Source organism: Streptomyces sp. NPDC014764 (assembly GCF_043082785.1).
GTDB classification, from domain to species: domain Bacteria; phylum Actinomycetota; class Actinomycetes; order Streptomycetales; family Streptomycetaceae; genus Streptomyces; species Streptomyces althioticus.
In genome coordinates this window covers 373,413-487,048 of sequence record NZ_JBIBXY010000004.1, presented here as the reverse complement: position 1 = coordinate 487,048, position 113,636 = coordinate 373,413, and the positions used below count along the sequence as shown (strand labels likewise).

Annotated in this window: 104 protein-coding genes, 3 tRNA genes and 1 riboswitch (2 of these 108 cut by a window edge); of the genes, 61 read left to right on the top strand and 46 right to left on the bottom strand. The window is 70.3% G+C overall.

The window, feature by feature from the left end; translation table 11 throughout:
• A protein-coding gene (locus ACF1AG_RS14095) for a cytochrome ubiquinol oxidase subunit I (protein WP_359600678.1) crosses the window boundary here: on the bottom strand, positions 1–1,472 show its 5' portion. It extends 34 nt beyond the left edge of the window; 1,472 of the gene's 1,506 nt are visible here — the first part of the coding sequence; it begins with the start codon at positions 1,470–1,472; its stop codon lies off the left edge, out of view.
• Between the two features lie 283 nt (positions 1,473–1,755).
• Positions 1,756–2,835, bottom strand: a complete 1,080-nt coding sequence (gene hisC, locus ACF1AG_RS14090; protein ID WP_359600655.1) for a histidinol-phosphate transaminase — start codon at positions 2,833–2,835, stop codon at positions 1,756–1,758.
• A gap of 438 nt (positions 2,836–3,273) precedes the next feature.
• On the opposite strand from hisC, the gene ACF1AG_RS14085 reads away from it, so the two are divergent.
• The 3 genes from ACF1AG_RS14085 to ACF1AG_RS14075 all read left to right on the top strand — a co-directional run bounded on the left by ACF1AG_RS14085 (position 3,274) and on the right by ACF1AG_RS14075 (position 7,050).
• Entirely contained in the window at positions 3,274–4,386 is a 1,113-nt protein-coding gene (locus ACF1AG_RS14085) for a LacI family DNA-binding transcriptional regulator (protein WP_078492901.1), read from the top strand.
• Between the two features lie 516 nt (positions 4,387–4,902).
• Positions 4,903–5,997, top strand: coding sequence for a metallophosphoesterase (locus tag ACF1AG_RS14080; RefSeq protein WP_359600656.1), 1,095 nt, complete (start codon positions 4,903–4,905; stop codon positions 5,995–5,997).
• 183 nt (positions 5,998–6,180) lie between these two features.
• Positions 6,181–7,050: a hypothetical protein gene (locus ACF1AG_RS14075; protein ID WP_359600657.1), complete on the top strand. Its 870-nt coding sequence runs from the start codon at positions 6,181–6,183 to the stop codon at positions 7,048–7,050.
• A 64-nt stretch (positions 7,051–7,114) separates the two neighbouring features.
• Here the strand turns inward: ACF1AG_RS14075 and ACF1AG_RS14070 are convergent, their stop codons facing one another.
• A complete protein-coding gene (locus ACF1AG_RS14070; protein ID WP_359600658.1) occupies positions 7,115–8,485 on the bottom strand; it encodes a VWA domain-containing protein in 1,371 nt (456 codons plus the stop codon).
• Between the two features lie 430 nt (positions 8,486–8,915).
• A complete protein-coding gene (thiC, locus tag ACF1AG_RS14065) occupies positions 8,916–10,712 on the bottom strand; it encodes a phosphomethylpyrimidine synthase ThiC (protein ID WP_391809791.1) in 1,797 nt (598 codons plus the stop codon).
• Positions 10,705–10,894, bottom strand: a riboswitch (TPP riboswitch). (Overlaps the previous gene by 8 nt.)
• 72 nt (positions 10,895–10,966) lie before the next feature.
• Here thiC and ACF1AG_RS14060 point away from each other — a divergent pair.
• Complete coding sequence (locus tag ACF1AG_RS14060; RefSeq protein WP_391809790.1) at positions 10,967–12,538, top strand: YibE/F family protein; 1,572 nt, start codon at positions 10,967–10,969, stop codon at positions 12,536–12,538.
• A 76-nt stretch (positions 12,539–12,614) separates the two neighbouring features.
• Here ACF1AG_RS14060 and ACF1AG_RS14055 read toward each other — a convergent pair whose 3' ends face one another.
• The 4 genes from ACF1AG_RS14055 to ACF1AG_RS14040 all read right to left on the bottom strand — a co-directional run bounded on the left by ACF1AG_RS14055 (position 12,615) and on the right by ACF1AG_RS14040 (position 14,847).
• A complete protein-coding gene (locus tag ACF1AG_RS14055; protein ID WP_391809789.1) occupies positions 12,615–13,049 on the bottom strand; it encodes an SsgA family sporulation/cell division regulator in 435 nt (144 codons plus the stop codon).
• Between the two features lie 97 nt (positions 13,050–13,146).
• Positions 13,147–13,977, bottom strand: coding sequence for an IclR family transcriptional regulator (locus ACF1AG_RS14050; RefSeq protein ID WP_387796064.1), 831 nt, complete (start codon positions 13,975–13,977; stop codon positions 13,147–13,149).
• A gap of 195 nt (positions 13,978–14,172) precedes the next feature.
• Positions 14,173–14,382 (bottom strand): DUF5326 family protein, encoded by a 210-nt coding sequence (locus ACF1AG_RS14045; protein ID WP_019525342.1) that lies wholly within the window; start codon positions 14,380–14,382, stop codon positions 14,173–14,175.
• 147 nt (positions 14,383–14,529) lie between these two features.
• Positions 14,530–14,847 (bottom strand): cupin domain-containing protein, encoded by a 318-nt coding sequence (locus ACF1AG_RS14040; protein WP_359600661.1) that lies wholly within the window; start codon positions 14,845–14,847, stop codon positions 14,530–14,532.
• Between the two features lie 57 nt (positions 14,848–14,904).
• Between ACF1AG_RS14040 and ACF1AG_RS14035 the strand changes: the two genes are divergently transcribed.
• The 6 genes from ACF1AG_RS14035 (at position 14,905) to ACF1AG_RS14010 (ending at position 19,568) form a co-directional block, all read left to right on the top strand.
• A complete protein-coding gene (locus ACF1AG_RS14035) occupies positions 14,905–15,282 on the top strand; it encodes a phage holin family protein (protein WP_048457241.1) in 378 nt (125 codons plus the stop codon).
• Positions 15,283–15,287: 5 nt separating this feature from the next.
• Entirely contained in the window at positions 15,288–15,779 is a 492-nt protein-coding gene (locus ACF1AG_RS14030) for a low molecular weight protein-tyrosine-phosphatase (RefSeq protein WP_391809788.1), read from the top strand.
• Positions 15,776–16,924, top strand: coding sequence for a cystathionine gamma-lyase (locus ACF1AG_RS14025; RefSeq protein ID WP_359600663.1), 1,149 nt, complete (start codon positions 15,776–15,778; stop codon positions 16,922–16,924). The genes ACF1AG_RS14030 and ACF1AG_RS14025 overlap by 4 nt, the downstream gene beginning before the upstream one ends.
• Before the next feature lie 214 nt (positions 16,925–17,138).
• Positions 17,139–18,044, top strand: a complete 906-nt coding sequence (locus tag ACF1AG_RS14020; protein WP_359600664.1) for a LysR family transcriptional regulator — start codon at positions 17,139–17,141, stop codon at positions 18,042–18,044.
• A gap of 89 nt (positions 18,045–18,133) precedes the next feature.
• Entirely contained in the window at positions 18,134–18,616 is a 483-nt protein-coding gene (locus ACF1AG_RS14015) for an NUDIX domain-containing protein (RefSeq protein ID WP_033273279.1), read from the top strand.
• Between the two features lie 88 nt (positions 18,617–18,704).
• Positions 18,705–19,568, top strand: coding sequence for a GNAT family N-acetyltransferase (locus ACF1AG_RS14010; protein WP_391809787.1), 864 nt, complete (start codon positions 18,705–18,707; stop codon positions 19,566–19,568).
• A gap of 132 nt (positions 19,569–19,700) precedes the next feature.
• Here the strand turns inward: ACF1AG_RS14010 and ACF1AG_RS14005 are convergent, their stop codons facing one another.
• A complete protein-coding gene (locus ACF1AG_RS14005; RefSeq protein WP_391809786.1) occupies positions 19,701–20,123 on the bottom strand; it encodes a heme-binding protein in 423 nt (140 codons plus the stop codon).
• A 104-nt stretch (positions 20,124–20,227) separates the two neighbouring features.
• Positions 20,228–21,436, bottom strand: a complete 1,209-nt coding sequence (locus ACF1AG_RS14000) for an MFS transporter (RefSeq protein WP_391809785.1) — start codon at positions 21,434–21,436, stop codon at positions 20,228–20,230.
• A 141-nt stretch (positions 21,437–21,577) separates the two neighbouring features.
• On the opposite strand from ACF1AG_RS14000, the gene ACF1AG_RS13995 reads away from it, so the two are divergent.
• Positions 21,578–22,042 (top strand): MarR family winged helix-turn-helix transcriptional regulator, encoded by a 465-nt coding sequence (locus ACF1AG_RS13995; protein ID WP_391809784.1) that lies wholly within the window; start codon positions 21,578–21,580, stop codon positions 22,040–22,042.
• A gap of 9 nt (positions 22,043–22,051) precedes the next feature.
• On the top strand, positions 22,052–22,504 hold the full coding sequence (locus ACF1AG_RS13990; protein ID WP_391809783.1) for a GNAT family N-acetyltransferase: 453 nt from the start codon (positions 22,052–22,054) through the stop codon (positions 22,502–22,504).
• Positions 22,505–22,564: 60 nt separating this feature from the next.
• Here ACF1AG_RS13990 and ACF1AG_RS13985 read toward each other — a convergent pair whose 3' ends face one another.
• Both ACF1AG_RS13985 and dnaB read right to left on the bottom strand, forming a co-directional pair.
• Complete coding sequence (locus ACF1AG_RS13985) at positions 22,565–23,950, bottom strand: serine hydrolase domain-containing protein (protein ID WP_391809782.1); 1,386 nt, start codon at positions 23,948–23,950, stop codon at positions 22,565–22,567.
• A gap of 56 nt (positions 23,951–24,006) precedes the next feature.
• The gene (gene dnaB, locus ACF1AG_RS13980) at positions 24,007–25,485 is read right to left on the bottom strand and encodes a replicative DNA helicase (protein ID WP_026243900.1); all 1,479 of its coding nucleotides are present in this window, start codon (positions 25,483–25,485) and stop codon (positions 24,007–24,009) included.
• Positions 25,486–25,945: 460 nt separating this feature from the next.
• Here dnaB and ACF1AG_RS13975 point away from each other — a divergent pair, with 460 nt between their 5' ends.
• Positions 25,946–27,283, top strand: a complete 1,338-nt coding sequence (locus tag ACF1AG_RS13975; protein WP_391809781.1) for an MATE family efflux transporter — start codon at positions 25,946–25,948, stop codon at positions 27,281–27,283.
• A gap of 143 nt (positions 27,284–27,426) precedes the next feature.
• Here ACF1AG_RS13975 and rplI read toward each other — a convergent pair whose 3' ends face one another.
• From rplI to rpsF, 4 genes are all read right to left on the bottom strand, one after another.
• Positions 27,427–27,873: a 50S ribosomal protein L9 gene (gene rplI, locus ACF1AG_RS13970; protein ID WP_048457230.1), complete on the bottom strand. Its 447-nt coding sequence runs from the start codon at positions 27,871–27,873 to the stop codon at positions 27,427–27,429.
• 18 nt (positions 27,874–27,891) lie between these two features.
• Positions 27,892–28,128 (bottom strand): 30S ribosomal protein S18, encoded by a 237-nt coding sequence (gene rpsR / locus ACF1AG_RS13965; RefSeq protein ID WP_003949403.1) that lies wholly within the window; start codon positions 28,126–28,128, stop codon positions 27,892–27,894.
• Between the two features lie 42 nt (positions 28,129–28,170).
• Positions 28,171–28,764 (bottom strand): single-stranded DNA-binding protein, encoded by a 594-nt coding sequence (locus tag ACF1AG_RS13960; RefSeq protein ID WP_359600672.1) that lies wholly within the window; start codon positions 28,762–28,764, stop codon positions 28,171–28,173.
• A 74-nt stretch (positions 28,765–28,838) separates the two neighbouring features.
• Positions 28,839–29,129 carry a 30S ribosomal protein S6 gene (rpsF, locus tag ACF1AG_RS13955; protein ID WP_004985983.1) on the bottom strand — a complete coding sequence of 97 codons (291 nt, stop codon included), beginning with the start codon at positions 29,127–29,129 and terminating at the stop codon, positions 28,839–28,841.
• 314 nt (positions 29,130–29,443) lie between these two features.
• On the opposite strand from rpsF, the gene ACF1AG_RS13950 reads away from it, so the two are divergent.
• From ACF1AG_RS13950 to ACF1AG_RS13940, 3 genes are all read left to right on the top strand, one after another.
• Positions 29,444–29,758, top strand: a complete 315-nt coding sequence (locus ACF1AG_RS13950; protein WP_359600674.1) for a hypothetical protein — start codon at positions 29,444–29,446, stop codon at positions 29,756–29,758.
• Between the two features lie 169 nt (positions 29,759–29,927).
• Entirely contained in the window at positions 29,928–31,049 is a 1,122-nt protein-coding gene (gene femX, locus ACF1AG_RS13945; protein WP_359600675.1) for a peptidoglycan bridge formation glycyltransferase FemX, read from the top strand.
• 101 nt (positions 31,050–31,150) lie between these two features.
• On the top strand, positions 31,151–32,182 hold the full coding sequence (locus ACF1AG_RS13940; RefSeq protein WP_391809780.1) for an alanine racemase: 1,032 nt from the start codon (positions 31,151–31,153) through the stop codon (positions 32,180–32,182).
• Between the two features lie 92 nt (positions 32,183–32,274).
• On the opposite strand, the gene ACF1AG_RS13935 is transcribed toward ACF1AG_RS13940, so the two are convergent.
• Positions 32,275–33,777: a glycosyltransferase 87 family protein gene (locus ACF1AG_RS13935; RefSeq protein WP_359607413.1), complete on the bottom strand. Its 1,503-nt coding sequence runs from the start codon at positions 33,775–33,777 to the stop codon at positions 32,275–32,277.
• Positions 33,778–33,876: 99 nt separating this feature from the next.
• Positions 33,877–36,486 carry a transglycosylase domain-containing protein gene (locus tag ACF1AG_RS13930; protein WP_387796052.1) on the bottom strand — a complete coding sequence of 870 codons (2,610 nt, stop codon included), beginning with the start codon at positions 36,484–36,486 and terminating at the stop codon, positions 33,877–33,879.
• 396 nt (positions 36,487–36,882) lie between these two features.
• Here ACF1AG_RS13930 and ACF1AG_RS13925 point away from each other — a divergent pair, with 396 nt between their 5' ends.
• From ACF1AG_RS13925 to ACF1AG_RS13910, 4 genes are all read left to right on the top strand, one after another.
• Positions 36,883–37,566 (top strand): helix-turn-helix transcriptional regulator, encoded by a 684-nt coding sequence (locus ACF1AG_RS13925; RefSeq protein ID WP_391809779.1) that lies wholly within the window; start codon positions 36,883–36,885, stop codon positions 37,564–37,566.
• A 43-nt stretch (positions 37,567–37,609) separates the two neighbouring features.
• The gene (locus ACF1AG_RS13920; RefSeq protein ID WP_359607417.1) at positions 37,610–38,692 is read left to right on the top strand and encodes an inositol-3-phosphate synthase; all 1,083 of its coding nucleotides are present in this window, start codon (positions 37,610–37,612) and stop codon (positions 38,690–38,692) included.
• Positions 38,693–38,769: 77 nt separating this feature from the next.
• On the top strand, positions 38,770–40,032 hold the full coding sequence (locus ACF1AG_RS13915) for an MFS transporter (RefSeq protein ID WP_391809778.1): 1,263 nt from the start codon (positions 38,770–38,772) through the stop codon (positions 40,030–40,032).
• Between the two features lie 123 nt (positions 40,033–40,155).
• A complete protein-coding gene (locus ACF1AG_RS13910) occupies positions 40,156–40,641 on the top strand; it encodes a hypothetical protein (protein WP_359607421.1) in 486 nt (161 codons plus the stop codon).
• 93 nt (positions 40,642–40,734) lie between these two features.
• Here the strand turns inward: ACF1AG_RS13910 and ACF1AG_RS13905 are convergent, their stop codons facing one another.
• Positions 40,735–42,201, bottom strand: coding sequence for a CCA tRNA nucleotidyltransferase (locus tag ACF1AG_RS13905; protein WP_387796044.1), 1,467 nt, complete (start codon positions 42,199–42,201; stop codon positions 40,735–40,737).
• Positions 42,202–42,403: 202 nt separating this feature from the next.
• Here ACF1AG_RS13905 and ACF1AG_RS13900 point away from each other — a divergent pair, with 202 nt between their 5' ends.
• From ACF1AG_RS13900 to trxA, 7 genes are all read left to right on the top strand, one after another.
• Positions 42,404–44,815 (top strand): DUF6049 family protein, encoded by a 2,412-nt coding sequence (locus ACF1AG_RS13900; protein WP_391809777.1) that lies wholly within the window; start codon positions 42,404–42,406, stop codon positions 44,813–44,815.
• Positions 44,816–44,859: 44 nt separating this feature from the next.
• Positions 44,860–47,175 (top strand): murein biosynthesis integral membrane protein MurJ, encoded by a 2,316-nt coding sequence (murJ, locus tag ACF1AG_RS13895; protein WP_391809776.1) that lies wholly within the window; start codon positions 44,860–44,862, stop codon positions 47,173–47,175.
• Positions 47,176–47,317: 142 nt separating this feature from the next.
• Positions 47,318–49,018, top strand: a complete 1,701-nt coding sequence (locus tag ACF1AG_RS13890) for a protein kinase family protein (protein ID WP_391809775.1) — start codon at positions 47,318–47,320, stop codon at positions 49,016–49,018.
• Positions 49,019–49,046: 28 nt separating this feature from the next.
• On the top strand, positions 49,047–49,772 hold the full coding sequence (gene sigM / locus ACF1AG_RS13885) for an RNA polymerase sigma factor SigM (RefSeq protein ID WP_391809774.1): 726 nt from the start codon (positions 49,047–49,049) through the stop codon (positions 49,770–49,772).
• Complete coding sequence (locus tag ACF1AG_RS13880) at positions 49,769–50,686, top strand: anti-sigma factor family protein (protein ID WP_391809773.1); 918 nt, start codon at positions 49,769–49,771, stop codon at positions 50,684–50,686. The genes sigM and ACF1AG_RS13880 overlap by 4 nt, the downstream gene beginning before the upstream one ends.
• Before the next feature lie 195 nt (positions 50,687–50,881).
• Positions 50,882–51,850, top strand: coding sequence for a thioredoxin-disulfide reductase (gene trxB, locus ACF1AG_RS13875; protein ID WP_391809772.1), 969 nt, complete (start codon positions 50,882–50,884; stop codon positions 51,848–51,850).
• A gap of 38 nt (positions 51,851–51,888) precedes the next feature.
• A complete protein-coding gene (trxA, locus tag ACF1AG_RS13870) occupies positions 51,889–52,221 on the top strand; it encodes a thioredoxin (RefSeq protein ID WP_007383275.1) in 333 nt (110 codons plus the stop codon).
• 88 nt (positions 52,222–52,309) lie between these two features.
• Here trxA and ACF1AG_RS13865 read toward each other — a convergent pair whose 3' ends face one another.
• The 9 genes from ACF1AG_RS13865 to rpmH all read right to left on the bottom strand — a co-directional run bounded on the left by ACF1AG_RS13865 (position 52,310) and on the right by rpmH (position 59,327).
• Positions 52,310–52,927, bottom strand: a complete 618-nt coding sequence (locus ACF1AG_RS13865; protein ID WP_359601748.1) for a GNAT family N-acetyltransferase — start codon at positions 52,925–52,927, stop codon at positions 52,310–52,312.
• Between the two features lie 317 nt (positions 52,928–53,244).
• Positions 53,245–54,345: a ParB/RepB/Spo0J family partition protein gene (locus ACF1AG_RS13860; protein WP_391809771.1), complete on the bottom strand. Its 1,101-nt coding sequence runs from the start codon at positions 54,343–54,345 to the stop codon at positions 53,245–53,247.
• Positions 54,342–55,418: a ParA family protein gene (locus ACF1AG_RS13855; RefSeq protein ID WP_359601756.1), complete on the bottom strand. Its 1,077-nt coding sequence runs from the start codon at positions 55,416–55,418 to the stop codon at positions 54,342–54,344. The genes ACF1AG_RS13860 and ACF1AG_RS13855 overlap by 4 nt, the downstream gene beginning before the upstream one ends.
• 369 nt (positions 55,419–55,787) lie before the next feature.
• A complete protein-coding gene (gene rsmG, locus ACF1AG_RS13850; RefSeq protein ID WP_359601746.1) occupies positions 55,788–56,507 on the bottom strand; it encodes a 16S rRNA (guanine(527)-N(7))-methyltransferase RsmG in 720 nt (239 codons plus the stop codon).
• Positions 56,508–56,628: 121 nt separating this feature from the next.
• On the bottom strand, positions 56,629–57,141 hold the full coding sequence (locus ACF1AG_RS13845) for a R3H domain-containing nucleic acid-binding protein (protein ID WP_359601745.1): 513 nt from the start codon (positions 57,139–57,141) through the stop codon (positions 56,629–56,631).
• A 15-nt stretch (positions 57,142–57,156) separates the two neighbouring features.
• Positions 57,157–58,422, bottom strand: a complete 1,266-nt coding sequence (yidC, locus tag ACF1AG_RS13840) for a membrane protein insertase YidC (RefSeq protein ID WP_359601744.1) — start codon at positions 58,420–58,422, stop codon at positions 57,157–57,159.
• Positions 58,423–58,425: 3 nt separating this feature from the next.
• On the bottom strand, positions 58,426–58,800 hold the full coding sequence (gene yidD / locus ACF1AG_RS13835; protein WP_359601743.1) for a membrane protein insertion efficiency factor YidD: 375 nt from the start codon (positions 58,798–58,800) through the stop codon (positions 58,426–58,428).
• Complete coding sequence (gene rnpA, locus ACF1AG_RS13830; RefSeq protein WP_006134075.1) at positions 58,797–59,168, bottom strand: ribonuclease P protein component; 372 nt, start codon at positions 59,166–59,168, stop codon at positions 58,797–58,799. Before rnpA ends, yidD begins: the two co-directional genes overlap by 4 nt.
• Positions 59,169–59,189: 21 nt before the next feature.
• Positions 59,190–59,327: a 50S ribosomal protein L34 gene (rpmH, locus tag ACF1AG_RS13825; protein ID WP_003956500.1), complete on the bottom strand. Its 138-nt coding sequence runs from the start codon at positions 59,325–59,327 to the stop codon at positions 59,190–59,192.
• A gap of 375 nt (positions 59,328–59,702) precedes the next feature.
• On the opposite strand from rpmH, the gene dnaA reads away from it, so the two are divergent.
• The 11 genes from dnaA to ACF1AG_RS13770 all read left to right on the top strand — a co-directional run bounded on the left by dnaA (position 59,703) and on the right by ACF1AG_RS13770 (position 73,639).
• Positions 59,703–61,715, top strand: coding sequence for a chromosomal replication initiator protein DnaA (gene dnaA, locus ACF1AG_RS13820; RefSeq protein ID WP_359601742.1), 2,013 nt, complete (start codon positions 59,703–59,705; stop codon positions 61,713–61,715).
• Positions 61,716–62,680: 965 nt separating this feature from the next.
• Positions 62,681–63,811 carry a DNA polymerase III subunit beta gene (dnaN, locus tag ACF1AG_RS13815; protein ID WP_359601741.1) on the top strand — a complete coding sequence of 377 codons (1,131 nt, stop codon included), beginning with the start codon at positions 62,681–62,683 and terminating at the stop codon, positions 63,809–63,811.
• A gap of 142 nt (positions 63,812–63,953) precedes the next feature.
• Positions 63,954–64,829, top strand: coding sequence for a phosphogluconate dehydrogenase (NAD(+)-dependent, decarboxylating) (gene gnd, locus ACF1AG_RS13810; RefSeq protein WP_391809770.1), 876 nt, complete (start codon positions 63,954–63,956; stop codon positions 64,827–64,829).
• Positions 64,830–64,901: 72 nt separating this feature from the next.
• Entirely contained in the window at positions 64,902–66,023 is a 1,122-nt protein-coding gene (gene recF / locus ACF1AG_RS13805) for a DNA replication/repair protein RecF (RefSeq protein WP_359747736.1), read from the top strand.
• Positions 66,020–66,562 (top strand): DciA family protein, encoded by a 543-nt coding sequence (locus tag ACF1AG_RS13800; RefSeq protein ID WP_359601738.1) that lies wholly within the window; start codon positions 66,020–66,022, stop codon positions 66,560–66,562. Before recF ends, ACF1AG_RS13800 begins: the two co-directional genes overlap by 4 nt.
• Before the next feature lie 434 nt (positions 66,563–66,996).
• Positions 66,997–69,054 (top strand): DNA topoisomerase (ATP-hydrolyzing) subunit B, encoded by a 2,058-nt coding sequence (gyrB, locus tag ACF1AG_RS13795; protein ID WP_359601737.1) that lies wholly within the window; start codon positions 66,997–66,999, stop codon positions 69,052–69,054.
• Between the two features lie 42 nt (positions 69,055–69,096).
• Positions 69,097–71,694: a DNA gyrase subunit A gene (gene gyrA / locus ACF1AG_RS13790; RefSeq protein WP_359601736.1), complete on the top strand. Its 2,598-nt coding sequence runs from the start codon at positions 69,097–69,099 to the stop codon at positions 71,692–71,694.
• Between the two features lie 18 nt (positions 71,695–71,712).
• Positions 71,713–72,450 carry a DUF3566 domain-containing protein gene (locus tag ACF1AG_RS13785; RefSeq protein WP_359601735.1) on the top strand — a complete coding sequence of 246 codons (738 nt, stop codon included), beginning with the start codon at positions 71,713–71,715 and terminating at the stop codon, positions 72,448–72,450.
• Positions 72,451–72,572: 122 nt separating this feature from the next.
• Positions 72,573–72,646: transfer RNA gene (locus tag ACF1AG_RS13780), tRNA-Ile, on the top strand.
• 78 nt (positions 72,647–72,724) lie between these two features.
• Positions 72,725–73,183 (top strand): ASCH domain-containing protein, encoded by a 459-nt coding sequence (locus tag ACF1AG_RS13775; RefSeq protein ID WP_359601734.1) that lies wholly within the window; start codon positions 72,725–72,727, stop codon positions 73,181–73,183.
• 78 nt (positions 73,184–73,261) lie between these two features.
• On the top strand, positions 73,262–73,639 hold the full coding sequence (locus ACF1AG_RS13770) for a VOC family protein (protein WP_359601733.1): 378 nt from the start codon (positions 73,262–73,264) through the stop codon (positions 73,637–73,639).
• A 237-nt stretch (positions 73,640–73,876) separates the two neighbouring features.
• Here the strand turns inward: ACF1AG_RS13770 and ACF1AG_RS13765 are convergent, their stop codons facing one another.
• Complete coding sequence (locus tag ACF1AG_RS13765; RefSeq protein ID WP_359601732.1) at positions 73,877–74,302, bottom strand: DUF6344 domain-containing protein; 426 nt, start codon at positions 74,300–74,302, stop codon at positions 73,877–73,879.
• A 338-nt stretch (positions 74,303–74,640) separates the two neighbouring features.
• Here ACF1AG_RS13765 and ACF1AG_RS13760 point away from each other — a divergent pair, with 338 nt between their 5' ends.
• Both ACF1AG_RS13760 and ACF1AG_RS13755 read left to right on the top strand, forming a co-directional pair.
• Complete coding sequence (locus tag ACF1AG_RS13760; RefSeq protein WP_003999697.1) at positions 74,641–74,769, top strand: DLW-39 family protein; 129 nt, start codon at positions 74,641–74,643, stop codon at positions 74,767–74,769.
• Positions 74,770–74,971: 202 nt separating this feature from the next.
• Positions 74,972–76,249, top strand: coding sequence for a hypothetical protein (locus ACF1AG_RS13755; protein ID WP_359601731.1), 1,278 nt, complete (start codon positions 74,972–74,974; stop codon positions 76,247–76,249).
• Between the two features lie 101 nt (positions 76,250–76,350).
• On the opposite strand, the gene ACF1AG_RS13750 is transcribed toward ACF1AG_RS13755, so the two are convergent.
• Complete coding sequence (locus tag ACF1AG_RS13750) at positions 76,351–77,871, bottom strand: protein kinase (RefSeq protein ID WP_387796028.1); 1,521 nt, start codon at positions 77,869–77,871, stop codon at positions 76,351–76,353.
• Between the two features lie 141 nt (positions 77,872–78,012).
• Positions 78,013–78,561 (bottom strand): DNA-binding protein, encoded by a 549-nt coding sequence (locus tag ACF1AG_RS13745; RefSeq protein ID WP_359601729.1) that lies wholly within the window; start codon positions 78,559–78,561, stop codon positions 78,013–78,015.
• 182 nt (positions 78,562–78,743) lie between these two features.
• Between ACF1AG_RS13745 and ACF1AG_RS13740 the strand changes: the two genes are divergently transcribed.
• Positions 78,744–78,816: transfer RNA gene (locus ACF1AG_RS13740), tRNA-Ala, on the top strand.
• Between the two features lie 140 nt (positions 78,817–78,956).
• On the opposite strand, the gene ACF1AG_RS13735 is transcribed toward ACF1AG_RS13740, so the two are convergent.
• Entirely contained in the window at positions 78,957–79,676 is a 720-nt protein-coding gene (locus ACF1AG_RS13735; RefSeq protein ID WP_359601728.1) for a DUF5324 family protein, read from the bottom strand.
• A 338-nt stretch (positions 79,677–80,014) separates the two neighbouring features.
• On the opposite strand from ACF1AG_RS13735, the gene ACF1AG_RS13730 reads away from it, so the two are divergent.
• Together ACF1AG_RS13730 and ACF1AG_RS13725 are read left to right on the top strand one after the other, a co-directional pair.
• Positions 80,015–80,542, top strand: a complete 528-nt coding sequence (locus ACF1AG_RS13730; RefSeq protein WP_359601727.1) for a peptidylprolyl isomerase — start codon at positions 80,015–80,017, stop codon at positions 80,540–80,542.
• A gap of 104 nt (positions 80,543–80,646) precedes the next feature.
• Complete coding sequence (locus tag ACF1AG_RS13725; protein WP_359601726.1) at positions 80,647–81,534, top strand: rhomboid family intramembrane serine protease; 888 nt, start codon at positions 80,647–80,649, stop codon at positions 81,532–81,534.
• A 302-nt stretch (positions 81,535–81,836) separates the two neighbouring features.
• On the opposite strand, the gene crgA is transcribed toward ACF1AG_RS13725, so the two are convergent.
• Entirely contained in the window at positions 81,837–82,091 is a 255-nt protein-coding gene (gene crgA, locus ACF1AG_RS13720; protein WP_037640637.1) for a cell division protein CrgA, read from the bottom strand.
• A 140-nt stretch (positions 82,092–82,231) separates the two neighbouring features.
• Between crgA and ACF1AG_RS13715 the strand changes: the two genes are divergently transcribed.
• The 5 genes from ACF1AG_RS13715 (at position 82,232) to ACF1AG_RS13695 (ending at position 85,895) form a co-directional block, all read left to right on the top strand.
• Positions 82,232–83,014, top strand: coding sequence for a DUF881 domain-containing protein (locus tag ACF1AG_RS13715; RefSeq protein ID WP_359601725.1), 783 nt, complete (start codon positions 82,232–82,234; stop codon positions 83,012–83,014).
• A 206-nt stretch (positions 83,015–83,220) separates the two neighbouring features.
• Positions 83,221–83,382 carry a hypothetical protein gene (locus tag ACF1AG_RS13710; protein WP_156700673.1) on the top strand — a complete coding sequence of 54 codons (162 nt, stop codon included), beginning with the start codon at positions 83,221–83,223 and terminating at the stop codon, positions 83,380–83,382.
• Positions 83,379–84,017, top strand: a complete 639-nt coding sequence (locus ACF1AG_RS13705) for an aminodeoxychorismate/anthranilate synthase component II (RefSeq protein ID WP_359601724.1) — start codon at positions 83,379–83,381, stop codon at positions 84,015–84,017. Before ACF1AG_RS13710 ends, ACF1AG_RS13705 begins: the two co-directional genes overlap by 4 nt.
• Positions 84,014–85,123: a class E sortase gene (locus tag ACF1AG_RS13700; protein ID WP_387796025.1), complete on the top strand. Its 1,110-nt coding sequence runs from the start codon at positions 84,014–84,016 to the stop codon at positions 85,121–85,123. The genes ACF1AG_RS13705 and ACF1AG_RS13700 overlap by 4 nt, the downstream gene beginning before the upstream one ends.
• Before the next feature lie 13 nt (positions 85,124–85,136).
• The gene (locus ACF1AG_RS13695; RefSeq protein ID WP_359601722.1) at positions 85,137–85,895 is read left to right on the top strand and encodes a class E sortase; all 759 of its coding nucleotides are present in this window, start codon (positions 85,137–85,139) and stop codon (positions 85,893–85,895) included.
• Positions 85,896–85,982: 87 nt separating this feature from the next.
• On the opposite strand, the gene pknB is transcribed toward ACF1AG_RS13695, so the two are convergent.
• From pknB to ACF1AG_RS13665, 6 genes are all read right to left on the bottom strand, one after another.
• The gene (gene pknB / locus ACF1AG_RS13690; protein WP_387796023.1) at positions 85,983–87,944 is read right to left on the bottom strand and encodes a Stk1 family PASTA domain-containing Ser/Thr kinase; all 1,962 of its coding nucleotides are present in this window, start codon (positions 87,942–87,944) and stop codon (positions 85,983–85,985) included.
• A gap of 169 nt (positions 87,945–88,113) precedes the next feature.
• Positions 88,114–89,589 carry a penicillin-binding protein 2 gene (locus ACF1AG_RS13685; protein WP_359602106.1) on the bottom strand — a complete coding sequence of 492 codons (1,476 nt, stop codon included), beginning with the start codon at positions 89,587–89,589 and terminating at the stop codon, positions 88,114–88,116.
• On the bottom strand, positions 89,586–91,034 hold the full coding sequence (locus ACF1AG_RS13680; protein ID WP_033273224.1) for an FtsW/RodA/SpoVE family cell cycle protein: 1,449 nt from the start codon (positions 91,032–91,034) through the stop codon (positions 89,586–89,588). The genes ACF1AG_RS13685 and ACF1AG_RS13680 overlap by 4 nt, the downstream gene beginning before the upstream one ends.
• 27 nt (positions 91,035–91,061) lie before the next feature.
• Positions 91,062–92,603, bottom strand: a complete 1,542-nt coding sequence (locus tag ACF1AG_RS13675; RefSeq protein ID WP_359602144.1) for a Stp1/IreP family PP2C-type Ser/Thr phosphatase — start codon at positions 92,601–92,603, stop codon at positions 91,062–91,064.
• A 132-nt stretch (positions 92,604–92,735) separates the two neighbouring features.
• Positions 92,736–93,242, bottom strand: coding sequence for an FHA domain-containing protein (locus ACF1AG_RS13670; RefSeq protein WP_190004372.1), 507 nt, complete (start codon positions 93,240–93,242; stop codon positions 92,736–92,738).
• Between the two features lie 10 nt (positions 93,243–93,252).
• A complete protein-coding gene (locus ACF1AG_RS13665) occupies positions 93,253–94,095 on the bottom strand; it encodes a DUF3662 and FHA domain-containing protein (protein ID WP_359747760.1) in 843 nt (280 codons plus the stop codon).
• 575 nt (positions 94,096–94,670) lie between these two features.
• Here ACF1AG_RS13665 and ACF1AG_RS13660 point away from each other — a divergent pair.
• The 5 genes from ACF1AG_RS13660 to ACF1AG_RS13640 all read left to right on the top strand — a co-directional run bounded on the left by ACF1AG_RS13660 (position 94,671) and on the right by ACF1AG_RS13640 (position 98,645).
• A tRNA-Leu gene (locus tag ACF1AG_RS13660) sits at positions 94,671–94,754 on the top strand.
• 415 nt (positions 94,755–95,169) lie between these two features.
• Positions 95,170–95,328, top strand: a complete 159-nt coding sequence (locus ACF1AG_RS13655; protein WP_387796019.1) for a hypothetical protein — start codon at positions 95,170–95,172, stop codon at positions 95,326–95,328.
• A gap of 500 nt (positions 95,329–95,828) precedes the next feature.
• The gene (locus tag ACF1AG_RS13650) at positions 95,829–97,307 is read left to right on the top strand and encodes a DUF2252 domain-containing protein (protein ID WP_391809769.1); all 1,479 of its coding nucleotides are present in this window, start codon (positions 95,829–95,831) and stop codon (positions 97,305–97,307) included.
• A 90-nt stretch (positions 97,308–97,397) separates the two neighbouring features.
• Complete coding sequence (locus ACF1AG_RS13645; protein ID WP_359602109.1) at positions 97,398–98,237, top strand: hypothetical protein; 840 nt, start codon at positions 97,398–97,400, stop codon at positions 98,235–98,237.
• A 78-nt stretch (positions 98,238–98,315) separates the two neighbouring features.
• On the top strand, positions 98,316–98,645 hold the full coding sequence (locus ACF1AG_RS13640; protein WP_359602146.1) for a rhodanese-like domain-containing protein: 330 nt from the start codon (positions 98,316–98,318) through the stop codon (positions 98,643–98,645).
• An 85-nt stretch (positions 98,646–98,730) separates the two neighbouring features.
• Here ACF1AG_RS13640 and ACF1AG_RS13635 read toward each other — a convergent pair whose 3' ends face one another.
• The 5 genes from ACF1AG_RS13635 to paaA are packed head-to-tail and all read right to left on the bottom strand — an operon-like array spanning position 98,731 to position 102,362.
• Positions 98,731–99,792, bottom strand: coding sequence for a 2Fe-2S iron-sulfur cluster-binding protein (locus tag ACF1AG_RS13635; RefSeq protein WP_391809768.1), 1,062 nt, complete (start codon positions 99,790–99,792; stop codon positions 98,731–98,733).
• Positions 99,792–100,334, bottom strand: a complete 543-nt coding sequence (gene paaD / locus ACF1AG_RS13630; protein ID WP_359602111.1) for a 1,2-phenylacetyl-CoA epoxidase subunit PaaD — start codon at positions 100,332–100,334, stop codon at positions 99,792–99,794. Before paaD ends, ACF1AG_RS13635 begins: the two co-directional genes overlap by 1 nt.
• Positions 100,328–101,065, bottom strand: a complete 738-nt coding sequence (gene paaC, locus ACF1AG_RS13625) for a 1,2-phenylacetyl-CoA epoxidase subunit PaaC (RefSeq protein WP_359602112.1) — start codon at positions 101,063–101,065, stop codon at positions 100,328–100,330. The genes paaD and paaC overlap by 7 nt, the downstream gene beginning before the upstream one ends.
• On the bottom strand, positions 101,062–101,349 hold the full coding sequence (paaB, locus tag ACF1AG_RS13620) for a 1,2-phenylacetyl-CoA epoxidase subunit PaaB (protein ID WP_359602113.1): 288 nt from the start codon (positions 101,347–101,349) through the stop codon (positions 101,062–101,064). Before paaB ends, paaC begins: the two co-directional genes overlap by 4 nt.
• Positions 101,346–102,362 carry a 1,2-phenylacetyl-CoA epoxidase subunit PaaA gene (gene paaA / locus ACF1AG_RS13615; RefSeq protein ID WP_359602114.1) on the bottom strand — a complete coding sequence of 339 codons (1,017 nt, stop codon included), beginning with the start codon at positions 102,360–102,362 and terminating at the stop codon, positions 101,346–101,348. Before paaA ends, paaB begins: the two co-directional genes overlap by 4 nt.
• 313 nt (positions 102,363–102,675) lie before the next feature.
• Between paaA and ACF1AG_RS13610 the strand changes: the two genes are divergently transcribed.
• Genes ACF1AG_RS13610 through ACF1AG_RS13600 form a run of 3 tightly spaced genes read left to right on the top strand, consistent with a single transcriptional unit; the run spans position 102,676 to position 105,570 of the window.
• Positions 102,676–103,512, top strand: coding sequence for a DUF5819 family protein (locus ACF1AG_RS13610; RefSeq protein ID WP_391809767.1), 837 nt, complete (start codon positions 102,676–102,678; stop codon positions 103,510–103,512).
• On the top strand, positions 103,509–104,765 hold the full coding sequence (locus ACF1AG_RS13605) for an HTTM domain-containing protein (protein WP_359602116.1): 1,257 nt from the start codon (positions 103,509–103,511) through the stop codon (positions 104,763–104,765). The genes ACF1AG_RS13610 and ACF1AG_RS13605 overlap by 4 nt, the downstream gene beginning before the upstream one ends.
• A 10-nt stretch (positions 104,766–104,775) precedes the next feature.
• Complete coding sequence (locus tag ACF1AG_RS13600; RefSeq protein ID WP_391809766.1) at positions 104,776–105,570, top strand: TrmH family RNA methyltransferase; 795 nt, start codon at positions 104,776–104,778, stop codon at positions 105,568–105,570.
• 6 nt (positions 105,571–105,576) lie between these two features.
• Here ACF1AG_RS13600 and paaN read toward each other — a convergent pair whose 3' ends face one another.
• A complete protein-coding gene (gene paaN / locus ACF1AG_RS13595; protein WP_391809765.1) occupies positions 105,577–107,268 on the bottom strand; it encodes a phenylacetic acid degradation protein PaaN in 1,692 nt (563 codons plus the stop codon).
• A 161-nt stretch (positions 107,269–107,429) separates the two neighbouring features.
• Here paaN and ACF1AG_RS13590 point away from each other — a divergent pair, with 161 nt between their 5' ends.
• A complete protein-coding gene (locus ACF1AG_RS13590; RefSeq protein WP_359602119.1) occupies positions 107,430–108,944 on the top strand; it encodes a 3-hydroxyacyl-CoA dehydrogenase in 1,515 nt (504 codons plus the stop codon).
• Complete coding sequence (locus ACF1AG_RS13585; protein WP_359747777.1) at positions 108,941–109,543, top strand: TetR/AcrR family transcriptional regulator; 603 nt, start codon at positions 108,941–108,943, stop codon at positions 109,541–109,543. Before ACF1AG_RS13590 ends, ACF1AG_RS13585 begins: the two co-directional genes overlap by 4 nt.
• A gap of 244 nt (positions 109,544–109,787) precedes the next feature.
• Here the strand turns inward: ACF1AG_RS13585 and ACF1AG_RS13580 are convergent, their stop codons facing one another.
• Positions 109,788–110,273: an Lrp/AsnC family transcriptional regulator gene (locus ACF1AG_RS13580; protein WP_391809797.1), complete on the bottom strand. Its 486-nt coding sequence runs from the start codon at positions 110,271–110,273 to the stop codon at positions 109,788–109,790.
• A gap of 189 nt (positions 110,274–110,462) precedes the next feature.
• Here ACF1AG_RS13580 and pdhA point away from each other — a divergent pair, with 189 nt between their 5' ends.
• The 3 genes in view from pdhA to ACF1AG_RS13565 are tightly spaced (each overlapping or abutting the next) and all read left to right on the top strand, a layout consistent with a single transcriptional unit that may run on beyond the window.
• A complete protein-coding gene (pdhA, locus tag ACF1AG_RS13575; RefSeq protein WP_359602122.1) occupies positions 110,463–111,605 on the top strand; it encodes a pyruvate dehydrogenase (acetyl-transferring) E1 component subunit alpha in 1,143 nt (380 codons plus the stop codon).
• Positions 111,602–112,606 carry an alpha-ketoacid dehydrogenase subunit beta gene (locus ACF1AG_RS13570; protein WP_359602124.1) on the top strand — a complete coding sequence of 335 codons (1,005 nt, stop codon included), beginning with the start codon at positions 111,602–111,604 and terminating at the stop codon, positions 112,604–112,606. Before pdhA ends, ACF1AG_RS13570 begins: the two co-directional genes overlap by 4 nt.
• On the top strand, positions 112,606–113,636 hold the 5' portion of the coding sequence (locus ACF1AG_RS13565) for a dihydrolipoamide acetyltransferase family protein (RefSeq protein WP_391809764.1). Its footprint extends 370 nt past the window's final position; only the first 1,031 of its 1,401 coding nucleotides appear in the window; its start codon is at positions 112,606–112,608; the stop codon falls past the right edge of the window. The genes ACF1AG_RS13570 and ACF1AG_RS13565 overlap by 1 nt, the downstream gene beginning before the upstream one ends.

Genomic DNA, 113,636 nt, shown 5'->3' with positions numbered 1-113,636 from the left:
CGGACGTCGCCGCCGAGCTTCGTGGGCGGGTTGAGGTCGGAGTCGCTCAGCTCGGGCGGCCCCGCCTTGACGTACTTGACGAGCAGCCGGACCTCGATGACGGCCAGCACGGCGTAGAGCAGGGTGAAGACGGTCATCGAGGTGATGACCTCGGCCTGGGACACGTTGGGGGAGACCGCGTCCTCGGTGCGCATCACGCCGTAGACGACCCAGGGCTGACGGCCCATCTCGGTGAAGATCCAGCCCCAGGCGTTGGCGATCAGCGGGAAGGCCATCGTCCACACCGCGGCCAGCCAGTAGAGCCGGGTCAGCCGGGATCCCAGCGGCTTCCTCAGCAGCACCAGGTGCGGCACCTCGTCCTCGCCAGTGCGGTACGCGGCCGGCAGGAGGAACTTCTTCCGGGTGAGCCACAGCCCCAGCAGGCCCACCGAGAAGGAGGCCATGCCGAACCCGATCATCCAGCGGAAGCCCCAGTAGGCGACAGGCACGATGGGCTTGTAGTCGCCGGGCCCGAACTTCTCCTGCAGCGCCTCGTTCGTGTCGTTGATCCCTGGCACGTAGGAATCGAAGTCGCTGTGGGCGAGGAAGGACAGCAGGCCGGGGATCTCCAGGGCGACCTCGTTGTGCCCCTTGTCGACGTCACCGTAGGCGAAGACGGAGAAGGGCGCCGGCTCCTCGCCGTCCCAGAGGGCCTCGGCGGCGGCCATCTTCATCGGCTGCTGCTCGTACATGACCTTGCCGAGGGTGTCGCCGCTGATCGCGGTGAACAGTCCGCCGACCGCCAGGGTCACCAGACCGAGCCGCAGCGAGGTACGCATCACCGGGATGTGCTTCTTGCGCATCAGGTGGAAGGCCGCGATGCCGACCATGAAGGCGCCGCCGGTCAGGAAGGCCGCCGAGAAGCTGTGGAAGACCTGGTTGAGCGCGGTGTTCTGGGTGAGCACCAGCCAGAAGTCGGTGAGCTCGGCGCGGCCCTTCTCGCCGTTGATCCGGTAGCCGACCGGGTGCTGCATCCAGGAGTTGGCGGCGAGGATGAAGTACGCCGACAGCAGCGTGCCGATCGACACCATCCAGATGCAGGCCAGGTGGATCTTCTTCGGCAGCCGGTCCCAGCCGAAGATCCACAGGCCGATGAAGGTGGACTCGAAGAAGAAGGCGATCAGCGCCTCGAAGGCGAGCGGGGCGCCGAAGACGTCACCGACGAAGCGCGAGTAGTCGGACCAGTTCATCCCGAACTGGAACTCCTGCACGATGCCGGTGACGACACCCATCGCGATGTTGATCAGGAAGAGCTTGCCCCAGAACTTGGTCGCCTTGAGGTACTTCTCCTTCTCCGTCCGCACCCAGGCGGTCTGCAGCCCGGCGACAAGGGCGGCGAGCGAGATCGTCAGGGGAACGAAGAGGAAGTGGTAGACGGTGGTGATGCCGAACTGCCATCGCGCCAGGGTCTCCGGCGCCAGAGCCAGATCCACGTCGTCGCTCCTTACTTCGCCGTGGTGCAGCAGCTGTGCGAGGCCCGCCTCATCCCCGGCCATCTCGGGAGAAACGGGATGCGCTTGTGAACGCGTTCACATTCACAAGCAATTATGACCTACTGCTTTTCCGACCCGGAAGGGGGGTCCTGTGTGACGTCAACCCCTTCGCCGGACATGCCCCGACGGGGTCGCGCGACCGGCCCCGGACGTACAGGAGCGGCCGGCGGATCAACCGCCGGCCGCTCCTCGTCCGTGCAGGTCGGGCCCGTCGCAGCCCAGGTCAGCCCTGTGCGCGGAACTCCTCGGTGACCTTCAGGAAGATGTCGTTGGCCTCCGTCTCACCGATGGTGACCCGCACACCCTCGCCGGGGAACGGCCGGACGACCACACCCGCCTGCTCGCAGGCCTGCGCGAACGGCACGGTGCGCTCCCCCAGCCGCAGCCACACGAAGTTGGCCTGGGTCTCGGGCACCGTCCACCCCTGGGCGCGCAGCCCGTCCACCACCCGGTTGCGCTCGCAGACCAGGGAGCCGACCCGTCCGATCAGCTCGTCCTCGGCCCGCAGCGAGGCGATGGCCGCCTCCTGGGCGATCTGGCTCACGCCGAACGGCACCGCCGTCTTCCGCAGCGCCGCGGCCACCGGCTCGTGGGCGATGGCGAAACCGACGCGCAGCCCGGCGAGACCGTAGGCCTTGGAGAAGGTGCGCAGGACGCAGACGTTGGGCCGCTCGCGGTAGATCTCCACGCCGTCCGGCACCTCACGGTCGCGGATGAACTCGCGGTACGCCTCGTCCAGCACCACCAGGACATCACGGGGCACCCGGTCGAGGAACCGCTCCAGCTCGGCTCGGCGCACCACGGTGCCGGTCGGGTTGTTGGGGTTGCAGACGAAGATCAGCCGGGTCCGCCCGGTGATCGCGTCGGCCATCGCGTCCAGGTCGTGCACATCGCCCTCGGTCAGCGGGACCTGGACGGAGGTGGCGCCGCTGATCTGCGTGATGATCGGGTACGCCTCGAAGGAGCGCCAGGCGTAGATCACCTCGTCGCCGGGCCCGGAGGTGGCCTGCAGCAGCTGCTGGGCCACGCCGACCGAGCCGGTGCCCGTCGCCACGTGGGACGCCGGCACCCCGAACCGCTCGGCCAGCTCGGCCGTGAGGGCGGTGCAGGCCATGTCCGGGTAGCGGTTGAAGGCGGAGGCGGCGGCCGTCACCGTCTCCATCACGCCCGGCAGCGGCGGGTAGGGGTTCTCGTTGGAGGACAGCTTGTACGCCACCGGCCCGTCGGCCGCGGCGGGCTTGCCCGGCTTGTAGGTGGGGATCCCCTCCAGCTCGGCGCGCAGCTTGGGGCTCGTCTCGCTCACCGCAGTCCTCCTCGCGAAGACCGGCGGCCCATGACCGCCGCCGACATCCAATACTGCTCACCTTATGAGGATTCGGCCTCGCTGCGTATAGGGGCGACGACCGGGCCTTTCCTCTCCTGCGTCACATGGACAACACGGGAAACATCGCCCGTACGGGTGCGAAGGGCGTGCGGGTCAGGGGCGCGCCGCACATATATCTATGCGCCGGTGGTTCGCGCCGTGGCGCGCGTCACCCGTGCAGGTGAGTTGAGACCTCTTCGCAACATCACACCCTCGCCAGGCACGCATGCACGGACACGTCAGGGACTGGCATTGAACCGTTCAACACCCTTGGTTTCCATGGCGATTGATGTGAAATGATCATGCAGAAACGTGCCTGTCAACGCATGCATATGCGTCCGCCCTACCCCACCGCATGAGCCCTACTATCGGCTCGCCATGACAGCAGCAGGGAAGCACCAGGTGAGCCGCGCGGAAACCTCACGCCGAGGCAGCCGGCCGGGTCGAGCGGGCATCAGGGACGTGGCCGCCGCCGCCGGAGTCTCCATCACGACCGTCTCCGACGCCCTCAACGGCAAGGGCCGGCTCCCGGACGCCACCCGGCGCCACGTCCGCGAGGTGGCCGACAGACTGGGGTACCGCCCCTCGGCCGCCGCCCGAACGCTCCGCACCGGGAAGTCCGGACTCATCGGCCTGACCGTGACGACGTACGGGGATGAACCTTTCACCTTCACGGAGTTCGCGTACTTCGCCGAGATGGCGCGGGCCGCCACGTCCGCCGCGCTCGCCCGCGGCTACGCCCTCGTCATCCTGCCCGCGACCTCGCGTCACGACGTGTGGTCCAACGTGGCCCTGGACGGCACGGTGGTGATCGACCCCTCCGACCAGGACCCGGTGGTCAGTGAGCTGGTCCGCCAGGGCTTACCCGTGGTCTCCGACGGCCGCCCGGCCGGCTCCCTGCCGGTCACGGCCTGGGTCGACAACGACCACGAGGCCGCCGTGCTCGGCATCCTCGACCACCTCGCCGACGCCGGCGCCCGCCGCATCGGGCTGCTGACCGGCACCACCACCGACACGTACACCCACCTGTCGACCACCGCGTACCTGCGCTGGTGCGAGCGGGTGGGGCAGGATCCGGTGTACGAGGCGTACCCGGCGCACGACCCCTGCGCGGGCGCCGTCGCCGCCGACCGGCTCCTCGCCCGCCCGGACCGCCCCGACGCGGTCTACGGCCTCTTCGACCCCAACGGCACGGATCTGCTCGCCGCGGCCCGCCGCTACGGGCTGCGGGTGCCGGAGGACCTGCTTCTCGTCTGCTGCAGCGAGTCCACGGTGTACGCCAACACCGAGCCGCCCGTCACCACGCTCTCCCTGAAGCCCCGCCGCATCGGCACGGCAGTGGTGCAGCTGCTGATCGACGCCATCGAGGGCGTCGACTCGGACCAGCCGGTCGAACAGGTGATACCGACCGAGCTGATCGTGCGCACGTCCTCGCAGCGCCGGCCGCCCCGCACCACGGTCAGCCCGCCGAGGTCGCCGCAGGGCACATGAACACCCGGGGGCGCGAACGGCCGGAGGACCAGGGGAACGCCCCGCTTCCGGAGGGGTGAGGCGAGGCGGCACCCGGCCCGCTCGGTGCTCCCGGGGAAGACGGACCGGCCGTCCTGCGGGACGGCCCGGTCGACGGAGCCGGGTGAGGGGACGTGCACCCAGCGGGTGACGCGCGGAGTGCGCGCCGGGGGTGACGAGGAGACGAACCGGAAGCAGGACGACCGGCACGGGCAGCGGAACCGGCCCGGAAGCGGAACCAGGACCACCGGCCGGTTACCGTGCGGACCCCGATCGGGCGTTCGTGCAGCGTTCGGGGGACGGTCGCGCGTCGGTGTCGAACCCCATTCGACGGGCCGGATAACACCCCAAACGGGGCGAAAGGCCCGATGAAGCGGAGTCCTGTTCTGATTCACCACCCCTGGGTCATCACACGGCGCGATCCGCATTCCTATGATGGGCCCACGACACCGCGGGCCGCTGCGACCAGGCAGTCCGACGCGGTGCAGATGCGGCGCGATGGTGGAGGGGTCGATGACTCAGGGGGCCGGTCAGGGACCCGAGGTGGAGCGGACGGCGACGTTGCGCGACTTCCGGGTGCCCGCGTACGTCCACGAGACCGGTCCGTACGTCCGCAGCAGCACGCACCCCGGTGACGTCGTCCCGCCGGCCGAGGAGGCGTACCCGGAGGGGTACACGCCGACCCAGCGGGACCTCCCCGTCATCAACCGGGGTGACACGGTGCAGGTGACCGTCGACCCCGTGGCCGCGCCCGCCCCGCAGCCCTCCACCGGCAAGGGCCCGCTGTACGTGGTCGGCGACGTCCACGGCTATCTGGACGAGCTGGTGGCCGCCCTCCAGGAGCAGGGTCTCATCGACTCCGCGGGCAACTGGTGCGCCGGCACCGCGCGCCTGTGGTTCCTCGGCGACTTCACCGACCGCGGTCCGGACGGCATCGGCGTCATCGACCTGGTGATGCGGCTCTCCGCCGAGGCCGCCGCAGCCGGCGGGTACTGCAAGGCCCTCATGGGCAACCACGAGCTGCTGCTGCTCGGCGCGAAGCGGTTCGGCGACACGCCCGTCAACTCCGGCGCGGGCACCGCCACCTTCCAGGCGGCCTGGCTGTTGAACGGCGGCCAGAAGACCGACATGGACCGCCTTCAGGACCACCATCTGCAGTGGATGGCGCGCCTCGACGCCGTCGAGGAGGTCGACGGCCATCTGCTGCTGCACTCCGACACCACCGCCTACCTCGACTACGGCCGTTCGATCGAAGAGGTCAACGACACGGTCCGCGAGACCCTCACCCGCAACGACGCCGACGAGGTCTGGGACCTGTTCCGCAAGTTCACCAAGCGGTTCTCCTTCCGGGACGAGGGCGGCGCCGACGCGGTGCGCTCCCTGCTCAATACGTACGGCGGCACCCGGGTCGTTCACGGCCACAGCCCGATCCCGTATCTGCTGGGTGAGGTCGGCTCCGAGGACGGCGAGGACGACGACGGCCCCGCGGTGGCGGAACCGCACGTGTACGCCGACGGACTCGCCATCGCGATGGACGGCGGCGTGACGATGGCAGGAAAACTGCTGGTACGGCAGTTGCCACTGACCAACTGAGGGGTGCTCGGGACGCGTTGAGGCGGCCCCCGACCGCATCCCGGGGACGGCAATTTCCGCAGACCCCCTGTCACCGCGCGCCGTCACCGCTCTACCATCGGCTTATCCGTAGCAGGCTCCCCTCCGTTTCTGCCCGACGGCTCGTCAGCATGCCGAGCCCCAAGCCCTACGGAGCATCGGGGGATGCACATGAACAGCGTTCCGCAGCACCTGCTGAGCGAGGACCGCCAGGACTACGAGCGGATTCTCGATGAGGCGCTGCGCTCCGCACCACACAACCCGGAGCTGGCCGCTGTGGGACAGCGGCTCAACTCGGAGCAGCTGCGCACGATGGCGCTGAACGCCACCGCGCTCATCAGCGCGGCCGCGGCGACCGAGTACCAGCACTACGTGAAGGTCCGCGAGGAGGCCCGCAGGCCGCCCGTGGTCACCCCGGTCGCGCGCGACGCGGGCACCGGTGAGCCGGGCGCCGGCGGCGCGGCGGGGTTCGCCGCGTCGATGGGCGAGATGGCCGAGGCGGCCGGAGCGGGGGTGGCGGCGGTCGTCGCCGTCCTGGCGCCGGTCCTGGCCGGGACCGCCGCCGCGATATTCCTGCTCGTCGGATTCGTGCTGCGGACTCTCGACTCCGAGAACGAGTTCGCCGGGACGATGCTGACCACCGGCTGGGTGTTCGGCGCGGTCACGGCGGTCGCCATCCTCGTCGCGGGGGCGGGCCTGCTGCTCACCGCGCTGCGCAACAAGCCGTCGGCGCTCGGCGGGACGTACCGCGAACTCGACGAGGAGGTGGCGCAGGCCAGGCAGGCGTGGCGCGAGGCGCTGCTGGAGCGGGGCGTCGTGCCGTTCCTGCGGGAGGCGCTCGCCGACCCCGCGGCGCCCACGGCGCTGCAGCACACGGCGCCGCCCGCGCCGGGCAGCCGTATGCCGCACCTGGGGTACGACCGGCCGGGCTTCTCCAGCCCCGACGACGGGGCGCACCGGGGCACCCGCCCCAGCTACTCCAGCCCGGACTACTCGAGCCCGGACTTCGGAGGTCCGGAACACCAGCCGGAGTAGCACTCTCGGCTGCGCGACGGGGCGGCACGCCGGACGGCCGGCGTACGTCCCGAGGGCCGGGGCGTCAGAGGATGCCCGCCCCGCGCGCCGCCTTGATCCACTGCGGGAACTCGGACAGCAGCCGGTCGTACAGCTCCGCGTCAGGGACCGTGCTGATGTCGTCGACGGAGAAGAAGCCGACGTTGTCGACGCGTCGCCCGGGCAGCGCGTCGAACCGCTCCAGCACGCCGTAGCCGGCCTGCCCGAGCCCCACGAACTGCCAGAACACGGGCTCCTCGACGGCCTCGCGCAGCTGTGCCTCGATCTCGGCGTTGCGGTAGACGCCGCCGTCGGAGAAGAACAGCACGAGCGTGGGGGCGGACGTCGGGTTCTCCCGTACGTAGGCGCGGACCTCCGCGATGACCTTCTGCTCCTCGTTCTGGATGCCGACGTGGCGCATGTCGGCCTGGCTCGGGTCGAGGCCCCTCTTGCGCTTGCGCCGGAACAGGGAGATCTCCCCCACACGGACGTGCAGCCGCAGCCACTCGGGAAGCTCCCCGAGCCGCAGGTCCGGCAGCCGGGCGGGGTTGGTGGCGAACGTCCAGGCCTGCATCTCTCCGTCGTCGTCCAGCTGCGCGGCGACCGCCGCCATCCGCTCGACGACGTCGGCGACGACGCCCTTGGAGTACAGGAAGGACATCGACCCGGAGGCGTCCAGCACAAGGATCACGCGTGCGGTGACATCGGCGGCCCCGTGCTTGCGCAGACTGACCGCGACCTGCTCCTTGCGCAGCGACAGCCGCTTGCGCATGTCGACGGGCAGCTGTTCCTCGCCCTTGGTGAGGCGGGTGGCGCCGGACGGGGGAGGCGCCGGGGCGGCCGGCGGAGGGGGCAGCGGCGCGGCGACGAGAGGCGCCTGGGCGGGGTCGTCGACGGTGATGCCGAAGTCCGTGGCGAGTCCGGCGAGGCCGGAGGCGTACCCCTGGCCGACCGCGCGGAACTTCCAGGCGCCCTGCCTGCGGTACAGCTCACCGCCGATGAAGGCGGTCTCGGAGCCTGCCGCCATGGCGAAGCGGGCGATCTGGGCACCCGAGGCGGCGTCCAGCAGCCGCAGCACCAGCCCGGGCGCCTGCCCGAACGTCCCGCCGTCGGCCGACGCGCCGAGCACGATCCGCTCGACGGCCGGCTCCACCGAGCGCAGGTCCACCTCGACGGTGTCGGTGGCGGTCCCGTCCGCGTGCTGCTTGCCCAGGTGTCGCACGGCCCCGGAGGCGTGCCGCGGCTGGTTGTAGAACACGAAGTCCCCGTCGTCGCGGACCCGCCCCACCGACGTCAGCAGCAGGGCCGACGCGTCGATGTCGGGCACCCCGGGCCCCGCCGCCCAGGCGAGCTCCGCCCGCACGACGGGCGCCTCGACGGAACAGTTGGACCCCTTGCTCATCGCCCACACAACCATGGCCCCAGTCTGCCGACCCCGACGGAAATGCACGAGATGACCCACGGCCCCCCGCCCTGGCGCCCGCACCTTCACAGTCCGGGCCCCTCACGGCGACGGTCGAGCCCTTCGACGCTGGTGGGGCTGTGAGCGCAAGGCCGGCAGCCTGAGGTGATCGTCAGGACCCGCCAGGCTCTCGCCGGCAGGTGCCGCACCACATGGACAACTCGAACGCGGGCTTCCCTTCGAGTACCGGCAACCTGCGACGGTGCCCCGTTCCGCCTTCGTGCAGTTCCGTCTCGAAGCGCAGTCTCGCCTCGGGTCCGGGAACTCCAAGTCTGCGGGGCTCGCCCACGATCATGTCTCTCACCCGCACGACCGTAAGACGACACCGCCCCGCCGTCGGGGACCGGGTGGCCACGCTCAGCGGCGGAGCCACCCGGTCACGCGCTCAGTCCGCGATCGGCAGATACACCCGGTTTCCCGCCTCCGCGAACTCGCGGGACTTCTGGGCCATGCCCTCCTCGATCTCCGTGCGGCTGCCGCCGTGCTCACGGCGAATGTCCTGGGAGATCTTCATCGAGCAGAACTTCGGCCCGCACATGGAGCAGAAGTGGGCCGTCTTCGCCGGCTCCGCCGGGAGGGTCTCGTCGTGGAACTCACGGGCCGTGTCCGGGTCGAGGGCCAGGTTGAACTGGTCCTCCCACCGGAACTCGAAGCGCGCGTCGGACAGCGCGTCGTCCCACTCCTGCGCGCCCGGATGCCCCTTGGCGAGGTCGGCCGCATGGGCCGCGATCTTGTAGGTGATCACGCCGGTCTTCACGTCGTCCCGGTTGGGCAGCCCCAGGTGCTCCTTGGGCGTGACGTAGCAGAGCATGGCCGTGCCCCACCAGGCGATCATCGCGGCGCCGATGCCCGAGGTGATGTGGTCGTACGCGGGCGCGACGTCCGTCGTGAGCGGACCGAGCGTGTAGAACGGCGCCTCCTCGCAGATCTCCTGCTGGAGGTCGATGTTCTCCTTGATCTTGTGCATCGGGACATGTCCCGGGCCCTCGATCATGGTCTGCACGTCGTGCCGCTTCGCGATCCGGTTCAGTTCGCCCAGCGTGCGCAGCTCCGCGAACTGCGCCTCGTCGTTGGCGTCCGCGATGGACCCCGGCCGCAGACCGTCGCCGAGCGAGTACGTCACGTCGTACGCGGCGAGGATCTCGCACAGCTCCTCGAAGTGCTCGTACAGGAACGACTCCTTGTGGTGCGCCAGACACCACGCCGCCATGATCGACCCGCCGCGCGAGACGATGCCCGTCTTGCGGTTGGCGGTGAGCGGCACGTACGCGAGCCGGACGCCGGCGTGGACCGTCATGTAGTCCACGCCCTGCTCGGCCTGCTCGATGACCGTGTCCTTGTAGATCTCCCAGGTCAGCTCCTCGGCCTTGCCGTCGACCTTCTCCAGCGCCTGGTAGAGCGGCACGGTGCCGATGGGGACGGGGGAGTTGCGCAGCACCCACTCGCGGGTGGTGTGGATGTTGCGGCCGGTGGAGAGGTCCATGACCGTGTCGGCACCCCAGCGGGTCGCCCAGGTCATCTTCTCCACCTCCTCCTCGATGGAGGACGTGACAGCCGAGTTGCCGATGTTGGCGTTGACCTTCACCAGGAACCGCTTGCCGATGATCATCGGCTCGATCTCCGGGTGGTTGACGTTGGCGGGCAGCACCGCGCGGCCCGCCGCGATCTCCTCGCGGACCACCTCGGGGGAGACGTTCTCCCGGATCGCCACGAACTCCATCTCGGGCGTGATCTCACCCCGGCGCGCGTACGCCAGCTGCGTGACGGCCTTCCCTTCGCGGCCCCGGCGCGGCAGCCGCGGCCGGCCGGGGAAGACCGCGTCGAGGTTGCGCAGTCCCCCGCGCGGCGAGGTGTGCTTGATCCCGTCGTCCTCGGGACGGACGGGACGGCCCGCGTACTCCTCGGTGTCGCCGCGGGCGACGATCCAGTTCTCGCGCAGCGGGGCCAGTCCCCGGCGGACGTCGGTGTCGACGAGTGGATCGGTGTACGGGCCCGATGTGTCGTACAGGGTGACCGACTGCCCGTTGGTGAGGTGCACCTGACGGACCGGCACCCGCAGGTCGGGGCGGCTGCCCTCGACGTACGCCTTGTGCCAGCCGATGGACTTCCCGGCCTCCGCGGCCTCCGACGTCTCCGTCGGGTTCTGCGTGGAGGCAGACGTGCGTGCGTCCTTGTTGGTCATGAGACCTACTCCCTACGCCGGCATTACCCGGTAACAGGTTCGGCGGTCGACGCAGCGGTTTCCGTCTGGGGACGTCCCGTGTGAAACATCACCCGCTGTCGGTGATGTTTCACGTGGAACATCGCTGGGACGGAGGTCAGCGCCCTCTCAGCCCGGTGCTCCGAGCTCCCGCGTGTACAAAAGGTGCCTCCACGCTAGCGTCATTTCTGGCGCGCTGAACAGAGGGCCCCCCTCCTTCTTGCGATGATCGGTCGGTGACCTCGAACTCTCCGCCTCCGTACCCGCCGTCCGAGCCACCGCACGGTGCCGACGCCCAGCCCGGGCACGGCCCCGGGCAGTGGCACGGGCACGGTCCCGGGCAGGGACGCACGGGATCGCACGAACACACCGGTTCGCACCGGCGCTCGGCCACGCCAGGGACGCCGGGTGATCCCCCGCCCGCCACGAGCGGGCACGACCACGGCCAGGGTCATGCTCCGGTCCACAGTTACGGGCACAGCCACAGTCACGGCCCGGCCGCCCCCGTGTCCCGCCATCTCCGCAAGGTCATCGCCGCGGTTCTCATCCCGTTCACCGCGGCGGTCCTCGTCGGCCTGGCCGTGCTGTGGCCGGGTGGCGCCCCCGCCCACGAACGCACGGGCGTCGGCTTCGACCGCCAGACGCAGCAGGCCACGGTCACCGAGGTGGTCGCGGTGGACTGCGCCGCCGCGAACCCGTCTGCCGGCGTCCCGACCGGTGACACCTCCACCGCCGAGGGCTCCTCGGCCCAGCAGCAGGCGAACGGCACCTGCAAGAAGGCGACTATCCGGGTCGACACCGGCGAGGACAAGGGCCGGACGTTCACCGAGATCGTGCAGCCGGACCAGTCACGGCAGTTGAGCGAGGGCCAGGGGGTCGTCGTCGCCTACGAGCCCTCGGCGCCGGAGGACCTCCAGTACTCGGTCGCCGACGTGAACCGCCGCTTCCCGCTGGCGCTGCTGGCCGGTGTCTTCGCGCTCGCCGTGGTGGCCGTGGGCCGGCTGCGGGGCCTCATGGCGCTGGTCGCGCTGGCGGTCAGCTTCCTGGTGCTCAACTTCTTCATCCTGCCGGCGATCCTTCAGGGCTCGAACCCGCTGGTCGTGGCGGTGGTGGGAGCGAGCCTGATCATGCTGCTCGCGCTGTACCTCTGTCACGGGCTGTCGGCCCGCACGTCGGTGGCGGTGCTCGGCACCCTGGTCTCGTTGCTGTTGATCGGCGTCCTGGGATCGGTGTTCATCGGCTGGTCGGCCCTCACCGGCAACACCGACGACAACACCGGCCTGATCCACGGCCTCTATCCCGGCATCGACATGAGCGGCCTGCTGCTCGCGGGCGTCATCATCGGCTCGCTCGGCGTCCTGGACGACGTGACGGTCACCCAGACGTCCGCCGTGTGGGAACTGCACGAGGCCAACCCGGCGATGGGCCGCCGCGCGCTGTACCGCGCGGGCATCCGCATCGGCCGCGACCACATCGCGTCCGTGGTCAACACCCTCGTCCTCGCCTATGCGGGCGCGGCACTGCCGCTCCTGCTGTTGTTCTCCGTGGCGCAGAGCAGTGTGGGGACGGTCGCCAACAGCGAACTGGTCGCGGAGGAGATCGTGCGCACGCTGATCGGTTCGATCGGCCTGGTGGCCTCGGTACCGGTGACCACGGCCCTGGCCGCGCTGGTCGTGTCGGCGGACCGCCCGGCGGACCGCGCCCCGGTACCCGGGCAGACGGCGACGCACGACCAGGCCGTCGGCCGTGCGCCCGAACCCCGGCCCGCCATGGCGCGCGGCGGACGCGGCCGCCGCCGCAAACGCTGACCCTCCCGCCCACGGGCGGAGGGCCGGGGGCGGGCCGAAGCGTTACGCCACCGGCCCACCCGGTCGGCTCAACGCGTCAGCCGGCGCTCTGCTCCGCGAGGATGCGGTCGAGCGCGTCGTCGAGGTGGGCGTCGAAGTCGGCGAGCGCCCCTTCCTGCCCCAGCGGCACCAGCTTGTCGGTGCGGTCGAGGAAGGCCACGAGCGGTGCGGTCGACGATCGGAACAGTGCCTGGTCGCTGCCGACCTGAAGCCGGATCAGCACCTCGCCCAGGGTGTCGGGGTCGACCGGCGCGACCCGCACATCGCCCTCACCGCAGGGCCTGCCCACGCCGTCGACCAGCAGCTCCCTGCCGAACGCCCACGTCACCGGGGCGTCTCCGGGCAGATGGAAGGTCAGCCGCACCGCGAAGGGATCGCAGGTGTCATAACGGAGCTCCACCGGAATGCGGAAGGAAAGCTCTTCCGACACGAGAAAGCTCATCATGACCTCTGCCTGTACGGATTCGCGCATCGCCTACCCCGTCATTCGCCGCGGACTGGCCGGGCCTGGACCCTGACACTAAGGGAATCTTGCTGAACGTACACAGCAGATCACAAGGAGTGAGTTTTCAGATACTGATAGACAGCGCCAGCGAGCCCAGCAGGCAGCGCATTTCGGCCTGGAGCCGCTGGATCGTCGGGAGGAGACGGTCGGCCTGGTGCACGGGCAGCGAGACGGCCACGGAGGCCGCCGTGGCGCCCACCCTGAGAGGAATCGCGGCGCACACCGTCCCCAGCGCGTATTCCTGACGCTCGATCACCGGGTCGGTCTCGAGGGCGCGTTCCAGGCGACGCAGCAGGCTCGCGGCGTCGCGCACCGTGTACGGGGTGACCGGGCGCACCGGGTAGCGGTCGAGGTGGTCGCGCCGGGCCGCGTCGTCCAGCTGCGCGAGCAGACACTGGCCGAGGGCGTGGGCGTGGGCGGTCTCCCGGAAGTCGGCCCACTCCTCGACGGCCGGGTTGGCCGGGGTGTCGGCGACGCCGATCAGACCGATCTCGCCGTCGCGGTAGACCGCGTAGTAGACGGGAACGCCCACCGCGTCCCGCCAGCGGGCGAGGGTGTCGGTCACCGTGCTGCGACGTTTCTGCTGGGCTCCGCTGCTGCTGAGCCGCTCGGTGGCCTCCCCGAGGAAGAACAGGCCGCGGTCGCGCCGCAGATAGCCCTCGTGCACCAGGGTGCGCAGCAGGTGGTAGGCCGTGGGGAGCGCCAGTCCGGTCTCCCGGGCGAGCTGCTTGGCGGGGGCGCCGTGCTCGTGCGCGGCGACGGTCTCCAGCAGGCGCATGGCGCGCTGGACCGAGCCGATGAGGGTCGCGCCGGGAGCCGACGTGTGCGGCGCCGGCGAACGGGGCTGCGGGGGGACCGCGGTCCGTGGGGCGGGGGCGGTGCCAGTCGTGGCCAAGGGTCACTCCCGTAACGCGAGGGGGCAGCCCGTGCGGGGAACACGGGTGGTGGGGTCGCCGCTCGCGGGGACCGGCCCCGCGTCGAGTTCCGGACTCTAACCGTCCGTCACCGCACGCAGGAGGCCCTGCGCGGAAACTTCCCCCACCCGAGGGAACCGGCGTATCCCGTTACCGCCCCGCCGGTTCCCGCCGGCTCACCAGTCGCGCGACGAGGAGCTCGCCGTGAACTTGCGCACCACGTAGATCAGTCCGCCGACCAGGGCGACGAAGACCAGCGCCTTGAAGAGCAGGCCGATGACGAAACCGACCACGCTCGCTATCAGGCCGCCGAACACCACCAGGGCGATGACCGGCACCGCGATCCACTTCACCCACCACGGCAGTCCCGTGAAGATCTCTCGCATGGCCTCGTCCTTACCTCTCCGCCCGCTGCCTGCCGGGTCGTGTCGATGATGTCCGCTCTCGATGCTAGGGCGGCCGGCGGCCGGACGGGGGCCTCGGATCCCTTGTCCTCCCCTGACCCGTCCCCTAGGGAACCCCGAGGCCCTGCCTCAGCTCTCCGGCGGAGAGAAGACCACCAGGACCCGCAGGTCCTCGCTGATGTGGTGGAACTTGTGCGGCGCCCCGGCCGGCACGTAGACGACGCTGCCGCGCGCGACCTCGGTGGTCTCCGTGCCGACGGTGATCGAGGCGCGGCCGCTGACCACGAAGTACACCTCGTCCTGGCTGTGCGGCTGCTGCGGGTCCTGGGCGCCCGCGTCCAGGGCGTAGAGACCGACCGACATGTTCCGTTCCCGCAGGAACTGCAGGTACGCCCCGTCGTTCGCGGCGCGTTCCGCTTCGAGTTCGTCCAGCCTGAATGCTTTCACGGGTCCCGCCCCTGCCCTCACTGCCCGATCACGATGCTGTCTGCCACGATCAGACACATGAAGAATTTCCTAGTCAAGACGATCGCCAACGCGGGAGCACTCGCCGTCGCGGTCTGGCTCCTCGACAAGATCACCCTGACCGGTGACAGCACCGGCAAGGAGATAGGCACGCTGCTCCTGGTCGCACTGATCTTCGGCGTGGTGAACTTCCTGGTCAAGCCGGTGGTCAAGCTGCTGAGCCTGCCGCTGCTCATCCTGACCCTGGGCCTGTTCACCCTGGTGGTGAACGCCCTGATGCTGCTGCTCACCTCCTGGCTCGCCGACCAGCTCGACCTCAGCTTCCACGTGGAGGGCTTCTGGACGGCCGTCCTGGGCGGTCTGATCGTCTCCGTGGTCTCCTGGGCCCTGAACGTGATCCTGCCCGACGGGGACTGACCACCATGACCTACCGCGTCTGCTTCGTGTGCACCGGCAACATCTGCCGCTCTCCGATGGCCGAGTTCGTCTTCCGCGCCCGCGTGGCGGAGGCCGGTCTCGAGGAACTGGTCGAGGCCGACAGCGCCGGTACCGGCGGCTGGCACGAGGGCGAGGGCGCGGACCCCCGCACCGTCGCCGTGCTGCGGGAGAACGGCTACCACGCCGAGCACACGGCCCGGCAGTTCGACCTGTCCTGGTTCGGCCGGCTCGATCTGGTCGTCGCCCTGGACGCCGGCCACCTCAGGGCGCTGCGCCGCCTCGCCCCCACGGAGCGGGACGCGGAGAAGGTCCGGCTGCTGCGGTCGTACGACCCGGCGGCCGGCGACGACCTCGACGTGCCCGACCCTTATTACGGGGGCCCCGAAGGTTTCGACGCGTGTCTTGAGATGGTGGAGGCGGCGAGCCACGGACTGCTCGCCGCGGTACGTGAGCAGGTGGAAGGACGGGCGGCATGAACGACGCGACCAGGGGCACGGGCGGACCGGGCGACGGCACCCGTGCGGTGCGGGCCGGACTTCCCGAGCCGGTGAAGCACGAGCCGACCCTGCCAGGGCCGGTGTTCGCGGCCCACTTCCACCTGCCGGGTGACCCGACCGGCCCGTACACCTACGGCCGGGACGAGAACCCGACGTGGACCCTGCTGGAGCGGGCCGTGGGCGAGCTGGAGGCCCCGGGGCGGGACGACGTCGAGACGCTCGTGTTCGCCTCGGGCATGGCCGCCATCTCCGCGGTGCTGTTCTCGCAGCTGCGCGCGGGGGACGCGGTCGTCCTGCCCGACGACGGCTACCAGGCGCTGCCGCTGGCGCGCGCCCAGCTGGAGGCGTACGGCATCGAGGTGCGCACCGCGCCGACCGGCGGCGACGCCCAGCTGGAGGTACTGGACGGCGCGAAGCTGCTGTGGATCGAGACGCCTTCGAACCCCGGACTCGACGTGTGCGACGTGCGGCGGCTTGCCGACGCGGCCCACGCCCAGGGGGCTCTGGTCGCCGTCGACAACACCCTGGCGACGCCGCTGGGCCAGCGTCCGCTGGAGCTCGGCGCGGACTTCGCGGTGGCCAGCGGCACCAAGCAGCTGACCGGCCACGGCGACGTGCTCCTCGGGTACGTCACCGGCCGCGACGCCGAGGCGATGGCCGCGGTGCGGCGCTGGCGCAAGATCATCGGCGCCATTCCGGGGCCGATGGAGGCGTGGCTCGCGCACCGGTCGATCGCCACGCTCCAGCTGCGGGTGGAGCGGCAGAACGCGACGGCGCTACGGCTCGCCGAGGCGCTGCGGGAGCGGCCGGAGGTCACGGGCTTGCGGTACCCGGGGCTGCCGGACGATCCGTCGCACAAGATCGCGTCGCAGCAGATGCGCCGCTACGGGTGCGTGGTGTCCTTCACTCTGCCGTCCCGCGAGCGGGCGGACCGCTTCCTCGAGGCGCTGCGGCTCGTGGACGACGCGACGAGCTTCGGCGGCGTGCGGTCCACGGCGGAGCGGCGCGGCCGCTGGGGCGGGGACGCGGTTCCGGAGGGCTTCGTCCGCTTCTCCGTCGGCGCCGAGGACCCAGAGGACCTGATCGCGGACGTGCTTCGGGCGCTGGACGTGACCGCGGGCTGACCGGCGGACATCCGACTCACGGCACCCTCTGCGGACGGTCCGAGCCTCCCCCCTCGTGGCTCGGACCGTCCTCGGTTCTGCGCGCGAAGAACCGCGCGACTCAGGCTAGTTGACTCACTGTCAGTGTCCAATCACAGTAGCGACAGCGACCTATCGACAAATTTATAGTTGGTCCCGCCGGTCTGCGGCGGGCCGGCGAGGGAGGGGGCGTGCCGTGGATCTGGCCTTGCTGCGGACCTTCGTGACCGTGCACCGGGCCGGCTCCTTCACGCGCGCGGCGGCCCTGCTGGGCCTCTCGCAGCCGGCGGTCACCTCACAGATCAGGACTCTGGAGCGGCAGGTCGGACGGCCTCTGTTCCTGCGGCAGGCGCGCGGGGTGACGCCGACGACGATCGGCGACGAGCTCGCCCACAAGGCGGCGCCGCACCTGGACGCGCTGGTGGAGATAGCCGAGTCCGGGCTGGAGGAGGACTCCTCCTTACGCACCCTGCATCTGGCCGGACCACCCGAGTTCACCGCCGAGCGGGCGCTGCCCGCGCTCACGGAGCTGACGGGCGAGGACGGCCACGGCTTCGCGCTCCGCGCCTCCTTCGGCACCGCCGACGAGGTCCTCGAAGGGCTCGCCGCCGGCCACCACGACCTGGCCATCAGCACCGTCCGCCCGCGCGGCGCGCTGCTCTCGGCGACGGCGCTCTGCGACGAGGAGCACGTCCTGGTCTCCGCGCCCGGCTGGGCCGAGCGGATCGGCATGGCGACGCTCCGCCTGCGCGGCCCGGCCGCCCTCGAGCGGGTCCCGGTCGTGGAGGTGCACGAGTCGCTGCCCTTCGTCGCCCGCTACTGGGCCTCCGTGTTCGACTCGCGTCCGGTCTGTCCCGGCACGGTGATCGTCCCGGACCTTCGTGCGGTGCTGGCGTGCGCCACGGCGGGGGCCGGCCTCGCCGTGCTGCCGCGCTACCTCTGCGCGGGCGCACTGGAGCGCGGCGACGTGCTGGCACTGTACGAGCCCACGGTGCCTCCGCTGCGCACCTACTTCCTGGCCGTCCGCACCGGCACGCTGGCGATGCCGCACATAGCACGGGCCCACGAATGGCTGGAGCGGGCGGCCGCCGACTGGTGCTGACGGGGGCGTCGGCGACACGGTGTCCCGGCGGCCGGAGCAAGGGTGGCCGGCGATGTTTCACGTGGAACCAGCTGGGCCACATTTCCCCCATGACCGTCCGACCCGTGGTCAAGCGCACCGCCCGAGCCGTTCTGCTGGACGGCGATCACCTGATCCTGATCAAGCGCACCAAACCCGGTGTGGACCCGTACTGGGTCACCCCCGGCGGCGGGGTCGAGCCGGAGGACGCGACCGTCGTCCATGCCCTGCACCGTGAGGTGTACGAGGAGCTCGGCGCCAAGATCACCGATGTGGTGCCGTGCTTCGTGGACACCGTGGAGCACATCGGCGAGGACGAGGGCTCCACCGGCGTGAAGGTCCAGCACTTCTTCGTCTGCCGCCTGGAGTCCATGGACCCGTCCCTGCGGCACGGTCCGGAGGTCGAGGAACCCGCCGGAGAGTACGAGATCGTGCGCGTGCCGTTCACCCGGGTCGGCATCGCCTCCGTGCACCTCGTCCCGCTGTCCCTGCGCCACTATCTCGACGGCAACATCGAGGGGGTGCGTGCCCTGCACGCCTCCGACCTGGGCTGATCCCGGCCTCACCGGGATGGCCAAAAGCACGTACGCATCTGCGGAAACAGGTGGACGCCGAAGGCTCCGGTCGGACAGCCTGACCTGCGTGCCGACACCTTCTCTCGACGCCCTGCCCATCCGTCGTCTGACGCTCCGCGATCTCACCGCCTGCGCCGACCTGTCCGAGGACCGGGGGTGGCCCCGGGAGGAGCACAAGTGGGGACTTCTGCTCGCGGCCGGCCGCGGCCAGGGCGTCGACGCCCCCGACGGCGGTCTGGCGGCCGCCTGCGTCGTCACCGAGTACGGGCCCCGGGAGCAGCCCTCCCTGGCGGCCGTGGGCATGGTGCTCGTCGCGGAGCGCCACTCCCGTCAGGGCCTCGGGCGCCGGCTGATGCGTCATGTCCTCGAGGAGGCGGGCACCACTCCCCTCACCCTGCACGCCACGCCTCTCGGACGGCCGCTGTACGAGGAGCTCGGTTTCAAGGTAACCGGGCAGGCCGAGATGGTGCGCGGGCACTTCGTCCCGTCCGGCCGGACGGACGTCCCGACCCGCACGGCCACCGCCGAGGATCTCCCCGCCATCCTGCGGCTGGACGAAGAGGTCTTCGGCATGGACCGGACCCACATCGTGACCCGCCTGCCCGCCTTCGCGGACCAGCTGCGGGTGGCCGAGGAGGACGGACGGATCATCGGCTACACCGCCGCATGGCCCAACATGGACACTCATGTCGTGGGCCCGCTGATCGCTCGGGACACCGCGACGGCCCAGGCGCTCATCGCCTCCCTGGCCGCCCACACCAACCGGCCGCTGCGCACCGACATCGACGTCCGCCACCGCGAGCTGCTCGACTGGGTGAAGGAGCACGGACTCACGCCGGTCGCGTTCAACGCCGTCATGACGCACGGGATCACGGAACTCCCCGGGGACTGGAGCCGGCGGTTCGCCCCGGTGACGGTGGCGGCCGCCTGACCGCAGGCAGACGGCGACGCCGGTCCCGCGTGCTGTGCGGGAGCGGCGTCGCCGTGTGGTGCGCCGTACGCACCTGCTGTGCGTTGCACCCGGCCGTCCTGTGCGTCGTCCGGGGCGTGGCGCCGTCCGTCGTCAGGCGAGGAACTCCACGGCGGCGGTGGCGAAGCCGTGGTCCTGCTCCGGGGCGCCGCCGCCGACGCCGACGGCGCCGATCAGCCGGCCGTCACGCCGTACGGGCACGCCGCCGGCGATGAAGAGCAGCGGCCGGTCGAGGGCGGTGGGCAGGGTATGGAAGAGGCCGCCGGGCTGCACGACGTCCACCAGGTCGGCGGTGGGCGAGTTCAGCTGCAGCGCGGTGTAGGCCTTGCGCGTGCTGGTCTCGCCGGAGATCAGCACGGCCCGGTCGTCCCGGCGGAAGGCGAGCAGGTGCCCGCCCGCGTCGAGGACCGTCACGCTGACGGTGACACCGGCCCTCTCGGCGGCCTCGACCGCTGCGGCGACGAGGGCTTCGGCGTCCGCGGTGGTCAGCGGGGCAACGGCGGTGGTGGTGGTCATGAGGTGGTTCTCCTTGGGGTGGGTGTGGTGTCCGTCGTGACGGACGGGAGGGGGATCGGTGGGCGCGAGGGCGGCCCTGGCCCCGCGCCCGGAGGCGCCGCGGTTCAGTGCGTGGCGACGGTCGGCCGCTCCACGGCGACCGTGCCCGCGGCCGGTGTGCCGGCCGCCCGCTCGCGGCGCTCGAGGCCCGCCGACAGGACGGCGAGCGCCAGGGCGGCCGCGGCGAGGAAGGCGCCGACCCAGTTGGGGGCGGTGTAGCCGAGCCCGGCGGCGATCACGAGGCCACCCAGCCAGGCGGACAGCGCGTTGCCAAGGTTGAAGGCGCCGATGTTGAGCGCCGAGGCCAGGGTGGGCGCGCCGTGCGCATGATCCAGGACCCGCTTCTGCAACGGGGGGACCGTGGCGAAGCCGAGCGCGCCGACGAGGGCGATGGTGACGGCCGCGGCGATCTTGTTGTGGGCGGTCAGGGTGAACAGTGCCAGGACGACGGCGAGCGCGCCGAGGGACACGTACAGCATCGGCATCAGGGCGCGGTCGGCGTACTTGCCGCCGACGAGGTTGCCGCCGACCATGCCGAGGCCGAACAGCACCAGCAGCCAGGTGACGGAGCCGTCGGCGAAGCCCGCAACGTGCGTCATCATCGGCGCGATGTAGGTGATCGCGGCGAAGACGCCGCCGAAGCCGAGCACGGTCATCGCCATGGCGAGCAGGACCTGCACGTTCTTCAGGGCGGCCAGCTCGTGGCGCAGCCGCACGCCTTCGGGCTTCGGCATGTCGGGCACCAGCTTGGCGACTCCGAGCAGGCCGACCACGCCGAGCGCGGCGACGATGCCGAAGGTGACGCGCCAGCCGAGGGACTGGCCGACCAGGGTGCCCAGCGGCACGCCGACGACGTTGGCGACGGTGAGACCGGTGAACATCAGGGAGATCGCGCCGGCCCGCTTGTCGGGGGCGACCAGGTCGGCGGCCACGACGGAACCGATGCCGAAGAAGGCACCGTGGGCCAGGGACGCGACCACCCGTCCGGTCAGCATGAGGCCGAAACTCGGGGCCAGCGCCGAGAGCAGGTTCCCGACGACGAAGAGGCCCATCAGCAGCATCAGCATGCGCTTCCGGGAGATCTTGGTGCCGAGCACGGTCATCAGGGGGGCGCCGATCATGACACCCAGGGCGTACCCGGTCACCAGGTAGCCGGCGGTGGGGATGGAGACACCGAAGTCGCCCGCGACCTCGGGCAGCAAGCCCATGATCACGAATTCGGTGGTGCCGATCCCGAAGGCCCCGATCGCGAGGGCCAGAAGCGCGAGAGGCATGGGGAACAGACCTTCCGGAGATTGCAGGAGCGCTTAACGAGACTCGACAATAGTTGCATACGCGGGATATTTGCAAGCGCGGGATATTGCGGGTGTGGTCTACCCTTGGTGTCAGACGCTGTTGGACGGAGGAATCACCCCATGACAGCCACGGATCCCGCCCTCACCGCCCTCGCCCAAAGTTGGTGCGCTCTCTCGCTGCTGCACGGGAGGATCGAGGCCCACACCGAGCGCGCCCTCCAGGCCCGGCACGATCTGAGCGTGCGGGAGTACTCCCTGCTCGACGTGTTGAGCCGGCAGCACACGGGTGAGGGTGGCCATCTGCAGATGAAGCAGGTCGCCGACGCGGTCGTGCTCAGCCAGAGCGCCACCACCCGGCTCGTCACCCGACTCGAGGACCGAGGCCTGCTGGAGAGGTACCTCTGCCCCACCGACCGGCGCGGCATCTACACCGACGTCACCGAGGCCGGCCTCAAGCTGCTGGAGGAGGCGCGGCCCACCAACGACACCGCGCTGCGCGAGGCGCTCGACGAGGCGGCGAAGAACCCCGATCTGGCCCCGTTGGTCCGCGCCGTGGAGACACTCAAGGCGCCGGTGCCCGCATAAGGTGCGGGCATGGGAGATCTTGAGATACGGTCCGCGACCACCGATGACGTCCCGGCGATCGTCGCCATGCTGGCGGACGACCCACTGGGCGCGCAGCGCGAGTCCCCGGACGATCTGGCGCCCTACCTGACCGCGATGGAACGGCTGCGTGCCGACCCGAATCAGCACCTCGTCGTCGCCGTCCGGGGAAAGCAGGTCGTCGGGACGCTCCAGCTCACGATCATTCCGGGACTGTCCCGGCGCGGCGCCACGCGCTCGGTCGTCGAGGCCGTACGCATCCACGCGGACGAACGCGGCGGCGGCCTGGGCACCCGGATGATCGAGTGGGCGATCGACACCTCCCGCCGCGAGGGCTGCCAGCTGGTCCAGCTGACGACGGACAACAGCCGCACCGACGCCCACCGCTTCTACGAGCGGCTCGGCTTCACGCCGTCGCACGTGGGCTTCAAGCTGGCGTTGTAAGGGGAGCGGCTGTGTTTCACGTGAAACACAGCCGCTCGCGTACCTCAGGTGCCCGTGGGCCTACGAAAGACCCCGCCACCCCTCCGCGTCCACGCCACCGGGCACTGGAGCACCCTCCTCGTACGGCTGCCGGGTGAACACGAACGAGCCGAGGTCGAGGTGGCTGACCCTGCCGTCCGCGCGCCGCACTGGCCTCAGCACCTCCCCGGCGTAGTAGCCCTCGAGCCCCACCCAGCCGCCATCACCGTCCGGACGGAAACGTGAACGCCGCCCCTTCCCGGAGAGCGGCTCCAGCGCGAGCATCCCGTCGGCCGACAGCCGCAGCCCGAGGGCGTACGTCCCCCAGTACCACTGGCCCACCAGGTCCAGCACGGCGGAATCGGCCTTCCGGAGCGGCCTCCAGGGCGCGGGGATGCGCGGTTCCGTCTCGGCGACGATCCGCACCAGGTCCGCAGCGACGGTGAACGGCGCGGGCCCGGAGGTGCAGTTGGCGAGGACCACCGCGCTGACGTCGTCCGCGATGCCCATCGTCAGGCAGGCCAGGAACCCAGGGAGGGAGCCGGTGTGCCCGACGAGCGCCCTGCCGTGCTGATGGCGCAGCTCCAGCCCTAGGCCGTAGGCGTAACCGTCGGCCACGTCCGCCGCCTCGGCCGGCGCCGTCGGCGTCCTCATCTCCCGCACCGACTCGGCGCTCAGCACCCGCTCGTCCCCCGCGGCCAGGAAGGCCGCGAAGCGTGTCAGATCGCCGGCGGTGGACCACAACTGCCCCGCGGGAGCCATCAAGCCCAGGTTCTCCAACGGCTCGGGCTGCATCACGTCGGCCCACGGATGCACGGCCCAGCCGCCCGCGTGCGGCGCCACGGGCCCCACGGTGGTGCGGTGGAGCCGCAGAGGTTCGAGCACCTCGCGCCGCAGGACATCCGCCCACGGCGCCCCGCGCAGCTTCTCGACCAGCGCCCCGAGGAGCGCGTAGCCAGGGTTCGAGTAGTGGAAGCGCCGCCCCACCGGATGCACCAAGGGACGCTCGCCCAGCACATCCGCCAGCCCGGGGCGCAGGGAGCCGGGGGTCCGCTCCCACCAGGGGCCGGGCGTCTCGGCGGCGAGTCCGGCGCGGTGCGCGAGCAGGTCGACGACGGTCACCTCGCCCACGCCGGTACCGGGCAGGTGCTTCTCCAGCGGGTCGGCGAGGTCGAGCAGACCCTCGTCCCTCAGCCGCAGCACCAGGACGGCGGTGAAGGTCTTGGTGATCGAGCCGATCCGGTACTGGACGTCGCCGTCCGGGACCTCCCCCTCCACCGAGGTCCGGGCCCCGCTCCACACGGTCCTCCCGTCCCGCACGACGGCCGCGACGAGCGACGGGGCCCGCCCTTCCCGCTGCGCGACGGCGATCCGGTGCAGCAGCGCCCGCCGGGTACCGGCCAGCAGTTCTTCCTGAGGTGACGTCATGCCACCTAGTTGACCAGGCGGGTCGGGCCGACACGCCCGGGGTGTGACGTGGCGCCTCAGGTCTGCGCCATGTCCACGAACCGGGAGTAGTGGCCCTGGAAGGCGACCGTGATGGTGGCCGTCGGGCCGTTACGGTGCTTGGCGACGATCAGGTCGGCCTCGCCGGCGCGCGGGGACTCCTTCTCGTACGCGTCCTCGCGGTGCAGCAGGATGACCATGTCGGCGTCCTGCTCGATGGAGCCCGACTCACGCAGGTCGGAGACCATCGGCTTCTTGTCCGTGCGCTGCTCGGGACCACGGTTCAGCTGGGACAGCGCGATGACCGGGATCTCCAGCTCCTTGGCGAGCAGCTTGAGGTTACGGGACATGTCCGAGACCTCCTGCTGCCGGCTCTCGGCCCGCTTCGAGCCACCCGACTGCATCAGCTGGAGGTAGTCGATCACCACGAGCTTCAGGTCGTTGCGCTGCTTCAGCCGCCGGCACTTGGCGCGGATCTCCATCATCGACAGGTTCGGCGAGTCGTCGATGTAGAGCGGTGCGGCCGAGACGTCCGGCATCCGCCGGGCCAGGCGGGTCCAGTCCTCGTCGGTCATCGTGCCGGAACGCATGTGGTGCAGGGCGACGCGGGCCTCCGCGGACAGCAGACGCATCGCGATCTCGTTGCGGCCCATCTCGAGCGAGAAGATGACGCTGGGCAGGTTGTTCTTGATGGAGGCGGCGCGGGCGAAGTCCAGCGCGAGCGTCGACTTGCCCATCGCGGGACGCGCGGCGATGACGATCATCTGACCGGGGTGCAGTCCGTTGGTCAGCGAGTCGAAGTCGGTGAAGCCGGTGGGCACACCCGTCATCTCGCCGCTGCGCGACCCGATCGCCTCGATCTCGTCGAGGGCGCCTTCCATGATGTCGCCGAGCGGCAGGTAGTCCTCGCTGGTGCGCTGCTCGGTGACGGCGTAGATCTCCGCCTGGGCGCGGTTGACGATCTCGTCGACGTCGTCGTCGGCCGCGTATCCCATCTGGGTGATGCGGGTGCCCGCCTCGACCAGTCGGCGCAGCACCGCCCGCTCGTGCACGATCTCCGCGTAGTACGCGGCGTTGGCCGCCGTGGGCACCGTCTGCACGAGGGTGTGCAGGTACGACGCCCCGCCCACCTTGTTGATCTCGCCGCGCTTGGTCAGCTCGGCGGCGATGGTGATCGGGTCGGCCGGCTCGCCCTTGGCATAGACGTCGAGGATGGCGGTGTAGATCGTCTCGTGGGCCGGCTTGTAGAAGTCGTGGCCCTTGAGGATCTCGACGACGTCGGCGATGGCGTCCTTGGACAGCAGCATGCCGCCCAGCACGGACTGCTCCGCCTCCAGATCCTGCGGCGGGACCCGCTCGAAGGCGGAGCCTCCGCCGTCCCACACGCCCCGGTCCGGGCCGCGGTCGTGCTGCTCGTCGCGTCCTCTGCCGTGGTCGCCCGTACGGCGGGAGGCGGGCAGACGATCACTGGGACCGCTGTCGGCCCACGGGTCGTCCAAGGGCTCGGAAATGCTCACCGAGCCACCTCCTCCCGTCCGCCGGAGCGGATCTCGCCATGCCTCTCAGTTCTACGGCACGACACTGACAAATAAGGGGCCCAACTCCGCTTGTCGGACGCCGGTTTTGTGACGATTACAGAACCGGTGGACGGAGCAGGTGCCGGACCACCGTAGGCCCGTCGGCACCGTCAGCCAATCTGGTTATCCACAGGCCGTGTGGACGACGAGCCCAGAGCTGTGGAGAACTCCGCGAAACCTGTGCACGAGCCGGTGGACAGCGCTGTGAACAAGGCGGTGACCACCTTGTGAAGAAGCCCCTGACCTGGCGATTTGCCGTCCACGGGCTGTGCAGAAGAAAAACTTTCCCGCGGGGATCACAATCCGTTCGACAGGTGTACGCAACCCCACACCCAGAGCCACAAAGTAAGGGTCTCAAACTGCTGGCATCTCTTACCTGTGGATGATTAGATTGGTGCACATGACACAGGCCCCCGCACGCCCCAAGGCCGCCCGCCGCCGGCATGACCGAGAGATCGTCATGCTGGCCGTCCCGGCCTTCGGTGCCCTCGTCGCCGAGCCCCTGTTCGTGATGGCGGACAGCGCCATCGTCGGCCATCTCGGCACGGCACAGCTCGCGGGACTCGGCGTCGCGTCGGCCCTCCTGGTGACCTCGGTGAGCATCTTCGTCTTCCTCGCCTACGCCACCACGGCTGCCGTCGCCCGGCGGGTGGGCGCCGGTGACCTCCCCGCCGCCATCCGTCAGGGCATGGACGGCATCTGGCTGGCACTGCTGCTCGGCGCCGCCGTCGTGGCCGTCGTCCTCCCGACGGCGCCCGCACTCGTGGACCTCTTCGGCGCCTCCGAGACCGCCGCCCCGTACGCCGTCACGTACCTGCGGATCTCGACGCTCGGCATCCCGGCCATGCTGATCGTGCTCGCGGCGACCGGAGTGCTCCGCGGACTTCAGGACACCCGAACCCCGCTCTACGTGGCGGTCGCCGGCTTCGTCGCCAACGGCATCCTCAACGTCGTCCTGGTCTACGGCGCCGGTCTTGGCATCGCCGGGTCCGCGTGGGGCACCGTGATCGCGCAGTGCGGGATGGCCGCGGTCTATCTGGCGGTAGTGCTGCGCGGTGCTCGCAAGCACGGGGCCTCCCTGCGACCCGACGCCGCCGGTATCCGGGCGTCGGCCCAGGCGGGTGCACCGCTTCTGGTGAGGACGCTCTCGCTGCGGGCGATCCTCATGATCGCGACGGCGGTGGCGGCCCGGCTGGGCGACTCCGACATCGCGGCCCATCAGATCATCCTCTCCCTGTGGAGCCTGCTCGCCTTTGCCCTCGACGCAATCGCCATCGCGGGACAGGCCATCATCGGGCGCTATCTCGGAGCCGGTGACGCACAGGGAGCACGGGACGCGTGTCGCCGCATGGTCGAGTGGGGCGTGGCCGTCGGTGTCGTCCTGGGCATTCTGGTCGTACTGGCACGGCCGGTGTTCCTGCCGCTGTTCACCAGCGACTCCGCCGTGAAGGACGCGGCGCTGCCTGCCCTGGTCATCGTGGCGCTGTCCCAGCCGATCTGCGGCATCGTCTTCGTGCTGGACGGTGTGCTGATGGGCGCGGGCGACGGGCCGTACCTGGCCTGGGCCATGCTCGTGACCCTCGTCGTCTTCACCCCGGCCGCCCTGCTGGTGCCCGTCCTCGGAGGAGGACTCACCGCACTGTGGGCCACGATGACGCTGATGATGGCCGTGCGGATGCTGACGTTGTGGCTGCGTTCCCGCTCCGGCCGCTGGATCGTGACGGGCGCGGCGCGCTGACCGTTTCACGTGGAACACCGCGCATGTGAAGTCCCGCGCTCGTGCCGATTGCATGTGGGCGAGCGTCCTTGGGAGAGACAGCGCTGGGGGCCGCACCCTGACGGATACGGCCCCCAGGCTCACTGCTTCAGCGAGCGCTGCCCTCAGGCGGCGACGACCTCGATGTTGACCGTGGCGGCAACCTCGGGGTGCAGACGCACCGACGTCTCGTGGGCGCCCAGCGTCTTGATCGGCGAACCGAGCTCGATGCGGCGCTTGTCGACCTCGGGGCCACCGGAAGCCTTGATCGCCGAAGCGATGTCGGCCGGAGTGACGGAGCCGAAGAGACGGCCTGCGTCGCCGGAGCGGACGGCCAGGCGGACCTTGACGCCCTCGAGCTGGGCCTTCACCTGGTTGGCCTGCTCGATGGTGTGGATCTCGTGGATCTTGCGAGCACGACGGATCTGCTCGACGTCCTTCTCGCCACCCTTGGTCCAGCGGATAGCGAGCTTCCGCGGGATCAGGTAGTTGCGAGCGTAGCCGTCCTTGACGTCGACGACGTCGCCCGCGGCACCGAGGCCGGAGACCTCGTGGGTAAGGATGATCTTCATGAGTGGGTCACCCTTCCCTTATCGCGCGGTGGAGGTGTAGGGCAGCAGCGCCATCTCACGGCTGTTCTTCACGGCCGTGGCGACGTCACGCTGGTGCTGCGTGCAGTTGCCGGTCACGCGGCGGGCACGGATCTTGCCGCGGTCGGAAATGAACTTCCGCAGCATGTTCGTGTCCTTGTAGTCCACGTACGTGACCTTGTCCTTGCAGAAAGCGCAGACCTTCTTCTTCGGCTTGCGCACAGGCGGCTTCGCCATGGTGATTCTCCTGTGTGATCAAGAAGTGTGGTACGGCCCGCCCTAGAAGGGGGGCTCGTCCGAGTAGCCGCCGCCGCTGCCGCCGGAGCCACCGCCCCAGCCGCCGCCACCGCCACCGCCCTGCTGGCCACCGGCGGGAGCACCGGTCGCCCACGGGTCGTCGGCAGGAGCGCCGCCGCCCTGCTGGCCGCCGCCGGGGCCGCCGCCCCAGCCGCCGCCCTGCTGGCCGCCGCCGCCGCCACCGCCGCCGTAGCCACCCTGGCCGCCGCGGCCGGTGGTCTTGGTGACCTTGGCCGTGGCGTTGCGCAGGCTGGCGCCGACTTCCTCGACGTCCAGCTCGTAGACCGTGCGCTTGACGCCCTCACGGTCCTCGTAGGACCGCTGCTTCAGCCGGCCCTGCACGATGACGCGCATGCCTCGCTGGAGCGACTCGGCGACGTTCTCCGCCGCCTGACGCCAGACGGAGCAGGTCAGGAACAGGCTCTCGCCGTCCTTCCACTCGTTCGTCTGGCGGTCGAAGGTGCGGGGGGTCGACGCGACACGGAACTTCGCGACGGCCGCACCGGACGGGGTGAAGCGCAGCTCGGGGTCGTCGACAAGATTGCCGACGACCGTGATGACGGTCTCGCCTGCCATGGGGGAACCTCTCGGCGGGTTTGCTGCTGGCTGCTTGTGCTGCTACTCGGATCCCGGGATCAGCTGAGCGGAGCTCAGTGGGTCTCGGGACGGAGGACCTTGGTCCGGAGGACCGACTCGTTCAGGTTCATCTGGCGGTCGAGCTCCTTGACGACCGCAGGCTCGGCCTGCAGGTCGATGACCGAGTAGATGCCCTCGGGCTTCTTCTTGATCTCGTACGAGAGACGACGACGGCCCCAGGTGTCGACCTTCTCGACCTTTCCGCCGCCGTCACGGACGACAGAGAGGAAGTTCTCGATCAGCGGGGAGACAGCGCGCTCCTCGAGATCGGGGTCGAGGATGACCATCACCTCGTAGTGACGCATGTGGAACCCACCTCCTTTGGACTCAGCGGCCACGGTCGTTCCGTGGCAGGAGGGTCGTGATGCGTTGCGCAACGTTGCCTGTCAGTAGAACAGCCGCCACTGACAACGGGGTCGGGCGGCGGGTTTCCGGGCCGGACGGAGCGGCCGTGGCCCTCTCCTGTTCCCGCCTGGCTCTGTCCGGACAGACACCGGTGCAGACGCTACAGAGTACCCGCACAGCGGCTTCCGGTTGAAATCCGGCCGTGAGGACCGTCAATCTGGACACATCGGGTGTGTACGGCGCTACGATGCGCCGCCCTTCGCAGGAGGTGCCCATGGCACAGGCAATGCGACCCAACACCGCCGGCGGACTCTTCGCCAGCGACGGCAAGCCCCATCCGCTCCAGGACACCCTGCTCGCGGTGACCCTGGTGCTGGGGCTCACCGCCTTCATCTCGGCGCAGTTCCATCACCTGCACCTGCTCAGCTCCTGGACCGGCCTGATCGGCATCCTCACCGGTGCGTACGGCCAGTGGATCTCCGTCACGACGCGCGAGCGTTTCGGACTGATCCTGGGCCTCGGCCTGGCGGCGGTCGGCTTCTTCCTGGGCATGGCGCACGGCGGACTATTCGGCGGAGTCGTCGACTGACGTCGCCACCACCCACCCCTTCCACACATCGTCGGACGCCCCGGCCGCCCGCCGGCCGGGGCGAAGGTCCTGTGCGCCCAGACGGGCCGCACCCGGGGCGCAGTAGGCTTCGCGCGAGAGCCGGAGCCCCTGAACCCATGGGGACACACCAGCCCGAGGAGCGCCCCGAATGAGCCTGACCCTGAGGACCATCAGTCGCGAGCAGCATCTGGCGTACATCCAGAGCCTGCCGTCGGCGAGCCACATGCAGGTCCCGGCCTGGGCAGACGTGAAGGCGGAGTGGCGCGCGGAGAACCTCGGCTGGTTCGACGACCGCACCGGCGAGATGGTCGGCGCGGGTCTGGTGCTCTACCGGCAGCTCCCCAAGATCAAGCGTTACCTCGCCTACCTGCCCGAGGGCCCGGTCATCAACTGGTTCGCGCCGAACCTGCAGGACTGGATCGAGCCGATGCTCGCCCATCTGAAGCAGCAGGGCGCCTTCTCCGTGAAGATGGGCCCGCCGGTGATCATCCGCCGCTGGGAGGCTCCGACCATCAAGCGGGGCATCCAGGACCAGGACGTCAAGCGCCTGCGTGACCTGGAGGCCGACTTCATCGAGCCCCGCGCCTTCGAGGTGGCGGACAAGCTGCGCCGCATGGGCTGGCAGCAGGGCGAGGACGGCGGCGCCGGCTTCGGCGACGTCCAGCCGCGCTACGTCTACCAGGTGCCGCTGGCGAACCGCTCGCTCGAAGAGGTCCACAAGAACTTCAACCAGCTGTGGCGCCGCAACATCAAGAAGGCCGAGAAGGCCGGCGTCGAGGTCGTCCAGGGCGGCTACGAGGACTTGGCCGAGTGGCAGCGGCTGTACGAGATCACCGCCGTGCGTGACCACTTCCGGCCGCGCCCGCTGTCGTACTTCCAGCGGATGTGGACGGCCCTCAACACCGAGGACCCCAACCGCATGCGCCTGTACTTCGCGCGGCACAACGGCGTGAACCTGTCCGCGGCCACCATGCTGATCGTCGGCGGGCACGTCTGGTACTCCTACGGCGCCTCCGACAACATCGGCCGTGAGGTCCGCCCCTCGAACGCGATGCAGTGGCGGATGCTGCGCGACGCCTATGCGCTCGGCGCCACCGTCTACGACCTCCGCGGCATCTCCGACTCGCTGGACGAGACCGACCACCTCTTCGGCCTGATCCAGTTCAAGGTCGGCACCGGCGGGCAGGCGGCCGAGTACCTCGGCGAGTGGGACTTCCCGCTCAACAAGCTGCTCCACAAGGCGCTCGACATGTACATGTCCCGCCGCTGACCCGCGCTTCGGCGCGGTATCCGTCTTCGTAGCCCGACGGGCTTCGTCGCCTCCCATACCTTTGTTACACCGCAGCCACGAGAAAGGTTCCAGGTCCGGCCATGGCGCTCACGCTCTACGTCGACACCGCGCGCTGGCGGGCGCATCACAAGCACGTGCAGGAGCAGTTCCCGGGGCTCGTCCCCGTCTGCAAGGGCAACGGCTACGGCTTCGGCCACGAGCGTCTCGCCGAGGAGGCCACACGGCTGGGCACGGACGTCCTGGCCGTCGGCACGACGTACGAGGCCGCGCGGATCAAGGACTGGTTCGGCGGTGACCTGCTGGTGCTGACGCCCTACCGGCGGGGCGAGGAGCCGGTGCCGCTGCCCGACCGGGTCATCCGCTCGGTGTCGTCGGTCGACGGCGTGTACGGCCTGGTCGGCGCCCGCGTCGTCATCGAGGTGATGTCCTCGATGAAGCGGCACGGCATCAGCGAGCAGGACCTGCCCCAGTTGCACGCCGCGATAGAGAACGTCCGGCTGGAGGGCTTCGCCATCCACCTCCCGCTGGACCGCACCGACGGCTCGGACGCCGTCGAGGAGGTCATCGGCTGGATGGACCGGCTGCGCGCGGCCCGTCTGCCGCTGCACACGATGTTCGTCAGCCACCTCAAGGCAGACGAGTTGGCCCGCCTCCAGCAGCAGTTCCCGCAGACCCGTTTCCGCGCCCGGATCGGCACCCGGCTCTGGCTGGGGGACCACGAGGCCACCGAGTACCGTGGCGCGGTCCTGGACGTCACCCGGGTCGCCAAGGGGGACCGGTTCGGCTACCGGCAGCAGAAGGCCGCCTCGGACGGTTACCTGGTGGTCGTGGCGGGTGGAACGTCCCACGGGGTGGGTCTGGAGTCCCCCAAGGCCCTGCACGGCGTCATGCCGCGCGCCAAGGGTGTCGCCCGGGCGGGCCTCGCGACCGTAAACCGGAACCTTTCGCCGTTCGTGTGGGCCGGCAAGCAGCGCTGGTTCGCCGAGCCGCCGCACATGCAGGTGTCCATCCTGTTCGTGCCGGCCGACGCCCCCGAGCCCCAGGTCGGCGAGGAGCTGGTGGCCCATCTGCGGCACACCACGACGCAGTTCGACCGGCTCGTCGACTGCTGAGACGACACCGGGACCCATCGCGAAGGGGCCGTGCACGGACGTTCCGTGCACGGCCCCTTCGCGTGGTCCGGGAGCACATCCCGGCGGTTCGCTCAGAGCGAACCGCCCCCGGCCTGCGTTCTGCCCCAGTCGACCTGAGGCGCCTCGAAGTGGACCGCGTGGCGCGCTGGACGGGCCGCGGGACCGAGCACGAAGACGTCCTCGGCGCCGTCCAGCACGCCACCTGAGGGGTCGTCATCACCGGAGCGGCGCACCGGGTCGCGATCCGGCATCAGAATGTCGCGGACGACCATGACGCACAGGAAGAGCGTCCCCGCCAGGTGCGCGCCGATGGCCCAGTGGTAGCCGTCGGCGGGCAGACCCTTGTGGGCGTCCCCGCTGGTCGTGTACGCGAGGTACATCCAGATGCCCAGAAAGTACGTCACCTCGCAGGCCTGCCAGATCAGGAAGTCACGCCACTTCGGCCGGGCCAGCGCCGCGAGGGGCACCAGCCACAGCACATACTGCGGCGAGTAGACCTTGTTGGTGAGGATGAACGCCGCGACGATCAGGAAGGCCAGCTGGGCGAAGCGCGGCCGGCGCGGCGCCGTGAGCGTCAGGGCTGCCACGCCCGCGCAGCACAGCAGCATCAGCAGCGTCGCGAGCGTGTTGACCGTCTCGGTGGCGATCGGGTCGTCCGAGTTCTGCGCCAGGATCAGCCAGAAGGACCCGAAGTCGACGCCGCGTTCCTGGCTGAACGTGTAGAACTTCGACCAGCCGTCGAAGGCGAACAGCATCACCGGCCCGTTCACGACGATCCAGGCGACGGCGGCCCCGCCGAGCGCCGTGCAGTACTCCCGCCACCGGCCCGCGCGCCAGCACAGCACGAGCAGGGGTCCGAGGAGCAGTACGGGATAGAGCTTGGCGGCCGTGGCGAGGCCCAGCAGCACACCGAAGGCGAGGGCGCGGCCCCGGGACCACATCAGCATCGCGGCGGCCGTCAGAGCGACCGCCAGCAGGTCCCAGTTGATGGTGGCGGTCAGCGCGAAGGCCGGGGCGAGAGCGACGAGCAGACCGTCCCAGGGCCGCCGGGCGTGGGTGCGCGTCACGCACACGGCGATGACCGCCGCGCACGCCATGAGCATCCCGGCGTTGACCATCCAGTACCACTGTTCCTGGTGCTGGATGCTGCCGCTGCCCGGTGTCAGCCAGGACGCGACCTCCATGAACACGCCCGTCAGGACCGGGTACTCCAGGTACTCCATGTCCCCGGGAAGCCGGTCGAAGTACGGCACCAGCCCGTCGGCGAAGCCGCGCCCCTGGTACAGGTGCGGAATGTCCGAGTAGCAGGCGTGCGTGTACTGCGAACTGGCGCCGAAGAACCAGGCGCCGTTGTAACAGGGCGCCTTCTGCACCAGCCCGAGGGCGAACACACCGATCGCCACGAGCGCGATCACCCGCACCGGAGTCCACCAGGATCTGCCGAGCAGGGCACGCCGGCCGATCGGTCCCCCGATCAGTTCGCTGCCGGCCGCTGCGACCCGGTCCTCCTCCGTCGGCCGCACCGGGTCCGGCTCGTGGACGCTCGTCGTTTTTCCACTGGGCATGCCGCACATCCTGCCGTACCTGTCCGGTGGTACGGCGAGGGCCGCCGTACCCGTCGGGTACGGCGGCCCATGTTTCACGTGAAACGCCCACATCGGGCGCGGGACGGCTCAGCCGCCGGGGCCTCCGAACAAGCCGCCGTTGCCACCGCCCCGTGGGCCTCCGGGGTCCTCGCTCTCGGTGGGATCGGGCGACGTGGTCGTACCTCCGTCGGAGCCTCCGTTGTCACCACCACCGTTTCCGGTCCCGCCGTCGTCCTCCTCCTCGTCCCGGCAACGGAAGTCGAAGGGGCCGCAGGTCTCGGTCTCCGTGGGCGGGGGCGGAGTGGTCACCGTCTCGGAGGGCGTCGGCGGCTCGGACGGCGTCGCCTCCTCGGTCTCCGTCTCGGTCGGGGTCGGCGACGGTGCGCCGACGCCGTCGGCGACCTCGCCGATCTTCTCGGCCTTGGGGAAACCGGGGTCGGACTTGCCCTTCAGCGCGGCCTTCATGAACTCGGTCCACACCTCGGTGGGGATGTCACCACCATGGATCGAGTCCTTGCCCGCCGTGCCGTTCATGGAGAGCAGCTTGTGGCTCTTGGGGTCCTCACGGAACATCGCGACCGCGGTCGACAGCTGCTGGGTGTAGCCGACGAACCAGGCGGACTTGTTCTCGTCCGTGGTACCCGTCTTGCCGGCCGCCCGGCGCCCCAGTTCCTTGGCGTGCTGCGCCGTACCGTTCTCGATCACGTTCTCGAGCACGTCGGTGACGTTGTGCGCCACGTTCTCGGGCATCGCCTGCTTGACCCGCGGTTTCTCGAAGTTGGGCAGCTCCGAGCCCCGGTACTTGACCTCGGTCACCGAGTACGGGTCGGCCTGCTTGCCCGAAGCCGCGAACGTCGCGTACGCGTCCGCCATGCGGATCGCGCTGGGCGTGGACGTACCGAGGGCGAACGAGGCGTTGAGGCCGGCGAAGCTGTCCTCGAGGATGCCGGACTTCTGTGCGACGTCCGCCACCTTCTTCATCCCGACGTCCATGCCGAGCTGCACGAACGGGGTGTTGACCGACTGCTCCATCGCCTTCCGCAGGCTGATGTAGCCCCACGGTTTGTCGCTCTCGTTCTCCTGGAAGAACGGCGTGTTGTCCTTCTTGAGGACGTAGGAGCCGTCGTTGTTCAGGATCTTCAGGTGGTCGTCGCCGTTGTACTTACTGGCCGGCGAGACTCCCACACCGTTGGTCTTGTACGTGCCGTGCTGCATCGCGGCCGCGAGCACGAAGGGCTTCCACGTCGAACCGACGGGGACACCGGAGGTGTCGGCGTTGTTGACGAAGTGGCCGTTCTCGAATCCGGGGCCGCCGTACAGGGCGACGATCGCGCCGTCCTTGGGCTTCACCGTGGCCGCGCCGAACTGGACGTGCTGGTCCTTCTCGCGCTTCGGGTCGATGTTCTCCTTCTCGACCTTCTTCACGGCCTTGGCCAGCGCCTCGACCTTCTCCTTCTCGAAGGTCGTGTAGATCTGGTAACCGCCCTGGTCGAACTGCGCCTCGGAGATGTCCGAGTTCTTCAGGACGTACCGCTTGGCCGTGTCGACCAGGTAGCTGACCTGGCCGGTCATGCCCTTGGTGGCCTTGCGGCCCTGGGGCATCGGGTACCTCTTGATCGCCTCCTGGTACTCGGCGGTCGAGAGGTGCTCGTCCTTGTGCATCTGCTCGAGGATCCAGGACCAGCGCTCCTCGGAGCGTTCCCGGTTGGCCTGGGCGTTCGCCGAACTGTCGATGCTTTCGTTGCCCGCCGGGTCGTAGTACGTCGGGCCCTTGAGAAGGGCCGCGAGGAAGGCGCACTCGCTCGGTGTGAGGTCGACCGCGTCCTTGCCGTAGTACGTCTGCGCGGCGGCCTGAATGCCGTAGGCGCCGCGGCCGTAGTAGGAGGTGTTCAGGTAACCCTGGAGGATCTCGTCCTTGGAGAGCTTGGTACCCACCTTGATCGAGATGAACATCTCCTTGAACTTCCGGGAGACCGTCTGCTCTTGGGTCAGGTAGGTGTTCTTCACGAACTGCTGGGTGATCGTCGATCCGCCCTGGGTGTCACCACCGGTCGCCATGTTGCCGAGCGCGCGGGCGATGCCCATGGGGTCGATGCCCGAGTCCTTGTAGAAGCTCTTGTTCTCGGCCGAGATCACAGCCCAGCGCATAGCTTCGGGGATGCGGTCGAGCGTGACGTTCTGCCGGTTCTGGCCGCTGCCGGTGGCGACCATCTGGGTGCCGTCTTCCCAGTAGTAGACGTTGTTCTCGGACCGCGCCGCGGCGTTCTCCTCGCTGGGCACGCTCACCATCGCGTACCCGATACCGGCCACGGCGACGAGGCCGCCGAAGAAGGCGAGGCACAGGCCGGACACGAGCTTCCAGGACGGCAGCCAGCGGCGCCAGCCGTCCTTGTCGTAGCGCGGATAATCGATGATCTTCTTCTTGCCCGGAGGGGCCGCGCGTCCTCGTCCGCGTCCGGGTCCGGCAGCGCGGCGGGACCCTCCCCGCTGAGCCGCGCGTCGTGCCTCGGCACGGCTGCCGTAGGTACGGGCCTCATCCCCCGCACCGCGGGTTCCCGACCCATAGGAATCGGACGGAGATCCGGTGGCGCCTCGCGGTGCCGCTCGGCGGCCGGAGGACGAGCCGGACTGACCGCGTCGGGCCGCGGCACGTCCGCCTCCCTGCGGCTGCGGCGGTTTGCGACGGTGCTCGCTCATCGAACGACTACTCCTCGGGCAGGCGCATCTCTGCGCGCCTGGAAACGGCGGCTGGTTTCCGGTCCCCCCGAAGTACGGATGCGGCGCTCGGCGCATTCATCCGTACTGCACCGGGGACAAGGACGCCCCCAGTCGTCACTCGGTTCCCGGTGGTCTGCATGGCGCACAGACTACGCACCACCAAAACCCCCCGGGCGCAGAAGTTCACCTCAAATCAGGCAACTTGCTCGCAACGAAACGGTGATGTGATCCCGTTCACTCTCCCCCCTCTTGTCGCTTCCGGAAGGTCGTTCTATCGTCGTGATGTATCGAGTCGATACATCAGCGCGACATAAAGGCGGCCGCGAGCCGCCCACGAGCCCATCGCGGCACGACCGGAGCAGAGGGGAGGCGACGATGAGCCGGCGTTCCGGAATCCTCGAGTTCGCCGTACTCGGCCTGCTCCGTGAGGCGCCGATGCACGGGTACGAGCTGCGCAAGCGACTCAATACGTCACTGGGTGTGTTCCGTGCGTTCAGCTACGGGACGCTCTATCCCTGCCTCAAGACGCTGGTCGCCAACGGCTGGTTGATCGAGGAACCGGGGAACACCACCGAGGACGCCCTCGCCGCGCCGCTGACCGGGCGTCGCGCCAAGATCGTCTACCGCCTGACAGCGGAGGGCAAGGAGCACTTCGAACAGCTGCTCGCCCAGACGGGGCCGGACGCGTACGAGGACGAGACGTTCGCCGCGCGGTTCGCCTTCTTCGGGCAGACGTCGCGCGACGTCCGTATGCGCGTGCTCGAGGGCCGCCGCAGCCGGCTGGAGGAGCGCCTCGAGAAGATGCGCGCCTCCCTGGCCCGGCCCCGGGAACGCCTCGACGACTACACGCTTGAGCTTCAGCGCCACGGGATGGAGTCCGTGGAGCGCGAAGTGCGCTGGCTGAACGAGCTCATCGAGAGCGAGCGGGCCGGCCGGGACCTCAAGGGGCCCGCCGCCGGGGGGCCCGCTCAGCAGGACACCACATCAGGAGCGACGGGCGACCTGCCCCGGTCCGGGGACGACCCCCGGCCGGATACGCCCGGCGACACCGCCACGTGAGAGTCCGCGAGGACCTCACTCGTACACACAGGGAGCAACCGGAATGGGTTCGGTTCGCGTAGCCATCGTCGGCGTGGGCAACTGCGCCGCATCGCTGGTGCAGGGAGTCGAGTACTACAAGGACGCCGATGCGGCGGCCAAGGTGCCGGGCCTGATGCACGTCCAGTTCGGCGAGTACCACGTCGGTGACGTCGAGTTCGTCGCCGCGTTCGACGTGGACGCCAAGAAGGTCGGCCTCGACCTCGCGGACGCCATCGGCGCCTCCGAGAACAACACCATCAAGATCTGCGACGTTCCCCGCACCGGCGTGACGGTCCAGCGCGGCCACACGCTCGACGGTCTCGGCAAGTACTACCGCGAGACCATCGAGGAGTCCGCCGAGGAGCCGGTCGACGTCGTGCAGGTCCTCAAGGACAAGCAGGTCGACGTCCTCGTCTGCTACCTGCCCGTCGGCTCCGAGGACGCGGCGAAGTTCTACGCCCAGTGCGCCATCGACGCCAAGGTCGCCTTCGTCAACGCCCTCCCGGTCTTCATCGCCGGCACCAAGGAGTGGGCGGACAAGTTCACCGAGGCGGGCGTCCCGATCGTCGGCGACGACATCAAGTCGCAGGTCGGCGCCACCATCACGCACCGCGTCATGGCGAAGCTGTTCGAGGACCGGGGCGTCATCCTGGACCGCACGATGCAGCTGAACGTCGGCGGCAACATGGACTTCAAGAACATGCTCGAGCGCGACCGCCTCGAGTCGAAGAAGATCTCGAAGACCCAGGCCGTCACCTCGCAGATCCCCGACCGGGAGCTCGGCGAGAAGAACGTCCACATCGGCCCGTCCGACTACGTCGCCTGGCTGGACGACCGCAAGTGGGCCTACGTCCGCCTCGAGGGCCGCGCCTTCGGCGACGTCCCGCTGAACCTGGAGTACAAGCTCGAGGTCTGGGACTCCCCGAACTCCGCCGGTGTCATCATCGACGCCCTGCGCGCCGCGAAGATCGCCAAGGACCGGGGCATCGGCGGCCCCATCCTCTCGGCCTCCTCGTACTTCATGAAGTCGCCGCCGGTGCAGTACTTCGACGACGAGGCCCGTGAGAACGTCGAGAAGTTCATCAAGGGCGAGGTCGAGCGCTAAGCGCGACCACCGCGGGCAGTCGGGGGTCTCCGGGTCGTATGTCCCGGAGACCCCCGTCGTATGTGAGGCTGTGCCCCATGGCCGTCGTCCGTGACCTGCGCGTTCTGCTGCGCTTCCAAGGCTTCCGGCGCCTGCTCGCCGTCCGGTTGCTCTCCCAGGGCGCCGACGGCGTCTTCCAGGTCGCGCTCGCCGCGTACGTCGTCTTCTCGCCCGAGCGGCAGACCTCCGCCGCGGCCATCGCCTCGGCCATGGCCATCCTGCTCCTGCCGTACTCCGCGGTCGGCCCCTTCGCCGGCGTCCTGCTGGACCGCTGGCGCCGCCGCCAGGTCTTCCTCTACGGCAATCTGCTGCGCGCCCTGATGGCGGCGGTGACCGCCCTCCTGATCCTCGTCCGGGTCCCCGACTGGCTCCTGTTCGTGGCCGCGCTGTGCGTCACGGGCGTCAACCGCTTCGTCCTCGCGGGGCTGTCCGCCGCGTTGCCGCGTGTGGTGGACGGCGAGCGGCTCGTCATCGCGAACTCCCTCTCCCCGACCGCAGGGACCCTCGCCGCGACCGCGGGCGGCGGACTGGCCTTCGTGGTCCGGCTGGTCGCCTCGGACTCGGACGCGGCCGTGGTACTCGTCGGCGCCGCCCTCTACCTGTGCGCGGCCGTGTCGGCGCTGCGCATCGCCAAGGAACTGCTCGGCCCGGAACATGCTGTGGAGCACCCCCGGTTGTCCACCGCTCTCTCCGGCACGGTCGCCGACCTCGTGGCGGGCGTACGTCATCTCGCGGCACCCGTGCGCCGGGACGCGGCCTGGGCCCTCACGGGCATGTTCCTGATGCGCTTCTGCTACGGCGGGATGCTGGTCATGCTGCTGATGCTGTGCCGGTATCACCTGACGTCGACCGCGGATGAGGGCCTCGCGTTGCTCGGACTGGCGTTGGGGGCGTCCGGTGCCGGCTTCTTCGCCGCGGCCGTGCTGACCCCGTGGGCCGCGGGGCGGATGGGCCCCGGCCGCTGGATCGTGACGTGCGCCGCGGCGGCGGCCGTGCTGGAGCCGGCGCTCGGTCTGCCTTTCGCCACCGGACCGTTGCTGGCGGGGGCGTTCGTGCTCGGCCTGTCCACCCAGGGCGCGAAGATCTCCACGGACACGATCGTCCAGGCATCCGTGGAGGACGATTTCCGCGGCCGGATCTTCTCGGTCTACGACGTGCTGTTCAACGTGGCGTTCGTCGGAGCGGCGGCCGTGGCCGCCCTGGTGCTCCCGCCTGACGGCCGTTCAGTCACGCTGGTGGTAACAATCGCCGTTATCTACGGAGCAGTAGCGGTAACTATGGCCCGGTTTGAACGCCAGTAAGTGTCACATCAGTGCCACGAAGCAGGAACTGACTACAGAGTTGTCGGTGCGGACCGATAGCTTACGTGGGTCTTATCGACGCGCCTTTCGCGTCATGCGCCTACGTAACAGGGGGACCCCCAAGTGACCACTCCGCCGCCCCAGGGCAACCCGTTCGCACAGGGCCAGCAGCAGCCCTATGGCCAGCCCCAGGGCCAGGCCCCCTTCCCGCAGCAGGCCGGTCAGCCCGGTTTCCCGCCGCCGGGAGCCCCGGTGCCCCCGCAGCCGCAGGGTCGCAAGATCAGCTTCAAGACGATCAAGAACATCGTGATCGTCCTGATCGTCGCGGGTGTGGCCATCGGTGGGTGGATCGCCAGCCGTGACGACGCCGCTGCGGCCGCCGTGGGCGACTGCATGCACCGTGGCAGCACGGACGACAACGACCCGGACCTCGAGGTCGTCGACTGCGGTGACGCGAAGGCGCAGTACAAGGTGCTGGCCAAGGTCGAGGGCAACTACTCCGGCCTGACCGCCCAGAGCAAGTGCGAGGCCGAGGCCAAGGACTTCGCGTACGTCTACACGGAGACCAACGGCAGCAAGAGCTTCCTGCTCTGTCTGAAGGACAAGTAAGAACGACGTCGGGGGCGGTGTTTCACGTGAAACACCGCCCCCGAATCGTGTGCGGGGTCATGTTTCACGTGAAACATGACCCCGCTTCCGTTGTCAGCCCTGCTGTGCGGCCCACCACTCCTTGAGGGCCTTCACCGCTTCGTCGTGCTCCATCGGACCGTTCTCCAGCCGGAGCTCCAGCAGGTGCTTGTACGCCTTCCCGACCTCCGGGCCCGGCTTGATATCCAGGATCTCCATGATCTGGTTGCCGTCGAGGTCCGGGCGGATGGAGTCCAGCTCCTCCTTCTCCTGCAGCTGAGCGATCCGCTGTTCCAGCCCGTCGTACGCGCGGGAGAGCGCGGCGGCCTTGCGGCGGTTCCGCGTGGTGCAGTCCGAGCGGGTCAGCTTGTGCAGCCGGCTGAGCAGCGGTCCCGCGTCCCGGACATAGCGGCGGACGGCGGAGTCCGTCCACTCTCCCGTGCCGTAGCCGTGGAACCGCAGGTGCAGCTCGACCAGCCGTGACACGTCCTTCACCAGCTCGTTCGAGTACTTCAGCGCAGTCATACGCTTCTTGGTCATCTTCGCCCCGACCACCTCGTGGTGGTGGAACGAGACACGGCCGTCCTTCTCGAAGCGGCGGGTCCGGGGCTTGCCGATGTCATGCAGCAGGGCGGCGAGACGGAGGGTCAGGTCGGGGCCGTCCTCCTCCAGGGCCATCGCCTGCTCCAGCACGATCAGGGTGTGCTCGTAGACGTCCTTGTGCCGGTGGTGCTCATCCCGCTCCAGGTGCAGGGCCGGCAGCTCCGGCAGGACATAGGAGGCGATCCCGGTGTCCACGAGCAGCGTGAGGCCCTTACGGGGATACGGGGAGAGGATCAGCTTGTTCAGTTCGTCGCGGATCCGCTCGGCGGAGACGATCTCGATGCGCCCCGCCATGTCCTTCATCGCCGCGACGACCTCGGGAGCCACTTCGAAGTCGAGCTGGGCGGCGAAGCGCGCGGCCCGCATCATCCGCAGCGGATCGTCGGAGAAGGACTCCTCGGGCGTCCCCGGTGTGCGCAGCACGCGCTCGGCGAGGTCCTTCAGACCACCGTGGGGGTCGATGAACCTCTTCTCGGGGAGGGCGACCGCCATCGCGTTGACGGTGAAGTCACGACGGACGAGGTCGTCCTCGATGGAGTCTCCGTAGGACACCTCCGGTTTGCGTGACGTGCGGTCGTACGCCTCGGAGCGGTAGGTGGTCACCTCGATCTGGAAGCTCCGCTCGGTGTCCCCGACCCGCGCCTCCTTCTGGGCGCCGACCGTCCCGAAGGCGATCCCGACCTCCCAGACGGCGTCCGCCCAGGGCCTCATGATCTTCAGAACGTCCTGCGGACGGGCGTCGGTCGTGAAGTCCAGGTCGTTGCCGAGACGGCCGAGCAACGCGTCCCGCACCGAGCCGCCGACCAGGGCGAGTGAGAATCCCGCCTCCTGGAAACGGCGGGCTAGGTCGTCGGCGACAGGGGCGACCCGCAACAGTTCACTCACGGCGCGGTCCTGCACCTGGCTCAGGGCACTGGTTGCTTCGTTGGCGTTCGGCACAACAGAAGAGGGTACGTGGCCCGCGCGGCCGCGAGCGCCCGGAAAAAGACGCCGAGCCGGACACCTGTGGCGATCATGGACAAGGCGCCGCGCCCCTCGATCTTGGGCGCCGGTCCGCGGCACTTCCCCTCCTCGCACCTCGTTACCATGCCTGGACGCACATTCCGACGACCACTGACGACGACAAGGGACGGGCGAGCGCGTGGCCGAGGCGGCAGACTTCCAGGGGACCAGTCCCTCACCTGCCCGCCGCTGGCTGCGGCGCACCGGTGCCGTGCTCGCCGGGACACCCCTCCTGGCCGGGCTGCTCCAGCTGCCCGCGGGATCCCCGGCGGAGGCCGCGACCCCGGCCGCGCCACGGGCCGCCTCCGACAACGGCTCCGTGGCCGTGTCCGTGGACTCCCTCACACCCGGCGCCCCCGCCGAGGGCGACACCGTGACCGTCTCCGGGACGGTCACCAACAAGGGCAAGAAGGCCGTCACCGACGCCTCCGTCAGCCTGCGGGTTGGCTCGACGCTGGACACCCGCTCGAGCATCGACAGGGTCGCCAAGAACTCCGGTGACGTCGACAGCCCCGTGGGGGCGGAGATCGACGACAAGTACACCGAGAAGTTCTCCAAGCTCGCCCCCGGCGTCTCGCAGCCCTACACGATCTCCGTGCCGGCCGACGAGCTGGACCTCGGCCAGGACGGCGTCTACGACCTGTCCGTCACCCTCACAGGCGAGACCTCCGACCAGCCCTGGGAGCAGACGCTCGGCGTCCGCCACACCTTCCTGCCGTGGCAGCCGGACGCGCTGGACACCAAGACGAGGACGACCGTCATGTGGCCGCTGGTCTCCACCGTCCACATGACGGCGGAGACCGGGTCCGACGAGGAGCAGACTCCCGTCTTCCACGACGACGAGCTCGCCGCGGAGATCTCCCCGGGCGGCCGTCTGGACCGGATGGTGGCCCTCGGCAAGGACCTCGACGTCACCTGGGTGATCGACCCCGACCTGCTTGCCTCCGTCGAGGCGATGACCACCCGCTACGAAATTTCCGGCCAGAACACGGACGACCAGAACGTCGTCGGCGGTCACCAGGAGGTCGCCAAGCGCTGGCTCACCGAGGTGCAGAAGGCGGTGGCGGACAAGGAGGTCGTCGCGTTGCCGTTCGGCGACCCCGACCTCGCCTCCCTCGCCCACCACGGCACGTCGGTCACGGGATCACTGCGCCACCTCAAGGAGGCGACCGACGTAGCCGCCCGCACCGTCGAGTCGATCCTCCACGTCGCGCCCAGCACGGACTACGCCTGGCCCGTCGAGGGAGCCGTGGACCCCTCGATCATCAAGGTCTCCACCTCTGCCGGCGCCGACAAGGTGATCGTCCGCGGCGACACCTTCGAGGGTGGCCGAGACCTGACCTACACGCCCACCGCGCCCCGTCCCATCGGCGGCGGCACCACGGCCGTGGTGGCGGACGCGCGGCTGTCCACCGTGTTCGACGGCGACATGACCAGGGCCTCCGCCTCCACCCAGGCGGTGCAGCGCTTCCTGGCCCAGAGCCTCACCCTCGCCCTGCAGACGGACCGTCCGCGCAGCGTCGTTATCGCCCCGCAGCGCACGCCGTCCGCCGCCCAGGCCCAGACGATGGCCGAGGCCGTCGGCGCTCTCCAGGACAGCACCTGGTCGCAGCCGCAGGACCTGACGGCGGCAGCGAAGTCCAAGCCGGACCCGGCCGCCGGCACCGAGGTGCCCCCGGCGTCCGCGTATCCGAAGTCGCTGCGCAAGCAGGAGCTCCCGCGGTCGGCCTTCGAGCAGATCGCCAGGACACAGGACAAGCTCGACCGCTTCAAGGTGGTCCTGTCCGACCAGTCCCGCGTGGTCACGCCCTTCGGCCGCGCCCTGAACCGGGGCATGGCGGCGTCCTGGCGCGGCCGGCCGGCCGAGGTGGCGATCTACCGCAGCGGCGTCGAAACGTACCTGGACACCCTGAGCGGCCAGGTCCGGCTGATCGAGAAGTCGGAGACCAAGCTCTCCGGCCGCAGCGCGACGATCCCCGTGACGGTCCAGAACAACCTGGTGCAGGGCGTCGAGCACCTGGTGCTCCGGCTCACCTCCACCAACCCGACCCGTCTGCAGATCGACGGCAACGCCTACGAGGAGCAGCCCGTCGCCGTCTCCGGCGGCCACAGCCAGTCGGTGAAGTTCACCACGAACGCCAACGCGAACGGCCGGGCCACCGTGGTCGCCCAGCTGTACACGCAGGACGGGCGGCCCTACGGTCAGCCCGTCACGTTCGACGTGAAGGTCACCGAGATCACCGCGACGGTGATGCTGGTCATCGGCGGCGGTGTGCTGCTGCTCGTCCTGGCCGGCTTCCGGATGTACACCCAGCGCAAGCGCGCCGCGGCCCGTCAGGCCGAGGAGCGGGAGCAGGACGACGCGGCGGACGCCGACACCGACGGCGACGGCGACGGCCCGAAGAACCCCGGCGCCTCCGAGAGCCGTCCTGCCGAGGAGTCCGCATCGGACACCCGGGAGGACACCCCGGAGCAGCCGAGTGACCCGGCCCCGGACACCGCACCGGAAAGCGCCGACCCGTCCGGCACGGGTGAGAGAGTGGACCGTTGAGAAGGTCGTGGCCGGTCGGCCAGGGACGATGAGGTGGGGTAACCATGAACGCGCCGTACGACGGTGACCGCGGCGATGCCGCGGCCAACTCGGGCCATCCCGAGTCGGACCCCGCCGGGGGTCCGCCGCCCGGGCACGACCAGGCGTCACAGCCACCCGCCGACCCGTACGTCCAGGACGCCTACGCCCAGGACCCCTACCGGGCGCGGGACATCGACGCCCAGGACCCGGTCGCGGAGGCGCTCTACGACCGGTCGGCGCACCCGCCGCCCCCGCCGGGCGCGCAGCAGCCGCAGCAGCCCCTCTACGGGCAGCCGCCCCAGTCGCCGTACGCGCCCGACCCACGGGTGTGGGCCCGGACGCCCGCCCCGGAGCCCGACGGCCCCACGCAGCACCTTCCGTACGGCGACGACCCGCGCACCACGCAGTACGTCGGCGTGGACGACCTCGTCGGCCAGGCGGGGGAGCAGCGCCATGAGCCGGACGCCTTCGCTCACCTCTTCCGCGACCAGCAGCAGAGCGGCGCCTTCCCCGACCAGCACGGCGGCCAGACCCGTCCCCGTGGCGGCCCGCACCCCGGACAGCCGGCGGGCGGCCCGCAGCAGTACGCCGCTGCCCCGGTGCCCGGACCCGCGTCCCCGACGCCCGGCCACTACGCGGGCGCCACCCCGCCCCCCGCGGCGGAATCGGCGGCCCCGGAGCCAGCGTCCGCGCCCACGCCGAAGAAGGGCGGTCGCGCCGGCGGTCTGCTGAAGTCCAGCGCCGTGATGGCGGCGGGCACGATGGTGTCCCGTCTCACGGGCTTCATCCGGTCCGCGCTGATCGTGTCGGCCCTGGGTCTCGGCCTGCTCGGCGACTCCTTCCAGGTCGCCTACCAGCTGCCGACGATGATCTACATCCTCACCGTCGGCGGCGGCCTCAACTCGGTCTTCGTGCCGCAGCTGGTGCGCGCCATGAAGGACGACGACGACGGGGGCGAGGCCTACGCCAACCGGCTGCTGACGCTGGTGATGGTGGCGCTGGCGCTGCTCACCGCCGCCGCCTGGCTGGCCGCCCCGCTGCTGGTGCGCGCGCTGTCGAACCCCGTCGCCTCGGACCCCGCGGCCAACGAGGTCGCCGTCACCTTCACCCGGTACTTCCTGCCCTCGATCTTCTTCATGGGCGTCCATGTGGTGATGGGTCAGATCCTCAACGCGCGCGGCCGGTTCGGCGCGATGATGTGGACCCCGGTCCTGAACAACATCGTCATCATCGTCACGCTCGGCACGTTCATCTGGGTCTACGGCACCGCCGCGGACTCGAAGATGCAGGTTTCGAACATCCCGCCGGAGGGTCTGCGCCTCCTCGGCATCGGCGTGCTGCTGGGTCTCGTGGTGCAGGCCCTCGCGATGATCCCGTACCTGCGGGAGACCGGCTTCCGCATGCGGCTGCGCTTCGACTGGAAGGGCCACGGCCTCGGCAAGGCGGCGATGCTCGCCAAGTGGACCATCCTGTTCGTCCTCGCCAACCAGGCGGGCGCGCTGGTCGTCACCCAGTTGTCCACCGCCGCGGGCCTCGGCTCGGACGTCGAGGGCACCGGTTTCGCCGCCTACGCCAACGCCCAGCTGATCTGGGGTCTGCCGCAGGCCATCATCACGGTGTCCCTGATGGCCGCCCTGCTGCCGCGCATCTCCCGCTCGGCGGCGGAGGACGACGGGGGCGCCGTGCGCGACGACATCTCCCAGGGTCTGCGGACCACCGCCGTCGCGATCGTGCCCATCGCCTTCGGCTTCCTCGCGCTCGGCATCCCGATGTGCACCCTGATCTTCGGGTCCTCGGGCACCAGCGAGGCCACCAACATGGGGTACATGCTGATGGCGTTCGGCCTCGGCCTGATCCCCTACTCCGTGCAGTACGTCGTCCTGCGCGCCTTCTACGCCTACGAGGACACCCGGACCCCCTTCTACAACACGGTCATCGTGGCCGCCGCGAACGCGCTCGCCGCCGGCCTGTGCTTCCTGGTGCTGCCGGCCCGCTGGGCCGTCGTCGGCATGGCCGCCTCGTACGGCGTCGCCTACGCCCTCGGTGTGGGTGTCGCCTGGCGCCGGCTGCGCAAGCGGCTGGGCGGCGACCTGGACGGCGCCCGGGTGCTGCGGACCTACGCCCGCCTGTGCATCGCCTCCGTCCCGGCCGCCCTGCTCAGCGGCGCGGCCTGCTACGGCATCAGCAAGGTGCTGGGCCAGGGAGTCCTCGGCTCGTTCGCCGCGCTGCTCGGCGGCGGGGCCGTCCTTCTGGGCGTCTTCTACGTGGCCGCGCGCCGGATGCGTATCGACGAGGTCAACTCGTTGGTCGGTATGGTCCGGGGACGCCTGGGACGCTGAGGCAGGGGGTAGGCGCACAACCATCGCCGGCCCCCGCGTGTCGTGCATAGCGGCGGACTGTGGGCACAATTGGGTTCGGCGTCGGACTGCGCGCGACGGACGCCGGGCCGGCGCGCAACGGATGGGGAGGCAGGGAACGACGGTGGCGGAACGGAGCACAGCTGCCGTCGACGTGGCAGACAACAGCGGCGAGCAGTCGCTGACCGCGGAGGCGGACCAGTCCACGGCCGACGGGGTGGCCAAGAACCGGGAGCAGGACACGGACAACGACGAGGCACAGGAGAGCACCGGGACCGAAGGTCCCGCGACGACCTCGCCACCGGAGCTGCACAGCGGCCACAAGCTGGCCAGACGCTACCGCCTCGAGGAGTGCGTCACCCGTCTGGACGGGTTCAGCAGTTGGCGTGCCGTGGACGAGAAGCTCCGCCGTGCCGTCGGCGTGCACGTCCTGCCCGCGGACCACTCGCGCGCCCGGTCCGTGCTGGCGGCGGCCCGCTCGTCGGCCCTGCTGGGCGACCCGCGCTTCGTCCAGGTCCTCGACGCGGTCGAGGAGAACGACCTCGTATACGTCGTCCACGAATGGCTGCCCGACGCCACCGAGCTGACCACCCTTCTCGCCTCCGGTCCGCTGGAGGTGTACGACGCCTACCAGATGGTCAGTCAGGTATCGAGCGCCATGGCGGCGGCCCACCGTGAGGGCCTCGCCCACCTACGCCTCAACCCCACCGCCGTCCTGCGCACCTCGACCGGCCAGTGGCGCATCCGCGGCCTCGCCGTCAACGCGGCGCTGCGCGGGGCCAGCTCGGACACCCCGCAGCGTACGGACACCGAGTCGATCGGCGCCCTGCTCTACGCGGCACTGACCCAGCGCTGGCCGTACGAGAACGACGCCTACGGCATGTCAGGTCTGCCGAAGGACATCGGTCTGATCCCGCCCGACCAGGTCCGGGCCGGCGTCCACCGCGGCCTGTCCGAACTGGCCATGCGCGCCCTCGCCAACGACGGCGCCACGGCCTCCCGCCACGAGTCGCCGTGCACCACTCCCGAGGAGCTGGTGAAGGCGATCGGCGAGATGCCCCGCATCCGTCCGCCGGAGCCTGCCTACACCGCTCCGCCGGACTACCAGCGCACCACGTACCAGCAGGGCTCCTACGGGCGCCCCGCCGCCTCTCCCCGCGTCACCCAGCCGGCACCGGTGCCGCCTCCTCCGTTGCAGAGCCGCACCGGCAAGGCGCTTAAGTGGGCGGTCTCGGCGCTGCTGATCGCCGCGCTGGGGCTGGGCAGTTGGCAGCTCGCGGACGCCCTCATGGACCAGGGCGGTACGGCCGACGACACCACCGACACCCGGACGACGGACGGCGACGAGAAGAACGTCCCAAAGCCGGTGCGCGGCAAGCCGATCGCCATCTCGGAGCTGAAGGACTTCGACCCGTTCGGCCAGGACGGGTCCGAGTATCCGGAGAACCTGCCGAAGATCCTGGACGGTGATCCGGCGAGCTACTGGCAGACCAGCTACTACGCGAGTTCCGACTTCGGCCGGCTGAAGCCGGGCGTGGGCGTCGTCGTCGACCTCGGCAAGAGCCAGGACGTCGGCAAGGTCGACGTCACCTTCATCGGCAGCACGTCCGTCGAGCTCCGTGCCGCGCCCGGGGACGCGCAGTCCCGCCCGACGTCCTTCGACTCGTACGACAAGGTCGCCGAGGGGTCGGGCACCACGGTCTCCCTCGCGCCCAAGGACACGGTGAAGACCCGTTACCTCCTGGTCTGGCTGACCGAGCTCCCCATGCAGGCCGACGACGGCCAGTGGCGTGGCCGGATCGCGGACATCAAGGTGGCCAGCTGAGGCCGGCCGCGTCGAGGGAGGGGATCCGATGGCGGACGGCGCCGCATACGACGGAGTGAGCGACCACGATCTGCTCACTCGGCACGTCGAGGGTGACACCGACGCCTTCGGTGAGATCGTGCGGCGGCACCGCGACCGGCTCTGGGCCGTGGCCCTCCGAACGCTGGGAGACCGCGAGGAAGCCGCCGACGCCGTCCAGGACGCCCTCGTCTCCGCCTACCGGGCCGCCCACACCTTCCGCGGCCAGTCGGCCGTCACGACGTGGCTGCACCGCATCACGGTGAACGCCTGCCTGGACCGCGCCCGGAAGGCCGCCTCCCGGAAGACCGCGCCGGTCGACGACACCGAACGCCTGGAGCAGCTGCTCGAGCCGCACGAGTCGGCCTCGGCTCCCGCGGAGCGCAACGATCTGCACCGGCAGCTGATCGAGGCGATGACCACCCTCCCGCCCGACCAGCGGGCCGCGCTCGTCCTGGTGGACATGCAGGGCTACCCGGTCGCCGAAGCGGCCCGCATCCTCGACGTGCCCACCGGCACGGTCAAGAGCCGGTGTGCCCGCGGCCGCGCGAGACTCCTGCCCCTGCTCACCCACCTGCGCCCGGGAGGCACGGCTGACGAGGAGCGCAGAAGCGGGGGACGGAACCGGAAAGGGGGGACATCCGTCCCACCCGCAGCGGGTCCACGGCGACCGGACCCACCCGAGACAGGATCGAACGACCCGGCTGTAGTGAAGGGCGGAGGTGGGCGAGCGTGACGTCGACGACCGACAAGGCGGAGCACCCGGACGTCACGGAGATCTCCGACCTCACCGAAGGTCTCCTCCCGGCGGACCGCAGGGAGGACGTCCGCGAGCATCTGGATCAGTGCGAGCTCTGTGCCGACGTGCACGCCTCCCTGCAGGAGATCCGAGGACTGCTCGGCACGGTCCCGGGTCCGCCGCGCATGCCGGCGGACGTCGCGGGACGCATCGACGCGGCGCTGGCCGCCGAGGCGCTCCTGCATGCAACGGCCCCCGCGACCGACGGCGAGGACGAGAACGCCTCCCTCGGAACAGCGATGGCCGACGGCGAGCCGCTCCATGTTTCACGTGAAACACCGGTGCCCTCCTCCGGCCGCCCCGCGGGTCGCCCTCGCTCCTCGAGCACGGGGCCGGGCCGCAAGCCGCGGTTGCGGGGCAGGAGCCGCCGAGCCGTGCTGGGGGCGGCATTCGCCGTCGCCGCTCTCGGTCTCGGTTCCGTGGTGCTGTCGTCGCTGAACGGCGGCGAGGGCCCGGACGACGGGCAGCGGACGACCACGGCAGCGGACACCTTCTCCGAGGGGAAGCTGGAGAAGAAGGTCGACGATCTGCTCGCGCGCAGCCCCGGCCAGGACAAGGGAGCCCGCTCCCCTCACACCTTCGGCATGGAGTCGGACTCCTCCGGTGCGAACCCGAGGGTGCTGACGAAGCCCGAAGTCCCGGCGTGCGTCCAGGAGGGCATCGGCCGTAACGATGCCGCGCTGGCCACCGAGCAGGGTGTCTACCAGGGCAAGGCCGCTCTGCTGGTCGTGCTGCCCGACGCCTCGGACGTCACGCGGGTGACCGCCTACATCGTCGACGCGACCTGCGTGGAGAACACCTCTCCGTCCACCACTTCGAAGGTCCTGCTGGAGCACTCCTACGCGCGCTGACCGCATACGCGTGGTCTCGGTTCTGCGTGGTATCCCGTACGGTGTGTGGCCCCGGCGTGCCCGCCGGAGCACCGTCCGCGCGTGGCCGGGCACGGCGGGAATGCGGGCCCCTTAGGATCCGTTGGGTGGGGTGAGAGTTCCGAAAGAAGCTCCCACCGGTCGAACGACGCCAGACCAGAGACGAGGAATTCAGCCGTGAGCGACGTCCGTAACGTGATCATCATCGGCTCGGGGCCCGCCGGCTACACGGCAGCGCTCTACACCGCCCGTGCGTCGCTGAAGCCCCTCGTGTTCGAGGGCGCTGTCACCGCCGGCGGTGCGCTGATGAACACCACCGACGTGGAGAACTTCCCCGGTTTTCAGGACGGCATCATGGGCCCGGAGCTCATGGACAACATGCGGGCCCAGGCGGAGCGCTTCGGCGCCGAGCTCATTCCGGACGACGTCGTGGCCGTCGACCTGACCGGTGAGATCAAGACCGTCACGGACACCGCCGGCACGGTCCACAAGGCCAAGGCCGTGATCGTGACGACCGGTTCGCAGCACCGCAAGCTCGGGCTGCCGAACGAGGACGCCCTCTCCGGCCGCGGCGTCTCGTGGTGCGCAACCTGTGACGGCTTCTTCTTCAAGGACCAGGACATCGCCGTCATCGGCGGCGGTGACACCGCCATGGAAGAGGCAACCTTCCTGTCGCGCTTCGCCAAGTCCGTGACGATCGTCCACCGCCGTGACACCCTGCGCGCCTCCAAGGCGATGCAGGAGCGCGCCTTCGCCGACCCGAAGATCTCGTTCGTCTGGGACAGCGAGGTCGCTGAGATTCTGGGCGACCAGAAGCTCTCGGGGCTGAAGCTGCGCAACGTCAAGACGGGTGAGCTCTCCGACCTGGCAGCGACCGGCCTGTTCATCGCGATCGGCCACGACCCGCGGACCGAGCTCTTCAAGAGCCAGCTCGAGCTGGACGAGGAGGGCTACCTGAAGGTCGACGCGCCCTCGACGCGCACCAACATCACGGGCGTCTTCGCGGCCGGTGACGTGGTGGACCACACCTACCGCCAGGCGATCACCGCGGCCGGCACCGGCTGCTCGGCGGCCCTCGACGCTGAGCGCTTCCTCGCCGCTCTTGGCGACGAGGACAAGGCCGAGCCCGAGAAGACCACTGTCTGACCCCCTCTCCCCACGCACCAACGATTAAGGAGCCCGCTGTGGCCGGCACCCTGAAGAACGTGACCGACGACTCCTTCGAGCAGGACGTCCTCAAGAGCGACAAGCCTGTTCTGGTGGACTTCTGGGCCGCCTGGTGCGGTCCCTGCCGTCAGATCGCTCCGTCCCTCGAGGCCATCGCTGCCGAGTACGGCGACAAGATCGAGATCGTCAAGCTCAACATCGACGAGAACCCGGGCACGGCCGCCAAGTACGGCGTCATGTCCATTCCGACCCTGAACGTCTACCAGGGTGGCGAGGTCGCCAAGACCATCGTCGGCGCCAAGCCGAAGGCCGCGATCGTCCGTGACCTCGAGGACTTCATCGCCGAATAAACAGTGAGCCGCCTCCACGGCGGTTCATGTTTCACGTGAAACACGAATGGGCCGACCCTCTTGGGTCGGCCCATTCGACTGAGTGAGATCAGAGCGGCCGCAGCGCCGGCTCCTTCTGCACGGCCCCCAGCAATCGGTCGAGCGCCATCTCCACGTCTTCCTTCCAGGAGAGTGTCGTCCTCAGCTCCAGACGCAGCCGAGGATGGGCGTGGTGCTGGCGGACCGTCTTGAACCCCACGGCGAGTAGATGGTCCGCGGGAAGCACGCAGGCCGGCTCTTTCCAGCGGGCGTCGCCGAAGGCTTCGATCGCTTTGAACCCTCGCCGTAGCAGATCCTTGGCCACCGTCTGCACCATCACACGACCGAGCCCTTGTCCCTGATGGTCGGGAAGGATGAACGCGGTGATCAGCTGAACCGCGTCGGGAGACACCGGGCTGGTGGGGAATGCCGTGGAGCGCGGCACATAGGCCGGCGGCGCGTAGAGGACGTAGCCGACGGGGACTTCGTCCACATAGACGACGCGTCCGCAGGAGCCCCAGTCGAGCAGGACCGCCGAGATCCAGGACTCCTTCTCCAGCGCCGCGGTGCCCGCCTTTACGGCTGCTTCGCCGCTGACCGGGTCGAGTTCCCAGAAGACGCACGACCGGCAGCGCTGGGGGAGGTCCGGAAGGTTGTCCAGCGTGAGCGGTACGAGCCGACGCCCCATGAAGGCTGTTCCTCGCTTCCTTCGCCCGCTGCCACACGGGCGGCGGTCAGAGCACTCCGTTCTCTGAGCAGACTGCCGATGAAGCCGCTGACGACGCCCACCCCCAGCCCCGCGCTCATCAGTCCGGTGCGGCTCGTCATTCGCATGGCCCCTGCCTAGCTCTCAGAGGTGGTGCCGGATGGGTGCGCCATATACGAACGCATCGTATCCATGAAGCGATTCCCCCGATACCGCCACAAGGCAAAGGGCGGACCGTGTCCCGGTTGGTACCGGACACGATCCGCCCCAGCAGCTCTCAAGCCGAGCGGAGGGACTCCTCAGGAGTCGTTCTCCTCGGTGTCATCCTCGTCCACGAGGCTCTTCTGGAGTACCGGGCCCTCTCCTGGGGCGAGGCTACCGAGGATGCGCTCCAGGTCCTCCATCGAGGCGAACTCGACGGTGATCTTGCCCTTCTTCTGGCCGAGGTCGACCTTCACCCGCGTCTCGAAGCGGTCCGAGAGGCGTGTCGCCAGTTCGGACAGGGCCGGGGACACCCGGGCGCCCGCCCGCGGGCCCTTGGAGCGCTGCGCCTTCTGCGGTCGCGAGCCCATCAGGGTCACGATCTCTTCGACGGCCCGCACCGAGAGACCCTCGGCCACGATGCGGTGAGCCAGCCGGTCCTGCTCCTCGGAGTCCTCGACGGATAGCAGGGCTCGGGCGTGCCCGGCGGACAGCACTCCGGCAGCCACACGGCGCTGCACGGTCGGGGACAGCTTCAGCAGACGGAGGGTGTTGGACACCTGCGGCCGGGACCGGCCGATGCGGTCGGCCAGCTGGTCGTGCGTGCAGTTGAAGTCCTTGAGCAGCTGGTCGTAGGCGGCTGCCTCTTCCAGCGGGTTCAGCTGCGCACGGTGGAGGTTCTCCAGCAGCGCGTCCAGGAGGAGCTTCTCGTCGTCCGTGGCGCGCACGATGGCCGGGATGGCGTCGAGCCCGGCCTCGCGGCAGGCACGCCACCGGCGCTCACCCATGATGAGCTCGTAGCGGCCGCCGCCCACCTGTCGCACGACGACGGGCTGGAGCAGACCGACCTCCTTGATGGAGGTGATCAGTTCGGCCAGGGCGTCCTCGTCGAAGACCTCACGGGGTTGCCGCGGGTTCGGCGTGATGGCGTCGAGGGGGATCTCGGCGAAGTGGGCACCCACCGGCGCCGCCGTCACCGACGGGCTCGTCGCTGCCGTGTCTTCCGTTTCACGTGAAACGGAAGCCAGGGTGGCCACCTTGGCGGCAGCCACTCCGCGTTCATTCGGCAGTACCGGGACCGTCGCGGGCGACGAGGAGGCCGTCCCGCCCAATGCGGCCGGCGGCACCGTCTTCTCTGTCGGGGCAGCGGGGATCAGTGCTCCGAGCCCACGACCCAGTCCCCTCCGTCGCTCACTCACTGCACGCCCTCCACCATGTTCGGATCAGTCTGTTGTGCGCCGATGTGCGCCTGCGACGCGTCGTACCGGACGCCGACGCCCCTCAGCGCGATCTCGCGTGCTGCCTCGAAGTACGAGAGAGCACCGCTCGATCCAGGATCGTAAGTCAGCACCGTCTGTCCGTAGCTCGGTGCCTCGGAGATTCGGACGGAGCGGGGGATGCTGGTGCGCAGAACTTCCTCGCCGAAGTGGGTGCGCACCTCCTCGGCGACCTGGGAGGCAAGCCGTGTCCGGCCGTCGTACATGGTGAGCAGGATCGTCGAGACGTGCAGGGCGGGGTTGAGATGACCCCGCACGAGGTCGACGTTGCGCAGCAGCTGCCCGAGTCCCTCCAGCGCGTAGTACTCGCACTGGATCGGGATGAGCACTTCCTGGCCGGCCACCAGGGCGTTGACCGTGAGGAGGCCGAGCGACGGCGGGCAGTCGATGAGGATGTAGTCCAGCGGCTGCTCGTAGGCCTGGATGGCCCGCTGCAGTCGGCTCTCGCGCGCCACCAGCGACACCAGCTCGATCTCCGCACCGGCGAGATCGATGGTGGCGGGAGCGCAGAAGAGGCCCTCGACATCAGGGACGGGCTGGACGACATCCGACAGGGGCTTGCTCTCCACCAGTACGTCGTAGATGGAAGGCACCTCGGCGTGGTGGTCGATCCCCAGGGCGGTGGACGCGTTGCCCTGCGGGTCGAGGTCGATCACCAGGACGCGGGCGCCGTGCAGAGCGAGCGAGGCGGCCAGGTTGACGGTGGTCGTCGTCTTCCCGACGCCGCCCTTCTGATTGGCGACCACGATGACGCGGGTCTGCTCGGGTCGCGGCAGCCCTTCACCGGCACGACCCAGAGCCTCCACCGCCAGTTGGGCAGCGCGACCGATGGGAGTGTCGTCCATCGGAGGCGGTGTTTCACGTGAAACATCCGCCCCCATCGATTCGGTACGGGGACCGGGGACCGGATCGGTCATCGGTCCCGCGATGTTGGCGTCGGACCGCAAGGATTCACTCTCCTCGACTTCAGGCTCGCAATGAACAGAGCCTCCCATGCCTTCGGGGTCGCGAACCAGTGAGGCCTGACGTTCTGTGGAGAAATCCACCTCTGTGGACATCTCCGTGCCCCGTGAGGGGGGAGGTGACTCGCGTGGAGCGGAGCTCTCGCCGAGGGAACCCAGAGGCTTCCGTTCACGAGGTTCGGCCGCAGCGCGGCCCCGACTGATGATGCCGTGCAGCAGTGAGCGACGTTTCACGTGAAACACGATGCACAGCGTCGGAGGCGACGCTGCTGCGACACTCCGGCATGTGTGGGTGAGGCAGCTTGTGTGGAGTACGCCCGGCCACGAGGACCGGGCGCGACGTCCCGAGGCGTGTCTCTGCCCTCAAGAGACCCCTCGCACTCCACGACGAGGGATGTACGGCTATCCGCGCCGACGTCGGGCGCGCCCGGTGCGGGCGGCCTTTGCGCGCTTGGCGGCGAAGCGCACACCTCCGGGGCTCTCCCCGACCTCGACCCGCACCACCGTGGACAGTGGGTCCACGACGCCCTCACCGACGTGCACGATCGACGTGGTCACGGCGCCGAGCTTGGTCAGGGCGGTGGCGGCGCTCTTCAGCTCCTCCTCCGCGGTGTCCCCCTTGAGCGCGAGCATCTCCCCGTAGGGCCGAAGCAGGGGGATGCCCCAGGTGGCCAGACGGTCGAGCGGCGCCACGGCCCGAGCAGTCACCACATGCACGGGAGGCAGCTTGCCCATGACCTCCTCGGCGCGTCCCCGGACCACGGTCACATGGTCCAGCCCGAGCAGCTCCACGACCTCGGTCAGGAAGTTGGTCCGGCGGAGCAGCGGCTCCAGCAGGGTGATCTTCAGGTCCTCCCGGACCAGCGCCAGCGGGATGCCCGGCAGACCGGCACCCGAGCCGACGTCGCACACGGTGACGCCCTCAGGCACGACATCCGAGAGCACCGCGCAGTTCAGCAGATGCCGCTCCCACAGGCGGGGCACCTCGCGCGGTCCGATCAGACCGCGCTGCACACCCGCCTCGGCGAGCAGCTCGGCGTACCGGACCGCGTCCGCGAAGCGTTCGCCGAACACCTCACGGGCCTGCTCGGGCGCGGGGGGAAGCTCCGCTGCCTCCGTCACGGGGGACCGTCCTTCCGTACCGTGCCGGCGCGGGGCGCCGACACCAGAACCAGAACTACCAGGCTGACAAAGAGCGGCCCCGCCTGCGCAACAGACGGGGCCGGTGGAACGGTGAAGCCGATCAGGCGGGAAGCACGACGACGAAGCGCTGCGGCTCCTCGCCCTCGGACTCGCTGCGCAGGCCGGCCGCCTTGACCGCGTCGTGCACGACCTTGCGCTCGAAGGGGGTCATCGGGTCGAGCCGCACGGCCTGTCCGCTGCTCCTGGCCTCGGCCGCGGCCTTGGCGCCGAGGTCGGCGAGCTCGGTGCGCTTGCGGGCGCGGTAGCCGGCGATGTCGAGCATCAGACGGCTGCGGTCGCCGGTCTCCCGGTGGACCGCGAGGCGTGTGAGCTCCTGGAGAGCCTCCAGCACCTCGCCGTCACGGCCCACGAGCTTCTGCAGATCGCGGCTGCCCGAGTCACTGATGATCGAGACAGAGGCGCGGTCGGCCTCGACGTCCATGTCGATGTCGCCGTCGAGATCGGCGATGTCGAGCAGACCCTCCAGGTAGTCCGCCGCGATCTCGCCCTCCTGCTCGAGGCGGGTCAGGGTGTCTGCGCCCTCGGCAGCGGCCGCGGTGGTGCCTTCCGTCACGGGATGGACTCCTTCTTACTTCTTCGACGGGGACTTGGGCCGCTGCGGGCCCTTGCGCTGTCCGGACTGGGCCTTGCTGCGCGTGGAGCCGTTGCCCGCGGACTTGGCTTTGCCCTTGCTGCCGCTCGGCTTGGCGTCCTGCGGGTCGTCGGCCTTGGTCAGCGAGGTGGGTTCTCCCGCCGGCTTGGCCGCGCCGGAGTGGCGCTTGGACTTGGGCTGCCGCTTGGGCTGCTGTCGCTTGGCGGCGGCGGTGCTCGTCGTGCCGTCCTCGGCCTCGGCGGCGGCGCCGTTCTCGCTCTTGATCACGGTGCCGTCGGTCTGGGCGGCGAGGCCCGCCTTGTTCAGGCCGTTGATGAACTTGCGCTCGTACTCGTTGCGTTCGCGGCCCTTCGCGACGATCGCCTTGACGATGGCGCGCTCCCGGCGGTTGCGGGTCTTGCCGTGCTTGGCGACGTGCTTGGAGAGGCGCTCCAGGTAGGAGGCCTGGGCCTTGGAACCCGGGGTCGGGTTGTTGTGAATGACGTACATCTGCTGGCCCATGGTCCACACGTTGGTGGTCAGCCAGTAGACGAGGACACCGACGGGGAAGTTGATGCCGAAGACGGCGAAGATGACGGGGAAGACGTACATCAGCATCTTCTGCTGCTGCATGAACGGCGTCTTCACCGTGGTGTCGACGTTCTTCGTCATCAGCTGGCGCTGCGTGTAGAACTGCGACAGCGACATCAGGACGATCATGATCGCCGTGACGACACGCACGTCGGTCAGCGACGAGTTGAGCGCCTCGACCTTCTCGGGGCTGTCCGTGAACTTGGCCGCGAGCGGGGCACCGAAGATGTGGGCCTTCTGGGCGCTCTCCAGCAGTCGCTCGTTGATCACGCCGATGGTGTCGTTCGACGCGATGCTGTTGAGCACGTGGTACAGGGCGAAGAAGAACGGCGACTGCGCCAGGATGGGAAGACACGAGGAGAGCGGGTTGGTACCCGTCTCCTTGTAGAGCTTCATCATCTCTTCGGACTGGCGCTGCTTGTCGTTCTTGTAGCGCTCCTGGATCTTCTTCATCTCCGGCTGGAGCGTCTGCATGGCGCGCGTCGCCTTGATCTGCTTCACGAAGAGCGGGATCAGGCAGATGCGGATGAGAATCACCAGGGACACGATGGACAGGCCCCAGGCCCATCCTGTGTCAGGCCCGAAGAGGGAGCCGTACACGCTGTGGAACTGGACGATGACCCAGGAGACAGGTGTCGTGATGAAGCTGAAGAGGCTGGCAATCGTGTCCACTAATCATGCTCCTTGGGCATGGGACGAGGTCTCTGCGGCCGGGCCCGACGGACTCGTAGGACTTGTGGGAGAAGCCTGTCCCTCGGTGGCCGGTGCGGCGGCGGAGGTCCCGCCCTTGCGTGCACGCCAGGCGTTACGCAGCATTTCGTGCCACCGCGGGCGCTTGCGCGGCGGGACATGGTCCACACCGCCGAGCGACCACGGATTGCACCGCAGGATGCGCCAGGCCGTGAGTGCTGTTCCCTTGACGGCACCGTGCCGGTCGATGGCCGTGTAGCCGTAGTGGGAGCACGACGGGTAGTACTTGCACACCGGGCCCAGCAGCGGACTGATCGTCCACTGATAGAGCTTGATCAGTGCCAGCAGCGGGTACTTCATCGCGCGCCCCCTCCCAGCAGCCGCTGCAGAGCGGCGTCCAGGTCTCGGGCCAGCTGTGCATGGTCGGCGTCGCCCGCGGGGGGCAGCGCTCGTACCACTACCAGGCTACCGGGGGGCAGCTGGTCGACTCGCTCGCGCATCAGATGGCGAAGCCTCCGCTTCACCTTGTTGCGCACCACCGCTCCGCCCACGGCCTTGCTCACGACGAAACCCGCACGCGTCGGGGGAGCGCTCTCCCCAGGCGCATGCGGGTCCGTTGCACCGCTACGAAGATGGACGACGAGGTGCTGGCGCCCGGCCCGGCGTCCTCGTCGTACCGCGGTCGCGAAGTCCTCGCGCCGCCTCAGCCGGTTCTCGGTGGGCAGCACGACGTCATGACCTGATCGGGATCAGGCGGACAGACGGGCGCGACCCTTGCTGCGGCGGGACGCGAGAATCGCGCGGCCGGCACGGGTGCGCATACGCAGCCGGAAGCCGTGGGTCTTGGCGCGACGACGGTTGTTCGGCTGGAAGGTGCGCTTGCTCACTCGGGGGCTCCAGAAAGAATCGGTGTTTGCGGGGTGCCGTCCTGGCTGTCACCGTGCGCCCACGAGTAGCTCGCGTTACGCCCGAGTGCACCGCTGACCGATCATTTTGCGCGATCTGTGCCCATCGGAGGCAGGCGGCAGCAGCCATCGACAACTCGACCTCGTCACGGTACGTGCGACTGCGCCATTCGGTCAAACCGACGGGCGCCGGGAGACACTTGTCCACAGCCTGGGGACAACAACTTGAACCGTACCGGTCGCGCTGACTACCGTGACTGGACTCCGATTCGTTCCCTTGACCCTTCACCACCCGATTTACATCCCGACCCGTCCCCCGCATCACACGATCGAGGGACCTGTGAGAGAGCGTGCCCTGTGGCTGACGTACCTGCCGATCTTGCCGCAGTGTGGCCACGCGTACTGGAGCAACTGCTCGGCGAGGGCCGTGGACAAGGTGTCGAGAGCAAGGACGAACACTGGATCCGGCGCTGCCAGCCGCTGGCCCTGGTCGCCGACACCGCTCTGCTCGCCGTACCCAACGAGTTCGCCAAGGGCGTGCTCGAGGGCCGTCTCGCCCCGGTCGTCAGCGAGAGCCTGAGCCGCGAGTGCGGCCGCCCGATCCGCATCGCGATCACGGTCGACGAGACCGCGGGCGAGCCGCCGGCCACGCCCGCGCCCGCTCCCCGTCCGCAGCCGCGCTACGAGGAGCCGGAGCTGCCCTCCGTGCACCCGGAGCGTCACGACCACCGCGAGCGTCCGGACCACCGCGAACGCCAGGAGCGCGAGCCGTACCAGGACCGCGAGTCCTACCAGGACCGTGAGCCGTACGGCGGGTACGACCGCCGCCGCGGCGGCGACCAGCAGGGCCGGCCGGACGACCAGCTGCCCTCGGCGCGCCCCGCCTACCCGTCGGAGTACCAGCGGCCCGAGCCCGGCTCCTGGCCGCGTCCCTCGCAGGACGACTACGGCTGGCAGCAGCAGCGGCTCGGCTTCCCCGACCGCGACCCCTACGCCTCGCCGTCCCAGGACACCTACGGCTCCCCCCAGCAGGACCCCTACGGCTCGCAGGATCCGTACGGCACCAAGGACTCGTACGGCTCGGACTCCTACGGCCCGTCCTCCCAGGACTACCGTCCCCAGCCTGTGGAGCGCCCGTCCTACGACCAGCGCTCCGACTACGAGACGGCCCGCGGCGACTACGACCAGCGCGACGACCGCCGCCGCGACCTGCCCGAGCCGCCGCCGGGCTCGGGGCACGTCCACCGCGGCGGCCCGGTCGGCCCGAATCTGCCGACGACCGGAGCCCCCGGCCCTCTGGCGGCGCAGCCGGCCCCGGCGACGGGCCCCGGCGAGCCGACCGCGCGGCTGAACCCGAAGTACCTCTTCGACACCTTCGTCATCGGCGCGTCCAACCGTTTCGCGCACGCGGCCGCGGTGGCCGTCGCGGAGGCGCCGGCGAAGGCGTACAACCCCCTGTTCATCTACGGGGAGTCGGGCCTCGGCAAGACGCATCTGCTGCACGCCATCGGGCACTACGCGCGGAGCCTCTACCCGGGCACGCGCGTGCGGTACGTGAGCTCCGAGGAGTTCACCAACGAGTTCATCAACTCCATCCGCGACGGCAAGGGCGACAGCTTCCGCAAGCGCTACCGCGAGATGGACATCCTGCTCGTCGACGACATCCAGTTCCTGGCGGACAAGGAGTCGACGCAGGAGGAGTTCTTCCACACGTTCAACACGCTCCACAACGCCAACAAGCAGATCGTGCTGTCCTCCGACCGGCCGCCCAAGCAGCTGGTGACGCTGGAGGACCGGCTGCGGAACCGTTTCGAGTGGGGCCTGATCACCGACGTCCAGCCGCCGGAGCTGGAGACGCGCATCGCGATCCTGCGCAAGAAGGCGGTGCAGGAGCAGCTCAACGCCCCGCCGGAGGTGCTGGAGTTCATCGCCTCCCGGATCTCGCGCAACATCCGCGAGCTGGAGGGCGCGCTGATCCGGGTGACGGCCTTCGCGTCGCTCAACCGGCAGCCGGTGGACCTGGGGCTCACGGAGATCGTCCTCAAGGACCTGATGCCCGGGGGCGACGACTCGGCTCCGGAGATCACCTCGACGGCCATCATGGGCGCGACGGCCGACTACTTCGGGCTCACCGTCGAGGACCTGTGCGGCACCTCCCGTGGCCGCGCGCTGGTGACCGCCCGGCAGATCGCCATGTACCTCTGCCGTGAGCTGACGGACCTGTCGCTGCCGAAGATCGGCGCCCTGTTCGGCGGGCGCGACCACACGACGGTGATGCACGCCGACCGGAAGATCCGCAATCTGATGGCCGAGCGGCGGTCCATCTACAACCAGGTCACCGAGCTCACCAACCGCATCAAGGCAGGCTGACGGCCCGTACGCACCCCTGAGGGCGCCCCTGGAGAGATCCGGGGGCGCCCTTCTTCGTGCTCCGGAGCCCGCCCCGGCCCTCCGGATGCCCCGTCCACGCTCCTCCGGTGCTCCGTCCACGCCCTTCCGGCGCCCGACCCACGGCCGTTCGACGCGCGCCCCCGGACGCCGACCGAGCGCACTGTTCGATTTCCCTCGTGGGTTACGGCCTTCCTCCACAGATTCGGCGACTTTTTCCCGTCCACACGCTGGGGACCGGAAAGTTGTCCCGACACCGTCCACAGCCGCCCCTGGTGAGAAGCTGTCTGCGCAGGTCACCTGCCTGTGGATCCGTGGACGAACGATCTCCACAGACTGTGGACGACGAGATGATCCACAGCCTGTGCATCAAGTTGTCCACGGGCTTCCCACAGGCTGCGGCCGGTTGTCCCCAGTGATCGGCGGCTTCTCCACATGACTGTCCACTGTTCGGCAACGTGACGCGCCTTCTCACCGCCCCGAGTGAAAGCCGTCACATCGAGCTGCCGAAGGGGGCTGTGGGAAAGGAGCTCAAACCTGGGGACGCGTCTGGGGAGAAGTCGGCCTCCCCTGTGCACGGGATGTGCAGAACTTTCCGTTCTCCACAGTGAGGCCCGGTTGTCCACCACCCCCGCCCACAGGGTCCGTGGACAAAAAACCGGCGCTGAGCTGCGCAAACGAGGTTATCCACGGTATCCACAGGCCCTACTACTACTCCCGACCATAGAGAGCGAGGAATTCGTTTCGAAGAGGGTCCTGTGCACAACTCGCTGTCTCGGTCCCACCTGCCACCCGTCACGACTTGACCCCGACGGGCACCTAGTGTCAGTGCGGTGCGTCAGACTGGACCCCGGTGTCCTTCCCCTCCGAGGGGCCGACGACACCGAGTCAGACGACGAAGCCAGGCACAGGGCGAGAAGCGCCGGCAACAGCAGGAGGCGGCAACAGTGAAGATCCGGGTGGAACGCGACGTACTCGCGGAGGCAGTGGCCTGGGCGGCTCGCAGCCTCCCGGCCCGTCCGCCGGCGCCTGTCCTCGCCGGCCTGCTGCTCAAGGCCGACGACGGCCAGCTGAGCCTGTCCAGCTTCGACTACGAGGTCTCCGCGCGCGTGTCGGTGGATGCCGAGGTCGAGGAGGAGGGCACGGTGCTGGTCTCCGGCCGCCTGCTCGCCGACATCTCCCGCGCCCTGCCCAACCGTCCGGTGGAGATCTCCACAGACGGTGTACGGGCGACGGTGGTCTGCGGCTCCTCGCGGTTCACGCTCCACACACTGCCTGTGGAGGAGTACCCGGCGCTGCCGCAGATGCCGAACGCGACGGGCACGGTCCCCGGCGAGGTCTTCGCCTCCGCCGTGCAGCAGGTCGCCATCGCGGCAGGCCGGGACGACACCCTGCCCGTCCTCACCGGTGTGCGCATCGAGATCGAGGGCGACACGGTGACGCTGGCCTCCACCGACCGCTACCGCTTCGCGGTCCGCGAGTTCCTGTGGAAGCCGGAGAACCCGGAGGCCTCCGCGGTCGCCCTGGTGCCCGCCAAGACCCTGCTGGACACGGCCAAGGCGCTGACCAGCGGCGACCAGGTGATCCTGGCGCTTTCCGGCTCCGGCGCCGGTGAGGGCCTGATCGGTTTCGAGGGCGCGGGCCGCCGCACCACCACGCGTCTGCTGGAGGGCGACCTCCCGAAGTACCGCACGCTGTTCCCGACGGAGTTCAACAGCGTCGCCGTGATCGAGACCGCCCCCTTCGTGGAGGCCGTGAAGCGCGTGGCCCTGGTCGCCGAGCGCAACACCCCGGTGCGGCTGAGCTTCGAGCAGGGCGTGCTGATCCTGGAGGCCGGTTCCAGCGACGACGCACAGGCTGTGGAAAGGGTCGACGCCCAGCTCGAGGGCGACGACATCTCCATCGCCTTCAACCCGACGTTCCTGCTGGACGGTCTGAGCGCCATCGACTCCCCGGTGGCCCAGCTGTCGTTCACCACGTCCACCAAGCCGGCGCTGCTCAGCGGCCGCCCGGCGATGGACGCGGAGGCGGACGAGGCCTACAAGTACCTGATCATGCCGGTGCGGCTCAGCGGCTGATCCGCCGCCCGCGGCGAAGCCGCAGGTGGGACGGGCGTGTGAGCGCGTATGCCCACAGATGTGCGCGAGCGTCCGGGTTTAGGCTCGGACGCCGGTACGCAAGTGCCGTCACGTCCCGTCGCAACCTTAAGGAACACATCTGATGGAGCTCGGTCTCGTCGGTCTCGGCAAGATGGGCGGCAACATGCGCGAGCGACTGCGCCGCGCCGGCCACACCGTTTTCGGGTACGACCGCAACCCGGACCTCGCCGACGTCCACAGCCTGCGCGAGCTTGTGGGCAAGCTCAGCGGCCCCCGTGTGGTGTGGGTGATGGTCCCGGCCGGTGAGCCGACCCAGTCCACGGTCGACGAGCTGGCCGAGCTGCTGGAGCCGGGCGACGTCGTGGTGGACGGCGGCAACTCCCGCTGGTCCGACGACGAGAAGCACGCCGGGGAGCTGGCGGCCAAGGGCATCGGCTTCGTCGACTGCGGCGTCTCCGGCGGCGTCTGGGGCCTGGAGAACGGCTACGCGCTGATGTACGGCGGCTCCAAGGAGGACGTCGCCAAGGTGCAGCCCATATTCGACGCCCTCAAGCCGGAGGGCGACTTCGGCTCGGTGCACGCGGGCAAGGTCGGCGCGGGTCACTTCGCGAAGATGGTCCACAACGGCATCGAGTACGCCATGATGCAGGCCTACGCCGAGGGCTGGGAGCTGCTGGAGAAGGTCGCCTCGGTGACCGACGTCCGGGAGGTCTTCCGCTCCTGGCAGGAAGGCACCGTCATCCGCTCCTGGCTGCTCGACCTGGCGGTCAACGCCCTCGACGAGGACGAGCACCTCGACGAGCTCCGGGGTTATGCACAGGACTCCGGTGAGGGACGCTGGACTGTGGAGGCCGCCATCGACAACGCGGTCCCGCTGCCGGCGATCACCGCCTCGCTGTTCGCGCGGTTCGCCTCGCGCCAGGAGGACTCGCCGCAGATGAAGATGATCGCGGCGCTGCGGAACCAGTTCGGTGGCCACGCGGTAGAGAAGAAGTAGTCCACAGGGGACGTCTTTGTCCACAGGGCCGCGCGGCGGTCCACAATGCCGGAGGAGGTCGGCGGAACGACCATGCACGTCACGCACCTGTCGCTGGCCGACTTCCGCTCCTACCCCCGGGTCGAGGTCTCGCTCGACCCCGGGGTGACGGCCTTCGTCGGTCCCAACGGGCAGGGCAAGACGAACCTCGTGGAGGCGGTCGGCTACCTCGCCACCCTCGGCAGCCACCGGGTGTCCTCGGACGCGCCGCTGGTGCGCATGGGTGCCGACCGCGCGATCGTCCGGGCCCAGGTCCGGCAGGGCGACCGGCAGCAGCTGGTCGAGCTGGAGCTCAACCCGGGCCGCGCCAACCGTGCCCGCATCAACCGGTCCTCGCAGGTCAGGCCGCGTGACGTGCTGGGCATCGTGCGGACCGTGCTGTTCGCGCCCGAGGACCTGGCGCTGGTCAAGGGCGACCCGGGTGAGCGCCGGCGCTTCCTTGACGAGCTGATCACGGCGCGCTCCCCGCGCATGGCGGGCGTGCGCTCCGACTACGACCGGGTGCTCAAGCAGCGCAACACGCTGCTGAAGTCGGCGGCGCTGGCCCGCCGGCACGGCGGCCGCACCCTGGACCTGTCCACACTCGACGTGTGGGACCAGCATCTCGCCCGTGCGGGCGCGGAGTTGCTGGCGCAGCGCCTGGACCTGCTGGCCGCGCTGCAGCCGCTGGCCGACAAGGCGTACGAGCAACTGGCGCCCGGCGGTGGCCCGGTGGCGCTGGAGTACAAGCCGTCGGCGCCGGGTGAGGCGCACACCCGTGAGGATCTCTTCGAGCAGCTGATCGCCGCGCTCGCGGAGGTCCGTAAGCAGGAGATCGAGCGCGGGGTCACCCTGGTCGGCCCGCACCGCGACGACCTGCTGCTCAAGCTGGGCCAGATGCCCGCCAAGGGTTACGCGTCGCACGGCGAGTCGTGGTCGTACGCGCTGGCGTTGCGTCTCGCCTCGTACGACCTGCTGCGGGCCGAGGGCAACGAGCCGGTGCTGGTGCTCGACGACGTCTTCGCCGAGCTGGACACGCGCCGCCGGGAGCGGCTGGCGGAGCTGGTGGCCCCCGGCGAGCAGGTGCTGGTGACGGCCGCCGTCGACGACGACGTGCCGCACGTGCTGGCGGGCGCCCGGTTCGCCGTGTCCGAGGGGACGGTGGAGCGCGCGTGAGCGAGGAGCGGCCGCCCGTCGGCGGCGCCGGCAAGGATCCCGAGCCGTCGGGCGTCGACCTGGCTCGTGTGGCGCTGCGCGCGGCCCGGGAGGCGGCACGCGCGCGTGGGGACGCGGCGCAGCAGAGGAAGCAGGCGCGGCGCGGGGGTCTGCGCTCCGGCGCGCGTGGCGACCGGCGCGATCCGATGGCGTTGGGCGCGGCGATCAACCGGCTGCTCACCGAGCGCGGCTGGGAGGCCCCGGCGGCGGTCGGCGGGGTGATGGGGCGCTGGCCGGAGATCGTCGGCGAGGACGTCGCCAAGCACTGCGAGCCGGAGCGCTACGACGAGGACGAGCGGGTGCTGGTGGTCCGGTGCGACTCGACGGCCTGGGCGACCAATCTGCGGTTGCTGGCGCCGACGCTCGTGGCCCGTCTCAACGACGACCTCGGGCACGGCACCGTGCGGCTGATCAAGGTGGTGGGACCGGCCGGACCGGCCCGCCGTTACGGGCCGCTGCGCGCCCCCGGAAGCACCGGTCCGGGCGACACGTACGGGTGATCCGAGGGCTTTTTCCGCCCCTCTGCGCATACGTGAGAGACATCACATCAGGGCGTCCGAGCACCGCGTTCGCGGGCCGGACGCCCGCTTCGTCGTGCTGCCTGACGCGGGCGCGGATCGCCACCTGACTCCTAAGTAGCCAAGGGTTGACGGCCGGAAGCGCTGAGTGCCCTCGTGGGGCCTCTGGAGCCCCCATCCGCATATCGGGAGTCGGGCGAGGCCGTTTCCGGGCGGCACATGCGGACTCAGGTGCCCGCAAACCCCCATCGATGTCAGCGCTACCGGTAGACTGGAAGACAATCCCGCCCCGATCGTGGGGACCGCCCGGGAAGACGCTGAGCAACGCTGATCAAGGCTTACCAACGCAACATGCCGCAGCCGCTCCGGCAACCTGCCGACGAGCCCGGCTCGTGCTGTGCCAGAAAGGGCGCTTCGTGGCCGATTCCGGCAACCCCAACGAGAACATCCCGTCCACCGACACCGCCGCAGGCGACGCGGCAGGCTCCTCGACCGGAGACGCCGCGTCGTACGACGCGAGTGCCATCACCGTCCTCGAGGGCCTGGACGCGGTCCGCAAGCGACCCGGCATGTACATCGGGTCGACGGGCGAGCGGGGCCTGCACCACCTGGTGCAGGAGGTCGTCGACAACTCGGTCGACGAGGCGCTGGCCGGTCACGCGGACACCATCGACGTGACGATCCTGGCCGACGGCGGCGTCCGTGTCGTCGACAACGGCCGTGGCATCCCCGTGGGCATCGTCCCCTCCGAGGGCAAGCCCGCCGTCGAGGTCGTCCTCACCGTGCTGCACGCGGGCGGCAAGTTCGGCGGCGGCGGTTACGCGGTCTCCGGCGGTCTGCACGGCGTGGGCGTGTCCGTGGTCAACGCGCTGTCGACGCGCGTCGCCGTCGAGGTGAAGACCGACGGTCACCGCTGGACGCAGGACTACAAGCTGGGCGTCCCCACCGCGCCCCTGCAGCAGCACGAGGCGACGGAGGAGACCGGTACGTCGGTCACCTTCTGGGCCGACGGCGACATCTTCGAGACCACGGACTACTCGTTCGAGACGCTCTCCCGGCGCTTCCAGGAGATGGCGTTCCTGAACAAGGGTCTGAAGATCAACCTCACCGACGAGCGCGAGTCGGCGAAGGCGACCGCCGGTGCGGACGAGGCGGGCGAGGACGAGAAGCACGAGGTCAAGAGCGTCGCGTACCACTACGAGGGCGGCATCGTCGACTTCGTGAAGTACCTCAACTCCCGCAAGGGCGAGGTGATCCACCCCACCGTCATCGACCTCGAGGCGGAGGACAAGGAGCGGCACCTGTCGCTCGAGGTCGCCATGCAGTGGAACGGCGGCTACACGGAGGGCGTGTACTCGTTCGCCAACATCATCCACACCCACGAGGGCGGTACGCACGAGGAGGGCTTCCGTGCGGCGCTGACCTCGCTGATCAACAAGTACGCGCGCGACAAGAAGCTGCTCCGCGACAAGGACGACAACCTCACCGGTGACGACATCCGCGAGGGTCTGACCGCGATCATCTCGGTCAAGCTGAGCGAGCCGCAGTTCGAGGGCCAGACCAAGACCAAGCTGGGCAACACCGAGGTGAAGACCTTCGTGCAGAAGGTCGTCTACGAGCACCTCGCAGACTGGCTGGACCGCAACCCGAACGAGGCCGCGGACATCGTCCGGAAGGGCATCGCGGCGGCCACCGCGCGCGTGGCGGCACGCAAGGCGCGCGACCTGACGCGCCGCAAGGGTCTGCTGGAGACGGCGTCGCTGCCGGGCAAGCTGTCCGACTGCCAGTCGAACGACCCGACCAAGTGCGAGATCTTCATCGTCGAGGGCGACTCCGCCGGCGGCTCGGCCAAGTCCGGCCGGAACCCGGAGTACCAGGCGATCCTCCCGATCCGCGGAAAGATCCTCAACGTCGAGAAGGCGCGTATCGACCGGATCCTGCAGAACCAGGAGATCCAGGCGATGATCTCCGCGTTCGGCACCGGTGTGCACGAGGACTTCGACATCGAGAAGCTCCGCTATCACAAGATCATCCTGATGGCGGACGCCGACGTCGACGGCCAGCACATCAACACCCTGCTGCTGACGTTCCTGTTCCGCTTCATGCGGCCGCTGGTCGAGGCCGGGCACGTGTTCCTCTCCCGTCCCCCGCTCTACAAGATCAAGTGGGGCAAGGACGACTTCGAGTACGCGTACTCCGACCGCGAGCGCGACGCGCTGATCGAGATGGGCCGCAACGCCGGCAAGCGCATCCGTGAGGACTCCGTCCAGCGCTTCAAGGGCCTCGGCGAGATGAACGCCGAGGAGCTGCGCATCACCACGATGGACCAGGAGCACCGGGTCCTCGGGCAGGTCACCCTGGACGACGCAGCCCAGGCCGACGACCTCTTCTCCGTCCTGATGGGCGAGGACGTCGAGGCCCGCCGCGCGTTCATCCAGCGCAACGCCAAGGACGTCCGCTTCCTCGACATCTGAGTCGGTCTCAGCTGACCGCACCAGGAAGGATCTTCACCAGCAATGACCGACGAGAACACTCCCGTCACGCCTCTCGAGGACGTGGACGCCGCCGCCATGCGTGTCGAGCCCGTCGGGCTCGAGACGGAGATGCAGCGGTCGTACCTCGACTACGCGATGTCCGTCATCGTGTCGCGTGCGCTGCCGGACGTGCGTGACGGCCTCAAGCCCGTCCACCGCCGCGTGCTGTACGCGATGTACGACGGCGGTTACCGCCCCGAGCGCGGCTTCTACAAGTGCGCCCGCGTCGTCGGCGACGTCATGGGCAACTACCACCCGCACGGCGACTCCTCGATCTACGACGCGCTGGTCCGCCTCGCGCAGCCGTGGTCGATGCGCATGCCGCTGGTGGACTCCAACGGCAACTTCGGCTCTCCGGGCAACGACCCGGCGGCGGCCATGCGCTACACCGAGTGCAAGATGGCGCCGCTGTCGATGGAGATGGTCCGTGACATCGACGAGGAGACCGTCGACTTCACGGACAACTACGACGGCCGCTCCCAGGAGCCGACCGTCCTGCCGGCCCGCTTCCCGAACCTGCTGATCAACGGTTCGGCCGGTATCGCGGTCGGCATGGCGACCAACATCCCTCCGCACAACCTGCGCGAGGTCGCCGCCGGCGCCCAGTGGTACCTGGAGAACCCCGAGGCGTCGCACGAGGAGCTGCTGGACGCGCTGATCGAGCGCATCAAGGGCCCCGACTTCCCGACCGGCGCCCTGGTGGTGGGCCGCAAGGGCATCGAGGAGGCGTACCGCACGGGCCGCGGCTCGATCACCATGCGCGCGGTGGTCGAGGTCGAGGAGATCCAGAACCGCCAGTGCCTGGTGGTCACGGAGCTGCCGTACCAGACCAACCCCGACAACCTCGCGCAGAAGATCGCCGACCTGGTGAAGGACGGCAAGGTCGGCGGCATCGCCGACGTGCGCGACGAGACGTCCTCGCGGACCGGCCAGCGCCTGGTCATCGTGCTGAAGCGGGACGCGGTCGCCAAGGTCGTCCTGAACAACCTGTACAAGCACACGGACCTGCAGACCAACTTCGGCGCCAACATGCTGGCCCTGGTCGACGGGGTGCCACGCACGCTGTCGCTGGACGCGTTCATCCGCCACTGGGTGACGCACCAGATCGAGGTCATCGTCCGCCGTACGCGCTTCCGGCTGCGCAAGGCCGAGGAGCGGGCGCACATCCTGCGCGGTCTGCTGAAGGCCCTGGACGCCATCGACGAGGTCATCGCGCTGATCCGGCGCAGCGACACCGTCGAGATCGCGCGCGGCGGCCTGATGGACCTCCTGGAGATCGACGACATCCAGGCCAACGCCATCCTCGAGATGCAGCTGCGCCGACTGGCCGCCCTGGAGCGCCAGAAGATCGTCCAGGAGCACGACGAACTCCAGGCGAAGATCAACGAGTACAACGAGATCCTCGCCTCCCCGGTCCGCCAGCGCGGCATCGTCAGCCAGGAGCTGGCCGCGATCGTGGAGAAGTTCGGCGACGACCGCAAGACGAAGCTGATCCCCTACGAGGGCGACATGTCCATCGAGGACCTGATCGCCGAGGAGGACATCGTCGTCACGGTCACGCGTGGCGGCTACATCAAGCGCACCAAGACCGACGACTACCGGGCGCAGAAGCGCGGCGGGAAGGGCGTGCGCGGGGCGAAGCTCAAGGAAGACGACATCGTCAACCACTTCTTCGTCTCCACCACGCACCACTGGCTGCTGTTCTTCACCAACAAGGGCCGCGTGTACCGGGTGAAGGCGTACGAGCTGCCGGACGCCGGCCGTGACGCGCGCGGGCAGCACGTGGCGAACCTGCTGGCCTTCCAGCCGGACGAGACCATCGCCCAGATCCGCGCCATCCGGGACTACGACGCGACGCCGTACCTGGTCCTGGCGACCAAGGCCGGCCTGGTGAAGAAGACCCCGCTGAAGGACTACGACTCCCCGCGGTCCGGCGGTGTCATCGCGATCAACCTGCGTGAGCAGGAGGACGGAACCGACGACGAACTGATCGGTGCTGAACTCGTCTCGGCCGAGGATGATCTGCTGCTGATCAGCAAGAAGGCGCAGTCGATCAGGTTCACGGCGACGGACGACGCGCTGCGGCCCATGGGGCGTGCCACCTCGGGCGTCAAGGGCATGAGTTTCCGTGAAGGGGACGAGCTGCTCTCGATGAATGTTGTTCGACCCGGTACGTTCGTGTTCACTGCCACAGACGGCGGGTACGCGAAGCGGACCGCTGTCGACGAGTACCGCGTCCAGGGTCGCGGCGGCCTCGGCATCAAGGCCGCCAAGATCGTCGAGGATCGCGGTTCCCTCGTCGGCGCGCTGGTGGTCGAGGAAACCGACGAGATCCTCGCCATCACGCTGTCGGGTGGTGTGATTCGTACGCGAGTCAACGAGATCAGGGAAACCGGCCGTGACACCATGGGCGTCCAACTGATCAACCTGAGCAAGCGCGATGCCGTGGTCGGCATCGCCCGTAACGCCGAAGCAGGACGCGAGGCGGAGGAAGTCGACGGCGACGTGGTCGTGGACGAGTCCGCCGACGGGGACGCGACCACCGGTACGGACCAGGGCGAGGTGCCCGCGTCCGAGTAGCACGAGGAGTGAGTCAGCGTGAGCGGAGCCACGGGCGCCGGACCGGCCGGTACCAGTACGGGAACGGACGGCGGCGGCCGTGGCTCCGCCGCGCGGGCGGCAGATCCGCACACGACCAATCTCAAAGCGATCAAGGCGCCCGACGCCTCCTCGTCCACCAGACGGGGGTCCCAGGGGGGAACCGTGACGGACACCCGAGGCCAGCAGGCCGCACCCGGTCAGGGTGGGGCCCAGGCGGCCTCGCCGCTGCCGGGGGAACGGCAGCCGCAGCAGCAGGCGGGCCCGTACCACCCGCCGCAGGCCTACCCGGCTCAGGCCGGCGCCGCAGCCGGCCGCACCACCGGCGCCGTGCGGCGTCCCCGCACGGGCGCCAGCACCACCCCGCGCGTGCGCAAGGCGCGCCTGCGCGTGGCGAAGGCCGACCCGTGGTCGGTCATGAAGGTCAGCTTCCTGCTGTCGATCGCGCTCGGCATCTGCACGATCGTCGCGGCCGCGGTGCTGTGGATGGTGATGGACGCCATGGGCGTCTTCTCGACCGTCGGCGGCACGATCTCCGAGGCGACCGGCTCGGAGGGCTCGAACGGCTTCGACCTGCAGTCGTTCCTGTCGCTGCCGAACGTCCTGATGTTCACGACGGTCATCGCCGTCATCGACGTCATCCTGGCGACGGCACTGGCGACCCTGGGAGCGTTCATCTACAACCTGTCGGCCGGTTTCGTGGGCGGCGTCGAGCTCACCCTGGCCGAGGACGAGTGAACAGCTCACCGGGCGCCTCCGGGCCGCGCTGACAGCCCGCGGAGAACCGATTTTGGGACTGCCCCGGTCGTGCGCTAATCTTCAGGAGTCAGCGCGCGGGACACACCCCCGCAGAGCGCGGCGGGGCTATAGCTCAGTTGGTTAGAGCGCATCCCTGATAAGGATGAGGCCACAGGTTCAAATCCTGTTAGCCCCACAGTAAAGAAACCCCCGGTCCACCTGGACCGGGGGTTTTTGCGATGCGCGGCCCGCGTCAGGCGGTTACGGTCGCCGGATGACATCCGATCCCACGCCGCTCGCCGCGCACGTCGCGGAGCTGCCCAAGGCGGAGTTCGCCTTCCCCGGCCCGCTGCGCGACCGTCTGGTCGCGGCGATCCTGGACGGTTCCAAGACCGCCACGACCGGACTCGTCGTCGAGTACGAGCGTGAAGGGGAGCCCTTGCCGGAGGTCGGGGACCGTTCGGTGCTCGTCGACTCGGAGGACCGGCCGGTCGCGGTCCTCGAGGTGACCGGGGTGCGTGTCGTCCCGCTGGCGCGGGTGGACACCGCTCACGCGGTGGACGAGGGGGAGGGGTACGCCGGTGTGGCCGAGTGGCGCGCGGGCCACGAGCGGTTCTGGGGCGGCGCGGAGATGCGTGCGGCGCTGGACGCCCCGGACTTCGCCGTCGACGACACGACGCCGGTCGTCCTGGAGCGCTTCCGTGTCGTCACCGACCTGCGTGGCGCCGGCTGAGCCGCGACATCTCTCGCGTGGCGCGGGGCCGGGCGGTACGGTCGCGGGCTCGTGTGTCCGATGGGAAGGTGGGGCCTCATGGCGAGTCGGATCAGTGAATTGGTGCTGGAGTGCCGTGACCCGGAGCTGCTCGCGCGGTTCTGGTGCGAGGTGCTCGACTTCGTGGAGCTGGACCGTGACGGGGAGGACATCGAGATCGGCCCGCGCGAGGGGTTCGGCGGGGCGCGGCCGACTCTGATTCTCAGCAAGCAGGAGCGGCCGCAGGCGGACAGGACACGGCTGCACATCGACGTGAACGCCACCGACCGCGACCAGGACGCCGAGCTGGAACGTCTCCTGGCGCTCGGGGCGCGGCCGGCCGACGTGGGGCAGACCGGCGAGGAGTCGTGGCATGTGCTCGCCGACCCCGAGGGCAACGTGTTCTGCCTGCTGAGGAGGCGTCTCGACCCGCTCTGAGAGCCTGTCGAGAGCCCTGAGGTGTGGGAAGTTCCACCGGAGCCTCATGGAGGCTCACGACGCCGTGTGCGGGCGCCGGATTCGGACATGACCCGGACCCCGGTCGGAGGGCGACCGGGGTCTTCGTCTGCTCTGCTCGTGTCGTGCCGTTGTGCTGTACGCAAGTTCGCCAGGACTCCGGTGAAGCAGCGACGGCACGAGGAGGGTCGGGCCTGCGGGGCAGCGGGCGCGGCGGCCTCAGCGTTGCAGGGGGATCCGGGCGGAGGCGGGTGCGGGCAGGGTGGCCGCGGTGTCCGGGGAGCAGTGCGCGGGGACCAGTTCGGACTCGGGGCGGCGTTCCGTGGAACTGTCCTGTTCCGCTTCGGTGTCCTCCTCGGCCGTGTCCGAGAGGGGCCGGTGGCGGCAGCTGGGGGACTTGCCGTGCGCCTCGGCGTGGATGCGCTGCTTCATCGTGGGGGGCAGTGCCCTGATCAAGGACCAGGACCACGTGGAGGCCGTCGGCGCGGACGCCTCGGTCTTCTGAGCGCTGTCGCTGTTGCGCGTCTTCTGGGTCTGCGGTACGGCCGCCGCGGCGGCGGTGGTGACGAGACCGAGCGCCGTGCACAGCGCGAGGAAGGCGGTGACAACGGCGTTCCACAGCTGCATGACCTTGTTCCTGGCCATGGCCCCTCACTTTCGGGTTGGGCGATTTGCGTACTTTCCTCATGATGTGTATGAGGGCCTCGAAGTGGTGGACCGACGCCCGTGCCGCGTGGATGTTCAGATGAACACCACTCGGATGGGTGCATGACGGTCGGAAATCCCTGGTTACGGGAGGAAACGGAGCGAAAACACCGTGCGTGCGGGTGTGATCACCCTCCGGTCCGACCGTCCGCGTCGCGTCGATCCGGTTGCCCGGGGCGGCAGTTGGAGGCGGCCTGGCAGGTCACCGATCGGTATCGGCCGGTGTGTATAGTCGGGCGCCAGAGGTCCCCAACGTCAAGGAAAGACGAGGTCGCGCGGTGAAGAAGCTTCTCCTGGTCGCACTGGCCGCCATCGGCGGGCTCCTCGTGTACCGCCAGATCCAGGCGGATCGCGCCGAGCAGGATCTGTGGACGGAGGCGACTGACTCCGTGCCCACGGGTTCGTGAGTACCGACATACGACGCTGAACAGACCCCGGCCGCTTGTGCGGTCGGGGTTTTGTGCGTCAGGGACCTTGTGGGCGGGCCGCGCCCGCGGTGCAGGATGGGCGGCGGTACGGATCGGGGCCCGGCGGCGACGACGAGGGGGGCGCGTGAGAGGACGGCAGGGCACGGCGCGGTGTACGACGGCACGGAGCCGGTACGGCGCCGTGGGGCGTCCGGTCCTGGCGGCCGCGCTCGGACTGGGGATCGCCCTCACGGGGCAGCCCGCCCGGGCCGCCGGACAGGACACCGCCCCCGCGTACGCCTTCGCCGAGGACGCGCGCCGGATCGAGGGCGCGGGGAGCACCGCCGACGCCGCGGAACTGGAGCCCGGCCGGACCTACCGCAGCACCCTCCCGCCCGACGCCAAGGTCTTCTTCCGCCTGGAACTGGACGACACGGAGACCACGTACGCCTCCGCCACCGCCGTTCCGCCGCCCGGAACAGGCGTCTCCGTCGCCGACGGCGTCAAGGTGACCGTGGAGGACGCCGACGGCCGCTCCTGTGACGCGGACACCGCGACCTTCGGAGCGCCGGGCAGCCCTCATCCGGTCGCCGCGTGGGCCATGCGGGAGATCTCCCCCAGGCGAAGCCTCTGCGCCGAGGCCGGGACGTACTACGTGACCGTCGAGCGCGCCGCCCCCGACGCGCGCGGGGCCTCCCCCGACCACTGGGAGCTGGAGCTCAGCACCGTGTCGGAGCCCGCGACGAGGACGCCGGACGGCACGGCGACGCCCGGGGCATGGGACTCGGCGACGCCCGCTCCCGTCCAGGGAACCGCCCGACGCCGTTCCGGCGGCGCGGGATTCGCGCAGGCGGCCCCACTCGGCGAGGGCGTGTGGCGCGACGACATACGGCCGGGGCAGACGCTCTTCTACCAGGTCCCCGTCGACTGGGGCCGGCAGCTCCACGCCACCGCCGAACTGGGCAGCTCCGGCACGGACGCCTCCCGCTACGTCGCCTCCGCGCTCTCCCTGGACCTCTACAACCCGGTGCGCGGCCACGTCGAGGACCTGTCCCTCGGCTACAACGGCGGCCAGAAGTCCAAGGCACTCAAGCCCTTGCCGCCGGTCGCGTACGAGAACCGGCACGCCACCGGGCAGCAGGTCTCGGCGGTGCGGTTCGCCGGCGCCCACTACCTGGTCGCGCACCTCTCCCCGGAGGTCGCCGAGGACTACGGCGACGGCCCCGTGCCGCTGACGCTGCGCGTGCGGCTGGGCGGGGCGGCGCGCAACGGGCCGGACTACGCGGGCGGAACCGTGCCGGCTGACGTCTTCACCGTCGACGGCGGCGGTGCTGCCTCGGGCGAGGGCGGCGACGCGGGCGACGAGACCCTGTACCGGGTCCTCGCGGCGGGCGGCATCGGCACCGGGAGCGCCCTGGTGGTGGGTCTGGGGGTGTGGACGGTGGTGGCCCGGCGCCGGGGCGCGGCCCTTCCCGGGTGATCCGGTGACGTCGCCGCCGCCGCGGTGGTCCGTGCGCCGTCGGTGAGGCGCGCGTCGACGGAGCGGGCGGCGCGCGGCGCCGACGGAGCGGGCGGCGCGGGTCAGATGCGGGTGAGCGCCCAGAAACCCACGGCGTAGCACGCCAGCGCCAGCAGCAGTACGGGGACCGCGACCCGCGCCGGAGGACCGGTCCTACGGGTTCCGCGTCGGCGGTGGGAGCGGGGGACCGGTGCGCGCTGCGTGGTCACCGTGTCCGGATGCGGAACCTGCGACGACCGTGCGGTGTATTCAGCAGTGGAAGGGTCGGCACGCACGGCCGGAGGCGGCAGGGGGGAGCGCAGCTGATGGGTCGCTTCGTAGGGGGAGAGCTCGTGCGCCTGGTGCTGGTGGCCGTACGGGGAGTGAGGCATGTACTGCGGGGGCTGTGGGGGGTGCTCGGGGGAGCGCGGAGTGGGGACCGAGGCGGGCCGGGGCGGCGGCAGGGGGAAGCTTCCTGTGTCCGAGGGGGCGGCGGGCTGCGGCCTGGCGTCGGGCGGCCTGGCGTCGGGCGGCCTGGCGTCGGGCGGCGTGGCGGCCGGGGGAGCGGTGGGGGTGGCCGTGCCGTGCCGTGGGTCGGGAGGGGCCGTGCTCCAGGCGGGGCGTGGCTCGGCTTCTCCGCCGACCCCGACGCTCTGCCCCGCTGTCCCGCCCTCGTCGACGCCCACTGGTCCACCGGCGTCCGGACGCAGCCCGGAGGCCCTCTTCTCCGGACCGTCCTCGGTGAACCCGGGCGGCAGCGGGCCGAGTTGGTCGAATATCTCGATCAGCTCGTCGTCGGGGCCGGGCTCCGGCAGCAGCTCCGCCGCCGCGGCGAGCGCCTTCCGCGCCCCCGTCGCCGTGCGGAAACGCGCCTCCGGATCGGGCTGCAGCAAGGTGGCCACCACCTGCCACAGCGGCTCGGGGACGCCCTGCGGCGCACCCGGCGTCCCGTGGTCGGCGAAGTACTGAATGAGAGCCTTGGCGTCCGGCTTCGCGCCCTCGAGCAGGTACAGGGCGACCAGGCCCACGGCGAAGAGGTCTGCGGGGAAGTCCGGCTCGGCGCCCATCATCTGCTCCGGGGCCAGATACCCCGGGGTGCCGACGACCAGGTCGGTCTCGGTCAGCCTGGGCTCGCCCAGCCGCATCGCGATGCCGAAGTCCGACAGCCGGAGCTTCGGCCTGCCCCGGCCGGTCGCCTCGAGCAGCACGTTGGCGGGCTTGATGTCGCGGTGCACCACGTCCTCCGCGTGCACCGCCGCGAGCCCTGAGAGGAGCTGGTCGAGGAGGGTGCAGACGAACGCGGGCGGCAGCGGACCGTAGTCGCCGACCAGGTGCACCAGGGAGCCGCCGGCCACCAGGTCCATGGTGAAGAGGACCTTGTCGTCGTCGGCGGCCCAGCTGGTGGGAGCGAGCACATGAGGGTGGTCGATCCGCAGCGCCTGCTCGCGCACGAAGCGCAGCAGGGAGTGGGCGTCGCTCTGCAGCAGCACCTTCGCCGCCACATAGCGGCGACGGCGGTGGTCCCAGGCGCGCCACACCGCGCCCACGCCCCCGCGTCCGATCGGGTCGACCAGCTCGTACCGGCCGGCGAAGACCTCACCCATGACTCTGCGTCGCTCCTCCCCCTGAGGTGTCCCCCTGTCTCTCCCCCACGACGCGCGATACGACTCCCCCTGTGCCCCGGTGTCCCCCCGGCCCCCACGTGTCACCGGCGGCCGAACCCCCATCGGCCGCCGGGCGGTGCATCAGCTCTGGTGCGACTGGTAGTGCGTGACCGCGTCGGCCGTGCGCCCGGCGCCGTAGACCCGGAGGAACTCCGCGAGCTCCGGGTGTGTGGGCGCGAGGGAGTCCGCAGCGTCGAGGATGTCGCCGGCGGCCGCCACCGACCGCAGCAAGGACTGGATCTCACGGACCACGCGCTTGACCGTGGGAGCACCTGAACTGCTCGTGGTCTGCGTGGTGTTGGTGAGGACGGAACCCCCCTGGGACTTCTTGATCTCCTCCATGCGCTCCGTCGCCTCGGCCGCGCTGACGCTGCCGTCCGCGACCTGCCCCGCCAGGTCCTGGAGCAGCTGCACACGCTGGACCACCGCCGGATTGCCGATCTTCGCCCGCTGGCCGCTCATCAGCTGCGACAGCATCGGAGCCGACAGTCCGAGCACCCCCGCCAGACGGGCCTGGTTGAGGCCCAGGTCGTCTATGAGCCTACGGAAGAGCGCCCCCAACGGCTCCCCGTACCAATTCCGCTGCAGTTCCCGCGCTCTGGCGGTGGCTTCCTGCTGTGCGGCGTCCATTGCGTCTCCCCATCGCTTCCCCATGAACCGTGGGTTCGCTAGAGCGAACCACGCCACGCATCTTACGGAGAGTGGTTGGTCACGGGGACCCCCAATCTCTTTGCGGAACACCCGGGGGGACCCGGTACTCTGGTCCCGGACGCCTGCCGGGATCTGTTCGCCCTGGTGGACGCATCCCCTCCGGGGCCTTAGCTCAGTTGGTAGAGCGCTGTCTTTGCATGGCAGATGTCAGGGGTTCGACTCCCCTAGGCTCCACAGAGAAGACCCCTCCACCTGCGGAAACGCGGTGTGAGGGGTCTTGTTTCACGTGAAACGACGCGGCGGGACAGAGGCCTCAAATCCTCTGTCCCGCCGCGTCGTTCGCGCCGTTCCTCGTGCTGACGATCGGCTTCCGGTCACTCCTCGTCGCGCTTGGCGGCCTCTTCCTCGGCCTCCTTGGCCGCGACCTCGGGGTCCAGGCTCCCCACGTCGCTGCCGTCCACGGAGGTCAGGGTGGTCGAGCCGGACACGTCCGTCGCGGCCGGCGGTTCCACCAGCCAGTCCGGGTTGGCCTGCTTGTCCCACCACTTCCACGCGGCGTAGGCGCCTCCTGCCACGGCGCCCACGATCAACACGACCTTGGCCGCACGGCCGGCCGCGGCCCGCCGTTGCTGCTTGCGCACGAGCTTCTGGATCTGCCGGGCCGTGACCTGGCCCCGCAGAGCGGCGAGCGCGGCCGCACTCCTGGCCGCGGCCTCCTCCCGCGCGGGTCCGGCGGCGGCCACCGCCTGCTCGAGCACCGGCCGGGAGTAATCCGCGGCCTGGCGCGCGGCGAGACGCGTGCGGACGGCGGCCTGCTGGGCGGCCTTGTCGACCTTCGGCGGCACGTGGGTCCGAGCCTGTTCCAGATACGGCTGCACACGGGCGTCGTACTGCACACGCGCCTGTTCGGCGGCCACGCGTGCCTGTTCCGCGGCCTGCGACACCTTGGGCGCGAGCCGTACGCGGGCCTCCTGTGCGTAGTGCGCGGCCCTGACCTTGGCCGTGTCGGCGTAGGGCGCCACCACTTCCGCGGCGTGCAGCACGCTGTCCTTCGCCGAACCGGTCGCGGCGCGCACGCTGTCGATGCGGGTCACGAGTTCCTCCTCCTCGGTGGCGTACGGTATTTCGACTTTCCACCCTTTTCCGGATCATGCCTGCCGGGTCGGCGAGCGGCATGCGTGGACGGGCGAACGGGTGCCGTCCTCGGTGGCCGACGGCGGTATCGAGGGCAAGGGGGGCGAATACGGTGTAACGGGTGCTTGTCGCCGACGATGCCACGGATCGGCACGATGTGCCCCCGGCGCGGAAGGACTCGTGACGGTTTCCGCGAGCGGTACGGCTCCGGACGCCTTCTGTGCACCGAGGCCGGGCGACTGCGCCGCCGGTCCGTGCGAGGATCGGGGAGTCACGGAAAGACAACGGAAGGCACATCGTGGCTGAGCAGCTCTACGCCACCCTGAAGACCAATCACGGCGACATCGCGGTCAAGCTCTTCGCGAACCAGGCGCCGAAGACGGTCAAGAACTTCGTCGAGCTCGCCAAGGGCGAGCGGGAGTGGACCAACCCCCAGACCGGGCAGAAGACCACGGACAGGCTCTACGACGGCACGGTCTTCCACCGGGTAATCAGCGGCTTCATGATCCAGGGCGGTGACCCGCTGGGCAACGGCACCGGCGGCCCCGGCTACCAGTTCGAGGACGAGTTCCACCCGGACCTGCGCTTCGACAAGCCCTACCTGCTGGCGATGGCCAACGCGGGCCCGGGCACCAACGGCTCGCAGTTCTTCATCACCGTCTCCCCGACGGCCTGGCTGAACCGCAAGCACACGATCTTCGGCGAGGTCACCGACGCCGCCAGCCAGAAGGTCATCGACACCATCGCCTCGACGCAGACCAACCCGCGCACCGACCGTCCGGTGAACGACGTGGTCATCGAGTCGGTCGAGATCCGCGAAGGCTGAGCCCTTCGCTCCCCCGGGGCGCGAAAGCCTCCAAGGGAACCAATCGCCCCGCTCATCCGTAAGGATGGGCGGGGCGGGGCTTTTCCAACGACCTAGGGGCTCTCATGGACGACCAGGCCGCCGGCGGCCGGCAGGACGCCCAGCGCGTCCCCGGCTGTTATCGCCACCCGGACCGCGAGACCGGTATCCGCTGCACCCGGTGCGAGCGGCCGATCTGTCCGGAGTGCATGGTCGACGCCTCGGTCGGTTTCCAGTGCCCTGAGTGCGTCCGCGGCGGCGGGGGCGCGGGGCACGCGCCGTCGGCCTCCATGCCCCGCACGCTGGCCGGCGGGACCGTCGCCGCGGATCCACGGCTGGTGACCAAGATCCTCATCGGGATCAACGTCGCGGTCTTCCTCGCTGTGACGATCGAGAGGTCGCTGCTGTCCGACCTCTACCTGGTGGGCGCCTGGCCGCCGGCGCCGTTCACGCCCACCCAGGGCGTGGCGGGCGGCGAGTGGTACCGGCTGGTGACCTCGATGTTCACGCACGAGGAGATCTGGCACATCGGCTTCAACATGCTCAGCCTGTGGCTGCTGGGCGGACCGCTGGAACAGCACCTGGGCCGGGCGCGCTATCTCGCGCTGTACCTGATCTCCGGCCTGGCGGGCAGCGCCCTGACGTATCTGCTGGCCGGGGGGAGCACGGCCTCGCTCGGCGCGTCGGGCGCGGTCTTCGGACTGTTCGGCGCGACGGCCGTGCTGATGCGCCGCCTCCGCTACGACATGCGGCCGATCATCGCCCTGCTGGCGATCAACCTCGTCATCACCTTCAGCTGGAGCGGCATCGCCTGGCAGGCGCACATCGGCGGGCTGGTCGCCGGTGTGGTCGTCGGCTACGCGATGGTGCACGCCCCGCGGGATCGGCGGGTGCTGGTGCAGTACGGCACCTGTGCGCTGGTCCTGGCCGTGGTGGTGCTGCTCACCCTGGTGAGGACCGCGCAGCTCACCTGAGCCGGGGTTTGTCCACAGACGGTGCCGGATCTTGTGCACATCGTGCGAGAAGCGTGCCGTGTTCGGTCACTGACCGCTGTTGGCGCAGGTCAGGCTACATGCGAACAGACTTTCGGTTGGTGGTGTTTCTGTCACACCGGCGTCAACCTCGAAGAGGGTTATCCACAGATCGGGTCGCCTATCCACATGTGGACAAGGGCTGTGGATAACTCAGGGGATAACCCTGCCCAGAGCTGTAGACCTCTTCGGGCAGGGCAGGGCGCAGCGGCCGGCCGGGGCCGGGCGCTGCGCCCGATCCGGCACTACTTCCACTGAGTGGAGACGCCGAACCCGGCGGCGATGAAGCCGAAGCCCACCACGATGTTCCAGTTGCCCAGCTGGTCGATGGGCAACGAGCCGTCCGTGACGTAGAAGACGACGATCCAGGCCAGGCCGATGAGGAAGAGGGCCAGCATCACCGGCGCGACCCAGGCCCGGTTGGTCAGCTTGATCGCGGCCGTCTGCTTGGCCGGAGGCGGCGTGTAGTCGGCCTTCTTGCGGATACGTGACTTCGGCACGAGGGTCTCTCCTGTCGATGCGCTGCGTGGCCGCGCAGGGTCTGGGTCGGGCTCGGGGCAGCGTACAAGGGGACTCTGAGTGCTCCCCCGGGCGTCCGTTAGCGTAGTGCTTCTACGGCGCCGAAGGAGATAAGGGTACGTTGAGCAATTCTGCCGACTTCCCGGGGACGGAATCCAGTCCCGCGGCCCGCCCACGCCGTCTGCGTCCGGTGCGGGTGCTCACCGCGGGCATCTTCGCCCTCGCGGGCCTCCTCTTCTTCGTCAGCTTCGACACGGCCAAGGGCACCAACATCCGCACGGACGCCTCCCTGCTGAAGCTGTCCGACCTGATCCACGAGCGCAGCCGGAAGAACGCCGAGCTCGACGAGTCCAACGGCGCGTTGCGCAAGGACGTAGAGGCCCTCGCCGAGCGGGACGACGGCAGCACCGAGGCCGAGGACGCCCGGCTCGCCGCGCTGGAGGAGCACGCCGGCACCCAGAAGCTGAAGGGCGAGGCGGTCACCGTCACGCTGAACGACGCGCCGCCGGACGCCACCGCCAAGCTCCCCGGCTATCCCGAGCCGCAGCCGGACTATCTGGTCATCCACCAGCAGGACCTCCAGGCCGTGGTGAACGCCATGTGGCAGGGCGGCGCCGAAGGCATACAGGTCATGGACCAGCGGCTGATCTCCACCAGCGCCGTCCGCTGTGTGGGCAACACCCTGATCCTCCAAGGCCGCGTCTACTCCCCGCCGTACACGATCACCGCGGTCGGGGACCCGGAGAAGCTGAAGAAGGCGCTCGCCGCCTCGCCGGCGATCCAGAACTACATGGTCTACGTCAACGTCTACGGCCTCGGCTGGAAGGTCGAGGACGAGGGGACCACCACGCTGCCCGGCTACTCCGGCACCGTGGACCTGCACTACGCCGAACCCGTCGACTGACACCCGCCGTCCCCCCGGCCGGTTTCACGTGGAACATGCGCGCGGTATCGAGGCGATCGGCCCCGCGGCACGTACTGAGAGGTGCATACAGCGGACCGGTCGGCTTGTCACACAGGCTGTGGAGGCCGGGAAACAGAGGGCGTTACGCCGTTAGTCTGGTGGCGTACGGCGTGGGTCTGGTGCCGTGGTACGACGGAAGGGACGGCATGTACAGCTGGATCTGGCGGCATCTGCCGGGCAACGGATGGGTGAGGGCACTCATCTCACTCGTGCTGATCACCGTCGTGGTCTACGTCCTCTTCCAGTACGTCTTCCCGTGGGCGGAGCCGCTGCTGCCCTTCAACGATGTGACGGTGGACAACCAGTGAGCGCGCGCATTCTCGTCGTGGACAACTACGACAGCTTCGTCTTCAACCTGGTCCAGTACCTGTACCAGCTGGGCGCCGAGTGCGAGGTCCTGCGCAACGACGAGGTGTCCACGTCGCACGCCCAGGACGGCTTCGACGGCGTGCTGCTGTCTCCGGGCCCCGGTACCCCCGAAGAGGCCGGGGTCTGCGTGGACATGGTGCGGCACTGCGCCGCGACCGGTGTGCCCGTCTTCGGCGTCTGCCTCGGCATGCAGTCGATGCAGGTGGCGTACGGCGGTGTCGTCGACCGCGCCCCCGAGCTGCTGCACGGCAAGACCTCCCCGGTGACGCACGAGGGCAAGGGCGTCTTCGCCGGGCTGCCCTCCCCGTTCACCGCCACCCGGTACCACTCGCTGGCCGCCGAGCCGGCCACGGTGCCGGCCGAGCTGGAGGTCACGGCCCGCACCGAGGACGGCATCGTCATGGGCCTGAGGCACCGTGAACTTCCGGTGGAGGGGGTGCAGTTCCACCCCGAGTCGGTGCTGACCGAGCACGGCCACCGGATGCTGGCCAACTGGCTCGCGGAGTGCGGCGACCCGGACGCTGTGGCGAGGTCTGAGGGGCTCGCCCCGGTGGTGGGCAGGTCCTCGGCGTGACGGCGCTGCGCCCCGAGCGCGAGTCCGGCGCCCACGGATACGGCGCCGGCGACCAGGGCACCCCGTACGGCGGGCAGCCGTACGGGGTCCAGGGCGCGTACGGGGACGGCTGGTACGGCGGCCGGGCGGCGGGGCCCGACCCCTACGCGGGCGGCGCCGAGGACGCGACCGCGCAGCTCCCCCCGATCGACGAGGAGACCGTCGCGCTGCGTATCCCGGACCCGCCGCCGCGGACGACGCGCGAAGAGACTCCGCCGACCGGAGGCCGGGCGGCCCGCAGGAAGGCCGCCAGGAAGCGCCACGGGCGCCGTGGAGGCTCGCACAAGTCCGGCGACGGGGCGGCGGCCGGAAGAACGGGTGACAGCGCCTCTGAGGGCGTGCCACGGGCTCCGCTGACCCGGGTCGAGGCGCGCCGCCAGGCACGGGCGCGCAAGCCCGGCCCGGCGGTGATGGCGAGCCGTGCCATCGGCGAGGTGTTCATCACCACCGGCGTGCTGATGCTGCTGTTCGTCACCTACCAGCTGTGGTGGACGAACGTGCGGGCGCAGGCGCAGGCCGGCAAGGAGGCCAGCGACCTCCAGCAGGACTGGGCGAACGGCGAGCGCAAGCCCGGCGCGTTCGAGCCCGGGCAGGGCTTCGCGCTGCTGCACATACCGAAGCTGGACGTGGTGGTGCCGATCGCCGAGGGCATCAACAGCAAGAAGGTGCTCGACCGGGGCATGGTCGGCCACTACGCGGAGGGCGCGCTGAAGACGGCGATGCCGTACGACAAGACCGGCAACTTCGGTCTGGCGGGGCACCGCAACACGCACGGGGAGCCGTTCCGGTACATCAACCGGCTGCAGCCGGGCGATCCGATCGTCGTGGAGACGCAGGACAAGTACTTCGTCTACAAGACGGCGTCGATGCTGCCGGTGACGCCGCCGAGCAACGTCAGCGTCCTCGACCCGGTGCCCAAGGGCTCGGGCTTCACCGGACCGGGCCGCTACATCACGCTGACCACGTGCACACCTGAGTTCACCAGCAAGTACCGCTTGATCGTCTGGGGTCAGATGGTCGAGGAACGGCCGCGCAGCAAGGGCAAGCCGGATGCGCTCGTCAGTTAAGGGCAGAGGAAACGTGGCAGCGACCGCCGACGACACCGCACAGCACACGCACGCGTCCCCGCCTCCCCGAGGGCGCCGCCGTCTGGGGCCGGTGGCCATGGTGATCAGCTTCTTCGGGGAGATGCTCATCACCGCGGGGGTCCTGCTCGGCCTGTTCGTCGTCTACTCGCTGTGGTGGACGAACGTCGTCGCGGACCGCGCGGCGGACCGGCAGGCGGACCAGGTGCGCGACTCCTGGGCACAGGAGTCCGACGGCGGCGAACGCGACGCGCCCGCCGTGTACGACAGCAAGGACGGCATCGGCTTCCTGCACGTGCCCACGATGAGCGGCGACGACATCCTCGTGGAGAAGGGCACGTCGATGAAGGTCCTCAACGACGGCGTGGCCGGCTACTACACGGACCCCGTGAAGGCGACGCTGCCGACGTCCGGCAAGAAGGGCAACTTCTCCCTCGCCGCCCACAGGGACGGCCACGGCGCCAAGTTCCACGGCATCCACAAGATCAAGAAGGGCGACCCGATCGTCTTCGAGACGAAGGACACGTGGTTCGTCTACAAGGTCTACGGCATCCTCCCGGAGACCTCGAAGTACAACGTCGGCGTCCTCTCCAAGGTCCCCGAGGAGTCCGGCCGTGAGAAGGCCGGCCACTACATCACCCTGACGACCTGCACGCCGATCTACACCAGCAAGTACCGCTACATCGTCTGGGGCGAACTGGTCCGCAAGGAGAAGGTGGACGAGAACAGGACTCCTCCGGAGGAGCTGCGCTGAGCACCTCCCTCCCCCCAGGAACAGCAAGGAGCCCCGGTCCCCTCCGAAGAGGGGACCGGGGCTCTTGTCGTGCGGAGGACCGCCGGGTCAGCCGAAGAAGCCGCCGTTTCCGCCACCGCCGGTGATCAGAGTGACTGGCGATCCCTTGTCCACCTGGCTGCCCTGAGGCGGGTTGGACGTCAGTACGCGGGCGTTGGGGTCCTTGGGCCCGACGACGTCGGCGAGGGAAAGTCCTGCCTCCCCGAGCATGCGCTGAGCGTCCTCGAGGCGCTGGCCGTTGACGCCCGGCACGGCGACCTTCTCGGGTGCCTTCGCCTTGCCGATGAAGATCTGCACCTGGGTGCCCTTGGAGACCTCGGTGTTCGCCGAGGGCGAGGTGCGGATGACCTTGCCGACCAGGTTCGGGTCGTTGGTCTCCTCCTCGACGCAGCTGCCCGTGAGGTTGTTCGCCGTCATCTGGGCCGTGGCCTCTTCACAGCTCTTGGTGACGACGTCCGGGACCGTGGCCTTCTCCTCGGCCTTGGCGACCGTGAGGGTGACGGTGGTGCCCTTCTCCACCTCGTCGCCGAGGTCCGGCTTCTGCTCGATGACGGTGCCCGGCTCCTCGCCGCTGATCTCTTCCTCGACCTCGACGACGAACCCGTACTTCTCGCCCTCGAGTTCCGCCTTGGCGTCCTCGAGCTTGTCGCCGATCACACTCGGCACCGCGACCTTGGGCGCACCGGTGGACACCACCAAGCTGATGGTGTCCCCCTTGTCCACCTTGGTCCCGGCCTCCGGATCCTGCTCGCAGATGTTGCCCTTGGCCTGCTTCTCGCAGGGCTTCTCCGTGAAGGTCAGCTTCAAGTCGGTGTTGTCGGCCCGTTTCTGCGCATCCGCCTTGGACTCGCCGACGAAGTTCGGGGCCGCGACGGTGCTGTTGTCCACGCCGCCACCGCTGATCGCCCAACGGCCGATCAGGACGGCGCCGATCAGGACCAGGACACCGGCCACGACCAGCAATATCGTGCTGGTGTTGTTCTTCTTCTGCGGGCGGCGCCGGCTCTGGCGCTCGTCGTAGCCGTAGCCGCCGTCGTCCGGGTTCATGGGCGGCAGCATCGAGGTGGCGCCCCCACCCGGGCCGGCGTCCGAGCGCAGCGCCGTCGTCGGCTGGTCGTCCGGGTAACCGCCGTAGCCGACGGCGCCCATGGCGGCCGTCGCCGCTACCGGCTGGCCGTCGAGGCACGCCTCGATGTCGGCGCGCATCTCGTCGGCCGACTGGTAGCGGTAGTCGGGGTCCTTGGTCAGCGCCTTCAGCACGATCGCGTCCATCTCGGGCGTGATCTCGGGGTCGAAGACGCTCGGGGGCTGCGGCTCCTCCCGTACGTGCTGGTACGCGACCGCGACCGGGGAGTCGCCCACGAACGGCGGCCGGACGGTGAGGAGTTCGTACAGCAGGCAGCCGGTGGAGTACAGGTCGGACCGCGCGTCGACCTGCTCGCCCTTGGCCTGCTCCGGGGAGAGGTACTGGGCGGTGCCGATGACGGCGGCGGTCTGGGTCATCGTCATGCCGGAGTCGCCCATGGCGCGGGCGATGCCGAAGTCCATGACCTTGACCTGGCCGTTGCGCGTCAGCATGACGTTCGCGGGCTTGATGTCGCGGTGGACGATGCCGGCCCGGTGGGAGTACTCGAGCGCCTGGAGAATGCCGATGGTCATCTCCAGCGTGCGCTCCGGCAGCAGCTTGCGACCGCTGTGCAGCAGCTCACGGAGCGTGGAGCCGTCGACGTACTCCATGACGATGTACGGGATGGAGACCCCGTCGATGTAGTCCTCGCCCGTGTCGTAGACCGCGACGATCGCGGGATGGTTGAGCGAGGCGGCCGACTGGGCCTCCCGGCGGAACCGGGCCTGGAAGGACGGGTCACGCGCGAGATCGGCGCGGAGCGTCTTCACTGCCACGGTGCGGCCGAGCCGGGTGTCGTGCGCGAGGTAGACCTCCGCCATTCCACCGCGACCGAGCACCTGGCCCAGTTCGTACCGGCCGCCGAGGCGACGCGGCTCTTCCATAGCTACCTACCAGCCCTCTCCGTCGGTCCCGACCGGCACCCTTGTGCGGTCGGAGGCTGCGTTCCGGGCCTACCGTACCCGGCTCTTTTTCTGTGCCCTGGCAAAGTGCGTCAGCCGATACAGGACCGGTACCGCAACGTGCACCGATGTGAAGCGGACGTGACCGGGGTCACTGCTTGCTCTTGAGGACCGCCTCCATCACGCTCTTGGCGATCGGGGCCGCGAGGCCGCCACCGGAGATGTCACCTCGCACCGCGTTCTCGTCCTCGATGACGACCGCCACGGCGACGGGCGCGCTGCCGTCACCGGTCTTGGCGTAGGAGATGAACCAGGCGTACGGGTTCTTGCTGTTGTTCTCGCCGTGCTGGGCGGTACCGGTCTTGCCGCCGACCGTGACGCCGTCGATCTTGGCGTTGCCGCCGGTGCCGTCGTTGACGACGGTCTCCATCATCGACTGGAGGATCTGGGCGTTCTCCGGCGAGAGCGGCTCGCTCAGCTCCTCCGGGTCCGTCTTCTCCACGGTGTCGAGGCTCGGCGTCTGCAGCTCGTCCACCATGTACGGCTTCATCAGCGTGCCGTTGTTGGCTACCGCGGCGGCGACCATGGCCATCTGCAGCGGGGTCGCCGCGGTGTTGAACTGGCCGATGGAGGACAGCGCGACCTGCGACGGCTCCATGTCCTTGTCGAACAGGGAGGAGCTGGTGCGGACCGGCGTGAAGTGCTCCTGGCCGAAGCCGAACTTCTTGGCCGTCTCCAGCATCTTGTCGTTGCCGAGGTCGGTGCCGAGCTTGCCGAAGACGGTGTTGCAGGAGACGCGGAGCGCCTCGCGGAGGCTGGCGTCCTTGCAGGGCAGGTCGCCGTCGTTCTTCAGCTCGGTCGTGGTGCCCTTCATGATGTAGGGCAGGGGGGTGTCGGTCTTCTGGTCCGCGTCCTCGACCATGCCGTGCTCCAGCGCGGCGGCGGCCGTGACGACCTTGAAGGTGGAGCCGGGCGGGTACACCTCACGGAGCGCCCGGTTCAGCATCGGGTCGTCCGGGTTGTTCTTCTTCTGCAGCTTCTCCCACGCCTTGGAGTCCGTCTCGAGGCTGTTGCCCGCGATCGTGGACGGGTCGTACGACGGGTACGAGGCCAGCGCGAGGATCTTGCCGGTGGACGGCTCCAGGGCGACGACGGAACCCTTGCCGCCCTGCTTCTTCAGGCCGTTGTAGGCGGCCTTCTGGGCGGCGCCGCTGAGCGTGGTGACGACGTTGCCGCCCTGCTTCTTCTTGCCGGTCAGCATGTCGAGCGTGTTGCGGAAGAAGAGCCGGTCGTCGTTGCCGGTGAGGATGCCGTCCTCGATGGACTCCAGCTGGTTGGCGCCGAAGGCCTGGGAGACGTAGCCGGTGACCGGCGCCCACATGGCGCCGTCCTTGTACGTCCGCTTGTAGGCGAAGTCGCCGCCGGTCGCCTTGTGGCCGGTGATGGGCTCGCCGTCGACGATGATGTCGCCGCGCGGGGTGGCGTACCGCTCGATCGCCACGCGGCGGTTCTTCTCGTCCGTGCGGAGCTTGTCGGCCTGGGCGTACTGGATCCAGTTGTTCCGGACGAGCAGGGCGAGCATCAGCAGGCCGCAGAAGATGGCGACCCGGCGCAGGGGCTTGTTCACGGGCGGACCACCTGGGTCATCTCGGCGTCGGGGTTGGAGACGGGTGCGGGCGCCGGCCGGCGGGCGGTGTCGCTGATCCTCAGCAGGATGCCGATCAGCGCCCAGTTGGCGATCACGGAGGAACCTCCGTAGGCCAGGAAGGGCATCGTCATACCGGTCAGCGGGATGAGGCCCATGACACCGCCGGCCACCACGAAGACCTGGAGCGCGAAGGCGCCGGAGAGGCCGATGGCGAGCAGTTTGCCGAACGGGTCACGGGCGGCGAGCGCGGTGCGCACGCCCCGTTCCACGATCAGCGCGTAGAGCAGCAGCAGCGCCATGACGCCGGCCAGGCCCAGCTCCTCGCCGAAGGTGGCGAGGATGAAGTCGGAGTTGGCGGCGAAGCCGATGAGGTCGGAGTGGCCCTGGCCCCAGCCGGAGCCGAGCGTGCCGCCGGAGCCGAAGGCCCACAGCGCCTGCATGGCCTGCTCGGAGTGGACGATGCCGTCCTGGACGCCGGCGCGGCTCAGCTCGAACTCGCGCATCGGGTCCAGCCAGGCCTGCACACGCGTCTGGATGTGCGGCTCGAAGCTCGCGACGCCGACGGCGCCGACCGCGGACATCAGCAGACCGAACACGATCCAGCTGGTCCGCTCGGTGGCGACGTACAGCATGATCACGAACATGCCGAAGAACAGCAGCGAGGTACCGAGGTCGGTCTCGAAGACCAGGATCAGGATGGAGATGATCCAGACCACGATGATCGGGCCGAGGTCACGGCCGCGGGGCAGGTAGAGGCCCATGAAGCGGCGGCTGGCGAGCGCCAGGGCGTCGCGCTTCACCATCAGGTAGCCCGCGAAGAACACCGCCAGGACGATCTTGGCGAACTCACCGGGCTGGAGCGTGCCGAGGCCCGGGATCTTGATCCAGATCTTCGCGCCGAAGACGTTGTGCCCGAGACCCGGGACCAGGGGCAGGAGCAGCAGCACCAGCGCGCCGGCCATCGAGATGTAGGTGTAGCGCTGCAGGACGCGGTGGTCCTTGAGGAAGAACAGCACGGCCACGAAGAAGGCCACGCCGATCGCCGAGTACATCAGCTGGCGCGGCGCCGCCTCCACGAAGGTCCGGCTCGCCTGGAGCTTCTCCGACTGGTCCAGGCGCCAGATGGCGACCAGTCCCAGGCCGTTGAGCAGCGTGGCCAGCGGCAGCAGCAGCGGGTCCGCGTACGGGGCGAACTTGCGTACGGCGAGGTGGCCCAGGCCCGCCATCAGACCGAGGCCCAGGCCGTAGCTCAGCAGCCCGGCGGGTACCTGGTCGTCGAGGGCGAGACCCACGTTGGCGTAGGCGAAGACCGGGATGACGACGGCGAACACCAGCAGCGCCAGCTCGGTGTTGCGGCGGCTGGGCGCGCCGATGGCACCGATCGTGGACGTGTGCTGCGTCGACGGGTTGGAAGTACTGCTCATCGTGTGACAGGGCCTCTCACGGCTTGCCTACTGCTTACCGCACAGCGAGACGACCTTCTGCTCTTCCTCCGAGAGGCTGGGGCCGGGGCTGGTAGTGGGTGCGGTCGTGGACGGGGTCGTGGACTGCTCCGGGTCAGGGGCCTTCGCCGAGTCGGAAGGGTTCGGCGACGGCGATGCCTTGGACGCGAAGGAGGCGGGCGTGGTTCCCGTGGTGCCTCCGGCCTCGCCCTCGCCGGTACGCGCGCTGTTCTCGCTGTCGGCGGCGCGCCGCTCGGCCTGCTTCCTGCACGCGGAGGCCTGGACGGCCAGTTCCTCGATCTTCTCCCGCGCGCCGTAGAGATCGCCCTCGACGATGGTCGCCTCGACCTGCTTGCGCTGGTAGGGCGGCAGGTACTTGAGTTCGATCTCGGGGTGGTCCTTCTCGACCTTCGAGAGGGAAACCCAGGCCAGGTCCTGGTTGATGCCCCGGTACAGCGCGACGTGCTCGCCCTTGGCGCCGACGTAGTACTGCGTCTGCGTCCAGCGCCATCCGCCGTACAGGCCGGCGCCGATGACGGCCAGCGTGAGCAGGCTGTACACGGACCTCTTGATCCACCGGCGGTTCTTGGCGGGCTTCACGAAGTCGTCGTCGCCGTAGCCGAAGCCGTCGGTCTGGATGAAACCGGTGACGTCACCGCTGCCGGGCGGGCCGAACTCGCCGCCCCCGCCGCGCCGCCGCCCGAGGCCGGAGGCACGGCCCGCCGGGGTCTGCATGATGCCGTTGTCGTGCAGCTGGTTCTGGTTCTCCGCGACGGCGCCGACCACGACCGGGGTGTCGGACAGCTGACCGGCCAGGGTGTCGCCGGTGTCCAGGTCCAGCACGTCGGCGACGATCACGGTGATGTTGTCGGGCCCGCCGCCGCGCAGCGCCAGCTCGATCAGGTTCTGGACCGTCTCCTCGGGGCCCTGGTAGCTCGCCAGGGCCTCCTCGAGGGTCTGGTGGGAGACCACGCCGGACAGGCCGTCGGAGCAGATCAGGTAGCGGTCGCCGGCCCGGACCTCGCGGATGGAGAGGTCGGGTTCGACGTGCTCGCCGCTGCCCAGGGCCCGCATCAGCAGCGACCGCTGCGGGTGGGTGGTGGCTTCCTCCTCGGTGATCCGGCCCTCGTCCACCAGACGCTGCACCCAGGTGTGGTCCTGGGTGATCTGGGTGAGGACGCCGTCGCGCAGGAGGTAGGCGCGGGAGTCGCCGACGTGCACCATGCCCAGGCGCTGGCCGGTCCACAGCAGCGCGGTCAGGGTGGTTCCCATGCCCTCGAGCTGGGGGTCCTCCTCGACCATCATGCGCAGCTGGTCGTTGGCCCGCTGGACGGCCGTGCCGAGGGAGGTGAGCAGGTCGGATCCGGGCACGTCGTCGTCGAGGGCGACGATCGTGGAGATCGCCTCGGAGGAGGCGACCTCACCGGCGGCGGCGCCGCCCATGCCGTCGGCGATGGCGAGCAGGCGGGGACCGGCGTAACCGGAGTCCTCGTTGCCCTCCCGGATCATGCCCTTGTGCGATCCGGCGGCGAAGCGCAGGGACAGACTCATGCGCACCTCGCCCGTCGGCTCCGGGTACAGCCGGTCGTGTCGAGCCACACTGCCCACCCTCCGGTCGGGAGCGCGCCGGGACCCTGGGTGAGGACCCCCACTGCGTGCTCGCTCCGCTCGCTCATTCTCGTACTACTTCCGCAGCTCGATGACGGTCTTGCCGATGCGGATCGGTGCGCCCAGCGAAATCGGCGTGGGGGTCGTCAGCCGGGTCCGGTCCAGGTAGGTGCCGTTGGTGGAGCCCAGGTCCTCGACGATCCACTGGCCGTCGCGGTCCGGGTAGATCCTGGCATGGCGGCTGGAGGCGTAGTCGTCGTCCAGCACGATCGTGCTGTCGTGCGCCCGGCCCAGGGTGATGGTCTGGCCCTGGAGCGCGACGGTGGTACCGGTCAGGGTGCCCTCGGTCACGACCAGCTTGGTGGGGGTGTTGCGGCCGCGGCGGCCGCCGGAGGACTGCTGGCGCTGCTGGGGCGGAGCCTGGCGGGCCGCCTGCTGCCGGCCGGCCTCGCGCCGGGATCCGCGCTGGGTGACGCGAGTGCCGAACAGGTCACTCCGGATGACCTGCACGGCCACGATCACGAACAGCCACAGAACGGCCAGGAAACCCAGCCGCATGACCGTGAGGGTCAGCTCTGACATTGCCCCCGCTTCACCCTTCGGCTTGCCTATAGATAACGGTGGTGCTGCCCACGACGATCCGCGAGCCGTCGCGGAGCGTAGCGCGGGTGGTGTGCTGTCCGTCCACCACGATGCCGTTGGTGGAGCCGAGATCCTGGATCGTCGAGGGCGTTCCGGTCCGGATCTCGCAGTGCCGGCGGGAGACGCCGGGATCGTCGATCCGCACGTCGGCCTCGGTGCTGCGGCCCATCACCAGGGTGGGGCGGGAGATCTGGTGGCGGGTGCCGTTGATCTCGATCCAGTAGCGGGTGCGTCCGCCGGGCACCGGGCCGGGGGCCGCGGCCGGCGGGTAGCCGTACCCGCCGGGGCGGCCGGGAGGCGGTGCGGCGGGCATGGGCGGGGCGCCCGCGGGGGCGGCCGGCGGGTAGCCGTAACCTCCGGGACGGCCGGCGGGCGGGGGCGGAGCGGCGGCCGCTCCGGGGGCCGCCGCCTGGCTGGCGGAGGAGGCGAGCGTGCGGCTGCGCACCCGGTACAGGCCGGTGTCGAGGTCCTCGGCCTTCTCCAGGTGCACCTTGATCGGACCCATGAACGTGTAGCGCTGCTGCTTGGCGTAGTCGCGGACCATGCCGGCGAGCTCGTCGCCGAGCTGCCCGGAGTACGGGCTCAGCCGCTCGAAGTCCGGTGTGCTCAGTTCCACGATGAAGTCGTTGGGCACGACGGTCCGGTCGCGGTTCCAGATGGTGGCGTTGTTGTCGCACTCCCGCTGGAGCGCACCGGCGATCTCCACGGGCTGGACCTCGGACTTGAACACCTTGGCGAAGGTGCCGTTGACCAGACCTTCGAGACGCTGCTCGAACTTCTTCAGGACTCCCATGGGGCACCTCCTCCGTCGCTGCCGTCCTGTGTACTGCCCCGTGCACCGTTGCGTGCACCGCTTACCTGGTACTGCTTACTGATCGTATCCACGCGCCGCCCGATCGGCTGGTTCCCCCTGTCCGCCCGGCCGCCGGGTGTCGACGCCTGACGAAGTTCCCTCCGAGGCTCCTCTTCGAACTCCGTCGGCCGTGGTGGTGCCCGTCGTTCTGCCATGGATCGTAGAGGGGGCCACAGACCAGTGTCCCGCACCCGGCGGTGGTCTCCGTCCGTCTCCTGGGGAGACGGACGCCACCGGTACGAGGTTGATACGTGGGACGGTCATGGCTGCGACATGAACGCGGGGGTGGGTCGCCTCCGTCGACGGTGGCGGGCTCGCGTGGGGAGTTCGGGATCGGCAGGCCTGCGGCCCGTGCGGGTGTGAACGGGACGCCCTGCGGGGGTGGTCGCGGGGGCGTCGCCGGTCGGAGGCGGCCCCGGATATGGGATGTGAATCCACCCCGGCCACCGTGCTAATGTTCTCGATGTCGGAAGGCGCCAGGCCCCACGGGGCAAGGACCGGAAGACACACCCAATGCGCGGGTGGCGGAATAGGCAGACGCGCTGGATTCAGGTTCCAGTGCCCGAAAGGGCGTGGGGGTTCAACTCCCCCCTCGCGCACAACGCAAGTATGGGCGGCATCGTGATGGCGATGCCGCCCATACTTGTTTCTGCGGTGTGGTGTCTGTCTCCGGGCATGCCGAAGTGGGCCGTCGGCGGCCTCAGCCGTCGGTGATCCGCGTGGGTTCTGTGGGTCTTGCTGAGCACCCGCCTCTCGGAGCCCGCCCTGTGAGAAAGGTCTCAGAGCTGGGTGATGCTCTGCTCACCGCTCGGCGGGCCGCCCCAGACGCCGGACTTCACCTCCGCGGGGCCCTCGTAGCCGTCGGACCGGTCACATGTTGACGGCCTCGTTCTTGACCCAGCCCGGCAGGAACTTCCGGACGACGCCCCCGGCGCTGTTGCGCCGTCAGTTCGGGAGCCTGCGCAGCGGAGGAAGCAAACCCGGCGCGAGCCGTCGTCCGACTGTCGTCGGTACATGGCCGACGAGCTTCCCAAGGCCGTGAGGAACAAGTACGACCTCGTCGGATCCGGCCCCCGGGGCATCGACCGGAGCTCCCCCGTCGGCTGTGGCCTGACATCCGACGAACGGAACCGGAAGAAGATCTCCCACCTCGAGTACTCCTACGGCACCTAGCTCGGATACTCCTACGGCACCTGCCTCGGAGCCGTCTGCACACAGATGTTCCCGAAGCGCCCGACCGTTAGGCGCTGGACAGCGCCGTGGACCCGGTCGGGGTCTGGCGGCCCGTGTCCGGCGCGGGGTGATCCAGGTCCGGGCCCGCTTCTGACCGGCGGCCGTCTTGGAGGTTCTCCGCCTGCGGGAGGCGAGGTGGGCGCGGCGCATGTGAGGAAGATCTCATGATCGAATTGTGGGCGCAGGGGCGGCAAGAGGGGTGAAATCCGGTCGTAGCAGAGCGGAGGCCGGGATGGGGCAGGCGGCCGAGGCCTGGGGCCGGGGCCGAGGCCCGGGGCCGAGCCTGGTCGAACGGTCGAACGGTCGAACGGTCGGGCGGCCCGGGGGGAGCCTCGTCCCCCTGCTGTCCACAGGCTGTGCGTCGTCCACAGGGCTGCCGCCCGCGCGTCCGTCGGTTGTACGGTCTGCTCGATCGATGTCGGCAGGTGTGCACCGCACACATGTGCAGGGGGGAGGCGGTCGTGGCGAGCGACGCCCGAGCCGAAGGGGTTGCAGGGGACGCCGAGGTGTCCGGAGCCGCGGGCGCGGGGACCGGACCGCGGCTTCCGCAGGTGCCGGGATTCGGCCGTTGGCCCGCCGCAGGCACGCCCAAGCGGGAGGGCAAGGCGCTGCGCGCACGGGTCCCCCGGACCGCCCACGCCGCCCTGGACCCGGACGCGTCCCGGCCCGACGCCGTGACCGCCGTGGAGGAGTCCGGCCGCGGCCGGCTGCCCGAGCTGACGCCCATCCGCGTCGGCCGGATGGCTGCCACGCCGTTCGCCTTCCTGCGCGGCTCCGCGGGCCTCATGGGCCACGACCTCGCCCGCACGCCCGTCACCGGGATCGGCGCCCAGATCTGCGGCGACGCCCACGCGGCCAACTTCGGCCTCTACGGCGACGCCCGCGGCGGCCTGGTCATCGACCTCAACGACTTCGACGAGACCGTGCACGGCCCCTGGGAGTGGGACCTCAAGCGGCTCGCCGCCTCCCTCGTGCTCGCCGGGCGGGAGGCCGGAGCGGACGAGGACGTCTGCCGTGCCGCCGCGCACGACGCGGTGGGCGCCTACCGCCGCACCATGCGGCTGCTGGCCAAGCTGCCTGCGCTGGACGCCTGGAACGCCATCGCGGACGAGGAGTTGGTCTCCCACACCGACGCGCACGACCTCGTCGGCACCTTGCAGCGGGTCGCCGAGAAGGCCCGCTCCAACACCAGCGGCCGCTTCGCCGCCCGGTCCACGGAACGCACCGAGGACGGCGAACGCCGCTTCGTCGACGCCCCGCCCGTGCTGCGCCGCGTCCCGGACGCCGAGGCGTCCGCCGTCGCGGCGTCCCTGGAGCAGTACCTCGCCACGCTCCCGGCCGACCGCCACCCTCTGCTCGCCCGGTACGCGGTGCACGACGTGGCGTTCCGTGTCGTCGGCACCGGCAGCGTCGGCACCCGCTCCTACGTCGTGCTGCTGCTCGACCACCGGGGTGAACCGCTCGTCCTCCAGGTCAAGGAGGCTCGCCCCTCCGCCCTGACGCCGCACCTCCCGGCCGCCGGCTTCGACGCGCCCGAGCCGGAGCACGAAGGGCGCCGTGTGGTCGAGGGCCAGAAGCGGATGCAGGTGGTGAGCGACAACCTGCTGGGCTGGACCACCGTCGACGGCCGCCCGTACCAGGTGCGCCAGTTCCGCAACCGCAAGGGCAGCGTGGACCCGGCCGCGCTGGCCGCCGACCAGATCGACGACTACGCCCGTATGACCGGCGCCCTGCTGGCCCGCGCCCACAGCCACAGCGCCGACCCCCGTCTGATCGCCGGGTACTGCGGCAAGAACGACGAGCTCGACGAGGCGGTCGCCGCGTTCGCCGTCGCCTACGCCGACCGCACCGAGGCCGACCACACGGCCCTGGTGGCTGCCGTTCGCGCGGGCCGGATCGCCGCGGAGATGGGGGTCTGAGCCGGTCCGCCACGGGCGGCCCCGGCCCCGCGGCGGCGCACGCCCCGGCGACGGGGCGTGCCGTCCCCGCAGGTGGCCTACGCTGTCCGGGTGACGACCTCGGAAGGTGACCAGGGTGAAGGCGCCGGCGCGCAGGGCAAGCCCGCCGGCGACGGCGCGACGCGGCCCGAGGAGCGGCTGGAACAGGCCGTGCGGGCGGCGGAGAAGGCGCTGATCGAGTTCGAGATCGCCGTGGAGACGTTCCGCGTCGAGGTCGAGAACTTCTCCCGGCTGCACGAACAGAAGCTGGGCCCCATGTACGCCCGCCTCGAGGAGCTGGAAGCCCGGATCCTGGAGATCAGGGCGGCCCGCAGCGACGACCCCGAGGACCGGCGGAAGGCCGAAGAGGCGCGCGCCCGGCTGATGCCGATCCCGGGCGTCGAGGAGCTGATGAACGGCTGGATGGACGGGGACGGTCTGTTCCCCGAGGCCACCGCCATGCTCACGGACCAGCCGGTGCGTCCCCCGCAGCGGGTGCGGCCCGGCGAGGAGGCTCGCAAGCTCTACCGCGAGCTGGCCCGCAAGGCGCACCCCGACCTGGCGCAGGAGGAGAAGGAGCGCGCCCGCCGCGAGGAGTTCATCACCCGCGTCAACGCCGCCTACGCCCGTGGCAGCGCGGACGAGCTGCGCGAACTCGCCGAGGAGTGGGCGGCCGGGCCTGAGCTGAAGCGTGTCCCCAGCCCGGCCGAGGAGCTGTACGTCCGCCTGGAGTGGCTCTCCGAGCGCAAGGAGCTGCTCACGGTGCTCGCCAGGAACCTGGAGGAGAGTGCCATCGGCTCCATGCTGCGGCTGGCGCCCGACGACCCCGACGGACTCCTCGAGGACATCGCCGCGCAGCTGCGGGCCCAGGTGGCCGAGCGCGAGGCGCAGCTGGCGGCGCTGCAGGGCTGAGCCGGCCCCGTGGACGGCGGCCGGCGGGCCTGCACGGTCCGGTCCGGTAGCGTCGGGGGCATGAGTTTTGGAGCTGGTGTGCCCACAGTCCAGGTCGGCGACCTCAAGGACGGCGACTTCCTGCTGGATGTCCGTGAGGACGACGAATGGAAGGCCGGTCACGCCGAAGGCGCCCTGCACATCCCGATCAGCGAGTTCGTCGCCCGCTACGGCGAGCTGACCGAGGCCGCCCCGCAGGACGGCCGGATCCATGTGATCTGCCGCTCCGGCGGACGCTCGGCCCAGGTGACCATGTATCTCGCCCAGCAGGGCGTCGATGCCGTGAACGTGGACGGCGGTATGCAGGTGTGGGAGGCCGCGGGGCGTCCCGTCGTCACGGACGACGGACAGCCGGGCCACGTGCTCTGACGGTCGTCCGGCACGCCTCGGAGGGTGTGCCGTGCGCTGGTCCCGCCCTGTGGGACGGGACCAGCGGTCTCAGGGGCTCCGGGGCTCAGCGGTCGAAGTCCAGTTCGACCTTCTCCGTGACCGGGCGCGACTGGCAGGCCAGGACGAATCCCGCTTCCGTCTCCTCCGACTCCAGGGCGAAGTTGCGGTCCATGCGCACCTCGCCCGAGACCAGGAACGCGCGGCAGGTGCCGCACACGCCGCCCTTGCAGGCGTAGGGCGCGTCCGGGCGGTTGCGCAGCACCGTCTCCAGCAGGGACTCGCCCGCCTGGACGGGCCAGGTGCCGCCGCGTCCGTCGAGCCGTGCCGTCACCGTGCTGTGCGCGGGGGCAGCCGAGGCTGCGGCGGAGGCGGACGGTCCGGAGTCGACGTGGAAGATCTCCTGGTGGATGCGGGAGCGGGAGACGCCCAGTCCGCGCAGCGCCCGCTCGGCGCCCTCCACCAGTCCGTACGGCCCGCACAGGAACCAGCCGTCGACCCGGTCCACCGGCAGCAGCGCCGGGAGCAGGGAGGACAGCCGCTCGCGGTCCAGCCGGCCGGACGGCAGCCCGGCCTGCTGCTCCTCCCGGGAGAGCGCCGTCACCAGCTGGAACCGGTCGGGGAAGCGGTCCTTCAGGTCGGCGACCTCCTCCAGGAACATCGTCGAGGCGGTCGTCCGGTCGCTGCGTATCAGGCAGAACCGGGCCTCCGGCTCACGGGCCAGGAGCGTCGAGGCGATCGACAGCACCGGGGTGATGCCGCTGCCGCCGACCACGGCCGCGTACAGGCCCGGGGCCGGGGGGAGAGTGAAGCGTCCCGCAGGGGCCATGACCTCCAGCTCGTCGCCGAGGTCGATCTCCTTGAGCGCGTACGTGGAGAACGCTCCGCCCTCCACCAGCCGCACCCCGACCCGCAGGGTGCTGGGCGCTCCGCCGTCGGGGGCGGGGGAGCAGATCGAGTAGGTGCGGCGGATCTCCTCGCCGTCGGCGACGCGACGCAGCGTGAGGTGCTGCCCGGGCACGTGGCGGTACTCCTCGCGCAGCTCCGGGGGGACGGCGAGGGTGAGCGCCACGGAGTCGTCGGTGAGCCGGTCGACCGCGGCCACCCGGAGCCGGTGGAAGCGGGCCATCACAACTCCTTGAAGTGGTCGAACGGTTCACGGCAGGCCAGGCAGCGGCGCAGCGCCTTGCACGCGGTGGAGGAGAAACGGCTGAGCAGCTCCGTCTCCGGGGAGCCGCAGTGCGGGCAGCGGACTGGCTCCCGCGTCCCGTCGGCGGCACCGCCCTCGCCGGTGCGCGTGGGGCCCAGCTCGACCCGCACGGGCCCGGACGCGACGCCCGTGCGCGGCGGGGCGATGCCGAACTCCCGGAGTTTGCGGCGGCCTTCGTCGGTGATGTCGTCGGTCGACCAGGCGGGGGCGAGGACCGTGCGCACCGTGACCTCGCGGACGCCGTTCTCGCGCAGCACGCGCTCTATGTCGTGGCTCATCACCTCGACTGCCGGGCAGCCGGTGTAGGTCGGCGTCAGGTCGACCTCGACGCGGTCCGCACCGTGCGCCCTGACCGCGCGGACCACGCCCAGCTCGCGCAGGGTAAGCACGGGCAGCTCCGGGTCGGGCACCGAGCCGGCGAGCTCCAGCAGCCGCTCCTCCAGGGGCGTGGTGGTCACCATGTCGCCCCCGGGTGGCTGCGGTGCAGGTGCTGCATCTCGGCGAGCATCCGGCCGAACGGCTCGGTGTGCAGGCCCTGGCGGCCGGCGCCTGCCCTCCAGGCTCCCGTGCGCGGGCCCTCGGGCACGGTGAGCGTGGCGCGGCCCAGCACGTCCTCGACCGCTTCCCGCCAGGCGCTCTCCAGGCCGGGCCAGTCGATGCCGTCGATCCCCTCGACGGGCTGGAACATCTCGCCGGTGAAGCGCCACAGCGCGTCCACGGCCCGCTGCATGCGTGCGTGGCTCTCGTCCGTGCCGTCGCCGAGGCGCAGGGTCCACTGCTCGGCGTGGTCGCGGTGGTAGGCGGCCTCCTTGACGGCCTTGCCGGCCAGCGGGGCGAAGGGGCCGTCTCCGGAGGCCAGCCGGCCGTAGAGAAGGTGCTGGTAGACCGAGAAGTACAGCTGGCGGGCGATGGTGTGGGCGAAGTCGCCGCCCGGCTGCTCCACCAGCTGGAGGTTGCGGAAGGCGCGCTCCTCGCGCAGGAAGGCCAGCTCGTCCTCGTCGCCGGCCATCGACAGCAGCACCCGGGCCTGGCCGAGCAGGTCGAGCGCGATGTTGGCGAGGGCGACCTCCTCCTCCAGCACAGGGGCGTGCCCGGCCCACTCGCCGAGGCGGTGGGAGAGCACCAGGGCGTCGTCGCCGAGGGCGAGCGCGGCGGCGGTGGGGACGGTGTGCGCGGCGGGTGTCGTGGTCACAGGTGCTGCACCCCCTCGGGGATCTCGTAGAAGGTCGGGTGCCGGTAGGCCTTGTCGGCGGCCGGATCGAAGAAGGGGTCCTTCTCGTCGGGCGAGGAGGCCGTGATCGCGGAGGACGGCACGACCCAGAGCGAGACGCCCTCGCCGCGGCGGGTGTACAGATCGCGCGCGTTGCGCAGGGCGAGCTCCGCGTCCGGGGCGTGCAGGCTGCCGGCGTGGGTGTGGGACAGGCCCCGGCGTGAGCGCACGAAGACCTCCCACAGCGGCCAGTCGGTGTGGGTCATGCGCGCGTCGCTCCCGTCGTGTCGTTGCTGTGCTTGGCGGCGTGGGCCGCTGCCGCCTCCCGGACCCAGGCGCCCTCCTCGTGGGCCGTCCTGCGCCGGGACAGGCGCTGTTCGTTGCACGGGCCGTTGCCCTTGAGGACGTCCCAGAACTCGGACCAGTCGATGGCGCCGAAGTCGTGGTGTCCGCGCTCCTCGTTCCACCGGAGGTCCGGGTCGGGGAGTGTGAGGCCGAGGGACTCCGCCTGCGGGACGCAGATGTCGACGAAGCGCTGGCGCAGCTCGTCGTTGGAGTGCCGCTTGATCTTCCAGGCCATCGACTGCGCGGAGTGCTGCGACTCGTCGTCGGGCGGACCGAACATCATGAGCGACGGCCACCACCAGCGGTCCACCGCGTCCTGCGCCATCGCGTGCTGCTCCGGGGTGCCCTTGCTGAGGGCCAGGAGCAGCTCGTACCCCTGGCGCTGGTGGAAGGACTCCTCCTTGCAGATGCGGACCATCGCGCGGGCGTACGGGCCGTAGGAGCAGCGGCACAGGGGCACCTGGTTGGTGATCGCGGCGCCGTCCACGAGCCAGCCGATGGCGCCGACGTCGGCCCAGGTCAGCGTCGGGTAGTTGAAGATCGAGGAGTACTTCTGGCGGCCGGCGTGCAGCTTGTCGAGCAACTCGTCCCGGCTCACCCCGAGGGTTTCGGCCGCGCTGTACAGATAGAGCCCGTGACCGGCCTCGTCCTGGACCTTCGCCATGAGGATGGCCTTGCGGCGCAGGGAGGGGGCGCGGGTGATCCAGTTGGCCTCCGGCTGCATGCCGATGATCTCGGAGTGGGCGTGCTGGGCGATCTGCCGCACGAGCGTGGCGCGGTAGGCGTCCGGCATCCAGTCGCGCGGCTCGATCCGCTCCTCGGCGGCGACGGCCGCGTCGAAGGCACGCTGGAAGGCGTCGGTGTCGGCGGGGCCCGCCGGTGTGTCGTACGCCGTCGGACTGCCGGCCGTATCGCGGGCGGCTGCTGTCGCCATGGGGTCCCCCTCGACCTGGATGCTTCCCGGAGCACGCTCCCGACCGATCGTTCGGTTCGTGCGGTTCCATGGTGAGACGGGGGCCGCGAGGTGTCAACCGCTGTGGATAACCTGCCGGTGCCGGCCGCCGGCGCCCGTGGGGCTGCCGGATGTGGTGACCGCCACGGGGCGGAGCGCCGACGGGACTGTGCCCGGGCGGCCGGGGCTGAGTACCGTTCCGTGCGACGCGGCGGAGCGGGCGTCGCCCCGTACGGCGAAGGCCTCAGGGCGGGGCGGACGCGGCAAGGGACCGGGACTCGGGAATCGGGGCGGGATGGACGCGCAGGACAAGGGCTCGGACGCCCGGCACGGGCCCGCGGAGCCGGGCGTGCCAGGACCGCGCGCCCCGCTGCCGGGACCCGCGGCGCCTGCGGACGAACCGTCCGCGGCGGAGCAGGCGTCCCCCGACGGCAAGGAGACGGCCGCCGCCGGGCAGCCGCCGCACGATCCCTCCGGTGGACCCCGCACCGGCTTCGCCGCCCTCTCCCTGCGCTACCGGATCGGTGCCGCGCTCGCCCTCGCGGTCGTCGCCGCCGCGGTCTGCGTGCACCTCGGCATGACGTTCCTGCACGTGGCGCCGCCGAACACGGTGAGCAAGAAGCACAGCGGGACGATCTCCGACTGGATCTACCCGGAGTTCGAGCAGAACTGGAAGCTGTTCGCCCCGAATCCGCTCCAGCAGAACGTGTCCGTGCAGGTCAGGGCCGAGATACGCACGCCGGACGGCGGAAGCCGCACCACCGGCTGGTACGACCTGTCGGCGCAGGACGGACGGGCCATCGACGGCAACCCGGCGCCCAGCCACACCCAGCAGAACGAGCTGCGCCGCGCCTGGGACTTCTACGTCTCCACGCACGACGACGACAACCGCCCGGTGGGCCTGCGCGGGGCGCTGTCCGAGTCCTACCTGCGGCGGATCATGGTGATGCGCCTGGACCGTGCGGACGCGGCGGGGCGGGACGGCGAGGTCGCGCGCGTCCAGGTGCGCTCGCGCACCACGCAGGTGCCGCCGCCGTCGTGGAGCGGGGAGCAGGTGTCGGACAAGGCCGTCCACCGGGTGCTGCCCTGGTGGCTGCTGCCGGAGGACGAGACCCGGGGAGGCATCGGATGAACCGCCTGGCGCCGACGGTCTCCCGGACCATCGCCCGGGTCACCGACTCCGCCCTGGGGCCGTACCAGACGGCCGTGCTGCGCATCGGACTCGGCCTCACCTGGCTGCTGTTCCTGCTGCGGGAGTACCCCCACCGGCAGGAGCTCTACGGCCCCGACAGCCCTTGGTCCTGGGACCTGGCCGCCCAACTGGTCGGGTCCAACGACGCCTTCACCGTGCTGCTCTGGTCGGACAGCCAGGTCTGGTTCGAGGCGGTCTACGCGCTGGCCGTGCTGTTCAGCCTCCTGCTGCTGCTCGGCTGGCGCACCCGCACCATGGCGGCACTGTTCATGGCAGGCGTCCTGACCCTGCAGAACCGCAGCGTCTTCATGGGCGACGGCGGCGACAACGTCCTGCACATCATGGCGATCTACCTCGTCTTCACCCGCTGCGGCCAGGTCTGGTCCCTGGACGCGCGGCGGGCGCGCCGGTCCGAGGAGGCACGCGCGCGGGGGGAGTGGACGCCCGACCGGGTGGGCCCCGCGCTGTGGGCGGTTCTGGGCCTCGTCCTGCTGCTGGGGTCGCTGTCGGGCCGGACGGACGGCGACTGGTTCATACCCGCGCTGCTCTGGGCGGTGTGGCTCGGGCAGGCCGTGTGGTGGCTGGCCGGGCGCCTGGCGAGGACGGACCAGCCGCGCATCCTGCTGGACGTGGTCGCGAACGTCGTGCACAACGGCGCGCTGCTGGTGATCATGGCGGAGGCGTGCCTGATCTACGCCACGGCGGGCTGGTACAAGGTCCAGGGCTCCCGCTGGCAGGACGGCACGGCGGTCCACTATCCGCTGCACCTGGAGTACTTCTCCCCCTGGCCGTCGCTGGCGGAGCTGCTCACCGCGAGCGGCACCCTGGTGATGCTGGTGACCTATGTGACCGTGGCGGTGCAGGTCGCCTTCCCGTTCACGCTGTTCAACCGGCGGGTCAAGAACGTCCTGCTGAGCTTCATGATCCTGGAGCACGCGGTGATCGCCGTGGTGCTCGGGCTGCCCTTCTTCTCCCTGGCGATGATCGCGGCCGACGCCGTCTTCCTCCCGACGTCCTTCCTGCGTCGGACCGGCCGCTCGGCGGCACGCGCGCGGGACCGGCTGCGACCGCGCGAGGACGCGGCCCTCGTCCCGCCGCAGCGACGACCGGACGGTGCGCCCGGTGGTCCGGCCACCGTCGGTCCGGCGGAGGCCGCCCCGGCGACCGACAAGGTGCCCGGCCCGCGCACGTAGGCTGCTCGGCATGACCGACCCCGTCCACGACCCGTCCGCCCCGACCGCGCAGAGCCCCGTGGACCCGGTGGCCGTATGGCGCCGGGCCGCACCGGAGGCGGTGCTGCTCGACGGCTTCCACGCGCTCAAGCACGCCCTGCGTTTCGGCGCCGAGGTGCTCGTCGCGGTCACCGCAGACCGGGCCGCCGCCCTGACGCTGGCCGACGAGCTGGCCGCGGACGTCCGGGACACGCTGGCGGCGCTGCTCACGGAGGTCCCGTACGCGGCGTACGCCTCGCTGGTGCCGCGACCGCACCCCACCGCCGTCGCCGCGCTCGCCGTACGTCCGGACCGAGCGGGCAACCTGGCGAAGCTGGCGCACGCCACGCGCACCGCGCCGGTGGTGGTCCTGGACCAGCCGCGCAACCTGGGCAACGCGGGGGCGGTCGTCCGGCTGGCCGCCGGTTTCGGGGCGACTGGCGTCGTCACCACCGGGACGCTGGACCCCTGGCATCCCACCGTGGTGCGCGGCGGGGCGGGGCTGCACTTCGCCACCGCCGTGGAACGCCTGACCGTGGACGAACTGCCGTCCGGGCCGCTCTTCGCGCTGGACCCGGAGGGCGAGGACATCCGCTCCCTCAAGCTCCCGGACGAGGCGCTGCTCGCCTTCGGCTCCGAACGCACCGGGCTCACGTCCGAGCTGCGGGCGCGGGCCGACCACTTGGTGGCGCTGCCGATGCGCCCCCAGGTCTCCAGCTACAACCTCGCGACCAGTGTGGCCATGACGCTGTACCACTGGAGCGCCACCGGGGGCGCACCCGCCTGAGGCGGCTCAGGCCTCCCGGCGCACCTCGACCACCCGGAAGCGGTTGGCCACGAAGGCGCCGTCGCACAGGGCCGCGTTGGCCGCCGGGTTGCCGCCGGAGCCGTGGAAGTCGGAGAAGGCGGCCGTCTGGTTCACGTAGACCCCGCCGGTGAGGTTCAGCGAGAGCTGCGCGGCCTCTTCCAGGCAGACCTCCGACACGGCCTCCTCGACCTCCGGGGAGGTCGTGTACGCGCCGACGGTCATCGCGCCCTTCTCGCGGATCGTGCGCCGCAGCAGCTCCGCCGCGTCGGCGGCCGAGTCCACGGCGACCAGGAAGGAGACCGGGCCGAAGCACTCGCTCATGTAGGCGGTCTCGGCGTCCGGCTTGGCGCCGTCCAGCTTCACGATCACCGGCGTGCGCACCACCGCGCCCGGGAACTCCGGGTTGGTGACCTCACGGGAGGCGAGCGCGACCTCGCCGAGACCGGCGGCGGCCTCCAGGCGGGCCTTGACGTCCGGGTTGACGATCGCGCCGAGCAGGGCATTGGCCCGGGCGTCGTCCCCGAGCAGGCCGTCGACCGCCTTGGCCAGGTCGGCCGCGACCTCGTCGAAGGACTTGGGGCCCTGGTCGGTGGTGATGCCGTCGCGGGGGACCAGCAGGTTCTGCGGGGTGGTGCACATCTGGCCGCTGTACAGGGACAGGGAGAACGCCAGGTTGGACAGCATCCCCTTGTAGTCGTCGGTCGACTCCACGATCACCGTGTTGACGCCGGCCTTCTCCGTGTACACCTGCGCCTGGCGCGCGTTGCTCTCCAGCCAGTCGCCGAACTCCGTCGAGCCCGTGTAGTCGATGATGCGGATCTCCGGGCGCGTGGCGAGCGTCTTGGCGATGCCCTCGCCGGGCCGCTCGGCGGCCAGCGCCACCAGGTTCGGGTCGAAGCCGGCCTCCGCGAGCACCTGGCGGGCGACCTGGACGGTGAGCGCCAGCGGCAGCACCGCGCGCGGGTGCGGCTTGACCAGGACCGCGTTGCCCGTGGCCAGGGAGGCGAAGAGGCCCGGGTAGCCGTTCCACGTCGGGAAGGTGTTGCAGCCGATGACCAGGCCGATGCCGCGCGGCACCGGGACGAAGGTCTTGGTCAGGACGAGCGGGTCGCGCTTGCCCTGCGGCTTGGTCCACTCCGCGGTGTCGGGAGTGCGCACCTGCTCGACGTACGCGTAGGCGACGGCCTCCATACCGCGGTCCTGCGCGTGCGGGCCGCCGGCCTGGAACGCCATCATGAACGCCTGGCCGGAGGTGTGCATGACCGCCTGGGCGAACTCCATGGTCCGGTCGCTGATCCGCTTGAGGATCTCCAGGCAGACCACCGCACGGGTCTCCGCGCCCGCGTCCCGCCAGGCGCGCATCCCGGCCTTCATCGCGGGGAGCAGCACGTCCAGGTCCGCGTGCGGGTAGCTGACGCCCAGCTCGACGCCGTACGGCGAGGTCTCGCCGTCGACCCAGCCGTCCGTCCCGGGCTGGTCCAGCTCGATACGGCTGCCGAGCAGGGCGTCGAAGGCGGCCTTGCCCGCGGCCATGTCCAGGCTGCCGTTCTCCCCGTACGCCTTCGGGTGCTCGGGGTGGGGGGACCAGTACGCGCGCGTGCGGATCGCTTCCAGGGCCTGGTCCAGGGTGGGACGGTGGCGGGCGATCAGCTCGTGCGCGGTGAGTTCGGCGGCCATGCGGGACCAACTCCTCGTCTGGAGAACTCTTCGTCGAGCTCTTGGACCTGTGCGGAAACGTAGTCAGGAACGGGCGGTCAGAGTTAGAGTAACCGAACGATCGGTCGGGACAAGGGGGTCCGCCGCATCTGTGGAAAACACCGTGCGGGAGGATCGCGCACATGACAGCACTCGACCTCAGCAGTCCCGTGGCCGTGGTCGGCACCGGCACCATGGGGCAGGGAATCGCCCAGGTCGCGCTGGTCGCGGGCCATCCCGTGCGGCTCTACGACGCCGCCCCTGACCTGGCCCGCAAGGCCGCCGACGCCATCGGCTCCCGGCTCGACCGGCTGGTGGAGAAGGAGCGCCTCACCGCGGACGAACGGGACGCGGCGCGCGCCCGGCTGACGCCCGTCGACGACCTCTCCGGACTCGCCGGCTGCTCCCTCGTCGTCGAGGCGGTCGTGGAGCGCCTCGACGTCAAGCAGGAGCTGTTCCGGGCGCTGGAGGACGTCGTCGCCGACGACTGCCTCCTCGCCACCAACACCTCGTCCCTGTCGGTCACCGCGATCGGCGGCGCGCTGCGCGTCCCGGGCCGCTTCGTCGGCCTGCACTTCTTCAACCCGGCGCCGCTGCTGCCGCTCGTCGAGGTGGTCTCCGGCTTCGCCACCGACGTCGACGCGGGCACGCGCGCGTACGAGACCGCCCGCGCCTGGGGGAAGACGCCGGTCGCGTGCGCCGACACCCCCGGCTTCCTCGTCAACCGCGTCGCGCGCCCCTTCTACGCCGAGGCCTTCGCGGTGTACGAGATGCAGGGCGCGGACCCGGCGACCGTCGACGCGGTGCTGCGCGAGTCCGGTGGCTTCCGGATGGGCGCCTTCGAGCTGACCGACCTCATCGGGCAGGACGTCAACGAGTCGGTGACGCACTCGGTGTGGCAGGCGTTCTTCCAGGACGCGCGCTTCCGGCCGTCCCTGGCCCAGCGCCGGCTGGTCGAGTCCGGCCGCCTCGGCCGCAAGACCGGCCACGGCTGGTACGACCACCGGGAGGGCGCCGAGCGCCCCGAGCCGCACACCGCCGGACCCGCCGAACCGCCCGCGTACGTCGTCGCCGAGGGCGGGCTGGGCCCCGCGGCGGAGCTGCTGGACCTGATCCGCGAGGCGGGCATCGAGGTGCGGCAGGCCGAGGAGGACGAGGGCAGCCGCCTGGTGCTGCCGAGCGGCGGGCAGCTCGTCCTGGCCGACGGGCGGATCTCCGCGGAGTTCCGCGACGTCGTCCACTTCGACCTGGCGCTGGACTACCGCAAGGCCACGCGCATCGCCCTCTCCCACGCCCCGCACACCTCCGCGGAGACCGTCGCGCAGGCCACCGGTCTGTTCCAGGCGCTCGGCAAGAAAGTCAGCGTCATCGGGGACGTCCCCGGGATGATCGTGGCGCGGACGGTGGCCCGGATCATCGACCTCGCCGTCGAGGCGGTCGCCCAGGGCGTCGCCACGGAGGAGGACGTCGACACGGCGATGCGTCTCGGTGTGAACTACCCCCTCGGACCGTTCGAGTGGAGCCGCCGCCTCGGCCGGGGCTGGGCCGGGGCCCTGCTGGACGGGATGCGTGAGGTGGACCCGTGCGGCCGATACGGCGCGTCCTTCGCGCTCCACCGGTACGCGTGCGCCACCGACCAGCGGGAGGACACCCCATGACCACCGTCAAGCGGGACACCTACACCCCGGAGACGCTGCTGTCCGTGGCGGTCCAGGTGTTCAACGAACGCGGCTACGACGGCACGTCCATGGAGCACCTCTCCAAGGCCGCCGGCATCTCCAAGTCGTCGATCTACCACCACGTGGCCGGCAAGGAGGAGCTGCTTCGCCGCGCGGTGAGCCGGGCGCTCGACGGTCTCTTCGGGATCCTCGACGAGGACGACGCGCGCGTGGGGCGTCCCGTCGAGCGTCTGGAGTACGTCGTACGGCGCATGGTCGAGGTGCTGATCGCGGAGCTGCCGTACGTGACGCTGCTGCTGCGGGTGCGGGGCAACACGGACACCGAGCGCTGGGCGCTGGAGCGGCGGCGCGAGTTCGACCACCGGGTGGCCGGGCTGCTGAAGGCCGCGGCGGCCGACGGGGACGTGCGCGAGGACATAGAGGTGCGGCTGGTGACCCGGCTGGTCTTCGGCATGATCAACTCCATCGTGGAGTGGTACCGGCCGGACGGACGCGGCATGAACGAGCGCGAGGTGGCCGACGCGGTGGCGCGGCTCGCCTTCGGCGGACTGCGAAAGGCGGGCGACCGGCGCGGGTGACCGCGGCGGAGAACCGGTGGGCGGCGGGCTGCCGGAGATCCACCCTCGCTGATGGAGATGTCCTTCCGGAAGCTGCCGGACAACCAGCACGAGATCCTGGTACGGCGAGCCGGCACCGCCGGTCCGGGACGAAGGTGCTGTGCCGGGGCGGCGACGCGGTGACGGATGCCGAGCAGCGCGCTGACGGCGGGACCTGCCCCGTGGCGCCGGAACCCGCGTCACCCCCGTGGCCCGGGGCCACCGATCACCACTGCGGTTCCAGGTCCTCCTCCTCGAACACCAGCAGTGTGCGGGTGCTGAGCACCTCGGGAATGGCCTGAAGCCGTGTGAGCACCAGCTCGCGCAGCGTCCTGTTGTCCGGCGTGTGCACCAGCAGCAGCACGTCGAAGTCGCCGCCCACCAGAGCGATGTGCGAGGCGCCGGGGAGCTGCCTGAGCTGCTCGCGCACCGTGCGCCAGGTGTTCTGCACGATCTTCAGCGTGATGTACGCCGATGTGCCGTGACCGGCGCGTTCGTGGTCGACGCGGGCGCCGAAACCCCGGATGACGCCGTCCTCGACGAGCCGGTTGATCCGCGCGTAGGCGTTCGCGCGGGACACGTGCACCCGCTCGGCCACCGACCGTATCGACGCGCGGCCGTCCGCCTGCAGCATGCGCAGGATGTCCTGGTCGATGGCGTCGAGGGGCCGCGCCGACGGCAGCGGCCCCGTCCCCTCCTGCCCCTCGGCCATTTGTTCAGATGCCACCCGCCCCCACCTCTCAGCCGTGGACGTCCTGCATCCATCCCACGATGTGGAGAACCGTTTGTCCACAGCCTGACGCCACCCGTAGCCAAAATGTGCCGGCGACCGAACAATCGGTTGGTGAGGCGAGTCACAGACGACGCGTCTCCGTCAGCCGTCCCACGAGGAGGTGCCGTCATGACGGTCATGGAGCAGCGGGGGGCCTACCGGCCGACCCCGCCGCCCGCCTGGCAGCCCCGTACCGACCCCGCCCCCCTGCTGCCCGACGCGGAGCCGTACCGCGTGCTCGGCACGGAGGCCGCGGCGAAGGCCGACCCGGAGCTGCTGCGCCGGCTGTACGCGGAGCTGGTGAAGGGCCGCCGCTACAACGCGCAGGCCACCGCCCTCACCAAGCAGGGCCGTCTCGCGGTGTACCCCTCCAGCACGGGCCAGGAGGCGTGCGAGGTCGCCGCCGCCCTGGTGCTCGAGGAGCGTGACTGGCTGTTCCCGAGCTACCGCGACACCCTCGCGGTCGTCGCGCGCGGCGTGGACCCCGTCGAGGCGCTCACCCTGCTGCGCGGCGACTGGCACACGGGCTACGACCCCTACGAGCACCGGGTGGCCCCGCTGAGCACCCCGCTCGCCACGCAGCTGCCGCACGCGGTGGGACTGGCCCACGCCGCCCGCCTCAAGGGCGACGACGTGGTCGCGCTCGCCATGGTCGGCGACGGCGGCACCAGCGAGGGCGACTTCCACGAGGCGCTGAACTTCGCGGCCGTCTGGCAGGCCCCGGTCGTCTTCCTCGTCCAGAACAACGGCTTCGCGATCTCCGTCCCGCTCGCCAAGCAGACCGCGGCCCCGTCGCTGGCCCACAAGGCCGTCGGCTACGGGATGCCCGGCCGCCTGGTCGACGGGAACGACGCGGCCGCCGTGCACGAGGTCCTCGCCGACGCGGTGCGCCGCGCCCGCGAGGGCGGCGGCCCCACCCTGGTCGAGGCGATCACCTACCGCGTGGACGCCCACACCAACGCCGACGACGCCACCCGCTACCGCGGCGACGCCGAGGTCGAGGCGTGGCGGGAGCACGACCCGATCGCCCTGCTGGAGCGGGAGCTGACCGGCCGCGGTCTGCTGGACGAGGCCGGCGCCGAGACCGCCCGCGAGGACGCCGAGACCATGGCCGCCGATCTGCGCGCCCGGATGAACCAGGATCCGGAGCTCGACCCCATGGACCTGTTCACGCACGTCTACGCCGAGCCCACGCCCCAGCTGCTGGAGCAGCGGGAGCAGTTGCGGGCCGAGCTGGCGGCCGAGGCCGAGTCGGAAGGAGCGCGGCCATGACCACCGTCGCCGTGAAGCCCGCCACCATGGCGCAGGCCCTCACGCGCGCGCTGCGCGACGCCATGACCGACGACCCGTCCGTGCACGTCATGGGCGAGGACGTCGGCACGCTCGGCGGCGTCTTCCGCATCACGGACGGCCTGGCCAAGGAGTTCGGCGAGGACCGCTGCACGGACACGCCGCTGGCCGAGGCGGGCATCCTCGGCACGGCCGTCGGCATGGCCATGTACGGGCTGCGGCCGGTCGTGGAGATGCAGTTCGACGCCTTCGCCTACCCCGCGTTCGAGCAGCTCGTCTCGCACGTGGCGAAGATGCGCAACCGCACCCGCGGCAAGATGCCCCTCCCCCTCACGATCCGCATCCCCTACGGCGGCGGCATCGGCGGCGTCGAGCACCACAGCGACGCGTCCGAGGCGTACTACATGGCGACTCCGGGGCTCCATGTCGTCACGCCCGCGACCGTCGCCGACGCCTACGGCCTGCTGCGGGCCTCCATCGCCTCCGACGACCCGGTGGTCTTCCTGGAGCCCAAGAGGCTCTACTGGTCCAAGGACGCCTGGAACCCGGAGCAGCCGACGGCCGTGGAACCGATCGGCCGTGCCGTGGTGCGGCGCTCGGGGAGGAGCGCCACCCTGATCACCTACGGGCCGTCCCTCTCCGTCTGCATGGAGGCGGCGGAGGCGGCCCAGGCCGAGGGCTGGGACCTCGAGGTCGTCGACCTGCGCTCGCTGGTGCCGTTCGACGACGAGACGGTGTGCGCCTCGGTGCGGCGCACGGGACGCGCGGTCGTCGTCCACGAGTCGGGCGGTTTCGGCGGCCCGGGCGGGGAGATCGCGGCCCGCGTCACGGAGCGCTGCTTCCACCACCTGGAGGCGCCGGTGCTGCGCGTGGCCGGGTTCGACCTGCCGTACCCGCCGCCGATGCTGGAGCGTCACCACCTGCCCGGTGTGGACCGGATCCTGGACGCCGTGGGGCGTCTGCAGTGGGAGGCCGAGAGCTGATGGCACAGGTGCTGGAGTTCAAGCTGCCCGACCTCGGTGAAGGGCTCACCGAGGCGGAGATCGTGCGCTGGCTGGTCGAGGTCGGCGACGTGGTCGCCGTGGACCAGCCGGTCGTCGAGGTCGAGACGGCCAAGGCGATGGTGGAGGTGCCCTGCCCCTACGGTGGTGTGGTCACCGCCCGTTTCGGCGCGGAGGGCACCGAACTGCCGGTCGGCGCCCCGCTGCTGACGGTGGCGGTCGGCGAGACGGCGGACGGCCGCCCCGCCGGCGACGGCGGCGGTGCGGGCACCGACGGCGCGAGCGGCCGGGAGCCGGCCGCCGAGGGCTCCGGCAACGTGCTGGTCGGCTACGGCACTTCCGAGGCCCCGGCCCGGCGCCGCCGGGTCCGCCCCACGCCCCCCGTCGTGAACGGGCGGTCGAGGGCGCCCGAGCCCGTGCGGGAGACACGGCCGGCGGACGTCCCGCAGGCCGTCCCGAGCACCCCGACCGGCCGCTCGGCGCCTGCCGAGGGCCCGGTACCCGTGATCTCCCCGCTGGTGCGCAGGCTGGCCCGGCAGAACGGCCTGGACCTGCGGAAGCTGACCGGTTCCGGCCCCGACGGGCTGATCCTGCGCGCGGACGTGGAGCACGCACTGCGCGCCGTCGGCACCCAGGACCGCCAGGACACGACGAAGGCCCCCGCCGCCCCGGCCGCGGCTGCCGGCACCGCCTCGGTCACCCGCGTCCCCCTCAAGGGCATCCGGGGCGCCGTCGCCGACAAGCTCTCCCGCAGCCGCACCGAAATCCCGGACGCGACCTGCTGGGTGGACGCCGACGCGACGGAGCTGATGCGGACTCGGGCCGCGATGAACGCGGCGGGCGGGCCCAAGATCTCGGTGCTGGCGCTGTTGGCCCGGATCTGCACCGCCGCGCTCGTCCGCTTCCCGGAGCTCAACTCCTCGGTGGACACCGAGGCCAGGGAGATCGTCCGGTACGCGGACGTGCACCTCGGGTTCGCGGCGCAGACCGAGCGTGGGCTGGTCGTCCCCGT

Coding starts and splice junctions, on each gene's coding strand:
- ACF1AG_RS14030 (WP_391809788.1), top strand. CDS start 15,288: ATGACCTACCGCGTCTGCTTCGTGTGCACCGGCAACATCTGCCGCTCT.
- ACF1AG_RS13600 (WP_391809766.1), top strand. CDS start 104,776: ATGACCGACCCCGTCCACGACCCGTCCGCCCCGACCGCGCAGAGCCCC.
- rpsF (WP_004985983.1), bottom strand. CDS start 29,129: ATGCGTCACTACGAGGTGATGGTCATCCTCGACCCCGATCTCGAGGAG.
- paaD (WP_359602111.1), bottom strand. CDS start 100,334: ATGGTGACCACCACGCCCCTGGAGGAGCGGCTGCTGGAGCTCGCCGGC.
- ACF1AG_RS13710 (WP_156700673.1), top strand. CDS start 83,221: ATGTACAGCTGGATCTGGCGGCATCTGCCGGGCAACGGATGGGTGAGG.
- paaB (WP_359602113.1), bottom strand. CDS start 101,349: ATGACCCACACCGACTGGCCGCTGTGGGAGGTCTTCGTGCGCTCACGC.
- ACF1AG_RS13590 (WP_359602119.1), top strand. CDS start 107,430: ATGACAGCACTCGACCTCAGCAGTCCCGTGGCCGTGGTCGGCACCGGC.
- rpsR (WP_003949403.1), bottom strand. CDS start 28,128: ATGGCGAAGCCGCCTGTGCGCAAGCCGAAGAAGAAGGTCTGCGCTTTC.
- ACF1AG_RS13665 (WP_359747760.1), bottom strand. CDS start 94,095: ATGGGAGTCCTGAAGAAGTTCGAGCAGCGTCTCGAAGGTCTGGTCAAC.
- ACF1AG_RS14015 (WP_033273279.1), top strand. CDS start 18,134: ATGACCGTCCGACCCGTGGTCAAGCGCACCGCCCGAGCCGTTCTGCTG.
- ACF1AG_RS14055 (WP_391809789.1), bottom strand. CDS start 13,049: ATGCGCGAATCCGTACAGGCAGAGGTCATGATGAGCTTTCTCGTGTCG.
- ACF1AG_RS14045 (WP_019525342.1), bottom strand. CDS start 14,382: ATGCGAGAGATCTTCACGGGACTGCCGTGGTGGGTGAAGTGGATCGCG.
- ACF1AG_RS13680 (WP_033273224.1), bottom strand. CDS start 91,034: ATGAGCAGTACTTCCAACCCGTCGACGCAGCACACGTCCACGATCGGT.
- ACF1AG_RS14005 (WP_391809786.1), bottom strand. CDS start 20,123: ATGACCACCACCACCGCCGTTGCCCCGCTGACCACCGCGGACGCCGAA.
- ACF1AG_RS13610 (WP_391809767.1), top strand. CDS start 102,676: ATGGACGCGCAGGACAAGGGCTCGGACGCCCGGCACGGGCCCGCGGAG.
- rplI (WP_048457230.1), bottom strand. CDS start 27,873: ATGAAGATCATCCTTACCCACGAGGTCTCCGGCCTCGGTGCCGCGGGC.
- ACF1AG_RS13930 (WP_387796052.1), bottom strand. CDS start 36,486: ATGAGCGAGCACCGTCGCAAACCGCCGCAGCCGCAGGGAGGCGGACGT.
- ACF1AG_RS13655 (WP_387796019.1), top strand. CDS start 95,170: ATGGCCGACGAGCTTCCCAAGGCCGTGAGGAACAAGTACGACCTCGTC.
- yidD (WP_359601743.1), bottom strand. CDS start 58,800: ATGAAGTACCCGCTGCTGGCACTGATCAAGCTCTATCAGTGGACGATC.
- ACF1AG_RS14070 (WP_359600658.1), bottom strand. CDS start 8,485: ATGGTTGTGTGGGCGATGAGCAAGGGGTCCAACTGTTCCGTCGAGGCG.
- ACF1AG_RS13750 (WP_387796028.1), bottom strand. CDS start 77,871: ATGGGTGAGGTCTTCGCCGGCCGGTACGAGCTGGTCGACCCGATCGGA.
- ACF1AG_RS13650 (WP_391809769.1), top strand. CDS start 95,829: ATGTGCAGGGGGGAGGCGGTCGTGGCGAGCGACGCCCGAGCCGAAGGG.
- ACF1AG_RS13990 (WP_391809783.1), top strand. CDS start 22,052: ATGGGAGATCTTGAGATACGGTCCGCGACCACCGATGACGTCCCGGCG.
- ACF1AG_RS13675 (WP_359602144.1), bottom strand. CDS start 92,603: ATGAGTCTGTCCCTGCGCTTCGCCGCCGGATCGCACAAGGGCATGATC.
- paaA (WP_359602114.1), bottom strand. CDS start 102,362: ATGGCGACAGCAGCCGCCCGCGATACGGCCGGCAGTCCGACGGCGTAC.
- ACF1AG_RS13985 (WP_391809782.1), bottom strand. CDS start 23,950: ATGACGTCACCTCAGGAAGAACTGCTGGCCGGTACCCGGCGGGCGCTG.
- pdhA (WP_359602122.1), top strand. CDS start 110,463: ATGACGGTCATGGAGCAGCGGGGGGCCTACCGGCCGACCCCGCCGCCC.
- pknB (WP_387796023.1), bottom strand. CDS start 87,944: ATGGAAGAGCCGCGTCGCCTCGGCGGCCGGTACGAACTGGGCCAGGTG.
- ACF1AG_RS14085 (WP_078492901.1), top strand. CDS start 3,274: ATGACAGCAGCAGGGAAGCACCAGGTGAGCCGCGCGGAAACCTCACGC.
- thiC (WP_391809791.1), bottom strand. CDS start 10,712: ATGACCAACAAGGACGCACGCACGTCTGCCTCCACGCAGAACCCGACG.
- ACF1AG_RS13570 (WP_359602124.1), top strand. CDS start 111,602: ATGACCACCGTCGCCGTGAAGCCCGCCACCATGGCGCAGGCCCTCACG.
- ACF1AG_RS14080 (WP_359600656.1), top strand. CDS start 4,903: ATGGTGGAGGGGTCGATGACTCAGGGGGCCGGTCAGGGACCCGAGGTG.
- ACF1AG_RS13770 (WP_359601733.1), top strand. CDS start 73,262: ATGGCGAGTCGGATCAGTGAATTGGTGCTGGAGTGCCGTGACCCGGAG.
- ACF1AG_RS14025 (WP_359600663.1), top strand. CDS start 15,776: ATGAACGACGCGACCAGGGGCACGGGCGGACCGGGCGACGGCACCCGT.
- ACF1AG_RS13920 (WP_359607417.1), top strand. CDS start 37,610: ATGGGTTCGGTTCGCGTAGCCATCGTCGGCGTGGGCAACTGCGCCGCA.
- ACF1AG_RS13580 (WP_391809797.1), bottom strand. CDS start 110,273: ATGGCCGAGGGGCAGGAGGGGACGGGGCCGCTGCCGTCGGCGCGGCCC.
- ACF1AG_RS13995 (WP_391809784.1), top strand. CDS start 21,578: ATGACAGCCACGGATCCCGCCCTCACCGCCCTCGCCCAAAGTTGGTGC.
- ACF1AG_RS13605 (WP_359602116.1), top strand. CDS start 103,509: ATGAACCGCCTGGCGCCGACGGTCTCCCGGACCATCGCCCGGGTCACC.
- ACF1AG_RS13975 (WP_391809781.1), top strand. CDS start 25,946: ATGACACAGGCCCCCGCACGCCCCAAGGCCGCCCGCCGCCGGCATGAC.
- gnd (WP_391809770.1), top strand. CDS start 63,954: ATGGAGCTCGGTCTCGTCGGTCTCGGCAAGATGGGCGGCAACATGCGC.
- ACF1AG_RS14035 (WP_048457241.1), top strand. CDS start 14,905: ATGAAGAATTTCCTAGTCAAGACGATCGCCAACGCGGGAGCACTCGCC.
- ACF1AG_RS13950 (WP_359600674.1), top strand. CDS start 29,444: ATGGCACAGGCAATGCGACCCAACACCGCCGGCGGACTCTTCGCCAGC.
- ACF1AG_RS13745 (WP_359601729.1), bottom strand. CDS start 78,561: ATGGACGCCGCACAGCAGGAAGCCACCGCCAGAGCGCGGGAACTGCAG.
- ACF1AG_RS13725 (WP_359601726.1), top strand. CDS start 80,647: ATGGACGACCAGGCCGCCGGCGGCCGGCAGGACGCCCAGCGCGTCCCC.
- murJ (WP_391809776.1), top strand. CDS start 44,860: ATGAACGCGCCGTACGACGGTGACCGCGGCGATGCCGCGGCCAACTCG.
- ACF1AG_RS14000 (WP_391809785.1), bottom strand. CDS start 21,436: ATGCCTCTCGCGCTTCTGGCCCTCGCGATCGGGGCCTTCGGGATCGGC.
- ACF1AG_RS13635 (WP_391809768.1), bottom strand. CDS start 99,792: ATGGCCCGCTTCCACCGGCTCCGGGTGGCCGCGGTCGACCGGCTCACC.
- femX (WP_359600675.1), top strand. CDS start 29,928: ATGAGCCTGACCCTGAGGACCATCAGTCGCGAGCAGCATCTGGCGTAC.
- ACF1AG_RS13960 (WP_359600672.1), bottom strand. CDS start 28,764: ATGGCAGGCGAGACCGTCATCACGGTCGTCGGCAATCTTGTCGACGAC.
- ACF1AG_RS13925 (WP_391809779.1), top strand. CDS start 36,883: ATGAGCCGGCGTTCCGGAATCCTCGAGTTCGCCGTACTCGGCCTGCTC.
- ACF1AG_RS13775 (WP_359601734.1), top strand. CDS start 72,725: ATGACATCCGATCCCACGCCGCTCGCCGCGCACGTCGCGGAGCTGCCC.
- gyrA (WP_359601736.1), top strand. CDS start 69,097: ATGACCGACGAGAACACTCCCGTCACGCCTCTCGAGGACGTGGACGCC.
- ACF1AG_RS13855 (WP_359601756.1), bottom strand. CDS start 55,418: ATGGGAGGCTCTGTTCATTGCGAGCCTGAAGTCGAGGAGAGTGAATCC.
- ACF1AG_RS13935 (WP_359607413.1), bottom strand. CDS start 33,777: ATGTGCGGCATGCCCAGTGGAAAAACGACGAGCGTCCACGAGCCGGAC.
- sigM (WP_391809774.1), top strand. CDS start 49,047: ATGGCGGACGGCGCCGCATACGACGGAGTGAGCGACCACGATCTGCTC.
- ACF1AG_RS13585 (WP_359747777.1), top strand. CDS start 108,941: ATGACCACCGTCAAGCGGGACACCTACACCCCGGAGACGCTGCTGTCC.
- ACF1AG_RS13670 (WP_190004372.1), bottom strand. CDS start 93,242: ATGTCAGAGCTGACCCTCACGGTCATGCGGCTGGGTTTCCTGGCCGTT.
- ACF1AG_RS13765 (WP_359601732.1), bottom strand. CDS start 74,302: ATGGCCAGGAACAAGGTCATGCAGCTGTGGAACGCCGTTGTCACCGCC.
- ACF1AG_RS13865 (WP_359601748.1), bottom strand. CDS start 52,927: ATGGGGCGTCGGCTCGTACCGCTCACGCTGGACAACCTTCCGGACCTC.
- paaN (WP_391809765.1), bottom strand. CDS start 107,268: ATGGCCGCCGAACTCACCGCGCACGAGCTGATCGCCCGCCACCGTCCC.
- ACF1AG_RS13940 (WP_391809780.1), top strand. CDS start 31,151: ATGGCGCTCACGCTCTACGTCGACACCGCGCGCTGGCGGGCGCATCAC.
- ACF1AG_RS14075 (WP_359600657.1), top strand. CDS start 6,181: ATGCACATGAACAGCGTTCCGCAGCACCTGCTGAGCGAGGACCGCCAG.
- ACF1AG_RS13915 (WP_391809778.1), top strand. CDS start 38,770: ATGGCCGTCGTCCGTGACCTGCGCGTTCTGCTGCGCTTCCAAGGCTTC.
- recF (WP_359747736.1), top strand. CDS start 64,902: ATGCACGTCACGCACCTGTCGCTGGCCGACTTCCGCTCCTACCCCCGG.